General features: G+C 70.7%; 99 protein-coding genes. 54 read left to right on the top strand and 45 right to left on the bottom strand.

What is annotated here, in order from left to right:
• The 3 genes from ACFQRD_RS14830 to ACFQRD_RS14820 form a co-directional block, all read left to right on the top strand.
• The coding region (locus tag ACFQRD_RS14830; protein WP_377804667.1) for a Fe-Mn family superoxide dismutase at positions 1 to 129 on the top strand (129 nt) is incomplete at its 5' end.
• 232 nt (positions 130 to 361) lie between these two features.
• Entirely contained in the window at positions 362 to 1,750 is a 1,389-nt protein-coding gene (locus tag ACFQRD_RS14825; protein ID WP_377018062.1) for an APC family permease, read from the top strand.
• Positions 1,747 to 2,247, top strand: coding sequence for a flavodoxin domain-containing protein (locus ACFQRD_RS14820; RefSeq protein WP_377018063.1), 501 nt, complete (start codon positions 1,747 to 1,749; stop codon positions 2,245 to 2,247). Before ACFQRD_RS14825 ends, ACFQRD_RS14820 begins: the two co-directional genes overlap by 4 nt.
• Here ACFQRD_RS14820 and pdxT read toward each other — a convergent pair.
• Together pdxT and pdxS are read right to left on the bottom strand one after the other, a co-directional pair.
• Positions 2,231 to 2,839 (bottom strand): pyridoxal 5'-phosphate synthase glutaminase subunit PdxT, encoded by a 609-nt coding sequence (pdxT, locus tag ACFQRD_RS14815; protein ID WP_377018064.1) that lies wholly within the window; start codon positions 2,837 to 2,839, stop codon positions 2,231 to 2,233. The genes ACFQRD_RS14820 and pdxT overlap by 17 nt on opposite strands.
• The gene (pdxS, locus tag ACFQRD_RS14810) at positions 2,836 to 3,720 is read right to left on the bottom strand and encodes a pyridoxal 5'-phosphate synthase lyase subunit PdxS (protein ID WP_377018065.1); all 885 of its coding nucleotides are present in this window, start codon (positions 3,718 to 3,720) and stop codon (positions 2,836 to 2,838) included. Before pdxS ends, pdxT begins: the two co-directional genes overlap by 4 nt.
• Before the next feature lie 84 nt (positions 3,721 to 3,804).
• Here pdxS and ACFQRD_RS14805 point away from each other — a divergent pair, with 84 nt between their 5' ends.
• A complete protein-coding gene (locus ACFQRD_RS14805) occupies positions 3,805 to 5,139 on the top strand; it encodes an aminotransferase class I/II-fold pyridoxal phosphate-dependent enzyme (RefSeq protein ID WP_377018066.1) in 1,335 nt (444 codons plus the stop codon).
• A gap of 41 nt (positions 5,140 to 5,180) precedes the next feature.
• Positions 5,181 to 6,425, top strand: coding sequence for a nucleoside permease (locus tag ACFQRD_RS14800; RefSeq protein ID WP_377018067.1), 1,245 nt, complete (start codon positions 5,181 to 5,183; stop codon positions 6,423 to 6,425).
• Positions 6,426 to 6,451: 26 nt separating this feature from the next.
• Here ACFQRD_RS14800 and ACFQRD_RS14795 read toward each other — a convergent pair whose 3' ends face one another.
• Positions 6,452 to 7,999, bottom strand: coding sequence for an alpha-N-arabinofuranosidase (locus ACFQRD_RS14795; protein ID WP_377018068.1), 1,548 nt, complete (start codon positions 7,997 to 7,999; stop codon positions 6,452 to 6,454).
• Positions 8,000 to 8,160: 161 nt separating this feature from the next.
• On the opposite strand from ACFQRD_RS14795, the gene ACFQRD_RS14790 reads away from it, so the two are divergent.
• Positions 8,161 to 9,156, top strand: coding sequence for a Gfo/Idh/MocA family protein (locus ACFQRD_RS14790; RefSeq protein ID WP_377018069.1), 996 nt, complete (start codon positions 8,161 to 8,163; stop codon positions 9,154 to 9,156).
• On the top strand, positions 9,150 to 10,139 hold the full coding sequence (locus tag ACFQRD_RS14785; protein WP_377018070.1) for a Gfo/Idh/MocA family protein: 990 nt from the start codon (positions 9,150 to 9,152) through the stop codon (positions 10,137 to 10,139). Before ACFQRD_RS14790 ends, ACFQRD_RS14785 begins: the two co-directional genes overlap by 7 nt.
• 27 nt (positions 10,140 to 10,166) lie before the next feature.
• Here the strand turns inward: ACFQRD_RS14785 and ACFQRD_RS14780 are convergent, their stop codons facing one another.
• Complete coding sequence (locus ACFQRD_RS14780; RefSeq protein WP_377018071.1) at positions 10,167 to 10,700, bottom strand: hypothetical protein; 534 nt, start codon at positions 10,698 to 10,700, stop codon at positions 10,167 to 10,169.
• Positions 10,701 to 10,824: 124 nt separating this feature from the next.
• Here ACFQRD_RS14780 and ACFQRD_RS14775 point away from each other — a divergent pair, with 124 nt between their 5' ends.
• Positions 10,825 to 11,529 (top strand): GntR family transcriptional regulator, encoded by a 705-nt coding sequence (locus ACFQRD_RS14775; RefSeq protein WP_377018072.1) that lies wholly within the window; start codon positions 10,825 to 10,827, stop codon positions 11,527 to 11,529.
• On the opposite strand, the gene ACFQRD_RS14770 is transcribed toward ACFQRD_RS14775, so the two are convergent.
• The 6 genes from ACFQRD_RS14770 to ACFQRD_RS14745 form a co-directional block, all read right to left on the bottom strand.
• Positions 11,516 to 12,286, bottom strand: coding sequence for a hypothetical protein (locus ACFQRD_RS14770; protein ID WP_377804665.1), 771 nt, complete (start codon positions 12,284 to 12,286; stop codon positions 11,516 to 11,518). The genes ACFQRD_RS14775 and ACFQRD_RS14770 overlap by 14 nt on opposite strands.
• Positions 12,287 to 12,422: 136 nt before the next feature.
• Positions 12,423 to 13,181, bottom strand: coding sequence for a triose-phosphate isomerase (locus ACFQRD_RS14765; RefSeq protein WP_377018075.1), 759 nt, complete (start codon positions 13,179 to 13,181; stop codon positions 12,423 to 12,425).
• A 40-nt stretch (positions 13,182 to 13,221) separates the two neighbouring features.
• Positions 13,222 to 14,937 carry a dihydroxyacetone kinase family protein gene (locus ACFQRD_RS14760; RefSeq protein ID WP_377018076.1) on the bottom strand — a complete coding sequence of 572 codons (1,716 nt, stop codon included), beginning with the start codon at positions 14,935 to 14,937 and terminating at the stop codon, positions 13,222 to 13,224.
• Positions 14,938 to 14,972: 35 nt separating this feature from the next.
• Positions 14,973 to 16,373, bottom strand: coding sequence for a gluconate:H+ symporter (locus tag ACFQRD_RS14755; protein WP_377018077.1), 1,401 nt, complete (start codon positions 16,371 to 16,373; stop codon positions 14,973 to 14,975).
• 70 nt (positions 16,374 to 16,443) lie between these two features.
• Entirely contained in the window at positions 16,444 to 17,346 is a 903-nt protein-coding gene (locus ACFQRD_RS14750) for a phosphogluconate dehydrogenase C-terminal domain-containing protein (protein WP_377018078.1), read from the bottom strand.
• Positions 17,347 to 17,427: 81 nt separating this feature from the next.
• Positions 17,428 to 18,237 carry a sugar phosphate isomerase/epimerase family protein gene (locus ACFQRD_RS14745; RefSeq protein ID WP_377018079.1) on the bottom strand — a complete coding sequence of 270 codons (810 nt, stop codon included), beginning with the start codon at positions 18,235 to 18,237 and terminating at the stop codon, positions 17,428 to 17,430.
• 174 nt (positions 18,238 to 18,411) lie between these two features.
• Here ACFQRD_RS14745 and ACFQRD_RS14740 point away from each other — a divergent pair, with 174 nt between their 5' ends.
• Positions 18,412 to 19,191, top strand: a complete 780-nt coding sequence (locus ACFQRD_RS14740) for a FadR/GntR family transcriptional regulator (protein WP_377018080.1) — start codon at positions 18,412 to 18,414, stop codon at positions 19,189 to 19,191.
• A gap of 30 nt (positions 19,192 to 19,221) precedes the next feature.
• On the opposite strand, the gene ACFQRD_RS14735 is transcribed toward ACFQRD_RS14740, so the two are convergent.
• Complete coding sequence (locus ACFQRD_RS14735; protein WP_377018081.1) at positions 19,222 to 20,442, bottom strand: toxic anion resistance protein; 1,221 nt, start codon at positions 20,440 to 20,442, stop codon at positions 19,222 to 19,224.
• A 15-nt stretch (positions 20,443 to 20,457) separates the two neighbouring features.
• Positions 20,458 to 21,348 carry a hypothetical protein gene (locus ACFQRD_RS14730; RefSeq protein WP_377018083.1) on the bottom strand — a complete coding sequence of 297 codons (891 nt, stop codon included), beginning with the start codon at positions 21,346 to 21,348 and terminating at the stop codon, positions 20,458 to 20,460.
• A gap of 239 nt (positions 21,349 to 21,587) precedes the next feature.
• Between ACFQRD_RS14730 and ACFQRD_RS14725 the strand changes: the two genes are divergently transcribed.
• From ACFQRD_RS14725 to ACFQRD_RS14700, 6 genes are all read left to right on the top strand, one after another.
• Positions 21,588 to 22,508, top strand: a complete 921-nt coding sequence (locus ACFQRD_RS14725; protein ID WP_377018084.1) for a sugar phosphate isomerase/epimerase family protein — start codon at positions 21,588 to 21,590, stop codon at positions 22,506 to 22,508.
• Between the two features lie 47 nt (positions 22,509 to 22,555).
• Positions 22,556 to 24,088 carry a GntP family permease gene (locus ACFQRD_RS14720; RefSeq protein ID WP_377804663.1) on the top strand — a complete coding sequence of 511 codons (1,533 nt, stop codon included), beginning with the start codon at positions 22,556 to 22,558 and terminating at the stop codon, positions 24,086 to 24,088.
• Positions 24,089 to 24,234: 146 nt separating this feature from the next.
• Positions 24,235 to 25,038 carry an SDR family NAD(P)-dependent oxidoreductase gene (locus tag ACFQRD_RS14715; RefSeq protein WP_377018087.1) on the top strand — a complete coding sequence of 268 codons (804 nt, stop codon included), beginning with the start codon at positions 24,235 to 24,237 and terminating at the stop codon, positions 25,036 to 25,038.
• Between the two features lie 139 nt (positions 25,039 to 25,177).
• The gene (locus ACFQRD_RS14710; protein ID WP_377018089.1) at positions 25,178 to 26,461 is read left to right on the top strand and encodes an alpha-hydroxy acid oxidase; all 1,284 of its coding nucleotides are present in this window, start codon (positions 25,178 to 25,180) and stop codon (positions 26,459 to 26,461) included.
• Complete coding sequence (locus ACFQRD_RS14705) at positions 26,458 to 27,486, top strand: NAD(P)-dependent oxidoreductase (protein ID WP_377018090.1); 1,029 nt, start codon at positions 26,458 to 26,460, stop codon at positions 27,484 to 27,486. Before ACFQRD_RS14710 ends, ACFQRD_RS14705 begins: the two co-directional genes overlap by 4 nt.
• On the top strand, positions 27,486 to 28,277 hold the full coding sequence (locus tag ACFQRD_RS14700; protein ID WP_377018092.1) for an SDR family NAD(P)-dependent oxidoreductase: 792 nt from the start codon (positions 27,486 to 27,488) through the stop codon (positions 28,275 to 28,277). Before ACFQRD_RS14705 ends, ACFQRD_RS14700 begins: the two co-directional genes overlap by 1 nt.
• A gap of 12 nt (positions 28,278 to 28,289) precedes the next feature.
• Here the strand turns inward: ACFQRD_RS14700 and ACFQRD_RS14695 are convergent, their stop codons facing one another.
• The 7 genes from ACFQRD_RS14695 to ACFQRD_RS14665 all read right to left on the bottom strand — a co-directional run bounded on the left by ACFQRD_RS14695 (position 28,290) and on the right by ACFQRD_RS14665 (position 35,369).
• Complete coding sequence (locus ACFQRD_RS14695) at positions 28,290 to 29,009, bottom strand: GntR family transcriptional regulator (protein ID WP_377018093.1); 720 nt, start codon at positions 29,007 to 29,009, stop codon at positions 28,290 to 28,292.
• Between the two features lie 101 nt (positions 29,010 to 29,110).
• Positions 29,111 to 30,388: a TRAP transporter large permease gene (locus tag ACFQRD_RS14690; RefSeq protein ID WP_377018094.1), complete on the bottom strand. Its 1,278-nt coding sequence runs from the start codon at positions 30,386 to 30,388 to the stop codon at positions 29,111 to 29,113.
• 4 nt (positions 30,389 to 30,392) lie between these two features.
• Positions 30,393 to 30,998, bottom strand: coding sequence for a TRAP transporter small permease (locus ACFQRD_RS14685; RefSeq protein WP_377018095.1), 606 nt, complete (start codon positions 30,996 to 30,998; stop codon positions 30,393 to 30,395).
• Positions 30,995 to 32,017, bottom strand: a complete 1,023-nt coding sequence (locus ACFQRD_RS14680) for a DctP family TRAP transporter solute-binding subunit (protein ID WP_377804661.1) — start codon at positions 32,015 to 32,017, stop codon at positions 30,995 to 30,997. The genes ACFQRD_RS14685 and ACFQRD_RS14680 overlap by 4 nt, the downstream gene beginning before the upstream one ends.
• The gene (locus tag ACFQRD_RS14675; RefSeq protein ID WP_377018097.1) at positions 32,014 to 33,072 is read right to left on the bottom strand and encodes an Ldh family oxidoreductase; all 1,059 of its coding nucleotides are present in this window, start codon (positions 33,070 to 33,072) and stop codon (positions 32,014 to 32,016) included. Before ACFQRD_RS14675 ends, ACFQRD_RS14680 begins: the two co-directional genes overlap by 4 nt.
• A 93-nt stretch (positions 33,073 to 33,165) precedes the next feature.
• Entirely contained in the window at positions 33,166 to 34,428 is a 1,263-nt protein-coding gene (locus tag ACFQRD_RS14670; protein WP_377018098.1) for a nitrate/nitrite transporter, read from the bottom strand.
• The gene (locus ACFQRD_RS14665) at positions 34,425 to 35,369 is read right to left on the bottom strand and encodes a LysR family transcriptional regulator (RefSeq protein WP_377018099.1); all 945 of its coding nucleotides are present in this window, start codon (positions 35,367 to 35,369) and stop codon (positions 34,425 to 34,427) included. Before ACFQRD_RS14665 ends, ACFQRD_RS14670 begins: the two co-directional genes overlap by 4 nt.
• Positions 35,370 to 35,665: 296 nt before the next feature.
• Here ACFQRD_RS14665 and ACFQRD_RS14660 point away from each other — a divergent pair, with 296 nt between their 5' ends.
• From ACFQRD_RS14660 to ACFQRD_RS14650, 3 genes are read left to right on the top strand one after another with little or no spacing between them, the layout of a single operon-like run.
• On the top strand, positions 35,666 to 36,760 hold the full coding sequence (locus tag ACFQRD_RS14660; RefSeq protein ID WP_377018100.1) for a tripartite tricarboxylate transporter substrate binding protein: 1,095 nt from the start codon (positions 35,666 to 35,668) through the stop codon (positions 36,758 to 36,760).
• Positions 36,757 to 37,470: a tripartite tricarboxylate transporter TctB family protein gene (locus tag ACFQRD_RS14655; RefSeq protein WP_377018101.1), complete on the top strand. Its 714-nt coding sequence runs from the start codon at positions 36,757 to 36,759 to the stop codon at positions 37,468 to 37,470. Before ACFQRD_RS14660 ends, ACFQRD_RS14655 begins: the two co-directional genes overlap by 4 nt.
• A 1-nt stretch (position 37,471) precedes the next feature.
• Complete coding sequence (locus tag ACFQRD_RS14650) at positions 37,472 to 39,016, top strand: tripartite tricarboxylate transporter permease (protein WP_377018102.1); 1,545 nt, start codon at positions 37,472 to 37,474, stop codon at positions 39,014 to 39,016.
• 8 nt (positions 39,017 to 39,024) lie between these two features.
• On the opposite strand, the gene ACFQRD_RS14645 is transcribed toward ACFQRD_RS14650, so the two are convergent.
• Positions 39,025 to 39,786, bottom strand: coding sequence for an SDR family NAD(P)-dependent oxidoreductase (locus ACFQRD_RS14645; RefSeq protein WP_377018103.1), 762 nt, complete (start codon positions 39,784 to 39,786; stop codon positions 39,025 to 39,027).
• Between the two features lie 98 nt (positions 39,787 to 39,884).
• Between ACFQRD_RS14645 and ACFQRD_RS14640 the strand changes: the two genes are divergently transcribed.
• The 7 genes from ACFQRD_RS14640 (at position 39,885) to ACFQRD_RS14610 (ending at position 47,931) form a co-directional block, all read left to right on the top strand.
• Positions 39,885 to 40,958 (top strand): zinc-binding dehydrogenase, encoded by a 1,074-nt coding sequence (locus ACFQRD_RS14640; RefSeq protein WP_377018105.1) that lies wholly within the window; start codon positions 39,885 to 39,887, stop codon positions 40,956 to 40,958.
• A complete protein-coding gene (rhmD, locus tag ACFQRD_RS14635; protein WP_377018106.1) occupies positions 40,955 to 42,139 on the top strand; it encodes an L-rhamnonate dehydratase in 1,185 nt (394 codons plus the stop codon). Before ACFQRD_RS14640 ends, rhmD begins: the two co-directional genes overlap by 4 nt.
• Positions 42,140 to 42,149: 10 nt before the next feature.
• Positions 42,150 to 43,001, top strand: coding sequence for a fumarylacetoacetate hydrolase family protein (locus tag ACFQRD_RS14630; RefSeq protein WP_377018107.1), 852 nt, complete (start codon positions 42,150 to 42,152; stop codon positions 42,999 to 43,001).
• A gap of 467 nt (positions 43,002 to 43,468) precedes the next feature.
• Entirely contained in the window at positions 43,469 to 44,440 is a 972-nt protein-coding gene (locus tag ACFQRD_RS14625; RefSeq protein WP_377018108.1) for a 3-hydroxyacyl-CoA dehydrogenase family protein, read from the top strand.
• Positions 44,441 to 44,614: 174 nt separating this feature from the next.
• A complete protein-coding gene (locus tag ACFQRD_RS14620) occupies positions 44,615 to 46,015 on the top strand; it encodes a GntP family permease (protein ID WP_377018109.1) in 1,401 nt (466 codons plus the stop codon).
• 24 nt (positions 46,016 to 46,039) lie between these two features.
• Positions 46,040 to 47,395: a four-carbon acid sugar kinase family protein gene (locus tag ACFQRD_RS14615; RefSeq protein ID WP_377018110.1), complete on the top strand. Its 1,356-nt coding sequence runs from the start codon at positions 46,040 to 46,042 to the stop codon at positions 47,393 to 47,395.
• 80 nt (positions 47,396 to 47,475) lie between these two features.
• Positions 47,476 to 47,931, top strand: a complete 456-nt coding sequence (locus ACFQRD_RS14610; RefSeq protein WP_377018111.1) for a PRD domain-containing protein — start codon at positions 47,476 to 47,478, stop codon at positions 47,929 to 47,931.
• A 24-nt stretch (positions 47,932 to 47,955) separates the two neighbouring features.
• Here ACFQRD_RS14610 and ACFQRD_RS14605 read toward each other — a convergent pair whose 3' ends face one another.
• The 5 genes from ACFQRD_RS14605 to ACFQRD_RS14585 all read right to left on the bottom strand — a co-directional run bounded on the left by ACFQRD_RS14605 (position 47,956) and on the right by ACFQRD_RS14585 (position 53,088).
• On the bottom strand, positions 47,956 to 48,846 hold the full coding sequence (locus ACFQRD_RS14605) for a carbohydrate ABC transporter permease (RefSeq protein WP_377018112.1): 891 nt from the start codon (positions 48,844 to 48,846) through the stop codon (positions 47,956 to 47,958).
• A complete protein-coding gene (locus ACFQRD_RS14600) occupies positions 48,846 to 49,691 on the bottom strand; it encodes a carbohydrate ABC transporter permease (RefSeq protein ID WP_377018113.1) in 846 nt (281 codons plus the stop codon). Before ACFQRD_RS14600 ends, ACFQRD_RS14605 begins: the two co-directional genes overlap by 1 nt.
• Before the next feature lie 101 nt (positions 49,692 to 49,792).
• Positions 49,793 to 51,088, bottom strand: coding sequence for an ABC transporter substrate-binding protein (locus ACFQRD_RS14595; RefSeq protein ID WP_377018114.1), 1,296 nt, complete (start codon positions 51,086 to 51,088; stop codon positions 49,793 to 49,795).
• On the bottom strand, positions 51,085 to 51,993 hold the full coding sequence (locus tag ACFQRD_RS14590) for a nucleoside hydrolase (protein WP_377018115.1): 909 nt from the start codon (positions 51,991 to 51,993) through the stop codon (positions 51,085 to 51,087). The genes ACFQRD_RS14595 and ACFQRD_RS14590 overlap by 4 nt, the downstream gene beginning before the upstream one ends.
• A 60-nt stretch (positions 51,994 to 52,053) precedes the next feature.
• The gene (locus ACFQRD_RS14585) at positions 52,054 to 53,088 is read right to left on the bottom strand and encodes a nucleoside hydrolase (RefSeq protein WP_377018117.1); all 1,035 of its coding nucleotides are present in this window, start codon (positions 53,086 to 53,088) and stop codon (positions 52,054 to 52,056) included.
• A 214-nt stretch (positions 53,089 to 53,302) separates the two neighbouring features.
• Here ACFQRD_RS14585 and ACFQRD_RS14580 point away from each other — a divergent pair, with 214 nt between their 5' ends.
• Positions 53,303 to 54,304, top strand: coding sequence for a LacI family DNA-binding transcriptional regulator (locus ACFQRD_RS14580; protein ID WP_377018118.1), 1,002 nt, complete (start codon positions 53,303 to 53,305; stop codon positions 54,302 to 54,304).
• Positions 54,305 to 54,323: 19 nt separating this feature from the next.
• On the opposite strand, the gene ACFQRD_RS14575 is transcribed toward ACFQRD_RS14580, so the two are convergent.
• From ACFQRD_RS14575 to iolD, 7 genes are all read right to left on the bottom strand, one after another.
• Positions 54,324 to 55,901 (bottom strand): hypothetical protein, encoded by a 1,578-nt coding sequence (locus ACFQRD_RS14575; protein ID WP_377018119.1) that lies wholly within the window; start codon positions 55,899 to 55,901, stop codon positions 54,324 to 54,326.
• A 209-nt stretch (positions 55,902 to 56,110) separates the two neighbouring features.
• Entirely contained in the window at positions 56,111 to 56,881 is a 771-nt protein-coding gene (locus ACFQRD_RS14570; protein ID WP_377018120.1) for an SDR family NAD(P)-dependent oxidoreductase, read from the bottom strand.
• A 135-nt stretch (positions 56,882 to 57,016) separates the two neighbouring features.
• Positions 57,017 to 58,189: a Gfo/Idh/MocA family protein gene (locus ACFQRD_RS14565; protein ID WP_377018121.1), complete on the bottom strand. Its 1,173-nt coding sequence runs from the start codon at positions 58,187 to 58,189 to the stop codon at positions 57,017 to 57,019.
• Positions 58,190 to 58,210: 21 nt separating this feature from the next.
• On the bottom strand, positions 58,211 to 59,080 hold the full coding sequence (locus ACFQRD_RS14560; RefSeq protein ID WP_377018122.1) for a sugar phosphate isomerase/epimerase family protein: 870 nt from the start codon (positions 59,078 to 59,080) through the stop codon (positions 58,211 to 58,213).
• Between the two features lie 3 nt (positions 59,081 to 59,083).
• Entirely contained in the window at positions 59,084 to 60,034 is a 951-nt protein-coding gene (locus tag ACFQRD_RS14555) for a TIM barrel protein (RefSeq protein WP_377018123.1), read from the bottom strand.
• A gap of 52 nt (positions 60,035 to 60,086) precedes the next feature.
• Positions 60,087 to 61,583, bottom strand: coding sequence for a CoA-acylating methylmalonate-semialdehyde dehydrogenase (locus ACFQRD_RS14550; RefSeq protein WP_377018124.1), 1,497 nt, complete (start codon positions 61,581 to 61,583; stop codon positions 60,087 to 60,089).
• A gap of 48 nt (positions 61,584 to 61,631) precedes the next feature.
• Positions 61,632 to 63,557 carry a 3D-(3,5/4)-trihydroxycyclohexane-1,2-dione acylhydrolase (decyclizing) gene (gene iolD, locus ACFQRD_RS14545; RefSeq protein WP_377018125.1) on the bottom strand — a complete coding sequence of 642 codons (1,926 nt, stop codon included), beginning with the start codon at positions 63,555 to 63,557 and terminating at the stop codon, positions 61,632 to 61,634.
• 523 nt (positions 63,558 to 64,080) lie between these two features.
• Here iolD and ACFQRD_RS14540 point away from each other — a divergent pair.
• The 6 genes from ACFQRD_RS14540 to ACFQRD_RS14515 all read left to right on the top strand — a co-directional run bounded on the left by ACFQRD_RS14540 (position 64,081) and on the right by ACFQRD_RS14515 (position 70,589).
• A complete protein-coding gene (locus ACFQRD_RS14540) occupies positions 64,081 to 65,691 on the top strand; it encodes an MFS transporter (protein WP_377792453.1) in 1,611 nt (536 codons plus the stop codon).
• Positions 65,692 to 65,884: 193 nt separating this feature from the next.
• A complete protein-coding gene (gene iolC, locus ACFQRD_RS14535) occupies positions 65,885 to 66,913 on the top strand; it encodes a 5-dehydro-2-deoxygluconokinase (protein WP_377018127.1) in 1,029 nt (342 codons plus the stop codon).
• Positions 66,910 to 67,815, top strand: coding sequence for a deoxyribose-phosphate aldolase (locus ACFQRD_RS14530; protein WP_377019542.1), 906 nt, complete (start codon positions 66,910 to 66,912; stop codon positions 67,813 to 67,815). The genes iolC and ACFQRD_RS14530 overlap by 4 nt, the downstream gene beginning before the upstream one ends.
• Positions 67,816 to 67,830: 15 nt before the next feature.
• Positions 67,831 to 68,715: a 5-deoxy-glucuronate isomerase gene (gene iolB, locus ACFQRD_RS14525; protein WP_377019541.1), complete on the top strand. Its 885-nt coding sequence runs from the start codon at positions 67,831 to 67,833 to the stop codon at positions 68,713 to 68,715.
• Positions 68,712 to 69,758 carry a Gfo/Idh/MocA family protein gene (locus ACFQRD_RS14520; protein ID WP_377019539.1) on the top strand — a complete coding sequence of 349 codons (1,047 nt, stop codon included), beginning with the start codon at positions 68,712 to 68,714 and terminating at the stop codon, positions 69,756 to 69,758. The genes iolB and ACFQRD_RS14520 overlap by 4 nt, the downstream gene beginning before the upstream one ends.
• Positions 69,759 to 69,827: 69 nt before the next feature.
• Positions 69,828 to 70,589, top strand: a complete 762-nt coding sequence (locus ACFQRD_RS14515; RefSeq protein WP_377019538.1) for a GntR family transcriptional regulator — start codon at positions 69,828 to 69,830, stop codon at positions 70,587 to 70,589.
• A 57-nt stretch (positions 70,590 to 70,646) separates the two neighbouring features.
• On the opposite strand, the gene ACFQRD_RS14510 is transcribed toward ACFQRD_RS14515, so the two are convergent.
• From ACFQRD_RS14510 to ACFQRD_RS14500, 3 genes are read right to left on the bottom strand one after another with little or no spacing between them, the layout of a single operon-like run.
• The gene (locus ACFQRD_RS14510; protein WP_377804658.1) at positions 70,647 to 71,222 is read right to left on the bottom strand and encodes an SRPBCC family protein; all 576 of its coding nucleotides are present in this window, start codon (positions 71,220 to 71,222) and stop codon (positions 70,647 to 70,649) included.
• Positions 71,219 to 71,788, bottom strand: coding sequence for a dihydrofolate reductase family protein (locus ACFQRD_RS14505; RefSeq protein WP_377804657.1), 570 nt, complete (start codon positions 71,786 to 71,788; stop codon positions 71,219 to 71,221). Before ACFQRD_RS14505 ends, ACFQRD_RS14510 begins: the two co-directional genes overlap by 4 nt.
• Positions 71,789 to 71,822: 34 nt before the next feature.
• Positions 71,823 to 72,518: a DUF899 domain-containing protein gene (locus tag ACFQRD_RS14500; protein WP_377804655.1), complete on the bottom strand. Its 696-nt coding sequence runs from the start codon at positions 72,516 to 72,518 to the stop codon at positions 71,823 to 71,825.
• An 86-nt stretch (positions 72,519 to 72,604) separates the two neighbouring features.
• On the opposite strand from ACFQRD_RS14500, the gene ACFQRD_RS14495 reads away from it, so the two are divergent.
• Positions 72,605 to 73,276, top strand: coding sequence for a TetR/AcrR family transcriptional regulator (locus tag ACFQRD_RS14495; protein WP_377804653.1), 672 nt, complete (start codon positions 72,605 to 72,607; stop codon positions 73,274 to 73,276).
• 28 nt (positions 73,277 to 73,304) lie between these two features.
• On the opposite strand, the gene ACFQRD_RS14490 is transcribed toward ACFQRD_RS14495, so the two are convergent.
• The 4 genes from ACFQRD_RS14490 to ACFQRD_RS14475 form a co-directional block, all read right to left on the bottom strand.
• On the bottom strand, positions 73,305 to 73,664 hold the full coding sequence (locus tag ACFQRD_RS14490; RefSeq protein ID WP_377804651.1) for a TraR/DksA family transcriptional regulator: 360 nt from the start codon (positions 73,662 to 73,664) through the stop codon (positions 73,305 to 73,307).
• A 15-nt stretch (positions 73,665 to 73,679) separates the two neighbouring features.
• Positions 73,680 to 75,308 carry a M81 family metallopeptidase gene (locus tag ACFQRD_RS14485; RefSeq protein ID WP_377804649.1) on the bottom strand — a complete coding sequence of 543 codons (1,629 nt, stop codon included), beginning with the start codon at positions 75,306 to 75,308 and terminating at the stop codon, positions 73,680 to 73,682.
• A 184-nt stretch (positions 75,309 to 75,492) separates the two neighbouring features.
• A complete protein-coding gene (locus ACFQRD_RS14480) occupies positions 75,493 to 76,899 on the bottom strand; it encodes a 6-phospho-beta-glucosidase (RefSeq protein WP_377804647.1) in 1,407 nt (468 codons plus the stop codon).
• Positions 76,896 to 77,666, bottom strand: a complete 771-nt coding sequence (locus ACFQRD_RS14475; RefSeq protein ID WP_377804645.1) for a DeoR/GlpR family DNA-binding transcription regulator — start codon at positions 77,664 to 77,666, stop codon at positions 76,896 to 76,898. Before ACFQRD_RS14475 ends, ACFQRD_RS14480 begins: the two co-directional genes overlap by 4 nt.
• A 136-nt stretch (positions 77,667 to 77,802) precedes the next feature.
• Here ACFQRD_RS14475 and ACFQRD_RS14470 point away from each other — a divergent pair, with 136 nt between their 5' ends.
• From ACFQRD_RS14470 to ACFQRD_RS14425, 10 genes are all read left to right on the top strand, one after another.
• Entirely contained in the window at positions 77,803 to 79,173 is a 1,371-nt protein-coding gene (locus tag ACFQRD_RS14470; RefSeq protein WP_377804643.1) for an extracellular solute-binding protein, read from the top strand.
• Positions 79,174 to 79,180: 7 nt separating this feature from the next.
• Complete coding sequence (locus ACFQRD_RS14465) at positions 79,181 to 80,077, top strand: carbohydrate ABC transporter permease (protein ID WP_377804641.1); 897 nt, start codon at positions 79,181 to 79,183, stop codon at positions 80,075 to 80,077.
• Positions 80,074 to 80,895: a carbohydrate ABC transporter permease gene (locus ACFQRD_RS14460; RefSeq protein WP_377804639.1), complete on the top strand. Its 822-nt coding sequence runs from the start codon at positions 80,074 to 80,076 to the stop codon at positions 80,893 to 80,895. Before ACFQRD_RS14465 ends, ACFQRD_RS14460 begins: the two co-directional genes overlap by 4 nt.
• A complete protein-coding gene (locus tag ACFQRD_RS14455; RefSeq protein WP_377804637.1) occupies positions 80,895 to 82,094 on the top strand; it encodes a carbohydrate kinase family protein in 1,200 nt (399 codons plus the stop codon). The genes ACFQRD_RS14460 and ACFQRD_RS14455 overlap by 1 nt, the downstream gene beginning before the upstream one ends.
• Before the next feature lie 379 nt (positions 82,095 to 82,473).
• The gene (locus ACFQRD_RS14450; RefSeq protein ID WP_377804635.1) at positions 82,474 to 83,169 is read left to right on the top strand and encodes a hypothetical protein; all 696 of its coding nucleotides are present in this window, start codon (positions 82,474 to 82,476) and stop codon (positions 83,167 to 83,169) included.
• Between the two features lie 90 nt (positions 83,170 to 83,259).
• The gene (locus ACFQRD_RS14445) at positions 83,260 to 84,288 is read left to right on the top strand and encodes an aldo/keto reductase (RefSeq protein WP_377019521.1); all 1,029 of its coding nucleotides are present in this window, start codon (positions 83,260 to 83,262) and stop codon (positions 84,286 to 84,288) included.
• Positions 84,289 to 84,422: 134 nt separating this feature from the next.
• Positions 84,423 to 85,463 (top strand): M14 family zinc carboxypeptidase, encoded by a 1,041-nt coding sequence (locus ACFQRD_RS14440; RefSeq protein WP_377019520.1) that lies wholly within the window; start codon positions 84,423 to 84,425, stop codon positions 85,461 to 85,463.
• A gap of 100 nt (positions 85,464 to 85,563) precedes the next feature.
• Positions 85,564 to 86,562 (top strand): dihydroxyacetone kinase subunit DhaK, encoded by a 999-nt coding sequence (locus ACFQRD_RS14435; RefSeq protein ID WP_377019519.1) that lies wholly within the window; start codon positions 85,564 to 85,566, stop codon positions 86,560 to 86,562.
• Between the two features lie 56 nt (positions 86,563 to 86,618).
• A complete protein-coding gene (locus ACFQRD_RS14430; protein ID WP_377019518.1) occupies positions 86,619 to 87,350 on the top strand; it encodes a DAK2 domain-containing protein in 732 nt (243 codons plus the stop codon).
• A gap of 196 nt (positions 87,351 to 87,546) precedes the next feature.
• Entirely contained in the window at positions 87,547 to 88,404 is an 858-nt protein-coding gene (locus ACFQRD_RS14425; protein WP_377018614.1) for a sulfite exporter TauE/SafE family protein, read from the top strand.
• Between the two features lie 33 nt (positions 88,405 to 88,437).
• On the opposite strand, the gene ACFQRD_RS14420 is transcribed toward ACFQRD_RS14425, so the two are convergent.
• Complete coding sequence (locus ACFQRD_RS14420; protein ID WP_377018615.1) at positions 88,438 to 89,394, bottom strand: helix-turn-helix transcriptional regulator; 957 nt, start codon at positions 89,392 to 89,394, stop codon at positions 88,438 to 88,440.
• 106 nt (positions 89,395 to 89,500) lie between these two features.
• Here ACFQRD_RS14420 and ACFQRD_RS14415 point away from each other — a divergent pair, with 106 nt between their 5' ends.
• Positions 89,501 to 90,139, top strand: coding sequence for a DUF664 domain-containing protein (locus tag ACFQRD_RS14415; protein ID WP_377018616.1), 639 nt, complete (start codon positions 89,501 to 89,503; stop codon positions 90,137 to 90,139).
• Complete coding sequence (locus ACFQRD_RS14410; protein ID WP_377018617.1) at positions 90,136 to 90,786, top strand: DinB family protein; 651 nt, start codon at positions 90,136 to 90,138, stop codon at positions 90,784 to 90,786. The genes ACFQRD_RS14415 and ACFQRD_RS14410 overlap by 4 nt, the downstream gene beginning before the upstream one ends.
• Before the next feature lie 6 nt (positions 90,787 to 90,792).
• On the opposite strand, the gene ACFQRD_RS14405 is transcribed toward ACFQRD_RS14410, so the two are convergent.
• Entirely contained in the window at positions 90,793 to 92,013 is a 1,221-nt protein-coding gene (locus tag ACFQRD_RS14405; RefSeq protein ID WP_377804632.1) for an MFS transporter, read from the bottom strand.
• 82 nt (positions 92,014 to 92,095) lie between these two features.
• Complete coding sequence (locus ACFQRD_RS14400; RefSeq protein ID WP_377018619.1) at positions 92,096 to 93,226, bottom strand: ROK family protein; 1,131 nt, start codon at positions 93,224 to 93,226, stop codon at positions 92,096 to 92,098.
• A gap of 229 nt (positions 93,227 to 93,455) precedes the next feature.
• On the opposite strand from ACFQRD_RS14400, the gene ACFQRD_RS14395 reads away from it, so the two are divergent.
• The 9 genes from ACFQRD_RS14395 to ACFQRD_RS14355 all read left to right on the top strand — a co-directional run bounded on the left by ACFQRD_RS14395 (position 93,456) and on the right by ACFQRD_RS14355 (position 104,066).
• Positions 93,456 to 95,144, top strand: coding sequence for an ABC transporter substrate-binding protein (locus ACFQRD_RS14395; protein ID WP_377018620.1), 1,689 nt, complete (start codon positions 93,456 to 93,458; stop codon positions 95,142 to 95,144).
• A gap of 10 nt (positions 95,145 to 95,154) precedes the next feature.
• Positions 95,155 to 96,141, top strand: a complete 987-nt coding sequence (locus ACFQRD_RS14390) for an ABC transporter permease (protein ID WP_377018621.1) — start codon at positions 95,155 to 95,157, stop codon at positions 96,139 to 96,141.
• 9 nt (positions 96,142 to 96,150) lie between these two features.
• Positions 96,151 to 97,101 carry an ABC transporter permease gene (locus ACFQRD_RS14385; RefSeq protein ID WP_377018622.1) on the top strand — a complete coding sequence of 317 codons (951 nt, stop codon included), beginning with the start codon at positions 96,151 to 96,153 and terminating at the stop codon, positions 97,099 to 97,101.
• Entirely contained in the window at positions 97,098 to 98,096 is a 999-nt protein-coding gene (locus tag ACFQRD_RS14380) for an ABC transporter ATP-binding protein (protein WP_377018623.1), read from the top strand. The genes ACFQRD_RS14385 and ACFQRD_RS14380 overlap by 4 nt, the downstream gene beginning before the upstream one ends.
• A complete protein-coding gene (locus tag ACFQRD_RS14375) occupies positions 98,093 to 98,950 on the top strand; it encodes an ABC transporter ATP-binding protein (RefSeq protein WP_377018624.1) in 858 nt (285 codons plus the stop codon). Before ACFQRD_RS14380 ends, ACFQRD_RS14375 begins: the two co-directional genes overlap by 4 nt.
• The gene (locus ACFQRD_RS14370; RefSeq protein WP_377018625.1) at positions 98,951 to 101,548 is read left to right on the top strand and encodes a glycoside hydrolase family 2 protein; all 2,598 of its coding nucleotides are present in this window, start codon (positions 98,951 to 98,953) and stop codon (positions 101,546 to 101,548) included.
• 23 nt (positions 101,549 to 101,571) lie between these two features.
• Positions 101,572 to 102,408 (top strand): LacI family DNA-binding transcriptional regulator, encoded by an 837-nt coding sequence (locus ACFQRD_RS14365; protein ID WP_377018626.1) that lies wholly within the window; start codon positions 101,572 to 101,574, stop codon positions 102,406 to 102,408.
• A gap of 115 nt (positions 102,409 to 102,523) precedes the next feature.
• On the top strand, positions 102,524 to 103,207 hold the full coding sequence (locus ACFQRD_RS14360) for a hypothetical protein (RefSeq protein WP_377018627.1): 684 nt from the start codon (positions 102,524 to 102,526) through the stop codon (positions 103,205 to 103,207).
• Between the two features lie 46 nt (positions 103,208 to 103,253).
• Positions 103,254 to 104,066: a hypothetical protein gene (locus ACFQRD_RS14355; protein ID WP_377804630.1), complete on the top strand. Its 813-nt coding sequence runs from the start codon at positions 103,254 to 103,256 to the stop codon at positions 104,064 to 104,066.
• A 36-nt stretch (positions 104,067 to 104,102) separates the two neighbouring features.
• On the opposite strand, the gene ACFQRD_RS14350 is transcribed toward ACFQRD_RS14355, so the two are convergent.
• From ACFQRD_RS14350 to ACFQRD_RS14340, 3 genes are all read right to left on the bottom strand, one after another.
• The gene (locus ACFQRD_RS14350) at positions 104,103 to 105,125 is read right to left on the bottom strand and encodes an LCP family protein (protein ID WP_377804629.1); all 1,023 of its coding nucleotides are present in this window, start codon (positions 105,123 to 105,125) and stop codon (positions 104,103 to 104,105) included.
• 129 nt (positions 105,126 to 105,254) lie between these two features.
• On the bottom strand, positions 105,255 to 106,124 hold the full coding sequence (locus ACFQRD_RS14345) for a potassium channel family protein (RefSeq protein WP_377804628.1): 870 nt from the start codon (positions 106,122 to 106,124) through the stop codon (positions 105,255 to 105,257).
• 83 nt (positions 106,125 to 106,207) lie between these two features.
• Complete coding sequence (locus ACFQRD_RS14340) at positions 106,208 to 107,047, bottom strand: IclR family transcriptional regulator (RefSeq protein ID WP_377804625.1); 840 nt, start codon at positions 107,045 to 107,047, stop codon at positions 106,208 to 106,210.
• Positions 107,048 to 107,319: the final 272 nt, after the last annotated feature.

Here is a 107,319-nt window from a genome sequence, read left to right as displayed (position 1 = left end):
CTCGACTACCAGAACGTCAAGGCGGACTACGTCAAGGCGATCTGGGACATCGTGAACTGGGCCGATGTGGCCAAGCGGTTCGAGAACGCCCGCTCCAATGCCTCCGGTCTGGTCGTCCCCCAAGCCTGATCGCACGTGTCGATCCTGACGGATCGACACACCATCGCCGGCGGCCGGTCCCCACAACGGGGGCCGGCCGCTCTGTGTGTCCGGGTGCCTCTCGCTGCCTCGCCTCCCGCTCCTTCCGTGGTCGGGTGTCGGTGCCTGCATCCACGCCGACGCGGACCGCCTGACCGACGCCTGCCCGGACCGCGTACCGTGCCGTGGTTGAACACCCGGAGCAGGCGAGGAGAGGACGGACGTGACCACGGATCTGACGAGGAATCTCGGCGTAGCGGGCATCGTGCTGATGGTGGTCGCGGCGGCGGCCCCCGTGACGGTGGTGGTCGCGAACTTCCCGATCATCCTGCTCGAGTCCGGCTCGGTGGGGGCTCCGCTGCTGATCCTCGCGGCCACAGTCATCCTGCTGCTGTTCGCGGCGGGGTTCACGTGGATGACTCCGTACGTGCCGGACGCCGGGGCGTTCTACGCCTACGTCGACCGTGGGCTGGGTCACCGGGCCGGCCTCGGGACCGCCGCCCTCGCCCTGCTGTCCTATGCCCTCCTGACCGTCTCGATGACGTGCTACCTCGGCGTGCAGGCCGGGAATCTGGTCGAGGCCTGGAGCGGCGCCGAGCTGCCGTGGTGGCTGGTCTCGGCGGTGATGATCCTCGTCGTGGCGCTGCTGGGGTACCGGCAGATCGACCTGTCGGCCAAGGTCCTCGGCGTGGTCCTGGTGCTCGAGATCCTCACCGTGGTCGCGATCGACGTCGGTGTGCTGATCTCCGGCGGGGGAGTCAGTGCGGCACCGTTCGCGCCGGCGGAAGCGCTGAGCGGCGCACCGGGGCTGGGTCTGCTCTTCGCCTTCCTCGGGTTCTTCGGGTTCGAGGCCACTGCGGTGTTCCGGCAGGAGGCCAAGGATCCGCTGCGCACCGTGCCGCGGGCGACGTACATCGCCGTGATCCTCATCGGGGTGCTGTACACCGTGTCGGCCTGGCTGGTGATCTCCGGGCTCGGCGCCGGTCACGCGGTGGAGGCTGCCACCGCGAATCCCGACGGCGTGATCGTGGCACTGGCCGGCGACGTGGTGGCCCCGATCGTCGGCCATATCGTCCAGGCCCTGGTCGTCACCAGCATGTTCGCCTGCATGCTCGCATTCCACAACATCGTCGCCCGATACCTGTTCACGCTGGGCCGGCGCGGAGTGCTGCCCACGGCCCTCGGCCAGGCACATGCCCGCCACCGGGCACCGTCCAGGGCCTCGCTCTGGGTGAGCATCGTGACCGCAGCGATCGTGGTCGTCTCGGCGCTCGCGCAGCTCGATCCCGTCGTCGAGATCTACACGTGGTATTCGGGGGCCGGTGCGGTCGGAGTCATCCTGATGATGGCCCTGACCAGCATCGCCGTGGTCCGCTTCGCACTGGGACGCCGAGGGGAGGGGGTGCCGGCCGCGATGCTCGCGGCGACGATCCTGGGCGGGCTCGGACTGCTCGCGGTGCTGGCCATCTCCCTGGTGAACTTCCCCCTGCTGGTCGGCGGGATCAGCGCCGCGATCACCTGGGGCGCGATCCTCGCGCTCGTGTTCGTCGCCGGGTTCCTCGCGCCCACCCTCTGGCGGGGCCCGACGGACGCTGGCACACTGAAGCCATGAGCGTGCTGGTCGCCTACGCGACCCACTCCGGAGCCACCCTGACCCTGGCCGAGACCGTCGCGGCCACCCTCACCGAGCGCGAGATCCCCTCGGACCTGGTCGACGTCACGCGTGACCCGGACCCGGGAGCCTACGACGCGGTGGTGCTGGGCGCGCCCGTGCGGGCCGAGTCGATCGACAAGCCCGCGGTGAGCTGGGTCCAGAAGCATCGCGCCAGCGTGCTGGAGCGTCCGTTCGCGTTCTTCTCCTGCTCCGGCTCCGCCTCGGACCCCGCCAAGGGCGGTCGGCAGAAGGCCACCGATGCGTTCCTGGACCGGATCGACTTCTCCCCGGTCGCCGTGCGGAACTTCCCGGGCTGGGTGCTCATGGACAGGCTCCCGGTCCACGAGCGGCTGCTGCTGACGTCCATGCGCACGCCCACCGGGGATTTCCGCGACCTGCCGGCGGTCGCCGAGTGGACACGGGAGATCGCCCCGCTGCTCAGACGCGGGAGCTGACCCGGTCCAGGAACCTCCGGTGGAAGCGGGTCTCGCCCGTGGACTCCGGGTGGAAGGCCATCGCCAGCAGGTTCCCCTGCTCGGCGGCGACCACGCGGCCGTCGGGCAGGGCTGCCAGTGCCGTCGCCGATGAGCCGACCTCCTCGATGACGGGCGCGCGGATGAAGGCCGCCCGCACCGTCGGCGGCTCGAAGATCGCCACGTCGAGATCCGCCTCGAAGGACTCCACCTGGCCACCGAAGGCGTTGCGCCGCACGGTCGCGTCGATCCCGCCGAAGGTCTCCTGACCGGTTATCCCGTCGGCGAGACGATCAGCCAGCAGGATCAGACCGGCGCACGTGCCCAGCACCGGCAGCCCCGCCGCGATCGCCTCGCGCAGCGGCGCCTGTAGGCCGAAGGATCGCGAGAGCTTGTCGATCACGGTCGACTCGCCGCCGGGCAGCACCAGGCCGTCGACCGCGGCGAGCTCCGAGGCCCGGCGCACCAGGGTCACCTCGGCGCCGAGCTGCGTGAGGACCTGCGCATGCTCGCGGACGTCGCCCTGCAGGGACAGGACGCCGACGCGCGGTGCTGATCCAGCCGACCCGCTCACCAGCCGCGGTCGGCCAGACGGTGCGGGGCGGGCACATCGGCCACGTTCAGCCCCACCATTGCATCGCCCAGCCCGCGCGAGACGTCGGCGATCACGGAGGGGTCGTCGTGGAAGGTGGTGGCCTTGACGATGGCGGCGGCCCGCTCGGCGGGGTTGCCGGACTTGAAGATGCCCGAGCCGACGAAGACCCCGTCGGCCCCGAGCTGCATCATCATCGCGGCGTCGGCCGGGGTGGCGACGCCGCCGGCGGTGAACATCACCACCGGCAGGGTGCCGGTCTCGGCGACCTCGGCCACCAGGTCGTAGGGGGCCTGCAGCTCCTTGGCGGCGACGTACAGCTCGTCCTTCGACTTCGAGCGCAGTGCGCTGATCTCCGCGGTGATGGTGCGGATGTGCTTGGTGGCCTCGGAGACGTCCCCGGTGCCGGCCTCGCCCTTGGAGCGGATCATCGCGGCGCCCTCGGTGATGCGGCGCAGCGCCTCGCCCAGTTTGGTCGCCCCGCACACGAACGGCACGGTGAAGGCGTGCTTGTCGATGTGGTTGACGTAGTCGGCGGGGGAGAGAACCTCGGACTCGTCCACGTAGTCCACCCCCAGCTGCTGGAGGACCTGCGCCTCGACGAAGTGGCCGATGCGGGCCTTGGCCATGACCGGGATCGAGACGGTCCCGATGATCTGGTCGATGAGGTCGGGGTCGCTCATCCGGGCCACGCCGCCCTGGGCGCGGATGTCCGCGGGGACGCGTTCGAGGGCCATCACGGCGACCGCGCCGGCGTCGTCGGCGATCTTCGCCTGCTCGGCCGTGACGACGTCCATGATGACGCCGCCCTTGAACATCTCGGCCAGCCCGCGCTTGACGCGCCCTGTGCCCGTTGTGGTCATGGTGCACTCCTTCGTTTGATCTAGGCCAAAAGCTAGCACGGCGTATGCCGAAGTGGGAGAGGGTGCGGGTCGTACACTCGGATCGTGCCCACACCTGCATCGACGTCGATCACCGGCGCCACCGCCGCCGAGATCGCCGACAGCGTGCGCGCCCTGATCGACCGCGGCGAACTCACCCCCGGCGATGCCCTGCCCCCGGTGCGCTCCCTGGCCGAGCAGCTCGGGGTCAACCGCAACACGGCCGTGGCCGCCTATCGCCGCCTCGCCCGCTCCGGGGCGGTGGTCGCGCAGGGCCGGGCCGGCACCCGCGTGGCCGGCAGCAGCGCCGTCCCGCAGGAGGGCTACGCCGACGCCGGAGCCCTGCGCGACCTCGGCACCGGCAACCCGGCCCCGGAACTCATCCCGGAGCTCGTCCCCGCCCTGCAGGCTGCCGGCGGCCGGCCGGTGCTCTACGGCGAACCGGTGATCGACCCGGAGCTCGAGTCGTGGGCGCGGCGGTGGATGGCGCCCGATGTTCCCTCCGAGGGTGGGGACTTCCGCCTCACGCTGACCAGCGGCGCGGTCGACGCCGTCGAGCGGCTGCTGGCCCAGGCCCTGATGCGCGATGACGCGGTCGCGCTGGAGGATCCATGCTTCCTGGCCAGCATCCACACCGTGCGCGTGAACGGCTACCGCGCCGTGCCGGTCCCGGTCGATGCAGAGGGCATGACGGCCGACGGTCTCCGGGCGGCCCTCGAGCAGGGGGTGCGGGCCGTGGTGTGCACCCCGCGCGCCCAGAACCCGACGGGGGCCTCGCTCAGCGAGACGCGTGCCCGCCAGCTGCGCGAGGTGCTCGCAGACCACCCGTACGTGCTGGTCATCGAGGACGACTACTACTCGATGCTCTCGCGGTCCCCGTTCCGCTCGATCATCGGGCCGGAGCACCGGCGCTGGGCACTGGTGCGCTCGGTCTCGAAGTTCGTCGGCCCGGACATGTGCCTGGCGCTGACCGCGACGGATCCGCAGACGGCTGAGCGGCTGGCGATGCGGCTCAGCCCCGGCACGACGTGGGTCTCGCACCTGCTGCAGCGCATCACCCACGCCGTGCTGCGCGATGACGGCTCCCGTGCGCTGATCGAGCGGGCCGGCCAGCACTATGCCGAGCGCAATGCCGATTTCCGGGCGCGGCTGAAGGGCCACGGCCTATCTGTCGAGCCCGGCGACGGGATCAGCCTGTGGGTCCCCGTCGGGGCGCCGGCGCGGGCCGTGGCCGAGCGGCTCATGCGACGGGGATGGCTGGTGCGCACGGGCGACGAATTCCGCCTGGGTCAGGCGGCCGCCCCCTCGCGGCATCTGCGCGTCACCGTGCACGAGCTCGAGGAGCAGGAGGCGGACTCCCTGGCCGCCGACATCGCGGCCGCGGTGCGCGAGACGGGTTAACATGCCGTGACCCCGGCCACACAACAAAGGTGCTGTCGACCATGAGGCTCGAGCCTGCCATCCGTCTCCGCTTGTCGCTGATGATGTTCCTGGAGTTCTTCGTCTGGGGGAGCTGGTTCGTCACGCTCGGCACCTACCTCGGCACCGAGCTGGGCTCCTCCGGCGGCCAGATCTCCCTGGCGACCATGACCCAGAGCCTCGGCGCGATCATCGCCCCGTTCCTGGTGGGGCTCATCGCGGACCGGTTCTTCGCCGCCCAGCGCATCCTCGGCGTGCTGCACCTGTTCAGCGCGGTCATGCTCGTCCTCGCCGGGCGGCAGGACGACTTCAACGGCTTCTTCCTCTTCGCTCTGCTGGCGATGGTGTCGTTCATGCCGACCCTCGCCCTGGTCAACTCGATCTCGTTCCGACGCATGACCAAGCCCGATCAGCAGTTCCCCGCCGTGCGCGTGTTCGGCACGATCGGCTGGATCATCGCGGGCCTGGCCATCGGCTGGATGGGCTGGGAGGGCTCGGGGAGCCTCGAGAACACCTTCTACATGGCGGCGATCGGCTCGGCCGTGCTCGGCCTCTACGCGTTCACGCTGCCGCACACCCCGCCGGAGCCGAACCAGGGCAAGGCGACCGTCCGGGACGTGCTCGGGCTGGACGCCCTGGCTCTGCTGCGGACCCGCTCCTATCTGGTCTTCTTCGTCTCCTCGGTGCTGATCTGCATCCCGCTGGGCTTCTACTACACCTTCACCAACCTCTACCTCAACGAGATCGGGGTGCCCCGGGCCGCCGCGTACCAATCCCTGGGCCAGTTCTCCGAAGCCCTGTTCCTGCTGGCCATGCCGTTCATGCTGAAGCGTCTCGGCATCAAGTGGACCCTGCTGATCGGCATGCTCGCCTGGGCGCTGCGGTACGTGCTGTTCGGCTTCGGCGACGCCGGATCGCTGCTGTGGATGGTGATCATCGGCCTCGTCCTGCACGGCATCTGCTACGACTTCTTCTTCGTCGCCGGGCAGATCTACACCGACCGCTTCGCCCCCGCTCGCGTGCGCAGCGCCGCCCAGGGGCTGATCTCGCTGGCCACCTACGGGGTGGGCCTGCTGATCGGCACGCTCATCTCCGGCGTGATCGTGGACGCCTTCCTCGCGGCCGACGGCACGCACGACTGGCGGGCGATCTGGCTGGTCCCGGCAGGCCTCGCGGTGCTGGTCGCGATCTTCTTCGCCACGTTCTTCACGGACGAGGAAACGGCCGACGAGGCCGACGACGAGGCCGAGCCCGCTGCCGCCGGCTGAGCGCCGGGCAGGGCAGAGAAGCCGGCTCAGGCCCCGCGCCGCGCCCGGATCCGGATCATGACCCAGCTGATCGGGGGCAGGAGCGCGGAGAGGTCCTCGTCCGCGGGCACGGCCCCGTCCTCGTCCCCCACCCCGCCGAAGGGCCGCGGGATCACGCGATCGGGATCATCGGCCGTGTTCACCGCGTACGGGTCCTCCTCGTGCACGATCACGGCCTCGGCCACCTCGAACGATTCCCGGAACGCATCCAGCGGCACCGTCAGCTCGAGCGACTCCTCGAGCGAGCGGTTGACCGCGAACACGACCAGTTCGCCGCTCTCCTCGTCCCACGTGCACACGGCATCGAGCACGGAGCTCGCCCCGAAGCGTCGGTTCTCGTAGGCCGGGGAGTCGAGGGCGGTGCGCAGCACCTGCCCGCGCGCGTGCCGGGAGGTCAGGGCGAAGGGATGGAAGATGCTCTGGCGCCAGGCGCGTCCGCCCGGTTCGGTGCGGATCGGCCCCAGCACGTTGACCAGCTGGGCCTGCGAGGCGGAGGCGACGCGGTCGGTGTGCCGCAGCAGGCTGATCAGCAGGTTGCCCACCACCACGGCGTCCTGCGCCGTGTACGTCGATTCCGCGAACCGCGGCGCCACGGGCCAGTCGTCGCCACTGGGTTCGGCGCCCGGGTCGCCGTGGCCGTTGCTGGTCACGTTCCACTCGTCGAAGCTGATCATGATGCGCTTGCCGTGCCGGCCCAGCGCCCGCACGTGGTCGCAGGTGGCGACGACGGCGTCGATGTAGGCGTCCATGTCCTCGGCCGCCGCCAGGTAGGAGGCCTGGTCGCCGTCCTCCTCGCGGTAGTAGACGTGCGCCGAGAGCATGTCGATCGCGTCGTAGCCCGCCTCCAGCACCGCCTGCTCCCACGCACCGAACGTCGGCATCGAGGAGTGGGAGGAGCCGCAGGCCACGAGCTCGAGGTCCGGGTCCTCGCGGCGCATCGCCCGTGCCGTCTCGGCCGCGATCCGCCCGTAGACGTCGGCCGGCTTGTGCCCGAGCTGCCACGGGCCGTCCATCTCGTTGCCCAGGCACCACATCCGGATGCCGTACGGCTCCGGGTGCCCGTGGGCCGCGCGCTGATCGGACAGGGCGCTGCCGACGGGGGCGTTGGCGTACTCGAGCACGTCGAGGGCCTCCTGCGGCCCGCGGGTGCCGAGGTTGACCGCGTACATCGGCTCGACGCCCGCCTTCGCGGCCCAGGTCATGAACTCGTCCAGGCCGAAGGTGTTGGGCTCCATCGAATGCCAGGCCCGCTCGTGGCGCCACGGTCGCTGCTCGACGGGGCCCACCCCGTCCTCCCAGCGGTAGCCGGAGACGAAGTTCCCGCCGGGGTAGCGCACCGAGCTCACGCCGAGCTCGCGGGTGAGCTCGAGGACGTCGGTGCGCAGGCCGTCGGCGTCGGCCGAGGGATGGTCGGGCTCGACGATGCCCGTGTAGACGCACCGCGCCATGTGTTCGACGAAGCTGCCGAAGGTGCGGCGGCGCACGGGGCCGACGTCGTGGGCAGGATGGAGGTGGACGGTGGCGTGCAGGGTCATCGAGGAGTCCTCCGCCCGCGGCGGTCGGGAGGGGCGCGAGCCGGTGCCCCCGAGGCTAGCCCATGGGCACTTCTCCTCAGGGATGGCGCGAGCCGACGTTCTGAAATAGGCTTTCATATATCCGTCCTCGGGCCCGCCCGCTCCGGCAGGAAAGGTTGACCATGACCTCCACGTCCCCGCCCGCCGCGCCACTGCGCGTCGGCGTCATCGGTACGGGCGGGATCTCCCGCGCCCACGCCCCCGGCTGGATCGAGGCCGGCGCCGAGCTGCACTGCTACAGCCTGCAGGGGGCCCCGGCCTTCGCCGAGGAGTTCGGCGCGAGGGTCCACGAGAGCCTGGAGTCGATCCTCGCGGCCGTCGATGCCGTGGACATCTGCACGCCCACCCCGGACCACGGCGAGATCGTCCACCGCGCGCTGGACGCCGGCAAGGACGTGGTCTGCGAGAAGCCGCTGACCCTCACCCCGGAGGACGCCCGCTCGGTCCTCGAGCACGCCGAGCGTGTCGGCCGCCTGCTGCTGCCCGCCCACGTCGTGCGGTTCTTCCCGCAGTACGCCGCCGCCAAGGCCGCGATCGACACCGGCGCCGTCGGCCGTCTCGCCGTGCTGCGCTTCGAGCGCACCGGATCCTTCCCGACCCAGCCCTGGTTCGGCGACGAGTCCCGCTCCGGGGGGATCGTCATGGACCAGATGATCCACGACATCGACCAGGCCATCTGGATGGCCGGCCCCGTGGGCACCGTCTACGCGCGGCAGTCGACGGCGACGGAGACCGACACCGTGCGCACCGCCCACGTGATTCTGACCCACACCTCCGGGGCGATCAGTCACTGCCGCGGCCTGTGGGGCCCACCGGGGACGCAGTTCCGCTACACCTTCGACCTGGCCGGGGACGTGAGCAAGCTCCAGTACGACTCCGCGGGCGATTCCCCGGTCATCTTCGACGAGGTCGCCTCTGCGCGCCAGAGGAGCGGTGACGGATACCTCCCCGATGTGGCGGCAGGGCCGAGCCCCTACGTCGAGGAGATCCTCGAGTTCGCCGCCGCGATCCGCGACGGCGGCCCCTCCCGGGTCTCCGCGGCCGACGGCGCCTACGCCGTCGAGGTCTCCTCCGCCGCCCTCGAATCCCTGCGCACCGGAGGGAGCGTCACATGCTGACCGCCACCACCCCGCTGAAGATCGCGCTGATGAGCTGCGCGCACACCCACGCCGTCTCCTACGCGAGCCGGCTCGAGGCACTGCCCGAGGTGGATCTCGTGGTCGCCGATCCGGACGACTACGGCGACGTGCCCGCCCAGCACATCGTCCACTCGTACGCCGCGGCCTGGGAGGCCTGGCCCGAGGGGCCCGACGCCATCGTCGTCACCAGCGCCAACGCGCACCACAAGGACCTGGTGCTGGAAGCCGCGCGCCGAGGCGTGCACGTGCTGTGCGAGAAGCCGCTGGCCACGAACGTCGCCGACGCCGAGGCCATGGTCGCCGCCTGCCGCGAGGCCGGCGTGGTGCTGATGACCGCCTTCCCCGTCCACTTCGCCCCCGCCGTCCAGTCGCTGCGCACCGCGATCAGCGAGGGGGCGCTCGGGGAGGTCATCGGCATCACCGGCACCAACAACGGGATGCTGCCCGATTCGCGGGCATGGTTCACCGACGTCGAGCTCGCCGGCGGCGGCGCCATGGTCGACCACACCGTGCACATCGCCGAGATCCTCGACTCCGTCTTCGGCCCGCCCGCCACCGTGCACGCCGTCGCCAACCGGATCCTGTACGCCGATCGTGCGGGGGAGGGCGCCGAGACCGGCGGACTGGTCACGCTCACCTACGCCAGCGGACTGGTCGCGACCATCGACTGCTCCTGGTCGCAGCCGCCGGACGCCCCCACCTGGGGCGGGCTGCGCGTGCAGGCCGTCGGCACCGGCGGGCAGCTCCAGGTCGACGCCTTCGCCCAGCATGTCGGCGGGCACGGCCAGTGGCTGCCCTACGGCAGCGACCCCGACGCGCTGCTGCTGACGGCATTCCTCGACGCCGTCCGCGCAGGAGAGGCCGTCGAGCCCTCGGGCGACGTGGGGCTGCGGACCGTGAAGGTCGTCGCCGCTGCCCAGGAATCGGTGCGGACGGGGCAGCCGGTGGCGCTGGAGGGCTAGACAGGACTGGACCGGGCTGGATCCGACTCAGGCGGGCCCGTCGAAGGTCTCCTGCGGGTATTTCTCCTCGTAGGCGACCACCAGGTCCAGCCAGTCGCTGCGCGCCTGATCCTCGTCGTCGTGGTGGCCCATCCGCCACAGCAGGTCGTGGACGGTCCGCTCGGCGGCCGGATCCAGCCGCAGCACGACGGAGGCGGCGGCGAGGTCCGCCCCCTCGTGCAGTGGCCTGACCAGGTGCCGGTCGCGCTCGCAGGCGCGCGTGTACGGCGCCAGCCACTGCTCGACCCGATCGCGATGCTCGCGACGGCGCCGGGCGCTCAGCAGTCCCGTCAGCAGGCCGATCTCGGGCCGAGAATCCGGGTCGACCTCCGCGTTCGCCCGTGCGATCCGGCCCAGGGCGTCGCGGGCGACGCCGGGATCCAGGCCCGGCGCATGAACCCAGACCGGATGGGACGTCGCGGGCAGCAGGGACGCCCAGGACCACTCGGCCACGAGCCGTCGGATCTGCTCGTCCTCCCAGTCACCAGTGGCATCGGGGCTGTGCTCGGGCGACTGGGTCATGGCACCTTCCTGCGGCGCGGTCCGTCCGCCCTCGCGACCTGGGTATCCTATGGGAAAACGGATCGCCGTAGCGCAAGGGTGTGCTGGTCCTGCCTCCCCCTCGGCGCACGAAGGGACTGACGACATGGCCATCAGACGACAGGTGCTGCGCGACGAGGTCGAGGAGCTGATGCTGCAGCGTCTGCTCGAATCGCGCTGGGCCCCCGGTTCCCGGCTCAGCATCGACGGTCTCGCCCGTGACCTCGACGTCTCTCCGACCCCGGTGCGCGAGGCGATGGTCTCCCTCGAGCGATCGGGCCTGGTCGAGTACGTCGCGCTGCGCGGCTACGTGGTGGCACCGATGCTGGATACGGAGCAGATCACGGAGTTGCTCGAGGCCCGCAAGACCATCGAGCTGGCGGTCCTGGACCGCGCCTTCGAGGACTGGGACGCGCTGGTGGCCGATCTCGAGGCGGCGCAGGCCCGCCACGCCGAGGTGATGGCCCGCATCGATGCGGCCGACGAGGTCGACTACGAACTGGTGCGCGAGCACTTCCAGGCCGACTGGGGCTTCCACCAGACCCTCTACAAGCATGCGAACAACCGGTACCTGGCCCACATGTTCGAGAGCCTGCGCACGCACACCCACCGCATGCGTCAGACCTGGGAGGGCGGGCCCATGCAGCTCGATGCCCGGGAGGCGTACGAGGAGCACGGCGAGATCCTCGAGAAGGTCCGGCGCCATCACCACGATGCGGCGCTGAAGGCCCTGGCCGATCATCTCGACGCAGTGCTGACCCGGTCGGTCGAGATGGATACGGAAGCGGCGGCGCAGGTCAGCGGCCGGTGAGGGGGTCGGTCCGCTGATCGGGGAGGCGGTGCCGCAGGAACTCGGAGTGGACGTCGAGGTTCCGGGCGAGGCGATCGATGACGTCGCTCTCGAGGCGATCGACCTCCCGGTCGAGCGCCGCCAGCTGCTCGTCGATGCTGCGCACGTTCGCGGCCGCCTGCTGCCTGGCCTCGTCCGTGGGGCTCGCGAGGAAGCCGGCGGTGTCCTCCAGCGCCTGCACGAGGTCGGGGACGTAGCGAGAGGCCATCCCCTCCAGCATCATCACGTCCTCGTCCGAGGCGCGGCGCGACTGCAGCGAGGGTGAGCCCGCCAGGGCATCGATCCTCTGCAGGAGCGCCTCGGCGCGCTTGAGCACCGGTTTGACGAGGGGACCGGGCCGCCTCCGCCGCATCCGGGCGAGGCGGCGACGCTCCCGCTTCGTGGACCTCACCATGCGCTCGAGCACCGGGCGGGTGCCGACGGGCATCTCCGCGCGGCCGGCGCTGAGACGCACCGGTGCCGGGCCCCGGTTCCGAAGCAGGATGCCCAGGCCGCCGCCGACGACGACCCCGACCCCCGCGCCCGCCAGCAGCGGGGCGAGGAGCCCGGCACCGCCGATCAGGGAGCTGACGCCGAGCACCAGGAAGCTGCTGATCCCGAAGACGCCACCGAGGACACTGGGCACCCAGACGGTCAGCCAGCGGCCGCGCCGGCGCGGCACGGTGATCGATGTCGACGGCGGCGGGTGGACCTTTCCCACGAGCGGGCCCTGTGACATAGGGGGTCGGAAGGGGAGGCGGCCCCTTCTGGTCGGCTGAGCACGTGCCGATCGGCCCTGGTCGCTCATGGTCACCCGCAGAGTCTCGTGGGATGAAGCTGAGGGCCACCACGATATCGCGGGCGCCTGAGCGGAGTCAGACCGCGGCGTGCGCCTCCGCGATGCGCAGCAGCTCGAGGTAGCCCTCGAGCTCCCACGCGGTGCGGCCGACGAACAGGCCGGTGACGTGCTCGATGCCGAGCAGATCGGCGGCGTTGTCGAGGTTGACGGAGCCGCCGTAGAGCAGCCCGGTGACGTTCCCGCCGTAGGCCTCCCCGAGCGCGGCGAAGGGCTCGATGAGCTCCCGGACCGTGGCCGGGCGCCCCTTCTCGCCGATCGCCCAGATCGGCTCATAGGCGATGACCACGCGCGAGAGCTCGTCGGCATCCAGACCGTCCAGCGCCCCGGCGGCCTGCTCCAGGATGAACTCCGCGGAGCCCCCGGCATCCTTCACCTCGAGGCTCTCGCCGATGCACAGCAGGGGAGTGAGGCCGTGACGGAGCGCCGCGGCGACCTTCCAGCGGGTGGTCTCGACGCTCTCGCCGAAGTGCTCACGGCGTTCGGAGTGACCGATCTCGACGAGCTGGGCCCCGGCGTCCTTCGCCTGCGGGACCGAGACCTCACCGGTCCAGGCGCCGGCGTCCTCCCAGTGGGCGTTCTGCACGCCCAGCAGCACGGGGGAGTCCTCGCCGAGGATCTCGCGCACCGTGGTGGTCGCGGTGAACGAGGGGATGACGAAGGGCTGCACGCCGGCCGGGGCACCTCCGGCCAGGTGCTCGCGCAATCCTTCGGCCCAGGCGCGGGCCTCGGCGAGGGTCTTGGTCATCTTCCAGCTGGTGCCGATCCACAGGGTCACGAAGGGTCTCCTCGGGGTTCGATGGGCGGTTCGGGGCCGGTCAGGACAGGTGCCGGCCGAGCTCGGACATAAGCAGGGAGAACGAGACGGCACCCGGGTCGGGGGTGCCGAGGGACTTGTCCCCCAGCACGCGTGCGCGGCCCCGACGGGCGGTGATCTCGGCGGTCCCCTCCGCAGCGGCCTGGGCCGCCTGGGCTGCGGTGAGGATCGCCTCGGAGGCATTGTCCCCCGAGAACGCCTCCGCCAGGGCGGACCGGAACGGGATGGCCGCGTCGGCCATGGTCTTGTCGCCCACCTGGGCTCCGCCCAGGCGCAGCACGGCGTCGATCCCGGCATCGAGCGCCTCGACGACGAGTGCGGAGGAGGCGCCGGAGTCGTCGGCGAACACGCCCCCGGCGGCGGTCAGGGCTGCGCCCCATAGCGCGCCCGAGGTGCCGCCGGCCGATTCGGCCCAGGCCTCGCCCGCGCGGACCAGCAGGGTACGGGCCCCGGCGCCCTGCTCGCGTGCGGAGCGTGCGGCGGCCGCTGCCCCTCGGGAGCCGTACGCCATGCCCTGGCCGTGGTCGCCGTCGCCCGCGATCGCGTCGATCCGCCCCAGCTCGGTCTCCTCCCGGGCGCAGACGGCCTCGAACAGGTCCAGGACGCCGGTGATGCTCGCGGCGACGGTGCGGGAGTCCTCGGTGGAGGGCGGGGTCTCGTCGGCGCCGGGCTCCCAGAAGCTCGTCCGCGGCGGACGCTCGGCGGTGGGCATCGCGCCGCGGCGATAGGCGGGGGTGTCGACCGGTGCGAGCCAGTGCTGCTCGAGCTCCTCGTCCAGGAAGACGAGGGTCAGCGAGACGCCGGCCATGTCGAGGCTGGTGATGAACTCGCCCACCTCGGGGCGCACCGGGGTGATGCCGGCCGCCTCGAGGTGCCGGACGATGTGCGAGTAGAGGACGAACAGCTCCTCGTGCTTCACGGTGCCCAGGCCGTTGACGATCACCGCGGCGCGGCCCGTGTATCCGTCCTCGGCGCGCTCGGGCTCCTCCGCCAGGACGCCCTCGGCCAGGAGCTTCGCGACCTCCGCCGCGGAGCCGAGGGGCTCCTCGCGCACGCCGGGCTCGCCGTGGATCCCCAGGCCCACTCCCATCCGGCCATCGGCCACCTCGAACAGCGGCTCGGTGGCGCCGGGCAGGGTGCACCCCTCGAACGCGACCCCGAAGGTGCGGGTGGCGTCGTTGGCCTTCCAGGCGATCCGTTCGGCCTCGTCCAGGTCGGCCCCGGCTTCGATCGCTGCACCGGCGATCTTGAACACGGGCAGGTCACCGGCGATCCCGCGGCGGTCGCGATGGTTGCGGGGCGAGTTGGAGGCGATGTCATCGCTGACCCGGATGATCCGTACGTCGATGCCCTCGGCGCGCAGCTTCTCGGCGGCCGCGCCGAAGTGCAGCACATCGCCCGCGTAGTTGCCGTATCCCAGGAGCACGCCGCCGCCGTTCTCGGCGTTGCGGGCCACCGAGTGGACCTGCGAGGCCGACGGGGAGGCGAACACGTTGCCGCACGGTGCGCCGTGGGCCATGCCGGGGCCCACCCAGCCGGAAAAGGCCGGGTAGTGGCCGGAGCCGCCGCCGATCACCAGTGCGGGTCGGCCCTCAGGGGTCTCGGTGGGCCGCACGACCCCGCCGTGGACCCGGATCAGGTGATCGGGGTGGGAGAGGGCGAGACCGGCGACGGCCTCGTCGGCGAAGTCGGCGGGGTCGTTGTGGAGGTAGGTCATCGGGTCGTTCCTTCGCTGCGGGTGGAGGGCAGGGCTCAGACGATCAGCCAGACCAGGCCGAGGATCGCCATGGCGGTGAAGCCGAGGATCGAGGTGAGGACGGTCCAGGTGCGCAGTCCGTCGGCCACCGAGAGGCCCAGGAACTTCGTGGCGATCCAGAAGCCGGAGTCGTTGATGTGGGAGAGCGAGACCGAGCCCAGGCCGATGGCCAGGATGATCAGCGCCACCTGGACGGGGGAGTAGTCCCCGGCCAGCACGGTGCCCTGCACGATCCCCGCGGCCGACAGCGTCGCCACGGTCCCGGAGCCCTGGGCGACCTTGAAGGCGAGGGCGACCAGGAAGGCGAGCAGCAGGATGGGCACTCCCGCACCGATCAGCAGCCCGGAGACCGCATCCCCCACGCCCGTCTCGGTGAGGACCTTGGCGAAGACCCCGCCGGCACCGGTGACGAAGATGACGATCGCGGCCGGACCGAGGGCGCCGTCCATCAGCTCGCTGACCTGCTGGCGGCCCCAGCCGTGCATGATCCCCAGCAGGTACATCGCGGCGATGGTGGCGACCAGCAGGGCGAACCCGGGGGCGCCGACGAAGGAGATGACGTTCGCGGCCCGCGAGCCCTCCTCGAAGACCACGGAGCCGACGGTGCCCGCGGTGATGAGCAGGATCGGCAGCAGGATCAGCGCGATGACCAGGCCGGCAGAGGGGCGGCGGCCTGCCGCCGCGTCGGCGTCCCCGTCGGCCGCCGGCCCGGGGGAGCCGAAGCTCGCGGCACCGGCCTGGGCGTACTTCTCCTGGACCGGGGCGGCGAGGCGGAAGACAGGACGAGCCGTGACCTGTTTGCCCGCGAAGTAGACGAGGAAGCCCATCGGGATCGCCAGGGCGATGCCCATGACGGTCACCAGGCCCATCAGGCCCTCGCCCAGCAGGGTGGTGGAGCCGACGACGCCCGGGTGGGGCGGAACGGTGTTGTGGATGAAGACCATGAACACCGCGACGGGCATGCCGATGGCGACCGGCCCGCGGTGCCCGGCGGCCTTGGCGAAGGCGAAGATGATCGGCACCAGGATGATGAAGGCGACGTCGAAGAAGATCGGGATCGCAACCAGTCCCGAGGCGATCAGCAGAGCCTGCTCGAGGCGCTTCTCGCCGAGCACGCCGGCGGCGCGGTGGGCGATGACCTCGGCGCCGCCGGTCCGCTCGATGATGCCGCCGAGCATGGCGCCGAGACCCACGAGCAGCGCCACGCTGCCGAGGGTCCCGCCCATGCCCTCGATGACCAGCGGGATGATGTCCTGGACGGCGATGCCGCCGGCCAGCGCGGTGAGGATCGAGACGAACAGCAGCGAGACGTAGGCCGGCCACTTCAGCACGATCACGGTGAACAGCAGGATGGCGATCGCGCCGACGGCGATCAGGGTGAGGACGAGAGGATCCATCATTGGGCCTTTCGAAGGGGGCCCGGGGCGACCGTCGCTGGTCGCCCCGGGGTCGGAGGGTTCGGGAGCCTCAGCGCTCGATCGTGTCGAGGTCGAGCATCTGGGCGAGCACCTTGTCGAGCTCCTCGTCGTCCCAGACCTTGGTCCAGTCGGGCTGGATGATGCTCTCGCGGCCGTAGTCCATGGCCCGCAGGCAGGCGTCGGAGAAGGGGTTGGAGCCGCGCAGGGCGTTGGTCAGGGCGATGAAGATGTGGCCGTGGAAGAGGGCCTTCACGGCCGGCTCGGGGATGCCCTTCTCGTTGACCGCGTGGTCCATGGCGTCCTTGAGGAACTGGCCGATCATGCAGCCGATGGTCTCGACCAGGGTCGGCTCGAGCTGGGCGAGCTGCTTGACGCTGACCCAGTGCACGTCGATGACGGGCGCGTAGATCGCGCGGATCACGGCGGCGGTGCGCTCGCGGATCGTCTCGTCCTCACCCTCATAGGCGGCGACGACCTCCTGCGGGGCGGCGATCCCGCCGAAGGTGTCGGCCCACTCCTCGCTCGTGGTCCGCTCGAGGAACACGGAGGGGTGGGCCGGGTGCGCGCACGCCTGGTGGACGCCCTCGCGCTCGGCCAGCAGGCCGGCGTAGGCGGCCGCCGGGTCCAGGGTCAGCAGCACCGAGCCGTCCTTCATCAGCGGCACGACCTGCTCGGAGAGCTTGCCGAGCACGACGTCCGGCACGGCGAGGATGACCACGTCGGCGGCCTGCGCGGCCTCCTCCAGGGGGGTGACCTCGCGGCCCAGCTCGGCCAGGCGCTGCCGGCCGGCCTCGGAGGCCTCCACGTAGTACACCGGTGCGTCGGTGAGGTTGAGGTTGTTCGAGACCCGGGTGCCCATCTTGCCGGCGGCGCCGACGACGGCGACGCTGATCGACGGATCGAGCTCTACGGTTTTGCCGAACAGGGGGTTCAGTTCCTTGCTGCTGGTCATCTCATGACTCCTCTGGGTGGCGCGCTCCGGCTCGGGGCGCGGTACGGGGCGACCGCGGGACGTGCGGTCGCAGGTCGGTACTCAGCTGGTGCGCGCGTCGCGCCGGCTGCGCAGCGCCGCCAGGGCCCGCTCGGTCCAGTCGCGCTCGGCGGCCAGGGTGGCGTCGAGGTCGCCCTGCCAGGGCAGCCAGTGCTCGACGATCGCGCTGGGCGACCCCTCGGCGTAGACGGCGCCGAGCTCGTGGTCGAGGTCGAGCAGTCCGTCGCCGAGCGGGGCGCCGGTGTAGACGAAGCCCACCCATCCCTCCTGGCGGGTGAAGGCGAAGTCCTTGACGTGGAGGTTCACGGTGTGCGCGGCGCAGGCCTCGACGACCTGCTTCGGGTGCTCGAGCGCGGCGACGCAGTTGGCCGGGTCCAGGCAGATGCCCACTCGCGGCGAGCCGATCCGGTCGATCACCTCGAGCAGCGTCGCGGTGGACACCTGCTCGTAGGTCTCCAGGGCGAGGGTGATGCCGGCGCCCTCGAGGCGGGGGAGGGTGGCGCGGAGCTCCTCGGCGGCGGACTCGACTCCGTCGGCGATCTCGTGGGCCTGGATCATTGAGCGCAGGGTGCGGGCGCCGAGCGCCTCGGCGATGCCGGCGTAGCTCTCCAGGTGCTCCCGGTCGATGGTGCGGGTGCCGAGCTCGAGCTCGAGCCCGTGACCCTCGGCGTGCTCGCGCAGGGCGGCCAGGCCGGCCGGATTCTCGGCCTCGATCCGGGGATCGTCGCAGATCTGGAACACGTCGCAGCCCAGCTCGGCGGCGCGGTCGATCATGCCGGGGATGTCCAGCGGGTCGGGGTTGACGTCCTGGAACTCCCAGAACAGGGCGTAGGTGCCGATACCGATCTTCATGCGCGGGTCACTCCGTCGTGCGGTCGCGGTGTGCTGAGGGTCCGGGGCGCGAAGGGGCTCGCACCCGGACGACGAGCACACTAGACCCGCGCCCCATAATTGGTCAACCGGTTGGACAATCTCCGGGCCGTCGAGATGGGCCGGAGAGGGCCTCCCCCGGTACTGTGTGGCACTGTGAGCACCCCTTCGCCAGCTGCCCCCGGGCCCGAGGACGACGACGGAACCGCGCCCCCGCGCTTCGGCCCCGGCCGTGCCGTGCCCGCCGGGCTCAGTCGCTCACCCAGCAGCGCCGTGACCTACCGTCTCCTGGACCTTCTGCTGGGCGAGTCGATGCGCCCCGGGGACCGCCTGCCGGGGGAGCGCGCACTCGCCGAGAGCCTCGGGGTGGGACGCAGCGCGGTGCGCGAAGCGATCTCCGCGCTCGAGGTGCTCGGCGTGGTCGAGACCCGTGCCGGGTCAGGAACGTATTTGCGCTCGAACACCTCCGAGCTGCTGCCCAGCACCCTGTCGTGGTCTTTGTTGATGGATCAGGAGCGCACGGCGGAGCTGAGCGTGGTGCGCGGAGCGCTGGAACGCTCGGCCGCTCAGCTCGCCGCGCTCAGTGCGAGCGCGGAGCAGAAGGCCGAGCTGGTGCGTCTGGTCGAGGAGCAGCGTGCGGCCGCAGATGATGCCGAGGGGTATGTCGCGGCCGACGTCGCCTTCCATCGCGTGCTCGCCCAGATCGCCGGCAACGGCCTGATCGGCGAGCTGCTGGCCACCACCCGATCCCTGCTGCGGGTCTGGTTCGACCGCGCCGTCGACAATCGCGAGGACATCGACCGTGCGATCGAGGAGCACGACGTCATCGCGCGCGCCATCGCCGCCGGGGACGCGACGGCGGCCGCCGAGGCGATGGAGCGACACATGGCCACGGCGACCGAGCGCATCCTCCGGGGGGACACAGCGACCGACTGACCACCGGGGGCGGCCACGGCGGCCGCGCCGTCAGCGGGTCTCGTCCTCGATCGAGAGCAGGTCGCTGGCCGATTCGAGGTTCATCTCCTCGGCCGGCTCCTGCTGCATGCGCCGCAGGTACGGCTGGGCGCGCTCGACCTGGTGCTCGAGGGCGTTCACGGTGGTCAGCATGGACTCGTTGGCCTTGGTGCGGAACGCATCCAGGCCGTCCATGGTGGTGAAGAGGTTGTCGAAGGCACGCTCGAGGGTCTCGGGGGAGACGCCCGAGGTCGCCGCCTGCTCCTGGATGCGCACGGTGTTCTTCGCGAGCATCTCGGAGGTGCGGTCGATCAGGTCGTCGGTGGTGCGGTTGACCGCGTCGATCTGGTCCAGCACGATCTTCTGGTTCTCCAGCGCCTGGGCCGTGATCACGGCGGTGCGCAGCGCGGTGACGGTGGTGGTCCGGGCGCGATCGACCCCCTGGACGAGCTTGGTGTTGTTGTCCTCGATCAATCCCATCGCCATGTAGGCCTGGACGGTCACGGCGATCTGCGTGGCCATGTCCTGCCGGCGCTGGCGCACGGCGAACAGCACGTCGCGCTCCAGAGCGTCGGCCACCTCGGTCCTGCCCTCGGCGCGGGACCGCTCGGCGCGGCGCACCACCTGCTCGTCCAGGAGGCCCAGCAGGTGCGAGGCCTTCTGGAGGGCGCCGAGGTCCTCCCACAGGGACCGACGCTCGACGGTGAGCTCCGCGTTGTCGCGCTGGAGCATCTCCTGGCCGCGACCCAGTGCCTGGAGCACCTCGTCGAGCTGCTTCTGGTTGGACTCGAAGCGCCGGAAATAGCGCTTGGCGCTTCCCATCCCCGGCAGGAAGGACAGTGCCTTCGAGGCGAAGGTGTCCTCCTGCGGGGCGAGGTCCTCCATGGTGGTGCGCAGGTCCACGAGGGACTTGGAGACGGACTGCTGGGCGTCGCCGCTGTCGCGGGCGTCGCGCAGGGACTGCTCCATGAAGCGCGAGGAGGTGGTGCTGGTGCGCTCGAAGGTGCGGCGGGCCACCGAGCCGATGGCCGCGACCTCCGCGGTGAACTCCTGGGAGTGCGGGTTGAGCGAGGTGACGGTGTCGAGCCAGGAATTCGCCTTGGCCTCCAGCTCCTGCTGCTGCTCGGCAGGGAGGTCGGGCAGGAGGGAGACGGCCTTGTCCTCGCTGACCTCCTCCACGGGCTCGGAGGGGACGATCTCCTCGGCGGGTTCCGGCGGTTCGAGCTTGTCCATGGGGTCTCCTTCGGATCAGACGTCGATGATCGGGTTCAGGTGCTGGTCGGCGAAGCGTGAGCGCAGGAACTCGGCGTGGACGTCGAGGTCGCGGGAGACCCCGGCGACGATGTCCGCCTCGATGCGTTCGAGTCCTTCGTCCAGCACGCTCAGCTGCTGGTCGATGGTGCCGAGGTTCTCCAGCGCCTCCTGGCGGGCTGCGCCGGCGAAGGAGGCGAGGAAGCCGATGGTGTCCTCGGCGGCGTCGACCAGGTCCGGCAGGTACCGGGTGGCCATGCCCTCGAGCATGGCGACGTCGCCGTCGTAGGGACGCCGCGCCTGGATCGTCTCCGAGCCCACGAGGGTCTCGATGCGCTCCAGCAGGGAGTCGATGTGGTCCAGTGCGAGCCGTGCGGCGGGGTCGGAGGCGCGCTCACGCAGTGCGGTGGTGCGCTCCCGGGTGCGGGCCGCTGCTTCCAGGATCCCTTCGAGGGTCTCGCGCGTGGTCTCGGGGACGTCGGGGCCGACGGGGCTCAGCAGCGCCGGCTTCGGCCGCAGCGCACGCGCCAGCGCACCGCTGCCGCCGGCGACGAGCGCGCCCACGCCGAGGGCGACCCCGACCGTGTCGAGGGGGCCGGCGATGACGTTGCCGAGGCCGAGCACCAGGCTGGTGAGGCCGGCGGCGCCACCGGCGAGGAGAGGCGCCCCCACCCAGAGCAGGCCGCCCCGACGCCGCGGGCGGTCCACTGCGGTCTCGGAGGGCGGGTGGACGGTGCCCTGGAGCGGGCGCCGGGCGGGTCCCCACAGGTCCCGGCGCTCGGGCGTGGCCTTCCACGGCAGGTCGCGGTCGCCGGGCGCGACGGGATCGGGGGACGTGCCGTCCCCGGTGTCCGGCCGGTGGGCCGGTCGATCGTTCCCCTCGTGCACAGGTAACCCGATCTCTCGGAAGGCGGAGCCGGCGCGGGGCCCGGGAGCCGCCCGAGCGCCCCGTCGTCGGCTTGTCGGAAGGCTATCGCGATCGGCTGGGAGGGAACATGGCTGCGCCCTTCACGCCCGGCCCTTCACGCCCGCCACGATGCCGGGGCGCTGACGCCGTCGCCCTTCACACCGCCGCAATGATCCTATAGGATCCACGTCGAGACACCGTCGACGTTGAAGGGACAGCGATGTTCACCGCGGAGAACTGGCCGATCGGGGCCAACATGCTGTCGTTCGGGAACACCACCTCGGACGGCACCCCGACCCTGGAGGCCCCGTCCTCCGTCTGGGCCTCGCAGCTGCGCCAGGTCAAGGAGCTCGGTGTCGACCAGATCGACCCCACCGATGCCTGGCTGCCGCTGGCCAAGCTCAGCGATGAGCGCCTCGAGGAGTTCCGCAGCGTGCTCGACGGGGAGGGTCTGTCGCTGTCCTCGATCTCCATGACGCGCAACTCCGTCGTCGACGCCCGCCACGGGGAGCAGAACCTCGCCGACGCGCTGCGGTTCATCGAGCTCGCCCCGAGCTTCGGCGTGAGCGTCGTCAACACCGGCTTCATGCAGGCGCTCACCGAGGCCCAGAGCACGGCCATCTGGTTCTGGCTCGAGGACGGCCACCACGACGACCCGGCCCTGCGCGACCTGGCCATCGAACGCATCCGCACCCTGGGGGACGCCGCGAAGGCACAGGGCATCCAGGTCAGCCTCGAGATGTACGAGGACACCTACGTCGGCACGGCCGACGACGCCGTCGCCTTCCTGGCCGACGTCGACCACGAGGCCGTCGGCCTGAACCCCGATGTCGGCAACCTGGTGCGCCTGCACCGCGAGGTCGAGCCCTGGCAGGACATCTTCGAGAAGGTCCTGCCCCACTCGAACTTCTGGCACATCAAGAACTACACCCGCGACTACGACACCGCCACCGGCGCCTACTCCTCGGCGCCGATGCCGCTGAAGTACGGCTACATCAACTACCGCTCCGTGATCCGCCGCGCCCTCGAGCTCGGCTATACGGGTCCGTTCTGCTGCGAGCACTACGGCTCCGACTCCCTCGGCGTCATCGCCGAGAACGTGCACTACATCAGGCAGGTGCTGAGCTCGGCTCTAGCATGAGGCCCCGGGGCGCACGCCCCTGACGTCCGAGGAACGAAGGAGTTCTGATGGATCCCGTCCTGCTCATCGCGCTGCTCGTCGGCATCGCGCTCATCATCGTCATCGTCCTGCGCACCCGCCTGGACGCGTTCGCCGGCCTGCTGATCGCCTCCGTGGTGGTCGGTCTCATCGCGGGCCAGTCGCTGCCGGCCATCGTCGAATCCATCAAGACCGGGTTCGGGAACACGCTGGCCTCCATCGGCATCGTGATCGGCCTCGGCGTGGCCATCGGCAAGATCCTCGAGGTCTCCGGTGCCGCGCAGGCCATCGCGATGGCGTTCCTGCGCCTGTTCGGCAAGGGCCGTGAGCCCTGGGCCATGACCAGCATCGGTGCGCTGATCTCGGTGCCGGTGTTCTGCGACTCCGGCTACGTGATCATGAACCCGCTGGCCCGCGCCATCGCCAGGGTCAAGCAGTACGGCTACGCCACCGTGGGCATCGCGCTCGCCGGCGGCATGGTCATCACCCACCACTTCGTCCCGCCCACCCCGGGCCCGCTCGGCGTGGCCGGGCTGCTCGGCGTCAACGTCGGCTCCGTCATCCTCACCGGCCTCGTGTTCACCGTGCTGATGATCCCGGTGGTCACCCTCTACGCGAAGTGGATCGGTCCGCGGGTCGAGCCGGTGATCAATGCCGAGGTCCAGGAAGCCGTGTACGGCAACGTGCGCGAGGATCGCTCGGCCGTGGCCGTCGCGACCGGCGGGTCGGGACCCCGAACCCCGACGGTCGACGGGCCGGCGCCGGACGGGCCCGACGGGTCCGACGGCGCCGCAGCTCTGGACGGGCTCGGGACCGGCGCCGAGCTCGGCGAACCGCCCGAGGGGGAGCCGCCCCACCGCGTCGGCCCCGTGGTCGGGCTGCTGCCCCTGGTCGTGCCGATCGTGCTGATCGTGATGAACACGGTCGTCTCCGCCCTCGACATGGAAGCCCAGGGAGTGGCCCTGCCCGAGGACTACGAGCCCTCCGGATGGGCCGGGCCCTTCATCTTCCTCGGCGACCCGGTGATCGCGCTGCTGATCGGTCTGGTGATGGCCGTCTACCTGCTGCTGCCGCGCTGGACGCCGCGCAAGAAGAGCCACAAGTGGCTCGGCGACGCCGCGGCCGACGCAGGCCTGATCCTGCTGATCACCGGCGCCGGCGGCGGCCTGGGCCAGGTGCTGCGCGACACCGGTATCGGCGATGCGCTGGCCGAGGCGATCGGCGGGCTCCCGCTGCCCTCGTTCCTGCTGCCCTTCCTGATCGCCTCGATCGTGCGCATCGCGCAGGGCTCCGGCACGGTCTCCATGATCACGGCCGCCTCCGTCACCGCCCCGGTGATGGGCACGATCGGCCTGGACCCTCTGGTCGCGGTGATGGCCTGCGTCGCCGGCGCCATGGTGTGCAGCTACTTCAACGACTCCTACTTCTGGGTCGTCACCCGCTTCCTCGGCCTCGAGGGCACCGCGGCCCTGAAGGCCCACTCCGGCATGACCACCGTGATGTGGGCGGCCTCGATCCCGATGCTGTTCGTCCTCAGCCTCGTCCTAGGAGCGGGTGGCTGACGCCGTCCACCCGGCCGGTGGGGCCCGCCCTCCTCTGCCCCGCCGGCCCTGCCCCTGCCGATCCCCGACCTCTGCCAGCCCCTCTGACCCGCACGACCCGACCCACCGCAACCCACCAGATCCCGACCGGACGGAGAACCGACCCCATGACCCTCGAGAACACCAGGATCCAGCCCTTCCCCGACGAGCGCACCGCGATCGTCACCGGTGCCGGCGCCGAGCGCGGCATCGGCCGCCGCGTCGTCCGCAAGCTCGTCAGCGAAGGCTGGAGCGTGGTCGCCGCCGACCTCGACGGTGCTGCCGTGCGGCAGTTCGCCACCGAGCTGAGCGGTGAGCTCCCCGGTGAGAGCACTCAGAAGGTGATCGGCGTGGCCGTCGACGTCAGCGACCAGGCCGCCGTGGACGCCGCCTTCGAACGCATCGACGCCGAGATGCCGCCGATCGCCGCCCTGGTGAACCTCGCCGGGATCCCCAGCCCCCACACCATCTTCGAGCTGACCGGCGAGATCTGGGACAAGGTCATGGACGTCAACGGCAAGGGCACCCTGCTGATGACCCAGGCCGCGGCGAAGCGCATGATCGACGGCGGCTTCGGCGGGCGCGTCGTGAACACCTCCTCCATCACCGCGCTCGACGGCGGCGGCACCTTCTCCAAGACCGGCTACGCCGCGGCGAAGGCCGCCGTGCAGGGCCTCACCCGCGGCACCGCCCGCGAGCTGGGCCAGTACGGCATCACCGCCAACGTGATCCTGCCCGGACCCATCGACACCGACATCATGGGCGGCACCCTCACCGATGAGCGCAAGGAGGGCATGTCCTCCAACATCCCGCTGCACCGCGTGGGCCAGCCCGAGGAGGTCGCCGGACTGATCAACTTCCTGGTCAGCGAGGACTCGAGCTACGTCAGCGGCACCTCCATCAGCGTCGACGGCGGCAAGCACATGCACTGACGGACCGGGCCCCGGAGGTCTTCTCCGGGGCCCGCCCCGCCCCGCTCCGGCGTGCCCCGCGCCGGCCCGCCCCGCGCCGTCCGGCGCCGCCGCGCCCTCGGCGCCCCCACGTCACCGCCCCCACAGGAGAGCCCACCCCATGGCCGATTCGATACTGTCCGGCGCCCTGGAATTCGCGAAGATGCTCGCCGCCGGCGGCTTCCGCCTGGACCCGCTGGAATCCGCCCCCTCCATCGAGGACATCCGCCTGCTCGCCAAGCGGCGCCTGCCCACGATGGCCTTCGACATCATCGACGGGGCCTCGAACCATGAGCTGACCCGCGAGGCCAACGTCGACGATCTGCGCGAGGTGCTCTTCCGCCCGCGCTGGCTGACCGACATCTCCCACGTCGACGCCTCCACCAGTGTCGACGGCATGAACCTGGATCGTCCCTACGTGCTCGGCCCGCTGGGCCTGCAGCGCATGATCGGCGGCGAGGGCGAGCTCGGGGCGGTCCGCGCCGCCGGCAGGGCGAACATCCCCTTCACCATCTCCACCGCCTCGAACTGGGCGATGGAGGAGCTCGCCGACCAGGCGACGGGGCCGCTGTGGTACCAGCTGTACATGTACAAGTCCGAGGCCATCGTCTCCAGCCTCATCACCCGGGCCAAGGCCATCGGCGCCGAGGCGCTCGTGGTCACCGTCGATGTGCCCCTGAACGGGAAGCGGTACCGCGACCACCGCAACGGGATGTCGATCCCGCCGAAGATCACCCCCCGCAACGCCGTCCAGGCGATCCGGCACCTCGACTGGACCCGAGCGGTGATGCGGCCCCCGGCGATCGGGTTCCGCAACCTCAAGGACGAGATCCAGGGCGACAACGCCGTCTCGCATCAGGAGTTCGTCAACAAGCACCTCACGAACCTGACCCTGACCTGGGACAACATCGAGCAGGTGCGGCGGCAGTGGGACGGCCCGCTCTACATCAAGGGCATCCTCACCCCGGAGGACGCGCTGCGCGCGCTGAAGGTCGGGGCCGACGGGGTCTACGTCTCCAACCACGGGGGTCGCCAGCTCGACTCCTCGCCCAGCTCCATCCGCGCCCTGCCCTCGATCGTCGACGCCGTCGACGGCCGCATGACCGTCGTGTTCGATTCCGGCGTGCGCACCGGCGACGACATCGCCAAGGCCCTCGCCGTCGGCGCGGACCTCGTCTCCATCGGCCGGGCCTGGGGCTACGGCAACGCCGCCGCCGGGGAGAAGGGCGTGCTGCGCGTGCTGGACATCCTCGACGGCGAGCTGGCGCTGGCCATGGGCCAGCTCGGCGCGACCAGCATCGACGCGCTGGACCGCAGCTTCGTCGACTACCCCGAGGCCTGGCACGGCCACGGACGCCACCGCGCACCCGAGCCCGCCGACGTCACCGAGGAGTTCACCCCATGACCAGCACCTGGAAGCTCGCCGTCACCGCCGACTACGCCGAGGCCGACGGCACCACCGTCTACGGCGACATCGGCCTGGGCGCGCTCGCCGAGCACGGCATCCAGTGGTCCCTGGTCGGCGAGGGCGGCGGCCCGCTGCGTGCCGGGGAGCTCGAGGGCTACGACGCGGTGCTGCTGCTCAGCGGCACGCCGCTCGGCCGGGACCAGCTCGAGGGCGTGACCACGCTGAAGCATGTGGCCCGCTTCGGCGCCGGCTACGACTCCGTGGACCTCGCCGCGTGCGACGAGCGCGGGATCACCGTCACCAACGCCCCCACCGGACTGCGCGTGCCGATGGCGCACACCGCGCTGACCTTCGTGTTCGCCCTCGCCCACAACCTGCTGCCCAAGGATCGCCTGGTGCGCGAGGCCGACTGGGACCGCAAGGCCGACTACCGCGGGCCCGGCCTGGCCGCGGCCACGATCGGCGTGATCGGTCTCGGCGGCATCGGGCAGGAGACCGTGCGCCAGCTGCGGGCGCTGGATCTCGAGGTGGTGGCCTGGAACCGCTCGCCGCGTCCCGAGTTCTGCGCCGAGACGGGCATCAGCCAGCTCGAGCTGGACGAGGTCATCGCCCGCAGCGACTACCTCATCGTCACCGTCGCCGCGACGGGGGAGACCCGTCACCTCATCGGTGCGCGCGAGCTGGCGGCGATGAAGGAGACCGCGTTCCTGGTCAACATCGCCCGCGGCGCCGTCGTCGATGAGCCCGCCCTGATCACCGCGCTGCAGGAGGGGACCATCGCCGGCGCCGGCCTCGACGTGTTCGAGGTCGAGCCGCTCCCGGCCGACAGCCCGCTGATCGGCATGGACAACGTGGTGCTCTCCCCGCACTCGCTGTGCTGGACCCAGGACTTCACCGATGCCGTCGGCGCCGAGGCGCTCGGCGAGGTCATCGCGATGGCTGCCGGCCGCACCCCGCACCACGTCGTCAATGCCCCGCGCGGTGGGGCTGCGGGAGAGCCGACCCTGGCGGGAGAGGCCTGATGGGCGAGCGCTCCGCGGCCGATGAGTCCCGCATCTGCGAACTCACCGCGCTCGTGACCGGCGCCGCCTCCGAGCGCGGCATCGGCCGCGGTGTGGCGCTGCGGCTGGCGCGCGAGGGCCGCCCGCTGGCACTGCTGGATCTGGACGCCGACGGGCTCGCCGAGGCCGCCGAGCAGGCCCGCGCCGCCGGATCACCGAGCGTGGCCACGGCGCAGGCGGACATCTCCGACGAGGCCAGTGTCGGCGCGGCCGTCGCCGCGGTCGACAACGCTGCGGTCGCCCCGATCGGTACGCTCGTCAGCTGCGCCGGGATCGCGAACCCGACCCCGTTCCTCGAGCTGACCAGCGCAGACTTTCTGCGCACCCTGTCGATCAACACCCTGGGCACCTTCCACCTCGCCCAGCGCGTGCTCCCGAGGATGCTCGAGCAGGGCCTGGGGCGGATCGTCGCGATGAGCTCGACCGCCGCGCAGGACGGCGGCGGGAACTTCTCGACCTCGGCCTATGCGGCCTCCAAGGCCGGCGTCGAGGGTCTGATCCGCGGGCTCGCGAAAGAGGTCGCCGGCACCGGCGTCACCACCGCCGCGATCGCCCCGGCCAACATCGACACCGACATCATGGGCGGCCCGCTCGAGGGGGAGCGCCGCGAGCAGTTCGTCGCCCGCACCCCCGTCGGCCGGCTCGGCACCGTCGAGGAGCTGGCCGAGCTGGTCGCCTTCCTCGTCGGCCCCCACGGCGGCTTCACCACCGGGGCGACCTACAACCTCAACGGCGGGCTGCGGGTGGGCTGAGGAGAGCGCGCCTCAGCGCAGGCGGGCGCGAGCGTCGCGAGGGCGTCGTGAGGATCCGGGTTCGGTCGAGAACACGGCCGAGAGGCGTGAGAACGAGCCCAGCAGATGCGCGCGCATCGCCTGCTCGGCCGCGTCGGGGTCATGGTCCTCGATCGCGCGCGCGATCGCCTGATGCTCGCGGTGGGTCGTGCCGCCCTCGGAGTCGGTCTGGTACAGGCGGAAGATGTGCACGTGGGCGTGCAGCCGTTCGAACGTGCTCGGCAGCAGCTCATTGCCCGAGGCCTGCAGGATCCGCAGATGGAACTGACGGTCGCGCAGCGCGCGCCGCGCCTGTGTGCTGCGGTCGCCGCCGTGCAGCGCGGCCAGGGCCTCGAGCTCGGTGCGCAGCTGCGGGCCGGGATTCGTCAGCCGCTCCGTAGCCGCCTCCCGCGCGGCCCACGGTTCCAGCAGCAGCCGGACCTCGAACAGCGCGACCAGCCCGTCCAGATCGATCGGAGCGGTCACGTCGTACCCGCGGGATGCGGAGCGGACCACGAGGCTGTCGCCCTCGAGCCGGTGCAGCGCCTCGCGCACGGGGGTCTGGGAGACGCCGAGCCGGCGGGCCTCCTCCCCGATGGAGATGCGCTCTCCCGGCTCCAGGTCATGCTGGATGATGCGCATCCGCAACGCCTCGTACACGCTCTCCGGGCCGGTGTCCGTGGAATCCGGGTCCACGATGGGGCGCTCGCGCATGGCCTCCTCCTTCGACGTGGTGCCGGGCGTGCCTGGCCTGGTGGCGCCCGGGCGGCCGCGACGCGCAGAGGGACTGCGCGCGCACCGGCAGGGAGATCGTCTCAGCCGCCGGCGAGCCCGGGCAGCCAGGTCGTCAGGAACGGGACGAAGGTGATCAGCGCCAGCACGAGGAGCATCGGCACGAAGAAGGGCAACACGCCCTTGATCACCGTGGTCACCGGGACCTTCGTCACCGAGGACAGCACGAACAGCACCAGCCCGACCGGTGGGGTCAGCAGACCGATCATGAGGTTGAAGATCATCATGACCGCGAAGTGCGTGGCATCGATGCCGTAGACGGTGGCGATCGGGGCCAGCACGGGGACCAGGATGAGGATCGCGGCGGTCGGCTCCAGGACCGCGCCGACGACCAGCAGCAGGATGTTGATCAGCAGCAGGAAGATCAGCGGCCGGTCGGTGACCTGCAGGATCAGCTCCGTCACCACCTGCGGGGCCTGCTCGCGGGCCAGCACCCAGCCGAACAGGGAGGCGCTGGTGACGATGATCAGCACGCTGCCGGTGGTCTCGACCGTGGAGGCGGCGATGCGTCCGAGCGACCTCCCGTTCAGCGTCCGGTAGCACAGCGCGAGGATCGCGACGTAGGCGACGCCCAGCGCGGAGGCCTCCGTGGGGGTGACGATGCCCGAGAGGATCCCGCCGAGGATGATGACGGCGGCGCCGGCCACCGGCAGCGCCTTGGCGACGTCCTTGAGGCGTCGGGCCGGCGGCGGCTTCTCCAGGCGGAGGTCATCGCGCCGGCGGGTCTGGATCCACACCAGCAGGCACAGTGCCGCCACCAGCACCACGGCGGGCACGATCCCGGCCAGGAACAGGGTGCTCACCGAGAGACCTGCGGTGACCGCGTAGATGATCGCGGGGATGCTGGGCGGGATCATCGGCGCGATCAGGGAGGACGCGCCGGTGACACCCAGGGCGAACCCCTCGGGGTAGCCGCGCTGCTTCATCGCGGGCACCTGGATGCGGCCCATCGCGGCGGCGTCGGAGATGGCGGCCCCGCTCATCCAGGAGAAGCCGAAGCTGGTGGCAATGTTGACGTAGCCCAGCGAGCCGCGGACGTGCCCGATGGCGCTGGAGGCGGCATCGAACAGCCGGTCCGTGGCCCCGGAGACGTTGGCGAGGTTGCCCAGCAGGATGAACATCGGCACCGCGAGGATCGCGAAGTCGAAGACGCCGGAGGCTGTCTGCTGGGCGGCGAGGGCGGCCGTGGCCGTCTCGTCCAGGACGATGTAGGCGATCGAGGGGATCAGCAGGGCGATCCACACCGGGACGCGCAGGGCGAGCAGCACCAGCAGCGCGGCGAACATGATCAGCAGGACCACGGGATCACAGCCCTTCCATCGCGGCGGCCTTCTCGGCCACGTCGGGCACTTCGGAGGGGTGGCGCAGGTACCGCACGATGTTCAGGACCGTGTGGCCCAGGATCATCAAGTACCCCACGAGCACGGCTCCGTACAGCAGCGGCATGGGCAGGGAGGTCGCCGTCATCGTGAGCGACCCGGTCAGCACCATCAGCGAGATCGCCGCGATGACCATGTACGCCGCGGCGGCCGCGACCACCAGCATCGCGAAGATCTGGGAGGCGGTTGCCAGACGCCTGGGCAGGTAGACCGCCAGGATGTCGACCCCGATGTGCGCGTTGCGGGAGGAGACGAACCCGGCACCGACGAAGGTCAGCCACACCACCAGCAGACGAGCCACCTCCTCGCTCCAGGGCAGGGGCATGCTGAGCACGTAGCGGGTGAAGATCTGGAAGATGATCACCGCGAACACGACCAGCAGCAGGCCGCCGGCGACGAATCGTTCGGCGTCGACGAGCCAGCCGTAGGCGCGGAACTTCCGCTCGTAGTGGTCCCGTTCGATGTATGAATCGAGGTCCGGGACCTGACCGTCGCGGGTCCCCTCGACGGGCTTGGGCGATTGCATGCTCATCGGACCGACTCCTGGAGCTCGAGGTAGAGGTCGCCCCACGGGACGGTGTCGGGGAACTCCTCGGCGATGAGTTCCTGGAACGCGGCGACGTCGACGTCGTCGTTGACGGTGATCGCGTCCTCCTCCTGCCAAGTCTGCAGCGTCTCCTCCTCGGCCTCGACGATGCAGTCCCGGGTGGCGATCCGGGCCTTCTCCATGGCGTCCTCAAAGCCGGCTCTCTCGTCGGCGCTGAGGGAGTCCACGAAGCGCTGGGAGGAGACGATGTTGACGGCCTGGACCATGTGCCCGGTGAGGTTGAGGTAGTCCTGGACCTCGTAGAACTTCTGGACGTCGATGGTCGGAATGGGGTTCTCCTGGGCGTCGATCGCGCCCTGCTGCAGTCCGAGGTAGGCCTCCGACAGGGCCATGGGGGTGGCGCTGCCGTTCATGATCGAGAAGCTCGTGATGTACAGCGGGGCGTCCGGGGTGCGGATCTTGAGCCCGGAGAGGTCCTCCGGCTCGGTGATCGGCGTGTTCGAGGTGATGTGGCGGGTGCCGTAGTACCACGTGCTGTTGACCCGCAGGCCGGTCTCGGCGGCCATCTCGTCGTAGACCTCCTCCATGATCGGACCGTTGGTCGCCTCGTCGAACTGCGCGACGTCGGTGAACAGGTAGGGCGCATCCAGCACGGCCGCCTCCGGGTACCACTTGCCCAGGAACGACGGCCCGACGACGCCGAGCTCGAGGCCACCGGTGGCGATCTGTTCGGCGGTCTCGCCCTCCCCGCCGATCTGACCGGAGGGGTAGGTCTCGACCGCGAAGCCGTCGTCAGCCAGCTCGGTGCGCAGCGTCTCGGCCCCGCACGACTCCACCGGATGAGCCGGGTCGTACTGGTGGGCGAAGCGGATCACGCGGGCGTCCGGATCGGCGGTGGCCTCGTCGAGCTGGCTGGTGTCGACGGGCTCCCACAGTCCGCAGCCCGCCAAGGACAGCACGGACAGGGCCGCAGCCAGGACGGTGGCGGGGTGACGGCGGCTCATCGTGCGCCCTCCAGGGGCTCCGGGAACGAGAGGCCGTGCCGGGTGGCGACGATGCGCAGCTCCTGGATCGTGGACTCCGCCAGCTCGACGTCATCGGCAGCGGCTGCCAGCCGGGAGGCCTCGAGGTCGCCGGGAGACAGAACGGTCCCCTCCGGGCTCGAGGCCCGTACCTCCTCCTGGAGCTCGGCGACCTTGGCCCGGATACCGGCCGGGTCGCCGAAGGCCGCGAGGTCGAGGGCGATCAGGAGGTGTCCGGTGTTCATGCGGGAGGAGTGGTCCTGCCAGATGTCCACCGTCCGGAACGCGAAGGAGGCGCTGGTCAGCGCTGCTGACAAGCCTTCCAGCAGCACGGCGATGCCGGATCCCTTGTGGCCGCCGAAGGGCAGCAGGGCACCGCCGTCGAGCACGGCGGCGGGATCGGTGGTGGGGGCTGCGGTGGCGTCCACGCCCCAGCCCTCGGGAATAGTGGTGCCCTCGTTGCGGGCGGCGACGACCTTGCCGTACGCCCCGGCCGTGGTCGCGAGATCGGCCACCAGCGGATGAGACCCGGCCGAAGGCAGGCTGATGGTCAGCGGGTTGGTCCCGAGGATCGGGGTGGAGCCGCCGAAGGGGGTCGCCACGGGCCCCGTCGTCGAGGAGAGGATCCCGGCCAGATCGCGCTCGGCCAGCTGATCGCCCCAGAAGCGGCCGGCCCCGAAGTGGCTGGAGCCCTGGACGGCCACCGTGGCGATGCCGTGGGTGGCGGCGGCTTCGGCGGCGATCTCGACGGCGCGCTGCATGGTGACCTGGCCGAAGGCGCCGCGGCCGTCCAGCACGGTCACGGCGCCGTGCTGGCGGACGACGGTGGGGACGGAGCCGGGGTCGATACCGCCGGCGGCGACCGCCTCGAGATAGAGCGGCAGTCGCAGGAGCCCGTGGGAGTAGATACCGGCCTGGTCGGCCGCGAGCAGGGAGCGGGCGACCAGCCGGGCCGCGGAGGACTCCACACCGGCATCCTCGAGAGCGTGGGTGGCCAGCGCGCGCAGAGCGTCCACGCCGAAGCGGAGTGACGTCATCGTCACGGTCCTTTCTATACGAAGTCCGCACAAGCTATACAACTGTGGCGGGCGACACAAGGGGGTGTGCCTGGGTGTCGACGAACGGGGCACTCAGACGGCGCGGACTCCGGAGCCGGCCCGTGCGGGCCGCGTGCGGGTGGTCCAGAGCAGCCCGATCGCCGCACCGAGCATGAGCACGCCGACGGCGGCGAAGGCGGCACGGTAGTCCGTGAGCCCGGCGGAACGGTCGGGGGCCAGCACGTCCAGCACCACCCCGATCAGGAGGACGGCGAGCAACGACGTGGAGTACCCGCCGATGTTCACCATCCCCGTGGCGGTCCCGATCGCCCGTGAGGAGACTCCCGTGCGCGCGAGGTCGAAGCCGACCGGACAGGTCGCCGCACCGATCGCCAGGGCGACCATCAGCGGCACAAGCTGCCCGGCGGAGAGAGGCCCGGGCGCGAGCAGAGTCAGGGTCCAGACCAGGGTGAGGATTCCGCCGGCGATCCAGCCGAGCCGAGCACGATGCCGGGGCAAGCGGCCGGTGAGCACGCCGATCATCGGGCCCACCGCCACCATGACGACGACATTGAGGGTCAGCAGCGTCCCCACCTCGGCAGGCGCGAGCCCATGGCCCTCGGTCATGAAGGGCACGCCCCACAGGAACAGGAACGAGTTCACACTCAGCAGCGTCAGCGAGTGCAGGAAGAACCCCGACCAGGCGGCGCGGGAGGTGAACACCTCGCGCAGAACCTGACCCGGGCGAGACGGCACGGGAACGGTGTGGCCGTCGTCCTCGGGCGGCTCGTCCTGGACGACGGCGATCACCAGCAGCACGCTGACCAGCAGGAGTGCGGCCAGAGAGGCCCACGCGGTGGTCCATCCGGCCGCCACCAGCAAGGCGAGGAACGGTACCGCCGCCACGGCCTGGCCGAACTGGCCGATCATCGCCGCCAGCTGCGTGAACACAGGGACCTGACCGGAGCGGAACCAGGTCGCGGTCAGCCGCACCACGCTGATCAGCGTGGCGGCGTCGCCGACGCCGGTGAGCATGCGTGCGATCAGGGCAGTGGGCACGTCCGTGGCGACGGCGAGCAGTCCCTGCCCGACGGCCATGGTCACCGCCCCGAGGATCAGCATGCGGCGCGGGCCGATGCGGTCCAGCAGGAGCCCGGCGGGGATCTGGGCCGCCGCGTACGTTCCGAGCTGGACGACCCCGAACAGGCTCAGCACGGCGCCGCTGACATCGAAGCGCTCCGACGCCTCCACGCTGGCCACCCCGAACGAGGCGCGGCCGGAGACGGCGCACAGGTAGGCGAGGACACCGACGGCCCAGACGAGGTGGGCGCGGCCGAGGCGCGGTGCCGCGGTCACCGTGCTCCCGGCAGCACGCCGTCGGGTGGCGGCGTCTCGAGGATCGCCCGGTAGACGACGTCGACGCTGGGGGAGGAGGCCGTCCGCCGGTCACGGGTGGCGGCGACCTTCCGTCCCTCGCCGATCCTGCCCACCGGGATGACATCGAGCTCGCTGGTATCGGAGATGGTCGCCGCCAGTGCGTTCAGCACACCCACCCCGAGGCCGGCCTTGGCGAGATTCGCGACGGTCTGCGGCTGCTCGGTCTGCCAGGCCACGGGGATCTCCAGGCCCCAGGCGTGCAGTGCGCTGCCGGTGTCCGGATCGATCTCCGCCCCCGGCTGCGCCACCGCGATGAGGGGATGCTCGGTGATCAGGCACGGGTCCAGCCATCCATCGGTCCTCGGGCCGAGCTGCGCCAGCGGATGCTGGGGAGGCACGATCGCGACGTAGCGCTCGATCCACAGATGCACGCTCTCGAAGTCCTCGGGCGGCGGATCACCGGCCAGCGAGTGGATGGCGATGTGGAACCGGCCGGCGATGATGCCGGAGATGAGGTCCTGCGTGGTCAGCTCGGTCAGCTCGATCCGGATGTGCGGATGCTCGGCGTGGACCGCGGCGAGGACGGCGGGCAGGAACCCCGCGCTGACACTGGGATGGCAGCCGATCACGACCCGCCCGCGCGGGGTGCCGGTGTGCTGATCCACCACCTCCGCTCCGCGCTCGAGCGCCTCCAGAACCTTGCGGGCGTGGGGGAGGAAGGCCGTGCCGAGCTCCGTCGGCCCGATCGGGCGGTGGCTGCGGTCCACCAGCGTGCCGCCCAGGGCACGCTCGAGCGCTGCGACATGCGTGCTCACGCGGGACTGCGCGCGGTGCAGGGCGCGTGCGGCACCCGAGAAGCTTCCGTGATCGATGACCGCGACGAAGGTCTCCAGCCAGTCCGTCTGGTCGACGCGGGGCATCGCTTCCTCCTGGGGAGTGGTCGTCCTTGATCGCAGCGGGTCACGCTCGAGTGCACCCTGAGCTCGGGGCCGCAGCATGGTTCCTGGTCAGAGGCCCGATGTGACCCACATATCAATATTGTATATAGGATTTCCGGATCTCGGATCGCTCGGGGGACGACCCCGGGTACGGGCGTTGGTAGCGTCGAAGCACCTCGATGACGAGTGGCTCTCTCGACCCAGCACACAGCCGTGCGGGCGGTCGCTCCGCATCGATGGGCCTCACCCCCGACCCGCACGATGAAGTGGAGTCAGCCATGACGCGCACCGACCTTTCCTCACGTTCCGATCGTCCCGGCGTCGATCCCGCCGGCGCACCCCGCGTCCCGCGGCGCCTCGTCTCCGGGATCGCCGGCGCCGCCGCTATCGCCCTGGTCGCCGTCGGCTGCTCGGGCGGCTCGGGCGGAGGCTCCGTGGACGGCGATGCTCTCCAGGCCTGCAACGACGTCAACGCCGAGTACCCGGGCGGCCCCGTCGAACTGATCGTCCCCTGGGCCGCCGGCGGCGGGACCGACGGCGTGGCCCGCCTCATCGGCGAGCAGCTGTCCGGCCAGATGGAGACGAGCGTCAACGTCGTCAACCGCACCGGCGGCTCCGGCGTCGTCGGCCACCAGGCGATGGTCGACGCAGAGCCCGACGGGCAGACCCTCGGCCTGGTCACCGTGGAGATCGGCATGATGCACCACCAGGGTCTGACCGAGATCAGCGGCGAGGACCTCACCGCCATCTCCCAGATGAACGAGGACGGCGCGGGGATCACCGTCGCCGCCGACGCCGAGTGGGAGAACGCGGAAGAGCTGCTGACCTACATCGAGGAGAACCCGGGGGAGGTGACCGCCTCGGGCACCGGGCAGGGAGGCATCTGGCACCTGGCCCTGCTGGGCATGCTCATCGACAACGACATCCCCGTCGACGCCGTGAACTTCGTGCCTTCCGAGGGTGCGGCCCCCGCGCTCCAGGAGCTCGTGGCCGGCGGGATCGACATGACCACCAACGCCCTCGGCGAATCCAAGACCATGCTCGACTCGGACCGCGCCAAGGCCCTGGGCGTGATGGGCACGGAGCGCGACCCCGCTTTCCCGGACGTCGAGACCCTCCAGGAGCAGCTCGGCTCCGACTATTCCATGACCGTGTGGCGCGGCATCGCCGGACCCAAGGAGCTCGACCCCACGATCGTCGAGGAGCTCGAATGCCACCTCGGTCTGATCGCCGAGTCCGATGAGTTCAACGAGTTCATGACCGACACCGGCCTGGGCGTGAAGTACGCGGGCGCCGAGGAGTTCCAGACCCTCATGCGCGAGGACGATGACGCCAAGGGCGAGGTCATGGAGGAAGCGGGACTCGCCAAGTGAGCACCGCCCGACCCAGCGACACGGCGGGGGCGATGCGTGGGAACGTCATCATCGGCGCCGCCTCCGTCCTGGTCGGCGCCGCGGTGATTCCCTACGGCGCCGCGATGCCCTACGTCCGCGAGGGGATCCCCGGGCCCGGTCTGTTTCCGATGATGATCGGCGGCCTGCTGGTCCTCTTCGGCGCCCTGCTGATCCTGACCAGCGTGCTCACCGCACGCCGCGAGCGTCGTCATCGCGACGAGCTCGCCGAGATACGCTCCGCCGCGGCCGGTGGCCCATCGACCGCGACGACTGCGGTGACCGGCGGAACAGCACCCACCGGGGCCGGTGGGCCGGGTGCGGACAGTGCGGCCGACGCGCTCGAAGACGCCGCGCCGGAGACCGGGCCGCAGCCCTCACCGGACACCGAGCCGGAGGCCGAGCCCCCGGAGACCGTGGCCGTGATGGATACCGACATCGGCTCCGACGGGGCGCGGCGCTGGATCAACGGCGCGATCCTCATGGGCGGCATCGTCGGGTACGTGCTGCTCGTCGAGACGCTCGGCTTCCCGCTGACCATGGCGCTGCTGGTGACCGCGATCGTGTGGTCGCTGCGGGCGAAGTGGTGGGTGGCCGTGGCGACCGGCGTGGTCACCGCGCTCGCCCTGTGGGCCATGTTCGAGCAGGGCCTGATGGTCCAGCTCCCCGACGGCATCATCCGGGGGTTCTGAGATGGGATACGACCTCCAGAGCGCCTTCCAGCTGGTCGCCGACCCCACCACGGTCCTCGTGGTCGTCCTGGCCGGGCTCTTCGGCCTGGTCATCGGCTCCCTGCCCGGCATGACCGCCACCCTGGCAGCAGCGCTGCTGGTGCCCTTCACCTTCTTCCTGGACCCGGTGCCGGCCATCGCCGCCATCATCACCATGTCGGCGATGACGATCTTCGCCGGAGACGTCCCCAGTGCCCTGCTGAGAATCCCGGGCACGCCCTCCAGCGCCGCCTACACCGAGGACGCCTTCGCCCTGACCCGGCACGGGAAGGGCGCCCTCGGGCTCGGGGTCTCCCTGATCGGCTCGGTGATCGGCGGTCTGTTCGGGTCCCTGGTGCTGATCTTCGTCTCCCCGGTGCTCGGGGAGTTCGCCCTGCGCTTCACCAGCTACGAGTACTTCTGGGTGGCCGTGCTGGGCCTGACTGCGGCCGTGATCGTCTCCCGGGGCTCCCAGCTCAAGGGTGCGATCGCCCTGATGGCAGGGCTGCTGGTCTCCACCGTCGGGCTCGACGTGACCCTGGGCTACCCGAGGTTCACCTTCGGGGAGGAGCAGCTCTACCGCGGCGTCGACTTCATCGCCGCCATGATCGGCCTGTTCGGCCTCTCCGAGGTGCTGCGTGCCGTGACCGCCCGCCGGGGTGAGTCGATGCCCATCCCGAAGATCGCCGGTCAGGGCACGGTGCGTCCGGCCTTCAGTGCCCTGTGGCGGTACAAGGGGCGCGTCGCGGCGGGCTCGGGCATCGGCGGAGTCGTCGGGGCGCTGCCCGGGGCGGGGGCCGACATCGCGGCCTGGATCGCCTACGCCTTCACTCGTGCCACCAGCCGTCGCGGATCCGCGAAGAACGCGGCCGAGGTATCGGACGAACGGCGGGTGGAGTCCATCGCCGGTGCCTCCAGCGCGAACAACGCCGGCGTGGCCTCCGCCTACGTCCCCACGCTCGCGTTCGGCATCCCCGGCGACACCATCACCGCGATCCTGATCGGCGTGCTGCTGGTCAAGGGCATCACTCCGGGGCCGGACCTGTTCCTGTACCAGACGGACATGCTCTACGCGCTGTACATGATCTTCATCCTCGCCAACCTGCTGCTGCTGCCGCTCGGCTTCCTGCTGATCCGGGCCTCCGGCCTGGTGCTGCGGATCCCGCGCTCGGTGCTGATGGGGCTGATCGTGGCTATCTCGATCTGCGGCGCGTTCGCCATCAACAACGGCTACCTCGAGGTGGGGTTGATGGTGATCTTCGGAGTGCTCGGGTACCTCTTCGAGAAGGGCAGCATCCCGCTGGCCCCAGTGGTGCTGGGCATCGTGCTGGGCCCCATCGTCGAGCAGAACTTCATGCAGTCGGTGATCAAGACCAACTGGGATCTCACCCAGTTCTTCACCCGCCCCATCAGCGCGGTCCTCATCCTGCTCGTGGTCGCGGCGATCGCCTCGGTGCCGCTGATGGGTTGGCTGGGCCGACGCTCCGAGCGGGCCGCCGCGCTGCAGGCCGCCGAGGCCGAGCGGTGAGCGCGACGTCAGGTGCGCGGACGCAGCGTCGTCATCCCCCCGTCGATCGGCAGCAGCACCCCGGTGGTCGAGCGGTTGCGCGGAGAGGCGAGGTAGCAGTGCGCCTCGGCCACCTCCTCCGGCTCGACCATGCGGCCGTGGGGCTGGCGCGCATCCAGCGCCTGCCGCTCCGCGACCGGGTCCTCGGCCTTGGCCAGCAGCCGGCCGATCCACGGGGTGTTCGCCGTGCCGGGGACGACGGCATTGACCCGGATGCCCTCACGCACCCAGTCCGCCGCCATGGCCAGGGTCATCGCCTGCACCGCGCCCTTGGAGGCGGAGTACAGCACGCGCTCGGGCAGTCCCAGCATGGAGGCGATCGAGGCGGTGTTGACCACCACGGCGTGCTCGGAGCGCCGCAGATGGGGGAGCGCGGCCGTGGTCACGCGGGCCACCGAGGTGACGTTCACATCCAGCACCCGCGCCCATTCCTCGTCGTCGTGGGCGTCGACCTGGCCCTGCGCCCCGATCCCGGCATTGTTGATCACGATGTCCAGGCCGCCGAGATGATGGGCCGCCTGGTCGACGGCGGCCTGCACCGCCTCGGTGTCGGTGACGTCGACCTGGATGCGCAGCGCCCCCTCGGGAGCGCCGGAGGGATCGAGATCGAGCGCCGCCACCGAGGCTCCGCGCGCGCTCAGGGCTCGGATCGTCGCCGCGCCGATGCCCGCCCCGCCGCCGGTCACCAGCGCCTTCAAGCCCTGGAACTCCGCGTCCTGGTTCGCCGTCATGGGCTCTCCTCCTCATCGAGTGATCGTCGCTGCAGGATAGGCGACCTCCCACCCCTGGACCACCACGCTTCCATCACCCGACCCCTCGAAGGAGCATCGTGCGAGCACTCGTCCTGACCGACTACCACCACCTGGAGGTCCTCGAGAGGGATCGTCCCGACCCCGGCCCCGGGGAGGTGCTGCTGCGGATCGCGGCCACCGGCATCTGCGGCTCCGACTTCCACGGGTTCACCGGCGAGAACGGCCGCCGCGTCCCCGGCCAGGTCATGGGCCACGAATCCGCCGCCACCGTCGCAGCCCTCGGGGACGGGGTCGATCCCGCCGAGCTGCCCGTCGGCGCCCCCGCGACCTTCAACCCGCTGGTGGTGCCGCCTGAGCAGGCCGAGCAGTACCGCGGCCGCGAGCAGCACGCTCCCGGCAAGCAGGTCATCGGGGTCGCCCAGGAGATCCAGGCGTCCTTCGCGGACTACCTCGTCGTGCCCGCACGCAACGTGCACCTGCTGGATCCGGAGCTTCCCCTGCACCTCGGTGCGCTCGTCGAGCCCCTGGCCGTCGCCGTCCACGCGGTGCGCCTGGGCCAGCCCGATGCGGGAGAGAAAGTGCTGGTCATCGGCGGCGGACCGATCGGGCAGAGCGTCGTGATCGCCCTGCGGATGGCAGGGGTCGACCGCATCGTGCTCTCCGAGATGGACCCCGCCCGCCGGGAGCTGGTCGCGGCGCTCGGCGCAGAGCCCGTCGACCCCTCTGCGGGCAGCACCGCCGACCTCGTGGCCGACGCGCTCGGCGGCCCGGCCGACCTCGCCGTGGACGCCGTCGGCATCAGCGCCACCATGGCCGACGCCCTCTCTGCGACGTCGCTGGGCGGACGCGTCGTCCTGGTGGGCATGGGATCGCCCAGACTGGAGCTGCCGGCCTTCGCCATCAGCACCGAGGAGCGCACCATCCACGGGTCCTTCACCTACACCGCGCAGGATTTCGCCGACGCCACTGCTTGGATCGGTGCGCACGCCGACGATGTGGCCCCGCTGGTCAGCGACGTGGTGCCGCCGGAGCAGGCCCAGGAGGCCTTCGCGAGGCTGGCCGCCGGAAAGGGCCCGGCCGGCAAGATCCTGGTGAGCTTCGAGCAGGAGGGCCCGTCCCAGCAGGAGGAGCACGAGGGGAACGCTGCATGAGCACCCATCAGCGCAGCATCCGCCACGTCCGCGCGTACACCGTCACCGGCGGCGGCGCCGATTACCACGACCAGGGCGCCGACCACTGGATCGACGACCACATCGCGACCCCGATGTCCGTCTACCCCGGTTACGCCGACTCCCGACAGTCTTTCGGACTGAACGTGCTGGGCACGCTGATGGTCGAGATCGAGGCCGACGACGGCACCGTGGGCTTCGCCGTCTCCACCGGTGGCGACCTCGGCGCCTGGATCGTCGAGAAGCACCTGGTCCGATTCCTCGAGGGCGCCGCGGTCACCGACATCGAGCGGATCTGGGACCAGATGTACCGCTCCACCCTGTTCTACGGGCGCCGCGGCATCGTGCTGAACACCATCAGCGCCATCGACCTCGCCCTGTACGACCTGCTGGGACGCCTCCGCCAGGAACCCGTGTACGCCCTGCTCGGCGGGCCCGTGCGCGAGGAGCTGACGATGTATGCGACCGGGGCCCGTCCCGATATCGCGAAGCAGCTCGGCTTCCTCGGCGGCAAGATGCCGCTGCATCACGGCCCGGCCGACGGGGCCGACGGGATGGAGAAGAACATCGCCCTGCTCGCCGAGATGCGCGAGAAGGTCGGGGACGACTTCTGGCTCATGTACGACTGCTGGATGTCGCTCGACGTCGACTACGCCACCCGCCTCGCCCACCGCGCCCACGAGCACGGCCTGCGCTGGCTCGAGGAGGCACTGATCCCCGACGACTACTGGGGCTACCAGCAACTGCGCCGGAACGTGCCACCCGGCATGCTCATCACCACGGGCGAGCACGAAGCCACCCGCTGGGGCTTCCGCCAGCTGCTCGAGATGGGCGCGGCCGACATCATCCAGCCCGACGTCGGCTGGTGCGGCGGCATCACCGAACTGCTGAAGATCTCCGCGCTCGCCGATGCGCACGGGGCGATGGTGGTCCCGCACGGCTCCTCCGTGTACTCGTACCACTTCGTCATCACCCGCACGAACAGCCCGTTCAGCGAATTCCTCATGATGCACCCCACCGCCGAGGAGATCGTGCCGATGTTCTCGCCCATGCTCACCGGCGAGCCGGTACCGGTCGACGGGAAGATCCGCGTGCCGGACACCCCCGGATTCGGGGTCGAGTTCAACTCCGAGATCCCCACCACCAGGCCGTTCACCCACTGAAGGAGACCCCATGCAACTGCGACGACTCGGCCCCCTCGGCCAGGAGAAGCCCGCCCTGGTCCAGGACGGCACCACCTACCGCCTCGACGACCTGACCGGCGACATCACCGGCGCGTTCCTCGCCGGCGGCGGCATCGAGCAGGTGGCCGCCGCGGCCAGGGCCGGTGAGCTGCCGGTGTGGGAAGGGGCGGAGCGCGAACGCATCGGTGCTCCGATCGCCCGTCCGGAGGCGGTGATCTGCATCGGACAGAACTATGCCGCCCACGCCGCGGAGTCCGGCGCGGAGCCCCCGAAGACGCCGATCGTCTTCTTCAAGCACCCCAACACCGTCGTCGGTCCCCACGACGACGTGCCCATCCCGCCGCGTGCGACCAAGGTCGACTGGGAGGTCGAGCTGGGCGTCGTCATCGGCGCCCGCGCCTCGTACCTGCCGCACGAGCAGGCCGCATCGGATGTCATCGCCGGCTACGTGACCAGTCATGACGTCTCCGAGCGCGACTTCCAGATCGCCGAATCCGGCGGGCAGTGGTCCAAGGGCAAGTGCGCCGAGAACTTCAATCCCGTCGGCCCCGCGCTGGTGCCGGCCGGCGAGGTCGAGCCACAGAACCTGCGACTGTTCTCGCGCGTCAACGGCGAGCCGCGCCAGGACTCCACCACGGCCGACATGATCTTCACCGTCGCGCAGCTGGTCCACCACCTGTCCCAGTACATGGTGCTCTCGCCCGGAGACCTCATCAACACCGGCACCCCGCAGGGAGTGGCGATGTCGGGACGGTTCCCGTATCTCGCTGACGGCGACGTGGTCGAGCTGGGCATCGAGGGCCTGGGGGAGCAGCGTCAGAGGTTCGTCGCGCGGCGCTGAGCCGGATTCGACGGGCGGCGCCGCCTGTGAGGCCTGGCCGGTCTGCATCGCCCGGTCAGGCTGGGCCGGCCAGCACCGGTGCCGCCGCCCGTGTCCACGAAGGGGACGCCAGTCGAGTCTGCCCTGCCATATGCGGGGCAGACTCGACGGGCGTCCCTTTCGTGGTCAATAGAGCCCGTACGTGGGGTGGCTTCGGTGGGTGTGCGCTTCGTGGCCATGTGCAGTGCAGACTCGGCGGACGTCGCCCCTCGTGCGGGACGTCCGGGAGCCGGGCGCGAGCACGGGACGAGCGACCGAGTGACACTGGTACTGTGTGCCCGGCCACCATGGTGGCCAATATCCAATAGGATCGCTATTCTCAAGGCAACACCACGTACTCGGGCTCGGCGGGACCAGGGCCCTGGGGCGTGGCGGCATCGGCGCCCTCCTCCGTGACGGGCGCACAGCTCGGACGAAGGAGTTCCCTCATGACCATCTCCACCGTGACCATCGTCGGCGCGGGCTACATGGGCGGCGGTATCGCCCAGGTCCTCGCCATCGCCGGCTTCGACGTGACCATCGCCGACGTCAGCATCGACAACGCGAACGCCTCCCTCGAGCGCCTGCAGAAGGAAGCGCGCGACTTCGAGGACCAGGGCCTGTACTCAGCGGGAAGCGCCGACCTCGTCGCCCGGAACATCACCGCCGGCAAGACCATCGAGGAAGCCGTCGCCGACGTCGACTTCATCGAGGAGGCCGTCTTCGAGCGCATCGACGTCAAGCGCGACGTGCTCGCGAAGATCTCCGAGCACGCCCGCCCCGACGCGATCATCGGCACCAACACCTCGACCATCCCGGTCAAGGAGCTCGAGAGCGCCGTGACGAACCCCGAGCGGTTCCTCACCGTCCACTTCTCCAACCCCGCGCCGTTCATTCCCGGCGTGGAGCTGGTGGCCGGCAAGGCGACCACCCCCGAGACGGTCGCCGCGGTCAAGGAGCTGCTGGCGAAGTCCGGCAACGAGGGCGCCCAGGTCGCCGACACCCCCGGCATGGTGCTCAACCGCCTCCAGTACGCCCTGCTGAAGGAGGCCACGTCCGTCGTCGAGGAGGGCGTGGCCACCGCCGAGGACGTCGACACGATCGTGCGCACCACCTTCGGGTTCCGGCTCGGCTTCTTCGGGCCCTTCGCGATCGCCGACCAGGCCGGCCTGGACGTGTACGCCAACTGCTTCGTGACCTTCGAGGACGCCTTCGGTGAGCGCCTGTCCACGCCGCAGATCCTCACCGACTCCGTCGCCGAGGACCGCAAGGGCGTCAAGAACGGCAAGGGCCTGCTCGGCGACTACGACGAGAAGACCCGCGAGGAGCTCATCGCGTACCGCAACAAGGCCTACGCGAAGATGTCGCAGCTGCTGACCGAGCTGGGCCCGGCCCCGCAGCCGACGCCGAAGGCCGACTGACACCCGCTCGACCGCTTCATCCCACTTACCTGAATCTGGCGGACTCCTCCCGTCGGCCGGGCATCGCCGCCCGGGCCTGAGCACCGCGCTCGGGGCCCGAGCTCGCGCCCGGGTCCCGAGCGCTTCTGCGTGAGGGGGCCGATGGGGTGACCGCCCCGTTCTCTGGAGAATCCCGTGGAAGATCTCGTCCTCGCGGAGCGGCCTGTGTGGCTGCTCCTGGCGATCGCCGTCGTGGCCATCGCCGTCCTGCTCGTCCTCATCATCAAGGTGAGGCTGCATGCCTTCTTCTCGCTGCTGATCATCGCCGTGGCCACCGGCCTCGCCGCCGGCATCAGTGTCGGCGACGTCATAGAGGTGGTGATCGAAGGGTTCAGCTCCACGGTCGGCACAGTGGCCCTGTTGGTCGGTTTCGGTGCCGTGCTGGGCAGACTGATCGAGATCACGGGCGGCGCCCAGGTGCTGGCCGACAAGATGCTCGACACCTTCGGGGAGAAGCGGGCTCCGCTCGCGCTCGCCGTGGCCTCGCTGTTCTACGCGTTCCCGATCTTCCTCGACGCCGGCTTCATCGTGATGCTGCCGGTGATCTACACGGTGGCGCGTCGCCTGGGCGGCTCGTTCATGCTCTACGTGCTGCCCTCGATCGCGTCGTTCATGATGATGCACGCCCTGCTGCCTCCGCACCCGGGGCCGACGGCCGCGGCCACCGTAATGGGCGCCGACATCGGCCTGGTCGTCCTAGTGGGCCTGCTGATCGGTCTGCCCACCTGGTACTTCGGCGGTTACCTCGTGGCCCGCGCCATCGCCAAGCGGTTCCCGAACACCCCGGTCCCCGCTCTGCTCGGTGACCCCCGTGACGTGCCGAAGGAGGAGCGCCCGGCGTTCGGCTCGATCCTGCTGGTGCTCCTGCTGCCGCTGGTGCTGATCTTCTTCAACACCGCCTTCTCGACGCTGAACGAGCAGGGCACCGTCGGCGAGGGGAACTTCGGCTTCCAGCTCTCCCGCCTGATCGGGGCGACCCCGGTGGCGCTGGCGCTGTCCGCGCTGCTGGCGATGCTGCTGCTGTACGTGATCCCGCGGCGCCGCCGTGGCGAGCAGATCGGCGGCCTGCTGGAGGATCTGGTCGACGACGCCCTGGCACCCGTCTGCTCGATCATCCTGATCACCGGCGCCGGCGGTGCGTTCGGCGAGATCCTCACCCAGACCGGGATCGGCGGGGAGGTCGCCGAAGGGCTCGACACGCTGGGCCTGCCGCTGATCGTCGCCGCGTACATGGTCACCATGGCGATGCGCGTGGCGCAGGGATCGGCGACCGTCGCCGCCACCACCGGTGCCTCGATCATGGCCCCGGCGATCACGGCCGGTGACTTCGGCTCCGTCGGCGTGGCCGCCGTGATCATCGCGATCGGCGCCGCCTCCATCGGCTGGTCGCACGTGAACGACTCCGGCTTCTGGCTCATCGGCCGGTTCTGCGGCTTCGATACCGTGACCACGTTCAAGACCTGGTCCGTGGTCGGCACGACCATCTCCCTGGTGGCCTTCGCGCTCTCCAGCGTGGTGTTCGTGATCGCCGCCTGACGGACGCTGCCTGAGGAGGTCCTCGTGTCCGAGAGCACCGATCGTCGACTGCTGGTCCTCGACGACGACCCCACCGGGTCGCAGTGCGTCGCCGGCGTGGACGTCGCCTTCGATCTCGACCCCGAGATCCCCGTCGGCGTCCTCGCACAGCCCGGCTCGGCCTGTTTCGTGCTGACCAACACCCGGGCGCTCGACGAGGCGGAGGCGGTCGCGCTGAACCGGCGAGTTCTGGCCGGCGTGCTGGAGTCGCCGGTCGCGCGCAAGGGTCTGCACGTGGTCTCCCGCTCGGACTCGACGCTGCGCGGGCACGTGATCGCCGAGCCGGCCGCGATCGCCGATGAGCTCGCTGCCCACGGCGTGGATGTCGACGCGATCCTGTTCGTGCCGGCGATGCTCGAAGCCGGTCGGTACACCGAGGACGACGTGCACTACGCGGTCGTCGGCGGCGAGGCGAAGCCTGTGGAGGACACCGACTTCGCCCGCGACGCCACCTTCGGGTACACCCACTCCGGCCTGCGCGACTTCCTCGAGGAGCGCTCCGGGGGAGCGGTGCGGGCGGCCGACGTGCTCTCGATCGGGCTCGAGGACATCCGCTCCGGTGGCGCGGACCGTGTGCACGAGATCCTCGCAGCTGCCCGCGGCCGCCGCTGGGTCGTCGTCAACGCCACCGAGTACTCCGACATGGAGGTCGTGGCCGAGGCCGTGGGCCGGATGGAGGCAGAAGGCAGGACCGTGATCACGCGGTGCGGGCCCTCCTTCGTCCGACCGCTGGCCGGGCAGACGGGCGCGAGAGTGGTCGAGCCGAGCTCCATCACGATCCCCGAGGGGCGCCTCGACCATGGTCTGGTCGTCGTCGGCTCCCATGTGGGCCTGACGACGACCCAGCTGCGCGCTGCTCAGCAGCGCGGCACCCTCGTCGAGGTCGAGCTGGACGTGCCCTCCCTGCTGGACGAGCGCCGCGACCAGCACCTCGCCGACGTCACCGCCCGGGTGCGAGAGACCCTGCAGGCGCAGGACTGTGTGCTCTATACCAGCCGCGATCTGGTGCGCACCGATGATCCCGCCGAGTCCCTCGCCATCGCCCGCAGCGTCTCCGAGGCCGTGGTCGAGGTGGTCCGCCGCGTGCGCGAGGCTCGACCCGCCTGGGTGGTCGCGAAGGGCGGCATCACCTCCCACGAGGTCGCCGCCTCCGGGCTGGGCATCCGCCTCGCCGAGGTGGTGGGCCAGTTCTGGCCCGGCCAGGTCTCCCTGCTGGCCGCACAGGAAGCGCCCGAGGAAGTCATGGGCATGCCCTACGTCGTCTTCCCCGGCAACGTGGGCGGAGAGCAGGGCCTCGCCGAGGTGGTCGAGCGCCTCAGCGCGGCGGTCCCGGGGCGCTGACCCAGGCGCTCCGGGCCGCCTCGGCAGACGGAGTACCCCTGCGGGCGGAAGTCTCCCACCTCTATCCGGCGGAGCTGCGCGTGGCCGGCAGGATCGTGGAATTCGTCGACCGGCGCACCGGCGGCGGACTTCCCGACGGCGAGGCCGTGCCCGTGGCTCTGTATCTGGTCACCGCGGGCTTCTCGGGCGGGTACCTCTCCTCGACCTACCGGATGACCGGGATGATCTCCCAGCTGTTCGACGTCCTGGATCAGGTGCTCCACGCGCCCATCGATCGTGACTCCGTCAACGCCGCCCGCTTCATCGCGCATCTGCGCTACTTCTTCGTGCGTGCGCACGAGCAGCGACAGCTGGACGACGACTCCGACCGTCTCGGCGGCGCCGTGCGGGAGGCCTTCCCCGAGGCGTACGCGGCGGCGCGGCGCCTACGCATGGTGATGGAGCTGCGCCTCGGCCAGGCGCTCAGCGACGCCGAGCTCACCTACCTCACCGTCCACGTGGCGCGGATGGTCGATGAGGCTGGCGCGGAGCAATAAGCCCTTTTCCGCGGCGTTTCCGTCTCAGCCCTTCGTCGCTCCCGCGGTGAGGCCGCCGACGATGAAGCGCTGCAGGAGCATGTACAGCACCAGGATCGGCACCACGGCGATGAGGATGCCCGCGGCCAGCCCTGTGTAGTTGGTGGCGAATTGACCCTGGAAGTTCAACAGGCCCAGAGGGATCGTCCGGTTGCCCTCGGAACTCAGCAGTGACAGGGCCAGGAACAGCTCGTTCCAAGTCGCCACGCCGTCGAGGATTCCCACGGTGATGATCGCCGGGATGGACAGCGGGACCACGACGCGGAAGAAGATGCGGGCGTCGCCCGCGCCGTCCAGACGTGCCGCTTCGAGCAGATCATCCGGGACCCGCCGGAAGAAGGACTGCAGGATGAGCACCTGCAGCGGCATGCCGAACGCGATGTACGGTGCCATGATCCCGAGGATGCTGTCAGTCATGCCTGCTGAGCGCAGCATCGTGAACAGGGGCACGATCGCAATGTAGATCGGCACCGTCATCCCGAGCACCACTACGAACAGCACCGCGTTGCGGAAGGGGAACTCGAGCTTCGCGAGGGAGTACGCGATCAGCGAGGCGAACACGACGCCGAGCGGCACTTTGACCAGCAGCAGGATCAGACTGTTGCGATAGGCCGTGCCGAACTGCCCGGCATCCCACGCCTCGGGGAAGTTGACCAGGGTGAACTCAGAGGGCCAGGACAGCGGCCCGTGCGAGATGAAGTCGGCCAGCGGCCGCAGCGACGTGGTCACCAGGAGCAGCAGCGGCGCGATCCAGAACAGGGCGGCGACGGCTATGGCGGCGCTGACCGCGAGGCGTCCCGTCGGGCGGCCTCGCCCGCTGCGGGTGGCCTTCCCGGTCGGGACGGTGCGGCGGGTCGGGGACACAGTCGTACTCATCAGTTCCTCACCTGCGATCGGACATAGGGGACGCCCACCCCGACGGCGACGACCGTGATCACCACGGCGATCGCGGTGCCGTAGCCGGCGTTGAAGTACTGGAAGACATTCGCGTACATCCACGTGCCCATGACCTGCGTGGCGTACCCAGGGCCGCCGTAGGTCATGGCGTAGACGAGATCGAAGACCTTGAACGACTCGATCACCGACAGCGCCAGCACGATGTAGTGGGTGTCCTTCAGACTGGGGAAGGTGACTCCCCAGAAGCGCTGCCACCGGTTCGCGCCGTCGACCTGAGCCGCCTCGTAGAGCTCGCTCGGGATGCTCTGCAGTGCGGCCAGGTAGAGCAGCATGGGGAAGCCGGTGCGAACCCACACGGCGGGAACCATGACTGCCCAGATCGCGGTCGAGTCCTGGCCGAGCCAGCTCTGGGCCAGTGCGTCCAGGCCGACGGCCGAGAGGGCCGTGTTGATCGCTCCCTCGCTGGGGTCGTACAGCCAGGCCCAGATGCTGGCGATCGACACCAGGGGCAGCACGGCGGGGGTGTAGAAGATCGTGCGGAACACCGGTGACGTGCGGGAGCTGCGATTGAGCAGCACCGCCAGGAACAGACCCAGAGCCATGGGGAGCACGATGGTCACCAGGCACCACAGCAGATTGTTCACAGCGGCGATGCCGACGACCTTGTCATTGAGCATGGCGGTGTAGTTGTCCAGCCCGACGAAACTGCGCTGGGGGGAGAGCCCGTCCCAGTTGGTGAAGCTGGTCATCATCGCTGAGATGACTGGCCAGACCAGGAACACCAGGTAGAACACCAGGCCGGGCAGTGCGAAGGTCCACGGCACCCACGGGCTGCTCCGTCGAAGGGGGCGTTGTCGCTCGCTCCCGGGGCGCCGGGACGAACGGGGCTCGTGCGGCACGAGAGGAGCGGCGGAGGCGGCGGTGGTCATCGGGAATTCCTCCAATCGGTGAGGACCTGCTCCATCTCTCTCGCGGCATCCGGTGGCGAGGTCGAGCCCTGCAGGACTCCTGACTGGACTGCGTAGTAGCTGTCCGATTGCGCCTTGGGCAGCGCCTGGTCCTGGATGGTGTAGATCGGGCTCTCGGTGCGGATCCGGCTCCACTGCGCGCTGAGAGGGAACTCGTCCTCATCCGGTGGGGCGGCCAACGTCGCCGAGGACGTGTTCTGCAGCGCGCGCTGGACGTCGGCCTGCATGAGGAAGTCGAGCATCTCGGCCGCCTCGTCGGGGCGGCTGGAGGTCTCGGAGATCATGAAGCCCTCGACGAACCCGGAATGGCGCACCACGTCGTGGTCCGTGGGAAGAAGGAACGTCGTGAAGTTCTCCGGAGGCTGGCCCGAGGGAACGATGTTGCTGGCCTCGATCCAGGGCCCGCTCAGGGTGTATGCGGCCGTGCCCTGGACGAAGGTCATCTCCGCATCGGCCGGGTCGATGCCCAGCGCCCCGGGCGCGATCCATTCCCGGTCGGCCCAGGTGCGGAACAGATCGAACGCCTCGACCACCTCGGGCCGGTCCCAGCTCTCCTCCGCCAGCAGCAGCGCATCGTGCAGCTGAGGTCCGGCGGTCACCTCCAGCAGATACTCGAACAGGCGCATGATGTGCCAGCCGTACTTCCCGCCCATGCCGGCTGGAGTGACACCGATGTCCAGGACCGCGTCGTTGAGCTGTTCGAGCTCGTCGTACGTCGTCGGGATCGCGGCGCCTGCGTCCTCAAGGATCGTGGCGTTGCACCAGGCGCCGATGGAGGAGATCTTCAGCGGGACGCCGTGGCGGTGGCTGGCGAACGTCATCCCCTCGACGCCCGGTTCGCTGAAGATCTGCTCCCAGCCGTACTGCTCGTAGTACTCATCCAGATTCAGCACCAGCCCTGCGTCGACGAAGGGCCCCCCGATCATCCCGCCCCAGATGCGCCACACATCAGGTGCGTTGCCCCCGAGGATCCGGGTGCGGAGCTTGTCGGGGAACTGGGCCGCACCCGAACCGGGCACGGTGTCGAGCGAGAACCGTGTCCCGCCGGACTCCTCGAAGGCGTTCAGCTGCTCCTGCATGAGTCCGGCCTCGGAGACGTCGTCGTAGGTCAGCAGGGACATCGCTCCGGTCGCTCCGGTGGCGCCGACCCCGCTGCCGCAGGAACTGAGGCCGACGGCGGGAAGTGTCAGCGCGCCGCCCAGCACCGCCCGCCGGCCGACGGATGGGAGCGCATGCGCTGTGCGGGTACTCATGAGGCGCCCTTGTCGGACGCCGCGAATCGCCGCAGCTTCGCGAAGAAGTCCTCGAGCAGGTAGCGGGTGTCGAACTGCTCGCACACCCGCACCGTGTGCTCCAAACCCGGGACCATGCCGCCCTCCTCGCCGAATAGCGGGGCCGGCACAGTGCGTACGACGGCACCGGACGGATTGAGCATGAGGCCGATGGCGGGGGAGTCACCGAGGGATCGGTGCTCCATGGGTTCCTGGGGCCACGTGGCGTTCCATTCCTTCAACTGCCGCACGAGATACTCGCCGAGGGGGCCGCAGGGCGAGACCTTTTCGTCGAGTTCGGCATAGCCGACGGAGACCATCCGGTACGCGGTCCGAGGCACCTGCCAGAGGCGGATCCCTGATCGGAACACCACGTTTGCGGCGGCGATGTCGTTCTTCAGATTGAACTCGATGCCCTCGCCCGGCTCGGCGGTCCCATACCCCGGGCCGCCGATCCAGATCACCGTGGTGTCGGTCGAGGCGATGCTGGGATCGCGCAGCAGAGCGTCGGCCATGTTGGTCAGAGGGCCGAGAAAGGCTATCTGCAATGGTCCCTCGTCCTGCTTGTGAGCCTCGTCGATGATGAGCTGTGCGCCGTCGGATCCGATGGGCGTCTGCTCGTCGGAGAGGGCTGCGGGGGCTCCGTTGGCGACGGGGACGTCCGGCATGTGGAGAAGGTCGAGCAGCAGGTCGATCTCGGCTCGGCTGTCGAGCATGCTCGTGGACGAGCGTCCCTCCCCGAAATGTGCGGCGATCAGGCCGCGGACGTCGAGCGTCTCGGACAGCAGCGCGTGGACGATGGCGAACTGGTCGTCCGCCTCGTTCTTTGCATCGGTGTCGATGAGGACGCGGCGGGCGCGGGGTGCGGTCTGGCTGAGAGCGTTCATGAGATTCTCCTCTGGTGATCTGGGGATGCCGGCCCTGCGGCCGACGGTGGGTGAGGCAGGTCAGGCGAGCGCCTGCCAGCTGTCGAACTCGCGGAGCTTGAGGAAGTAGTCATCGACCATGAGGCGGGTATCGACGCGGGTGTACACGCGCATCGGCCGTGAGCCGGCGCGAGCGTGATAGGTGCCGTCCTCCGTGATCCCGGGCGTCGGGCGTCGCACATAACTGCTCGAGGACGGGTCCGGCTCGAAGAGCGATTGCAGAGCGGTCAGCAGCACCAGGGGCGAGTCACCGAGGACGTAGGTACCGGTACCACCGCGGCCGCGGCCCGCGACCTGCTCGACGACTTCGCGCGTCTCCTCATACAGGTACTGGCCCAGGGACCCCGTCGTTGCCACGTGCAGCCGCAGCTCGGCGTCGGAGACGAGGCACTGGCGGTAGGTGTCGCGGGCAACCTGCCAGATCGTGAGCTCCTGGGTCTCGAACACTGTCTGAGCTGCAGCGAGGTCGACCTGGAGGTTGTACTCGATCGGCATCGCATCCGGTGGCGGCACCGCGAGGTCCGGATGCTCGGCCCCGCCGATCCAGATCAAGGTCATCCGTGCGGCGATCTCCGGTCGCAGCAGCAGCGCCGAGGCGAGGTCGGTGAGCCCGCCGCCGGCGGCGTAGAACAGGGGTGCGTCGGTGTCCTCGCGGAGTGCTTCGGCGATGATCGCGTCGGCAGCCGGAGAGGGGGAAGGCGTTCGGAGATCGGGCAGGGGATGGTTCGACCCCTCGTGGACGATGTCATGGGCGTCGAGGCCCATGCGCGAGAGGACGTCGTGTGCCACGGCCGTGGCATTGCGTGCCGAGTGCGGCCCGGGGTCGAAGGGGTCTCCCTCGCGCAGATGCGAGCCGATGACGGCTCTGATGTCGACGGTCGGGGAGAGGAGGTGGTGGACGAGCTGGTGCAGGTCGTCGGGATCCCCCGAGAAGTCGTTGTCGATGAGCACCCGCGGACGGGTTCCCACCGGAGTGGACAGGGACTGCCACGGCGTCTCGCCCAGGCGCCACCGGCGCTCGGCGGGCTCGGCGGGCCGAGGGGGGATACGTGTCATCGTCGACCTCGTCTTTTCACGATGACGACGTCATAGTCGTCAACCGGTTGACCAATATCTGTGATCGATCACCGAGGCTAGCATGTGATCGATCGCATGCCCAGTGGGTGGCGCGGATTCCTCTCCGGCCATCCGCGCGACGACGAAGGGACTACACGTGAGCGCTCCGCGGATACCGACGGGACAGACACTCTCGCGGCCGAGGCGGCCCGGCATGGCCGATGTCGGACGGCGCGCAGGGGTCTCGGCGCAGACCGTCTCGCGGTACGTCTCGGGCTCGGGCTACGTCGGGGAGGCGACGCGGGCGAAGATCGCCTCCGCGATCGCGGAGCTCGGATATCGACCCCACCGTGCGGCCGGCAGCCTTCGGGGGCGACATTCGGGCACGGTGGGTGTGCTGACGGTCGGGGAACTCGTCCACGGCAGCACCCAGATCCTGACCGGGCAGAACCGTGGCGCCCGGGACCTGGCGCTGACCCTGCTGGTCGCCCAGGTCGAGACGGAGCCTGGGAACGAGGGCTGGCCTGCCGAGGTCCGCCGCGCCGTCGACCACTTCCTCTCCGCCCCGGTCGACGGCATCATCGTCGTGACCTCGAGGGCGGGAGTCGACGAGCTTCTCGAGGAGGCCCGGTCCGAGGTGCCGGTGATCAACCTGTCCGAGTATTCGCGTCGTGGAGCCTCCGGCGACCCGACGCACTCCTACCAGGCGGGGCTCAGCGCCACCCGGCACCTCATCGAGTGCGGCCACGCGTCGATCGTCCACGTCGGCGGGCCGCGGACCCGTACCGAGGGGCTGGAGCGGGAGCGGGGGTACCGCGATGCGATGTGCGAGGCCGGGCTCGCGCCGGTCAGCATCGGCGACGCCCGCGATTGGTCGCCCGCTCCCGGCTACGAGGCCGGGCTCGCCGTCGACACCTCCAGCTTCACCGGCGTCTTCGCCGCGAATGACGAGCTCGCTCTGGGGTTCCTCAGCGCTATGGAACGGCGTGGCCGGAGGGCGCCGGAGGACTATTCGATCGTCGGCGTCGACGACATGCCCGCCGCCCGCTACTTCTCTCCACCGCTGACCACGGTGCGTCTGGACTTCCAGCAGCTCGGCAGGGCCTCCGTGCACGTTCTCCACGAGCGTGTGCGGGAGGGCGAGTCGGTCTCGCGACCGCACATCGCCCCACAGCTGGTGGTGCGCGACTCGGCGGGCCCGCCGCCCGCGAGCTGATCGACCTCCGGGCGGTCGGTCAGGAGCGGCCCGCGGCCTGAACTCTCAGGCGGGTCCAGTCGAACGCGTCCAGATCCGCTTCGCGCGTCGGAGCGCCGTCGGCAGCGAGACGCACCGTGCGTGGGCGACCGGAGAGGTTCGCGACCAGGATCGTGTCGGTCCCCCGGCTGCGGGAGCCCATCGCCCAGAGCACACCGTCAGCACTCGTCCCGCTCAGCAGCACACCCTCGTCGAGCTCGGCGACGGCCGCGAGCGCTGCATGGACTGGCAGCGGCGTGCCCTCCGTGGTGCGGATGCCGCGCGGGCCCCACTCCTCGAAGTACGTCAGGGATCCGACGCCCGGGAGCGCGAGGGCGGCCGCGCTCGCCACGGTCCACGCGGCCAGCTCCGGAGCGGATTGCCGGGCGTCGTCCGCTCCGGTGAGCTGGGCGCCGTACCCCTCCGCCAGGTCGGTGCGGACCGGCGTTGGCGCGGCCGACGTGGCGACGTTGTTGAAGCGTGGGCGCAGGGTCACCGGGCCGATGTGCACCGGGAGGTCCGGTGCCCGTGAGGTGGCGTTCTCGGCGATGACCCTCTGCATCGCCACGGCTTCGACGAGCTGTTCTGTCTCCAGGGTGTGGAACAGCGGTGTGGTGGGGAAGACGAGCCCATCCAGATACGTCGTGTCGACCCGGTCCCACTGGCGATTCAGTTCCGTGTAGTGGGACCGGGACCCGCCGACGATCGGGGTCCGTGGAGGCAGGGCCTCCCGGAGCGCGGTGACAAGCTGCGAATCGGAGACGTGGGAGTCCGTATCGACGATGCCGACCCATCGCACATGCGCCCCGGTCAGGCCCTGGGCCACCCGTTCGATGTGTGATCGCTGCGGTGGGGACGGGCTGACCACCATCACGGAGAGATCCTCGGCCCCGAGCAGCGCGCGCTCGAGGGCGGCGGGCCACGACGGGTCCCTCAGGTCCAGCTCGACATGCCGATGGGCGGCGACCGGGTCGTGTGCCTTCGGGCCGGGGCCCGGTGCCGTCGCTGCCCCGATGGCGATGGTCGGGAGCGAACCGGAGGCAGTGAGCCGGAGGGTCTCCACCCGCGCAGGCCCGGCCGGCGCGGGTGCTGTCGGCGAATCGGAGGCGTCGGCCACGACGGTCACGCGCTGCCGGATCCGCTCTCCGGGCTCCAGGGTGTAGGGGAACGGCCGGTCCAGCGAGCGGTTGTACGTCTTGTAGGAGGCGTCGGACCAATTCCGCTGGTCCTCCATCTCGAATTCGTCGCCCTCGAGGTCCACGCGCAGCGCGATGCTGTGATCGCACCATGCCAGCGACGCGATTCCGCGGGCGGGCTGATGTGGGCTGATGGCGACCGGGAACCGCAAGCGCTCGACCTCGCCGTCCGCATGCCTGACCTGCAGGGGCTCCCCGGCCAGGGACGGCGGATGGAGCACCACGAGACCGGTACGGTTCGTGTGCGAGCGCGAGCGGCTCTCCGCCTCGAGGGTGACGATGAGTCGGTTCCCGCGAGCTTCGACATTCAGGCGTCCCGCGAGGTCGACGCCGCGGTCGTCGATGTCGAGGTCGATCGTCAGCGTTGATGCCTCGGAGGTCATGCGGGGCCGAGCTGGCCACGCCGTCTTCCAATCGGCGTCGCGAGCGACCGCACGGATCCCGCGCAGGATGAGCTTTCCGTCGCAGCGGACATCTGCCAGCTCATCGCCCCGCACGTCCAGGGACCAGCGCCCGGCGCTCCAGCGCCGACCCGAGGGTACCGGGCCCCATGCCGGAGAAGGGATACCTGGCGTCGGGTCTGGCGGCGCGGTCATAGCGCGGTCATGCCTCCGTCGACCGCGAACAGCGAACCCGTGGCGAAGGCGCCGTCCTCGCCGGCCAGGAAGACCATGATCCCTTCCACGTCCTGCGCGGTTCCCGGCCGGCCCAGTGGGATCCTGCTGGTGATCGCGGAGCGCTCCTCCGCGTTCGCGGAGATCGTGGAGACGAGAGGGGTCTCGGTGTAGGCGGGGACGACGGTGTTGACGCGAATCCCGTCGGCGGCGTACGCGGCCGCGACGGTGCGGGTCAGTCCGTGGATACCGGCTTTCGTGGTGCTGTACGCGGTGAAGTCGTTGCCCTCGCCGGTCAGGCCCGTCGGACTGCCGGTGACGATGATGGAGCCGCCGCCGCGTCGCAGCATCGAGCGGACCGCGTGCTTGACGGTGAGCATCGTGCCGGTGAGGTTTACCGTGACCGTGCGCTGCCAGACGTCCAGGTCGAGCTCGGCGATCTTCGCGTCCTGTCCGAATAGCTGGACCCCCGCATTCGCGACGACCACGTCAGGCGCCCACCCACTCGACTCCAGTTCCGCGAAGGCGCGCTCCAGCCCGGGCTCGTCGGAGATGTCGACGGCGAGGGTACGGACGCGATCGTCCCCGAGATCCTCAGTGAGGCTCGTCGTGGTCTCGGCAGCGGCCTCCGCGTCACGGTCGGCGACTACGACCCGAGCGCCTTCCCGGGCGAACCGGGCGGCGACGGCCCGTCCGATGCCGGAGGCGGCCCCGGTGACGAGAGCGGTGCGGGAAGCAAGGCGTGGCATCAATGGATCATCCATTCCAGGCGGTCAGCGGTGCGGTGCTGCGGTGCACGAGCCGGTCATCGGCCAGGCCGCTGCCGCCAGTGTGCCCAACCGGTTGACCAATTGGCAAGCACGTAGCGCATTCCGGGGAGCGAGCTACCCGTCAGCCACGTCCACCCACGCCCGCTCGGCCGCGGACCGCACGATCGCCTCGCACACCTCGGCGGCGTGCACCCCGTCGGCCGCGGACGGCGCGAGCGTGGTCCCGGACGTCACGTCGGAGAGGAAGCGGGCCGCCTCGATCGCCTTGAGGTCGTCGAAGCTCAGCGGGATGCCGGGGCCGGGCTGGAAGCGGGCGTACTCGCCGTGGCCGGCGCCGGTGAGCACCGTGGTGTAGCCGTGCTCGAGGCCGCCGTCGCCGATCATCACCTCGAATTCGTTCATCCGGGTGAACGACCAGCGGGCGGAGCCTTCGGTGCCGTACAGCTCCAGGGCGTAGTCGCTGCGGTGGCCACGGGCCACGCGGGAGGACTCGAGCGTGGCGTGGGCGCCGCCGGACAGTCTCGCCAGTGCGGCCACCCAGTCCTCGTTGCCGACCGGGCCGCGCTCCTCGCCGATCTCCATGCCGCCGTGGCCCACGCCTGCGGAGGTCGGGATCGGCCGTTCGGGGATGAACACGTCGGTCATGGCGCTGACCTCGGTGATCTGCTGGCCGGTGACGTAGCGGACCAGGTCGGCCCCGTGGGAGAGCAGGTCCCCGATCACGCCCGCCCCGGCCTTGGCCCGGTCGTAGCGCCAGGTCAGCGGCCCGTCGGGGGAGGAGGCGTAGTCGGCGTACAGCCAGCAGCGCACGTTCGTCACTCGCCCCAGCCGGCCGGGGCCGACCAGCTCGCGCAGGTGCGCGATCGCGGGCGCGTGGCGGTAGTTGAAGCCGACGGCGGTGGCGACCCCGGCGTCGTCGGCCGCCTCGCGGATCTCGCGGGACTGCGCCGCAGAGACGCCCATCGGCTTCTCGATCCAGAACGGCGTCCCCGCCCGGGCGGCGGCGAGGGCGAGGTCGCGGTGGAGGAAGTTCGGCGAGCAGATCGAGACGGCTTCGACGTCTGGGTCGGCGAGGACCTCGTCGATGTTCTCGGCCGCCCGCTCGAACCCGAGCTGCTCCGTGGCCGCCTGCTGGTTCGCCGGAAGCGGGTCGGCCGCCGCCACCAGCCGGGGCCGCACGCCGAGCTCGGGGAAGCGGGCGGCGATGCGCTGGTAGGACGTGGCGTGCAGGCGGCCCATCCAGCCCAGGCCCACGACGCCGACGCCGATCTCGCGCGGGGTGCTCATGCGTCGATCATTCCCCACCGATCACTCCCCGCCGAGCTCTGCGAGGATCCGCTCGCGCATGCGCACGTTGATCTCGTCGGCGTGCTCCTCCCAGCCGAAGACGCACACCGTCACCGGTCCGTCGTACTCGCGCTCGCGGAGGTAGGCGAAGGCGGCGTCCCAGTCGATCTCGCCGTGGCCGATCTCGTTGTGCTGGTGGATGCGGGCGTCGACCCCGGGCGGGTTCATGATGTACCGGTTGCCCACGTTCGCCGTGTGGTCGAAGACGTCGGCGATGTGAAGGTGTGCCAGGCGCTGACCGGCGTAGTCCATCATCTCGCGCGGGTCCCGGGCGCCGCGGCCCAGGTGGAAGGCGTGCGGGAAGCAGAACTCGTAGTTCAGCCAGTCGCGGTCCACGCCGCGGATGATCTGCACGGCCCGGTCGTTGTCCTCGACGAAGTCGTAGGGGTGCGCCTCGATCGTGCACTCGATCCCGTACTGCTCGAACACCGGGCCCAGCTGCTCCATGGACCGGTAGAACTGGTGCTCGCTGCGCCGCGGCTCGTTCGGGTCCCCCGAGAGCTCGGTCGCGATCAGCGGCACCTCGAGGGCGTCGGCGATCTCCAGCAGCCGCCGCCAGTTGCGCACCTGCGCCTGTCGCTCCTGCTCATCGGTCGCCGCCCAGTCGAAGACGGGGTTCAGCGCGTGGATCCGTACCCCGGTCTCCGCCATCGCCTGCCTGACCTCGGCGATCTGGTGACGATCGACCTTGGGGTAGTGGTGCCACTCGTGGAAGTCGGCTCGCGGGGACAGCTCGAGGTAGCGGTAGCCGAGCTCGGCCGCCTTGTGCAGCTCCTCGGCGACCGACAGCTGCGGGTGGTACATGCTCGGATCCAGCAGCACCTTCACCATGGCTCAGCGCACCCCCAGGCCGCAGTCGGCGAGGAACTCGCGGGTGGCGATCGCGTTGGGCAGCGGCAGGGACGGATCGCAGGGGTAGAGGTCCTGCTCGCAGATCACGTACAGCTCCCGGTCGAAGGTCGCCAGCTTGGCGACCAGGTCCTTCATGTCCGGCAGGCCGGCCGGCGGACGCACCGAGGCACCCTTGGCCACGGCCTCCCCGAACGGCCAGTCCTTCTCGTGCGCCTCACGCGTGAGGTCGGGGTCGAACGCCTTGATGTGCACGTAGCCGATCCGCTCGGGGTACTCGTCGATCATCGCCAGCGGATCCCCGCCGCCGTAGACGATGTGGCCCGTATCCAGGCAGAACGAGACCAGCTCCGGGTCGGTCGCCTCGAAGATCCGGGCGATCTCCTCGGGGGTCTCGATGTGGCTGTCCCCGTGGGGGTGCAGTACCATCGTCAGCCCGTAGTCCTCCTTCAGGAGCCTGCCGAGCCGGTTCGCGTTCTCGACGTACAGCCGCCAGGCCTCCCCGGTCAGCTCCCGCTGGTCGGTGAACTCCCAGGTCTTGTCGTCGCGGTACAGCGGCGGCAGGTGCACCATGTACTCGGCGCCGACGGCCGCGTGGGTCTCGGCGATCGCCCGGAAGGTGCGCTCGGTCTCGGGCCAGGCGTCCTCCTGGTGCAGAACGCCCCAGCCGGTGCCGGCCACGACCCGGAACCCGTGCTCGTCCATGACGGACTGCAGCTGCTTCGCATCCTGCGGGAAGTACCCCCAGGGCCCCGTCTCCATCACGGAGAACCCGGCTTCGGCCATCTCTCCCAGCGCGGTGCGCCACGGGATCTGCTTCTCGTCCTCGGGGAACCACACGCCCCACTGGTCGGGGCACACCCCGATGGTGAGATTGTCGTACGGCGGCTCGGGGTTGCGTGAGCGGTCGGTGGGGCCTGCGGGAGCAGCGGTCACGGCGATGATCTCCTTCGGTCGGGAAGCGGGGCGGCGGTGGGGGAGGCGCCGGTCAGTCGTGGGTCGGGAAGCTCATCGAGCTCTCCAGGTGCTCGTCCTGGTGGGGCCAGCGGGTGGTGATCGCCTTCTGCTTGGTGTAGAAGCCGACGGCCTCGGGGCCGTGGGCGTGGTGCTCGCCGAACAGCGAGTCCTTCCAGCCGCCGAAGGAGTAGTAGCCCACGGGCGTCGGGATCGGCACGTTCACGCCGATCATGCCCACCTGCACCTCCTCCTGGTAGCGCCGCGCGTAGTGGCCGGACCCGGTGAAGATCGCGGTGCCGTTGCCGAACGGCGAGGAGTTCACCAGGTCGAGGGCCTCGTCGAAGTTGGGCACGTGCATGACCACCAGCAGCGGGCCGAACACCTCGTCGGTGTAGGTGGGATGGGTGCGGTCCAGATCGGTGATGACCGTCGGGCCCACGAAGTTCCCGTTCTCGTACCCCTCAACCACCAGGGAGCGGCCGTCCACCAGCACGGTGGCACCGGCCTGCTCGGCCTCGTCGGTCATCCGGATCACCCGGTCGCGGGCCTCGGCCGTGATCACCGGCGGCATATCGGTCTCGGGGGAGTCGCCGGGACCGACGACCAGCTTCTCCGCCTCGGCCCGGATGGCCTCGAGGAAGGGCTCGTGCGCATCACCCACCGTGACCGCGACCGGGACGGCCATGCAGCGCTCGCCGGCGGAGCCGAAGGCCCCCGAGGCGATCTGGCCGGCGGCGAAGGCGATGTTCGCATCCGGCATCACCACGGCGTGGTTGTTGGCGCCGCCGAGTGCCTGGACGCGCTTGCCGGCCGCCGTGGCGGTGGCGTGGACGTGCTTCGCGATCGGGGTGGAGCCGACGAAGGAGACCGCGGCGATGCCGTCGTGGGTGCACAGCGCATCGACCGTCTCCTTCCCGCCGTGGACGACCTGGAAGACGCCGTCGGGCAGCCCGGCCTCCTGGTAGAGCCGGGCGACGATGTTGGAGGCCGACGGGTCGCGTTCGGAGGGCTTGAGGAGGAAGGCGTTGCCGGTCGCGATGGCGATCGGGTGCATCCAGAACGGCACCATGGCCGGGAAGTTGAAGGGGGTGATGCCGGCGACGACGCCGAGCGGCTGACGCATGGTGTGGGCGTCCACGCCGCTGGAGACGTTCTCGGAGAAGCCGCCCTTGAGGTCCTGGGTGATGGAGGTGGCGAACTCGAGGGTCTCCAGACCGCGGGCGATCTCGCCCTTGGCGTCACCGAGGGTCTTGCCGTGCTCGCGGGTGATCGCGGCGGCGATCTCGTCGGTGTGCTCGAGCATCAGCTGGCGCATCCGGTAGAGGATCTGGGTGCGCTTGGCCAGGGAGACCCGGGCCCAGTCCCGCTGCGCGGCCGCGCCCGCCCGTACCGCCTCGTCGACCGTGGCAGCATCGCCGAGGTGCAGGGTGCCCACCTCCTCGCCGGTGGCGGGGTTCAGGATCGGCTGGGTGGAGCCGGTTCCGGCGCTCTCGCGCCCACCGATCCAATGGGTGATCTCGTAGCTCATGCGAATCTCCTGGTGCAGTGAGGGTGGCCGACGGGGCGGTGTCGCCGGTCAGAGGTAGTGGCGCTGCGGGGCGAGGTCCGCCTCGTACTCGGCGCGGGCGGCGCGGGTGGAGTCCAGGCGCGCGGTGGCCGAGACCGGCACGTCCCACCAGCCGCTGCCGGGCGGGTGCGGGCCGTACAGGTCGGTGTTGACCACGATCGCGGTGGCCCGCGTGCGCGCCGTCGCCCGGCGATAGGCCTCCCGGAAGGCGTCGGTGCTGGAGACCTCGTCGACCTCCAGCCCGTACGAGCGGATGTTCGCCGGAATGTCGAAGGGCAGCTTCTCGCCGTCGAGCAGACCGGTCTCCTTGTCGCGCAGGCGGTACTTCGTGCCGAAGCGCTGGGAGCCGTGGGACTCCGACAGCGAGCCGATCGAGGACCAGCCGTGGTTCTGGAGGATCACGAGGATGACCTTGACGTCCTCGGCGACGAGGGTGGCGATCTCCTGCGGCGCCATCTGGAAGGTGCCGTCGCCGATGATCGCGACCACCTCGCTGTCCGGGGCGGCCATCTTCGCGCCGAGCGAGGCGGGCAGCTCGTAGCCCATGCACGAGTAGCCGTACTCCAGGTGGTACTGCAGCGGGGACCGTGCGGTCCACAGTGCCTGGAGGTCACCGGGCATGGAGCCGGCGGCATTGAGGAGGATGTCCTCATCGCCCATCAGCTGGTTCAGGGCGCCGAAGATCTCCGTCTGCGCGGGCAGCTCCTGGTCGTGCGGCGCGAAGCAGGGCGCGATCCGCTCCTCCCATTCGCGGCGCAGACGCGCGGCGTTCTCGGCGTGCTCGGAGGGCGCCTGCCAGCCCTGCACGGCCTCGGTGAGCGCCTCGAGGCCCGCGCGGGCGTCGGCCACGACCATGGTGGCGGCGTGCTTGGCCGCATCGAACGCCTTGACGTTGAGGTTCACGAAGCGCACGTCGGGGTTGCGGAACGCGGTGTGCGAAGCGGTGGTGAAGTCGGTGTACCGGGTGCCGACGCCGATGACGACGTCGGCCTCCGCGGCCAGCGCGTTCGCGGCATCGGTGCCGGTCGCCCCGACGCCGCCGACGCTGAGGGGGTGGTCCCCGCTGATCGCGCCCTTGCCGGCCTGGGTATCGGCCACGGGGATCGAGGTGGCCTCGGCGAACGCGGTCAGGGCCTCGCTCGCCTCGGAGTAGATGGCCCCGCCGCCGGCGACGAGCAGCGGCCGACGGGCCGAGCGGATCACGGAGACCGCGCGCTCGAGCGCCGCCGGTTCCGGGACGGGCCGGGCGATGTGCCAGGTGCGCTCGTCGAAGAATTCGACGGGCCAGTCGTGGGCCTCGGCCTGCACGTCCTGCGGTAGGCAGAGAGTCACCGCGCCCGTCTCGGCGGGATCGGTGAGCACCCGCATGGCGGCCAGGGCGCTGGGGATCAGCTGCTCGGGGCGCCAGATGCGGTCGAAGTAGCGCGAGACGGGCCGGAAGGCGTCGTTGACGCTGACGTCCATGGCGCGCTCGTCCTCGAGCTGCTGCAGCACCGGGTCCACGGCGCGACCCGCGAAGATGTCGCTGGGCAGCAGCAGCACGGGGATCCGGTCGATGGTGGCCAGGGCGGCGCCGGTGACCATGTTCGTCGAGCCCGGCCCGATGGAGGCGGCGCAGGCCAGCAGCTGACGGCGATTGCGGGTGCGCGCGTAGGACACGGCCGTGTGCACCATGTTCTGCTCATTGCGCGACTGGTAGTACGGCATCGCGGCCTCGTCCTTGGCCCCGTCGCCGCGGGCGGGGTCCGTGGCGTTCTGCAGCAGTGCCTGGCCGACGCCGGCCACGTTCCCGTGCCCGAAGATGCCGAAGGTGCCCGGGACCAGGCGCTCGCGGATCCCATCGCGCTCGCTGTACTGCGCGGCGAGGAAGCGGACCAGGGCCTGGGCGACGGTCAGGCGCACCGTGCCGGCGGCGGTCGAGGTGGGGACGCTCATGCTGCCTCCGAGGAGAGGGTCGGCACCGTCGGACGCGAGCGGTTCGAGCGCGAGCGACTCGACGGTGAGTTCGTATGGGCCCAGCATGCCGATCGCGACAGGCTGTGTCAATACTTTGTCATGACAAGGCGTGCGACGACTCGTGTGTCCTGGCTCTTCGCCCGCCCGACCTGCAGGGACGGTCGGACCGGCCCTCCGCGGCGGGATTCTCGCGACAGGGGCGCCGGTGCAGGATCGCAGGGCGGAGGGCGAATCCGGGGGTACCGTTCCGGCCGGGGGTCGTGCTAGCGTCCCGCATGTTCGTCCGGATGCACCGTAAGACCGGACAAAGCGACTGCGGTTCGATACACCGTGATGACATGGCGGTCATCGTCCGATCGGTCCGCAGTCGATGTGCACAGCCCGCAGCCACCCCGTCGTACCGCTCCGACGCCGTCGCGGCCCCGATCCGCATCGTCGTCACACGGTGCCGCTCCCGGCACCGGACCGGCCCCGCGCCGGACTCACGTTCCGAGGAGGGAGCATGAGCTCACAACCCACCGCGGCCTCGCCGCGCATCCCGGACCTGGTCGAGCAGACCCCGCCGTCAGGCAAGAGGCGCCCGATCGCCCTGCTCGCCGTGGTCGCGTGCCTCGGCGGCTTCCTGTTCGGCTACGACACGGGCGTCATCTCCGGCGCCCTGCCGTACATGTACATGCCCACCGAGGCCGGCGGGCTCGGCCTGAACTCGGTGGAGGAGGGCCTGGTCGGCGGGATCCTCCTGCTGGGCTGCGCCGTCGGCGCCGTGGTCGGTGGCAGGCTCTCGGACCGCTACGGGCGCCGACGCAACATCATCTGGCTGGCCATCGTGTTCTTCGTCGGCGCCGTGGGATGCGCGCTGGCACCGAACATCTGGCTGATGTACCTCGCCCGCTTCGTGCTCGGCCTCGCCGTCGGCGGCGCCTCCACCACCGTGCCGGTGTACCTCTCCGAGTCCGCGCCCAAGGAGCAGCGCGGCATGCTCGTCGCGGTCGATCAGCTCATGATCGTCACCGGCCAGTTCGCCGCCTTCGCCACCAATGCACTCATCGCGGGGGTCCAGGGCGGCCCGACCGCAGTGGTCGAGAACGACCCCAGCGGTGCCCACCAGGCCGGCGAGAGCGTCTCGTGGGACGTGCTGGCCGGTATCGGCGGTGTCACCGTGGCCGACGGCAACGGTCACGCCTGGCGGCTGATGCTGCTGATCTGCTCGATCCCCGCGATCGCCCTGTGGATCGGGATCCGCATGATGCCGGAGTCCGCCCGCTGGCACATCCGCCGCGGCGAGATCCGGGAGGCCATCGGCTCGCTCAAGCGGATCCGTGTGCCCGGCCGGCACGACGTGGCGGCCGAGACCGCGGAGATGGTCGAGAGCCACCGGCTCGAGCAGAAGCGGCAGAAGCTCAGCCTGGGCGCGGCGTTCCGGATCCCGTGGCTGCGCTCGATCATCATCTTCGGCGGCGCGATCGCCGTGCTCCAGCAGCTGACCGGCGTGAACACGATGATGTACTACGCCCCGCGCGTGCTGATGGCCGCCGGATTCGACTCGCAGGCCTCCATCATCCTCAACGTGTTCACCGGCCTGGCCTCGGTGGTCGGTGCCGCGGCGGGCCTGTTCGCCCTGCGCCGCTTCGGCCGCCGGCAGGTGCTGCTGGTCGGTCAGGTCGTCCTGACGCTGTCGCTGCTGGCGATGACCGCGATCTTCCTGCTGGGGATCAACCCGTACCTCACCGACACCGGGGCCGTCTCCGAGGACATCCCCACCTTCGTGCCCTACCTCGTGGTGGTCGTGATCGTCCTGTTCATGCTGGGCATGCAGTCCGGCCCCGGCCCGGTGGTGTGGGTGCTGCTCTCGGAGATCTTCCCGAACGCGATCCGGGGCGCCGCGACGGGCTTCGCGGTCATGCTCATGTGGCTGGCGAACATGACCGTCACCTTCCTGTTCCCGGTGCTGATGGACGGGATCGGGCCGGTGCTGACCTACGCCATCTTCGCCGCGGTGAACATCTTCGCGGTCATCTGGTTCCTCCGCCGCGTGCCGGAGACCAAGAAGTTCACCCTGGAACGCCTCGAGTGGGAGTTCCGGGAGGCCGGCGGAGTGATCCGTCTACGCTGACAGCACCGCAGCCGATGCACATCTTTGTCTGGACAAAGCGCGTTCCCGATGGTTCGATGGAGGCATCGAGAGGCGCGGCGGCCCGGACCGATCCGCCGCCGCCCGTCCGACACCGCCGTCGACGCAGTGCTGGACACAGGCAGCACCGCAGCACACGCAGCGCAGACAGGCGCAGGCAGACATGGAGCACCTCATGGCAGCACCCGACCTCGACATCATCACCTTCGGCCGCAGCGGCGTCGACCTCTACCCGCTGGAGATCGGCAAGGGCCTCGAGGACATCACGAGCTTCGGCAAGTTCCTCGGCGGCAGCCCCACCAACGTCGCCGTCGCCGCGGCCCGCCTGGGCCGCAGCCCTGCGGTGATCACGGGCGTGGGGAACGATCCCTTCGGCCGCTACGTGGTGGGCGAGATGGAACGGCTCGGCGTCTCGGGACGGTTCGTCGTCCGCAACGACGAGCTGAACACCCCCATCACCCTGTGCGAGATCTTCCCGCCGGACGACTTCCCCCTCTACTTCTACCGCCGGCCCAGCGCCCCGGATCTGCAGGTCGCCCCGGAGCATCTCGACCTCGACGCGATCCGGGCGGTCCCGCTGTTCTGGTTCTCGGGCACCGGACTGTCCGAGGAGCCCAGCCGTTCGTCCCACCTCGCCGCCCTCGAGGCTCGTGGCCGCACCACCCACACCGTCTTCGACCTGGACTATCGCCCGATGTTCTGGGCCTCGCCGGAGGACGCCCGAGAGCACTACCGCGAGGCGCTGAAGCACACCACGGTCGCCGTCGGCAACCGGGAGGAGTGCGAGGTCGCCGTCGGCGAGACCGATCCGGAACGCGCGGCCGACGCCCTGCTCGAGGCCGGCGTGCAGATCGCCATCGTCAAGCAGGGCCCCAAGGGCGTGCTCGGCAAGACCGCCGACGAACGCGTCGTGGTCGCCCCGAATCCCATCACCGTCATCAACGGCCTGGGTGCCGGCGACAGCTTCGGCGGCTCCCTGTGCCACGGCCTGCTGGCTGGCCAGGACCTCGAGACCATCCTCACCCGCTGCAACGCTGCCGGCGCCATCGTCACCAGCCGCCTGGAGTGCTCGACTGCGATGCCCACGGGCGAGGAGATCGACCTGCTGCTGGGCGGCGGCGACCCCAATCACGGTCAGACCGTCGAGCAGATGCTCACCGCGCTGCGCAGTCGCGGCGTCGCCACGGGGGAGCAGCCCGCATGAGCACCGACGTCGACCGCAGCACGGAGTTCGTCAGCACCTACGAGGACGTCACGCGGGTGCGCCTGGAGGATCCGGGGCGCATCGCCCGCCTCGCCGCCGCCCGTCGCCGCCGCACCGTCGCCGACACGGGCGGGCGCCTCATGGTGATCGCGGCGGACCATCCCGCCCGCGGTGCCCTCGGCGTCGGCCCCCGCCCCGACGCCATGGCCAGCCGCACCGAGCTGCTGGACCGCATGCGCGAGGCCCTCGCCGTGCCCGGCGTGGACGGCGTGCTCGGCACCGCCGACATCCTCGAGGATCTCCTCCTGCTGGGCGCGCTCGAGGACAAGGTCGTCTTCGCCTCGATGAACCGGGGCGGCCTGCAGGGCGGATCCTGGGAGATCGAGGACCGCTTCACCGCCTACGACGCCCCCTCCATCAAGGCCTCCGGCTTCGACGGCGGCAAGATGCTCACCCGCATCGACCTCTCCGACGACCGGACCTCCTTCATCCTCGATGCCAGCGCCAAGGCCGTCACCGACCTCGCCCGGCACGAGCTGATCGCGATGGTCGAGCCGTTCATGTCCGCCCGCCGCGACGGCAAGCTCGTCAACAACCTCTCGCCCGAGGCCGTCATCAGGTCCATCCACATCGGTCAGGGCCTCGGCGCGACCAGCGCCTACACCTGGCTGAAGCTGCCGGCGGTGGAGGACATGGAGCGGGTCATGGACGCCACCACCCTGCCGACCCTCATCCTCGGCGGCGACCCGGTCGACGCCGACCCCGCGGGCCTGCGCGCCACCTGGCAGAGAGCGCTGGACCGGCCCAACGTCCGCGGGCTGGTCGTCGGCCGCACCCTGCTCTACCCGGCCGACGGCGATGTCACCTCCGCAGTGCGCGCCTCGGTCGAGATGATCCGCTGAGAGAACGGAGCCCCCATGACGCAGCTGCACATCCCCGCCCGCTCCTCCGGCGAGGGCCGCTACGACACGGTGATCGATCCCGGCCGGCGCGAGGGCTGGCACCACACCGGCCTGCGCGTGCTCGCCCTCGGCCCGGGTGAATCAGAGGCCTATGCGGCCGACGGCGTCGAGGTGATGGTCGTGCCGCTCAGCGGCGGCTGCCAGGTCACCGTCGAGGGCACGACGCACACCCTGCGCGGCCGCGAAGACGTCTTCGCCTCCGCGACGGACGTGCTCTACGCCCCCGTCGGCTCCCACCTGGAGATCTCGTCCGAGCGCGGAGGCCGCTTCGCCGTGACCGCCGCCGTCGTCGAGGCCGACGCGGCCGGCGGCCATCCCGTCGCCCTGATCCGCGCCGAGGACATCCCCGTCGAGATCCGCGGCGGCGGGAACATGACCCGCAAGGTCCGCAACTTCGGCGCCGCCGGCGTGTTCGACGCCTGCGACAGCCTGATCGCCGTCGAGGTGATCACCCCCGGCGGGAACTGGTCCAGCTACCCCGCCCACAAGCACGACACCGCCTCCGAGAGCGAATCCGCGCTGGAGGAGATCTACTACTACGAGATCCAGCCCGCCCCCGGCGGGAGCGCCGGCTTCGGATACCACCGGAGCACCGCCAGCGACGAGCGCCCCATCGACGTGCTCACCGAGGTCCGCGCCGGGGACACCGTGCTGGTCCCGCACGGCTGGCACGGCCCGTGCGCCGCCGCCCCCGGGCACGACATGTACTACCTCAACGTCATGGCCGGCCCCGAGGCCGAGCGGGCGTGGAAGATCACCGACCATCCCGACCAGACCTGGGTGCGCGGCACCTGGGCCGACGCCGGGATCGACCCCCGTCTCGAAGGAGAACCCCGATGACCCCGCAGGAGACCCAGCAGGATCTGCCGCGCGACCTCCGCATCGGCGTGATCGGCGTGGGCCGGATGGGCGCCGATCACGTCGAGCGCATCACCCGCCGCACCAAGGGCGCCCGCGTCAGCGCGATCAACGACTTCCGGCGGGAGACCGCCGAGCAGGTCGCCGCCGCCGCGCCCGGTGCACGGGTCGTCGACTCGCCCGAGGAGCTCATCGCCGCCGACGACGTCGACGCCGTGCTGATCACGAGCCCCGGCCAGTTCCACCGCGACCAGGCCATCGCCTGCATCGCCGCCGGCAAGCCCGTGCTGTGCGAGAAGCCGCTGGCGATGAACCCGGCCGACGCCTACGACGTGGTGCGCGCCGAGCACGCCTCCGGGCAGCGGTACGTCTCGCTGGGGTTCATGCGGCGGTTCGATGCCGAGTACGCCGAGCTCAAGGACGCCCTGGAGGCGGGAGAGGTCGGCACCCCGATGCTGCTGAACTGCAAGCACCGCAACGCCGAGGTCCCGCCCGGGTTCACCGATGCCCACATGGTCTACGACTCCGCCGTGCACGAGATCGACGCGATCTCGTTCTTCCTCGACGAGCCCGCGACCTCGGTCCAGACGATCATCCCGCGCAGCACGGAGAACGCCCCCGAGGGACTCCACGACCCGATGCTGCTGCTGTTCCGCACCGCCTCGGGCGTGGTGGTCACCGACGAGCTGTACGTGAACACCGGCGCCGGCTACGAGGTGCGCACCGAGGTGGTCGGCTCCCGCGGAACTGCCACCATCGGCCTGGACATCTCCCGCGTCACCACTCAGCAGCCCGGCGGGACCTGGGGAGGTTCCGTGCCCGCCGACTTCCGGCCCCGCTTCGTCGCGGCCTACGACGCCGAGGTCCAGGCCTGGGTCGATGCGATCGCGGTCGGCACGAACATCGCCGAGCGCTCCGCGACCGCCTGGGACGGGTATCTCGCCGCCGCCGTCTGCGATGCCGCCGAGAAGTCGCTGACCAGCCAGGACGCCATCGACGTGCAGCTGGAGGCGCGTCCTGCGTGACCGTGGTCCCTATGCTGGAGTCCCTGGACGGTATGTCGTGACATGCCTGCGAGCACGAAGGAGAGACCCATGGACACCGGAAGCACCGAGGTGAGTCCGTTCGTCCTGGACCTCACCGTGGACCGCGACAGCACCCAGCCGCTGTACCTCCAGCTCGCCTCCGCGATCGAGGACGCCGTGCGCACCGGAGGCCTGCCCCCGGGCAGCCGCCTGGAGAACGAGATGGCCCTGGCCAAACGGCTGGGGCTCTCGCGCCCGACGGTGCGCCAGGGCATCCAGGAGCTCGTGGACAAGGGCATGCTGGTGCGCAAGCGCGGGGTGGGCACCCAGGTGATCCAGGCCCCCGTGAACCGGCAGGTCGCGCTGACCTCCCTGTACGACGACCTGCGCACCGCCGGGAAGGACCCCCGCACCGAGATCATCGAGTACCGGATCGGCCGCCCGTCGGTCGAAGCGACCGACCGGCTCCAGCTGCGCCCCGGCGAGCAGGTCCTCGACCTGCTGCGCGTGCGCTATGCCGACGACGAACCCCTGGCCGTCATGCGCAACACCCTGCCCGAACGCATCGCGCCCTCGCGGGAGTCGTTGGCCGCCACCGGCCTCTACGCCTCCCTGCGCGAGATGGGCGTGATCTCCGTCCTCGCTCAGGAGCGCATCGGCGCCACCACCGCTGACGAGGAGCACGCCGAGCTGCTGGACGAGCAGGTCGGCGCGGCCCTGCTGACCATGGAGCGCAAGTCCTTCGCCAATGACGGCGGCGTCGTGGAGTACGGGTACCACGTCTACCGCGCCTCGCGGTACTCCTTCGAGGTCACCCTCGTCGACTCCTGAGAGGCCGGCGCACGGGCAGCGGGCACGCCACACCCCGGCGAGGAGGCCGGGGTGAGTTCAGGCGGCGCGTGAGTCGCCCTCCACGGTCTCGGCGAGGGAGGCGAGGGAGGCCTCGAGATGATCGGGGCCGACGGCCGGCATGCCGCCGATGGCTGCGGCGACCTCCGGTGGGGTGGCGCTCCAGTCGTAGGTCAGGCTCACGCGAGTGCCCTCGGCGACGGGCTCGAGATCGTAGCGCCAGATCCATCCGCCGCCCTGCAGCGTGCCGTCGGCGCCGTACTGGGACGGCTCCCAGGCGATCGCGCGCTCCGGCTCCAGGAGGGTCACCAGGTTGTGCATCTCGTAGCGCCCGCCCGCGTTGACGTGGAACATCTCGATGCCGAACACCTGGCCCGCCGCGGTCAGCCGCTCCGGAGCCCCGTCCAGGGCGCCTCGCACCCAATCCGTCGGCTCCGTCTCGTGGTGGCGGGAAGGGTCGGTGAGCAGGGCGAAGACCTCGCCGGGCGGGGCCTTCACCACGCGGTGGGCGACGAGGCGGACCTCGGCGTCGCCATGCTGGCCGCGCTCGGCCTCCGGCGTGGTGGATGCCTCTGGTGTGGTGGGGGCGGTCGGTGCGGCGGTGGGCTCGGTCATGACTCGTTCCTTTCCAGGGGTGTGGCGGAAGACCAGCGCGTGTAGGTGACGCCGGTGGCGAAGGAGCGGTGCTCGGTGAGGCGAAGGCGCTCACGGTGGCCGTCGGGGAACAGCCGCCGGCCGCGTCCTTGGACGTAGGGATAGGTCCACAGGCAGTACTCGTCGACGAGACCGGCGGCGATGAGGGTGTGGCTGAGCGTGATGCTGCCGGTCAGGGAGATCGATCGACCGGATCGCTGCGTGAGCTCCCGGACCGCGGCGACGGGGTCGGTGTCGATGATCGTGGAGTTCTGCCATCCAGGGTCGGTCATGGTCGTGCTGACGACGTACTTGGCGAGGGCGTTGAGCTCGTCGGTGATCCCCGTGGTGTCGTCGCTCTGCTGGGGCCAGTACCCGCGGAAGTCCTCGAACGTCTGCCGGCCCAGCACGATCGCATCGCATTCGGCGCTGTCGCGCTGGGTGAGCTCGAGCATCTCGGGGTCCTGCTCGCTGGGGTCGAACCAGTCATCGAGCATCTCGACCGAGCCGTCGGCGGTCATGTTCTGGGTGAGGATCAGCGAACGCATGGCGCTCCCGGGGCGGGGCCCGTCCGGACGGCGCTCATGAGGGTGTCCTCCCGTAGAGGGCGGCGACGTCGGGGGAGTCCAGCCACCTGTCGTAGGTCTCGGAACGGGGCCAGCCCGCGGGGGAGTCCTGCCAGGGCTCCTGCCGGCCCCACGGCAGCAGGTCCACCAGGGCGAAGGTGTGGGAGAGCTGCTCGGTACTTCGGCCCGTGGTGTGCCAGGTGCGATAGACACGGTCCCCGTCGCGGAGGAGCACGTTGACCGCGAATCCCCCACCGGGTGGGGCGTCCACGTCCGCCCCGAACGAGCTGTCGGCGGTGGAGTACCACTCCATCTCGTTGCCCACCTTCTCGCGGTAGGCCAGGGCCTCGTCGATCGGGCCCTGCGTGACGACGACGAAGCGGGCGTCGTACCGGTCCAGGAAGTCCAGGCGGGTGAACTGCGAGGTGAAGTACGTGCAGCCCCCGCACTGCCACTCCGAGCCGGGGGACCACATGTGGTGGTACGTGATCAGCTGCGAACGGCCCGCGAAGACGTCGACCAGGCGCACCGGGCCGTCCTTCGACATCAGGGTGTACTCGGGCAGCTCGACCATGGGCAGGCGGCGACGCTGGGCGGCGATCGCGTCGAGCTCGCGGGTCGCAGCCTTCTCGCGGGCGCGGAGCTGGTCGAGCTCGCGGCGCCACGTCTCGGCATCGGTGACGGGAGGGAACGGGGCGGGATTCGTCGTCATGACGCTCCTCGGGAGGGATACAGTGCATGTGAACACCATCCACATTGGTGTGAACACCGTAAACTTCCTTCAGGAGGGCGTCAAGAGTGGTGGAGCGATCGCGGCCGTATCATCACGGCGACCTGCGGGCTGCGCTCGTGGCCGAAGGGCTCGAGATCTCGCGCCACCAGGGTCCCTCCGCTCTGTCGCTGCGCGAGGTGACCCGCCGCGCCGGGGTCTCTCCGGCGGCTGCCTATCGCCACTTCCGTGACCGTCACGCCCTGATGGTCGCGCTCTCCGGCGAGATCCAGGCGCGCATGGTCCAGCGCATGCGCTCGCGGACGCGGCACGGCTGCTCCGGCGACGAGGACGGCGACGACGAGGCGGGGGCGGCCCTGGCGAGACTGCGCGGTGTGGGCCTGGGGTACATCGACTTCGCGATCGAGGAGCCGGGATGGTTCGAACTGGCCTTTTTCGGCGAGCGCGCCCGGGACGGGGCCGAAGCGGGTGCCGCCGACGATGCAGCGCTCGACCCGGCCGGGGAGGTGGAGCTCCAGGACGTCCCGCCGTTCGCCGAGCTGCTGGCCGCGCTCGACGAGTGCGTGCGCACCGGGGTGCTGCCGGCGCACCGCCGCGACGGGGCGGAGCTGTCCTGCTGGTCGGCTGTGCACGGGTGCGCGGAGCTGATGGTCCACGGCCCGCTGCGGGGCGCACCTTGCGAGGTGGCGTCCACGGTCGCACAGCGCGTGGTCGACGACATCATCGCCGGTATTCGGTGACTCTCTCCGGAGGCGGCCGACGCGCCGGTCAGCGACGGCTCGGGTCCGCGCACTCGACGCAGGTGCGCGCCGCCGGCCGCGCCAGGAGCCGCCCGCGGGGGATCGCCTCGCCGCAGACCTCACAGCGGCCGTAGGTCCCGGCGGCCATGCGCTCCTGGGCACTGCGCACCTCGGCCAGCTGGTGACGGGCGGTCTCCAGGAGGGCACTGGTCCGGGAGCGGTCCACGGCCGTGGTGAACCCTTCGGGATCATGCTCGTCATCGGTGGAGCTCAGCTGCATGCCGTCCACGATGGCCCCGTAATCGCGCTCCAGGGCGGAGATCCGCTCAGCGGTGCGTTCGGCCTCCGCGGCGAGCCGTGCGCGGAGCTCCGGGTCCTCATGGACCATCGGTGCCTCGGCCCTTCACGGCCGCGGCGACGAGATCTCTCGCCCCGCGGCGCTGACCACGGACGCCGAGGTGGGCGCGGGGATCTCCGCGTCGAACGGGATCATGGGGCGCTGGATGCGCTGGTGACCGAGCCGCACCAGGTCCTGGTCCACGCCGCCCGGGGTGAGCGCCAGCATCCAGTCCGCCGCCGCCTCGTACTGGTCCGGCTCGAGGTAGCCCATCTTCACGGTGACCACGTCGAAGCCGGTCATGGACATCCCCAGCCGCTCGAACATGCCCTGGCGTGCCCACTGCGAGCGGCGTGCCGTGACCACCACGCTCAGGCCCGTCGGCCGGTCCCCATCCAGCACGCGCAGCCGCGCGGCACGGCCGGTCTGAGTCGTCTCGTCCAGCGCCTCGACCTCGGCGCGCAGCGCGACCGGGCCGGGCTCGCGGGTATCGATGTGCCCTCCGACCAGGAAGTCGCCGCGCCCGCCGACTCCGAGCTCGGTCGCGGCATCGGCCGACGCGGGATCGGCCAGGGCCACCATCAGAGCGCTGACCTCCCCGGAGCGGATCTCCTCGCGGGCGATCAGCCGCGCCAGGCAGTACGTGGTGTCGTCGGCGCCGCCGGCGCCGGGATTGTCGCCCGAGTCGGAGATCCAGAACGGCCGGGCGATCGAGGTGATCGCACGGTCCAGACACTCGTCGAAGGGAGCGGCGGGGGCGACGAAATCGACGTCGTGGCGAACCTCCCACAGCGCGGTGGCCAGCTCGAGGGCCGCGGCGTCGACGGCATCCGCATCCTCGCCGTAGGCCACGATCGCCGCCTGGCAGCGGGGCTGATCCGCCCAGGCGAAGCCGATCCAGCACGAGATGTCGGTGATGCCCTCACGCTCGGTGATCGCCGGGATCCTCCCGTACAGCGACTTGGCCGGCTCGATGCGGGTGGACGTCTTCTCCCCGGGCAGCAGGATCGGCACGTGCACCAGTGCCTTGTGGGGGAGGGCGCCGCCGGCCCTGACCCGCGCGCAGGTCTCGACGAGATCCCGCAGTCCGCGCTCCCGGGTCTCCCAGGCGTCGATGTGCGGGGCGTGGCGGTAGCAGGTGAGCAGGTCGCACGCCTCGAACAGCGTCTCGGAGACGTTGCCGTGCAGGTCCATCGCGGTGCCGACGACGACGTCGGGACCGATCGCCTCGCGGATCGCGGTGATCAGGTCTCCTTCGGCGTCATCCAGCCCCTCCACGCTCATGGCGCCGTGGATGTCGAAGAAGAACCCGTCCAGCGGTGCCTCGGCGTGCGCCGCGGCGAGTCCCTCGGTGATCTCGCGCTTCCAGCCCTCGTAATCGTCCCGCACCAGCTGGCCGCCCGGCAGGGCCCGGGCCTGCAGCACGCCGACGTACTCGGCGGCCTCCCGCAGCGCCTGCCCGCTGGCCGACGGGGTCCCGGCCGGGGCGCCGGACGCCGGCCCGGGGGCGGATCCGGGGTCGACGGCGCCGCTGAAGAACGGGAACCGTGCCAGCACCTCCTCGGTGCCGCGCCGGACCTCGAAGTCGCGCTCGGAGGAACGGTACGGGGTGAAGGTCGAGGACTCGATGGCGATCCCGGCGATGCCGATGCGCGGTCGTGAGGCCGTGGTCGGGGTCGGCGTCGTCTGGGTCATGGGGGAACTCCCGGGGTAAGCGGTTGTCAGGGATCCGTTCATCCTTGCAGGTCCGCCGTGAGCCGGCCACAGGTGGTCACGACCGGGACGGACGGTCTCGACATGGTCTCGGGCGGCCGCGCGGCCGGCGTCGGGCCGGGTGCCGACCACGGGCGCGGACGCCCCGGCCCCGCTCGAGACCGCCTCAGCGACGCGTCAGCAGCGCGTCGATCTGCGGGTGGCCGGCGATGTAGCCCTCCAGCAGTCTTGCGCCGAGCGTGGGCGAGCTGACCAGGGGATGGGTCGAGAATCCCTGCCAGGCGGCCTGGCGCGAGCCGGTCACGGCGGCCTCGAGGATGGAGCGCTCGGCGGCGCGCAGGGAGGACATCAGCCCGAGCCGTCCCAGCTCCACCGGTGCCACCGGCCGGGGGTGAACGCCGTCGCCGTCCACGGTGCACAGCACCTCCAGAACGGTGTCCGCCGGGAGCTCCGGCACGATCCGGCGGGAGACCGGGTCGGCCTCGTGACCGGCGGGGACGTTGCCGACATCGAGGATCATCCGTTCGCTGCGCCCGGTGGCGATCGCCGTCATCAGGCGCAGCGCCACCTCCTGGTACCCGCCCCCGGCCACGTCCTCCTCGCGGCGCTCCTCGTCCCGGGACTCGGCCATGTAGGTGGCCTCGCGTTCGTGGAGGGTGGAGCGCCACATCTCCAGCGGCGAGGAGCAGCACGATCCCTCGGCGGCCGCGCCGTAGAAATCGCCCTGCTGCGTGGCGAGGAACTCGCCCCGGGTGCTGGTCGAGCCCACGATCCGCTCGAGCGCCGAGGAGGTGTGCAGGTAGTAGTACAGGTACTCGTTCGGCAGCGCCCCGTCGGCCCGCACCCAGTCCTTCCCGATCAGGCGCGCCTCCTCGATCTCCTCGAGCGCCGAGTCGTCGGCCAGCAGGCCGGGCAGGCGGTCGTGGCCGTCCACGCTCACCGAGCGCAGCCATCCCAGGTGGTTCAGGCCCACGTAGTCCACGTCGGCCCCGCGCTCGCCGCCGACCAGGTCGACGCCCAGCAGACGGCCCACCCGCCGTACCAGCCCGATCGGGGTGTCGCAGATGCCCACGACGCGATCGCCGAGGACGGTGCGCATGGCCTCGGTGACGATCCCGGCGGGATTGGTGAAGTTGATGACCCACGCCCCGGGGGCGGCGTCGGCGACGGTGCGGGCGATGTCCAGGGCCACGGGGATGGTGCGCAACGCGTAGGCGAGACCGCCGGGGCCGATGGTCTCCTGGCCCAGCAGGCCCAGGTCGAGGGCGACGCGTTCGTCGATGGTGCGTGCCTCGGCGCCGCCGACGCGCACGGCGCTGAAGACGAAGTCGGCGCCGGCGACCGCCTCGCGCAGCTCGGTCGTCACGGTCAGCGCCGGCGGCCGGGTGGTGCGCCCCTGTGCGACCAGCTGCTCCCGCAGCCCCTCGATCACGGCGCTGATGGTGCGCAGCCGCCCGGGGTCGACGTCCTGCAGGGTTATCTCGTCGACGTGCAGGCCGGTGGCGCCGGTGGCGACGGCCTCGTAGACCAGCGGGACGCGGAAGCCGCCCCCGCCCAGGATCGTCAGCTTCATGGCAGCAGGACCTCCAGGTCCTCCCCCTCGGGGAGGGAAAGTTGTTCGGGACGGGGGGAGCGGTCGGTGATCAGGGCGGTGAAGCGCCCCAGCGGGGCGACCTCGAGGAAGCCGGAACCGGGGAACTTCGAGTGGTCCGCGAGCAGGTAGGCGGAGGAGGAGACGGACAGCAGGCCGCGCTTGACGGGGATCTCGCTGGGGGTGGAGTCCAGCACCGTGCCGTCGGCCCGCACCCCCGAGGTGCCCAGGAAGGCGGCATCGACGCGCACCTGGCGCAGCGCCGCCTCGGTGAGGGTCCCCACGAGGGACTGATAGTTCGGGCGCAGCAGCCCGCCGAGGACGACGATGTCGATCCCCGGCGCCTCCGCCAGGGATTTCACGACCGCGAGGGACGCGGTGACGACGGTGAGGGACCGCCCCGTCAGCAGCGGGCACATGGACGCGACCGTGGTCCCGATGTCCAGCGCGATCACGTCACCGTCCTCGATCCGGGCGACGGCCTTCTCCGCGATCCGGCGCTTGGCGGCGGGGGCGGTGGCCGCGACATCGGCGAAGGGGCGTTCGTCGGCCTCCGGGCGGATGCTGCTGTGGACGTCGGTCGCACCCCCGCGGACCCGGCGCAGCACCCCGGCCTCGGCCAGCAGGTCGAGGTCCCGCCGGATCGTGGCCTCGGAGACCCCGAAATCCGTGCTCAGGCCGCCGACGGTGGCGGAGCCACGACGACGCACCGTGGCGACGATGCTCTCGTGGCGCTCCTCACTCAGCATGGCGTCACCGTAGCACCTTTCGAGCATCTTCATGCAGGTTCGAACATGGCACTGCAGAATCGCGCACTTCATGTCATGATGGGTGTCCTGTGCCACAGCGCCCGAGCGCTGCCGCCCGCTACCTCTGGAGGACCCCATGCGTCGACGCACCTTCCTCGGCTCCAGCGCCGCTGCCGGAGGCCTCGGCCTCCTCGCGGCCTGCGCCCCCGGCTCCGACTCCGGCGGCGGCTCCGGCAGCGACGGCGGGGGAGGCCCGGCCGCGAGCGACGTCGAGACCGACCCGGCGGTAATGGGGGAGATCACCCTGAAGGTCTGGGACCAGGAGGTGCGCGGTGCCCAGAACGACGCGATCACCGCTCTGATCGAGTCGTTCCAGTCGGAGTACCCCAATATCACCGTCGACCGGGTCTCGCAGTCCTTCGACGACCTCCAGCAGCAGACGGGCCTGGCGCTGTCCGGCAACGACGTGCCCGACGTCCTCCAGGTCAACAATGCCCGCGGGGACATGGGTGAGTTCGTCAAGGCCGGCCAGCTGATGGACCTCTCCGGCTACGCCGAGGCCTACGGCTGGGAGGACCGGTTCCCCGCCTCCGTGCTGTCCAAGGCACGCTACTCGAGCGACGCCGTCACCTTCGGCGAGGGGTCCCTGTGGGGCCTGCCGCAGACCGGCGAGGTGTGCGGCATCTACTACAGCGCCGCGAAGCTCGAGGCGATCGGTGCGGAGCCCCCGGCCACCTGGGATGATCTCTTCGCGCTCGTCCAGACCGCGCAGGACGCCGGGGAGCAGCCGCTCGTGCTCGGCAATCTCGAGCAGTGGCCGGCGCTGCACGTCTTCGGCCCGCTGCAGGCACAGTTCGTGCCCGCCGAGGAGATCGTGACCCTGGCGATGGGCAACGCGGGCGCGGAGTGGACCTCCGACGCCAACGTGCAGGCGCTGACCCAGCTCGCCGACTGGGCGAGCAGCGGCGCCTTCGGCGACTCCCCGAACGGGCTGGCCTACGACACCGCGTGGGCCGAGTTCACCGAGGGCACCGGTGTGATGCTCATCGGCGGCTCCTGGCTCGCCCCGGACATGGAGGCCGTGATGGGCGAGGACCTGCGCTTCATGGCGCCGCCCGCCGGGGCCGACGGCACGGTCGCGACGACCGGCGGTACCGGCCTGCCCTTCGGCATCCCCGCCCAGGCCGCCAACCCCGACGCGGCCGCCGCCTACATCGAGTACATCACCAGCGACACCGCGATGGAGCTGATCGCCGAGAAGGGCGGGATGCCGGTGCTGCGCACCGCCGAGCTCGCTCCGGCCTCAGGGGTCAACAAGGACGCCTACGAAGCCTTCGATGCCGTCTCGAACGACGGGGTGCTGCTGCCGTACCTGGACTACGCGACGCCGTCGTTCGCCGACACCGCCGGGGCCGCACTGCAGGAGGTCATCGGCGGGCAGAGCGACCCGTCGGCCGCCGCCGAGGCGCTGCAGGCCGACTACGGCGAGTTCACCGCGGAGGGTTGAGCGGCGTATGCCGAGAAAGGCCCCGTCGGCGGTCGTGCGCTCGCGCGCGACCCCTTACCTCTTCATCCTGCCCGCCTTCGTCGTCTACGCGGCGTTCTCCCTGTACCCGCTGGTGCGGGCGGCGCAGTTCTCCCTCTACGAATGGCCGGGATTCGGCCCGTCCACCTTCGTGGGGCTGCAGAACTACACCGACCTGATCGGGGACGAGGCGTTCCGGGCCGCCATCGGCAATGCCCTGGGGCTGATCCTGTTCTACTCGGGGCTGCCCCTGGTGATCGGCCTGGTCCTGGCCGCCGTGCTGCGCCGCGGCCAGGTGCGCGGCATGGGCTTCTTCCGCACCGTGGTCTTCCTGCCCCAGGTGATCGCGCTGGTCGTGGTCGCCGTGGCGTGGCGGAACATCTACTCCCCGAACGGACCGCTGAACCAGGCGCTGCGGGCGGTGGGGCTGGACGAGCTGGCCCGCGGCTGGCTGGGTGATCCCGGCGCGGCGCTGCCGGCCGTGGGCCTCATCGGCACCTGGCTGCAGATGGGCCTGGTCATGCTGTTGCTTCTGGCCGGGATGAGCCGGATCCCCAACGACCTGTTCGAGGCGGCCCGGCTCGACGGCGCGGGCCCGCTGCGGGAGTTCTTCGCCATCACGCTGCCCTCTGTCCGGGGCGAGATCGTGGTCTCGCTGGTGCTGACGATCATCGCGGCGCTGAAGACGTTCGACCTGATCTACATGACCACCTCGGGCGGTCCGGGCAACGCCACCACCGTGCCCAGCTACGAGGTCTACTTCCGGGCCTTCGAGCTGCGTGAGGTGGGCTCGGCCAGCGCCGTCGCCATCGTGCTGACCGTGCTGGTCTTCGCCATCAACGTGGCCGTCACCCGGATCGGCGAGCGAGGGGAGCAGGCACGATGAGAGTCTCCGCCGCCGAACGCGCGATGAACTACGTCGTGCTGGTGCTGTTCGCCGTCTTCGCCCTGACCCCGATCCTGACGATCCTGCTGACCGCCTTCTCCCCGCAGATCGGGGCGGATGCGGCCGACGGAGGATTCTGGAACCTTCACCCGGAGAACTTCGTCGAGGCCTGGCAGGTAGGCGGCTTCGGCCGCTCCCTGGCCAACTCGCTCGTGGTCGCGGCGATCGTGGTCAGCGCCGCCGTGGTCCTCTCCGTGCTCTCCGGCTACGCCTTCGGGACCATGCGCTTCCCGGGCGCGACGCTGCTGTTCTACGTGTTCCTGCTGGGCCTGATGATCCCGGCCGAGGCCGTGGTGATCCCGCTGTTCTTCGACCTGCGCGCGATGGGGCTGACCGACACCTACGCGGCGATCGCCCTGCCGCAGATCGCCCAGTCCGTCGCCTTCGGCACGTTCTGGCTGCGCGCGCAGTTCCGCACCCTGCCCGAGGAGCTTCTGGAGGCAGCGGCCCTGGACGGCGCGGGGCCCGTGCGCACCCTGCTGCGGATCGTGGTCCCCGCCTCCGTCCCCGCCGTGACCACGCTGATCGTGCTCGCGTTCATGTGGACCTGGAACGAGTTCCTCATCGCTCTGGTGATGACCCCCGGCGGCAGCCTGCGCACCGCCCCGCTGGGCCTGGCGAACTTCCAGGGCCAGTACACCGCCGAACTCGCCCTGCTCTCGGCAGGCGCCGTCATCGTCGCCCTGCCGATGGTGATCATGTTCCTCGTCCTGCAGCGACACTTCATCCGCGGAATGCTCGAAGGAGCCGTCAAGTGATGACCCCGAACCCCACCCCGGAGCCGACCCGGCCCGAGCCCACGCGGCCCGAGGGCCCCGCACCCGCGAGCCCGACCACCCCGGAGGAGATCGCCGCCCGCGACGCGGCCGCCGGATGGGACCCGCTGGCGAGCACACGCCAGGACGGGGACCCGCCGCTGGACGTGCTGCTGTCCGGCACGGTGTTCTTCGACATCGTCTTCACCGGATTGGAGCGACTGCCGCGGCCCGGCGAGGAGCTGTGGTCCAAGGGCATGGGCTCCAGCCCCGGCGGCATCGCGAACCTCGCCGTCGCCGCCGCCCGCCTGGGCCTGCGCACCGGGCTGGTGGCCGGCTTCGGGGACGACGCCTACGCCGACTGGATGTGGCACACGATGGCGCACGAGGAGGGCATCGACCTCTCCGCCTCGCGCCGCTTCCCCGACTTCCACTCGCCGCTGACCGCGTCGGTCGCCACCCAGGGTGACCGGGCGATGGTCACCCACGGCCACGATCTGCCCGAACCGCTCTCGAGCCTGATCGCCCGAGCGCCCGCCGCCCGCGCCGCCGTGGTCGACCTGGCGGGGGAGACCGGCTGGTGGGCGGATCTGGCCCGCCGCGGCTCGTTGATCTTCGCCGATATCGGCTACGACGAGACCGAACGCTGGGACCGGGCGGACCTCGCCCCGCTGGCTCACTGCCACGCCTTCACCCCCAACGCCCTGGAGGCCATGGCGTACACCCGCACCGAGAGCCCCGACAAGGCGGTGCGCGCCGTCGCCGAGATCGTCCCGCTCGCCGTGGTGACCGACGGGGCCGCCGGCACCTACGCCATCGACGGCTCCACCGGTGAGGAGGCCTACTGCCCGGCCGTTCCGGTGACCGCCACGGACACCACGGGCGCGGGCGACGTCTTCGCCGCCTCGATGGTGCTGGGCACGCTGGCCCAGTGGCCGCTGCCGGAGCGATTGAAGTTCGCCTCCCTGTGCTCCGCCCTGGCCGTCCAGCAGTTCGGCGGATCCCTCGCCGCCCCCGGCTGGGGCGACATCACCGACTGGTGGCGCCAGCTCACCGACGCGGCCGACGGAGGCGACCTGCGCGCCGCCTACACCCGCGACGGCTACCGCTTCCTCGACGGCATCGTCCCCGACCGCCCTGTGCAGGGCCGCCGACGGGCGCAGGGCACCTTCGCCCTGCGCTCGGACGCCGGCAAGCACTGAGGCGGCACATGGGGAGTTCTCCCCGGGGAGTTCTCCACGGGGAGTCTGACCGGGGAGTTCACCCCATCGCGCTGCGTCGAGGGGACCCGTAGATTCCCGGTACTGGGTGCGGGTCACGAGGGGACGCGAGGCCGGGCCACGGGATCGGATCCGCTGCGGGAGCCGGCAGCCGACGGTGGGGGCCGTCGGGGCCGGCGGGGGCCGCAGCGTCACAGATCCCGGGCCGGCCCTCGGCCAGCTTCAGGCAGAGGAGACGGCCGTCCGCGGGGAGCGGGAAGCGGCCCGTCGGGCCCGCACCCGGTGCGGCCCGGCCTGTCGGTGACGCCGGCGTTCCGGATTGATGGTGCGGCAGACCGTGCTTCCGCGCGAGGATGAGCAGATGGCCCATGACGAAACGCTCGTGATCGGTGTCGATATCGGGTCGATCCGCAGGCCGGGCGGCTTCGCCTGGGCCGACGCGTCCGGCGATGCCCATGGCACCGACGACCCGTCGGAGCTTGCGGCATACATGGGAGCTGCTCTCCGGAATGGGCGGCGCGTCGCGCTCGCGATCGAATCGCCGCTGTCGGTGCCGATTCCTTCCGTCTCCGGTGACGGATGGCAGGACCTTGGCCGCGCCCGCACCGGCGAGGGCAATCGTTCCTGGAGCGCCGGTGCCGGATCCGGCTCGCTTGCCACCGGGCTGGCGCAGCTGACGTGGCTGCTCTCCCATGTCGCGGCGACAGCGTCACGTGCCGTCGCCGCAACCGTCCTGCTCGAGCGGTTCCACGACGGCGATGCGGACCTCCTGGTCACCGAAGCGATGGTCACCGGGGAAGGGAAGCCCGAGCCGGTCGACGACCTCGGCAACCATCGTGGCCAGGACCTCGCTGACGCCGTCGCAGCAGCTCGTCGCCTCGAGGAGATCCTCCGGCGTCCGTCCGCCGCCGACGAGTTCACCGTCGAATGCGCTCCGGCGGAGTCCTTCAACCTCGCCGCAGCCGCAGCTCTTCGGGCACAGCTCGACATCGCAGTGTCCGAACTCGCCGCAGAGGTCGTCATCGCCCGTGTCCTCCCGGTCGGCCCTCCGTCGTGATACTCCGCCGACGTCGAGTTCTGGAACACTGGTGAGCATCCGCTCCGTCGCCGTTCGGCGGCTACCCGATATGTGAGGTCACCGATGTCCATGCAGTACAGAACCCCGTCTCGCCTCGGCCGTCCGCTGTCCGTGATCGGCCAGGGCTGCTGGCAGATCGGCGCCGACTGGGGCGACGTCTCCGACGACTCCGCGAACGCGGTGCTCGAGGCCGCCCTCCAGGCCGGCGTGACGTTCTTCGACACGGCCGACGTCTACGGTGACGGCCGCAGCGAGCGCCTGGTGGGCGGTCTGCCCGAGCGGGCCGCGGCGCTCGCCGGAGAGGCCGGGTCCTCGTCGGCCCCGCTGTTCATCGCCACCAAGGCCTCGCGCCGCGCCGATCCCTTCGCGCCGGAGTCCTTCACCGAGGAGAACCTGCGCTCCTGGATCGAGCGCTCCCGGCAGAACCTCGCCACCGATACCCTCGACCTCGTCCAGCTGCACTGCCCGCCGCCGGAGATCTACCGCGACGACCGCGTGTTCGACGTGCTGGATGCGCTGGTCGGCGAGAAGAAGATCGCCGCCTGGGGCGTCAGCGTCGAGACCTGCGAGGAGGCGCTGATCAGCCTCGAGCGCGAGCACCTCGCCTCGATCCAGATCATCCTGAACCCCTTCCGCCTCAAGCCCCTGGACGAGGTGGTGCCCACTGCTCGCGAGAAGGGCGTGGCCATCATCGCCCGGGTGCCGCTGGCCTCGGGTCTGCTGACGGGGAAGTTCTCCCCGTCGACCACCTTCGCCGGCAACGATCACCGCAGCTTCAACCGTCACGGCGAGGCCTTCGACCAGGGCGAGACGTTCTCCGGCGTCGAGTACGAGACCGGCCTGGAGGCCGTCGCGCGCCTCGAGCAGGCGCTGGACGGCGCGATGCCCCTGCCCGAGGCGACGCTGCGCTGGATCACCGGCCAGGAGGGCGTGACCGCCGCGATCCCCGGTGCCAGCACCGGTGAGCAGGCCCAGCGCAACGCCGCGGCCGGCAGCGAGCCGACCGCGGAGCAGGCCGACGTGCTCGAGCGCTTCGACACGGCCGTCCGCGAGACCTACGAGGAGCTGCTGCGGGAGTCCATCCACCCGCGGTGGTGACGCCGCACGCGTCCCGTCTGCGGTTCTGGTGAGACCTGGACCGTGGGGGCGCGGAACCCTGAGCAGGTCACGGTTCAGCACCGTTCCTGACAACTTCCTTGAGGTGAGCCGTGCGAACCGATTCGGTCTACCCCATGACTCACATCACACGACGAAGCGCTCTCGGTGCACTGACCGCCCTTCCCCTCATCTCCGTGCCGGTTGCCGCCCATGCGGTGGGCAACGGGCCGGAGTGGGGCGGGAACGGCAACATCACCACTGCCCACCTGTCCACGTACGAGGATGTCGCCTCGTTCCTGGAGGCGCAGGCCGCCAAGCAGCCGGCGATGGAACTGACGGTCATCGGTCAGTCGCTGAAGGGGCGGGACCTCTACCTGGCCTCATGGGTCAGCGATCTCGACAATCCGACGGTCCTCTATCTCACACAGCAGCATGGCAACGAGCAGCTCACGACGGAGGGCGCGCTCGAGTTCATCAAGCACCTCGGCACGGGGCGCAACCGTGACGTGCTCGAGGGAGTCAATGTCCTCGTGGTCCCGATGCTCAACCCGGATGGGGCGATGGGCGACGTCGACTTCTCTCTCGAGGACTACATCGCCCACGGGGACCGACACCTCACGCGGTACAACGCTGCCGAGGTCGACCTCAATCGCGATCATGTCGACCGGCTCCAGCCGGAGACGCAAGCGCTGCACGACAACGTGCTCGGCGCGTTCGACGTCGATTACATGATCGACCTGCACCACCAGGGTGCGTACAGCGCCATCGGGGAGGAGTGGGTATCCGGTTCGATCCTCTACCCGACCACCCCCAACGTCGCGCCCGAACTCGTCGAACGCTCCAAGCAGCTCGGCGGAGTCGTCTACGACTCCGTCGAGGCGAAGGGGTGGGGACTGATCGGCAAGTACAACGGCGGCAGCGCCGAGACCATCAGCCGCAATGGCCTGGCAGTCGAGTACGGCATCGCGACGTTGCTGTTCGAGATGCGTGGCATGTCCGATCATTCATACGAGGACTATGTCCTCGGGGCGCGCAGCAGCGGATACCTGATCCGACAGACCGTGACCACACTCGAGGAGACGGCGCGCGCCATCGCCGACGGGTCGATCGAGACCGTGGACACCTCGTTCTGGGACACGCTTCCCACGCAGAGCACGTACAACCCCGACGAGTGATCGACGGTGATTCCGAGGGCGGCGCGCTGAGGCCGACCCCAGCGCGCCGCCTCCGGCAGCGCTACGCTCGAGGCACACGCCGCCGTCTCGAGGAGCGCCCATGCGACGAAGCATCATCAATGATCCCGACGACCTCATCCCGCAGGCCCTCGAAGGTCTCGCGCTCAGCCACCCCACCCTGCTGGAGCTGAACGCCGAGCACCGTTTCCTCACCCGCAAGCAGCCCGCCCGGGACAAGGTCGGTCTGGTCTCCGGCGGCGGCTCCGGCCACGAACCGCTGCACGCCGGGTTCGTGGGCACCGGCATGCTCGATGTCGCCGTGGCGGGCGCCGTGTTCGCCAGCCCCACCGCACTGCAGGTCCTGGAGGCCACCAAGGCGGCCGATTCCGGCCGCGGCGTCGTCCAGATCGTCAAGAACTACACCGGCGACGTGCTGAACTTCCGCATCGCCGGGGAGATCACCGGGGACGACGCGATCGAGACGGAGATGGTGCTGGTCGACGACGATCTCGCCACCGATACCGAGGACGACGAGGGGCCCGGCCGGCGCGGTACGGCCGCCACCGTGATCGTCGAGAAGGTGTGCGGAGCCGCCGCCGAGGCCGGAGCCTCCCTGCAGGAGGTCGCCGAGATCGGTCGCCGCGCCGCCGCGTCGGCCCGCACCATGAGCCTCGCGCTGACCGCTGGCACCCACCCCGGCGACGACCAGCCGCAGTTCGAGCTCGAGGCCGACGAGATCGAGCTCGGCGTCGGCATCCATGGCGAGCGGGCCGCACAGCGCGCGTCCTTCGCCGACGCCGACGGGCTGACGGACCTGCTGCTGGACCCCCTGCTCGAGGAGCTGGGCCTGGCCCGCGGCGACGAGGTGATCGCCATCGTCAACAGCCTCGGCTCGACCTACCCGCTCGAGCTCAACGTGGTCGCCCGTGCCCTGCACCACCGCCTCGGCGACGCCGGCATCGAGATCAGCCGCTCCCTCGTCGGCCCGTACGTGACCAGCCTGGACATGCACGGCGTCTCGATCACGCTGATGCCGCTCGATGACCAGCTGCGGAGCCTGTGGGACGCACCGGTCCGCACCCCCGCACTGACCTGGTGAACCCCGACCCCGCACACACTGACCCGGTATGCCCTGACCTGGCAAGGAGCACCGACATGACCGCCACGACCAGCAGCGAACCCCTGGGCGACGACTTCGGGCGTCAGAGCGTCACGCTCGTGCGCGACACCCTCTCCGCCGCCGCCGACGCCCTCGGCGACCTCGACCGCCGCGCCGGCGACGGCGACTTCGGCACCAACGTCCGCACCGCCATGAAGCTCCTGGACGCGAACATCGACGCGGAGGGCCCCGGCACCTATCGCGAGTGGTTCACCGCGCTGTACATGGCGTGGCTCGGCGTGGGAGGGACCAGCGGGCCCCTGTTCGGCATGTTCTTCCGCGACCTCGCCAAGGCCGGTGAGGACGACGGGATCGGAGACGGCGCGGACCGCGGGACCGGAGACAGTGGCGCCGACGGGCGGACCCCCACGCTCGCCCAGTTCGCTGAGGCGCTCGCCGCAGGCCAGGCCACCGTGCAGAAGTACGGCGAGGCCAAGGTCGGCGACAAGACCATGGTCGACGCGCTCGACCCGGCCGTGGGCGCCCTGCGCGAGGCCGTCCAGGCCGGGAAGGGCCCCGCCGAAACACTCGCCGCCGCCGAGCAGGCCGGCCTCGAAGGAGTCCGCTCCACCGCGGAGACCACTGCCCGTCGCGGGCGCGCCAGCTACGTGGGCGACGCCTCCAAGGGCGTCATCGACCCCGGCGCCGCCGCCATGGTGCTGGTCATCGGCGCCGCCCGTGCGGCTGCGGCGGGGGAGTCCTCGGTGGATATCAGCTGGATCCGCTGACCGGACCCCGGCTACCGGGAGAGCCCGGCATGCCGGAGATGGCTGGCACGAACTTGTCGCTGAGCGGCGTGTGACCCCCGTGAGAGCAGGGCAGATGCAGCTCAGCTACATGTTCTTGCCGGAGGGCCGCGGTGACCCGCCATCGCACTGCCCAGAGTTACCCCGGTGCCGCCCGGCGCTGGTAGGTTCACCGACCATGCCCGACCTCGCCGCGCTGCTGCCCACCCTCAGCGCCGCCTCGTGGCTGCTGGTGTGCGCCGGCGCCCTCGTGGTGGGCTTCTCCAAGACGGCCCTGCCCGGCGCCGGAACCATCGCCGTCGGACTGTTCGCCCTGGCCATGCCCGCCAAGGAATCCACGGCGGCGCTGCTGCTGATTCTGATCGTCGGGGACGCGACGGCGCTGTGGGTCTATCGGCGAGAGCCCGATGTGCGCACTCTGGTGCGGCTGATCCCCAGCGTCCTGGTCGGCGTCGTGGCCGGCACGATCTTCTTCGCCACGGTCGGTGGGGAGGCCGTGCGCGGCACCATCGGCGTCATCCTGCTGGCATTGGTGGCGGTGACCGTCTGGCGTCGCCGCGCCGCTCAGCGCGAGAAGGCGGCCGACGGAGCGAGCGCCGACACCTCGAGTGCCGACACCTCGAGCGCCCTGCCTGCCACCCGGGCCGCCGCCGCACAGCAGGCTCCGCGTTCGAGTGCACGCACCGCGCTGAGCCGCGCCGGGTACGGACTGCTCGGCGGGTTCACCACGATGGTCGCCAACGCCGGGGGACCGGTGATGTCGATGTACTTCTACGCCATGCGCATGCCGGTGCTGACCTTCCTGGGCACCGCGGCCTGGTTCTTCGCCATCGTCAACGTGCTCAAGCTGCCCTTCTCCGCCGGGCTCGGCCTGATCACGCGGGAGACCCTGGTGATGGACGCGCTCCTCATCCCACTGGTCCTGCTGGGCGCACTGGGCGGCGCGAAACTGGCCCGGCGCATTCCCCAGGGCGTGTTCGAGAACGCCGTCCTGGTGCTCACGGTCGCCTCGGCGATCGGACTGCTGCTCGTGTGATGCGCGGGCAGGCGCGCGAGCGGCCCGGCCGGCTCAGGATGAGGCAGCGCGGGCGCTCGCAGCCCAGTGGCCCAACTCCTGCAGCGCGGTGAGCATCTCCGGGGGCTCGATCACCTCCACCGGCGCCCCCAGCTGCGCCAGGCGCGCGACGAGCCACCGGAGGTCGTCGGCACCCGCCCGCAGGATGCAGGCGTTCTCCCCGTCCGGGGTGATGGTCGCGGTGCGAGCGGGGACCCGCGGGGCGATCTCCTCGTAGGGGCGCAGCAGCCGGACCGTCACCCAGGTCTCGTACCCGCCGACGGTGATGGACTCACGGACGGTGCGCTCGATGTCCGGCGTCGGCCGTGGGGTGATCGGGAAGGTGCTGGGGTGGACATCGTGCATCCGGTCCAGCCGGAAGGTGCGCCAGTCCTCGCGATCGAGGTCCCAGGCGAACAGGTACCAGTGGGCGTCCACGGTCAGCACGCGATGCGGTTCGATGCGTCGTTCGGCGCGCTGACCGTCGGCGCGTTCGTAGTCCACCCGCACGCGCGTGCCGTCGCGGACCGCCGTGGCCAGGGTCAGCAGCACCTCCGACCGGGCGCCCGGGACGGGCCGGGCGACGACCCCCATCGCATCGGCGATGGCCGAGACCCCGGTGCGGACCTCCGGCGGCAGGATCCGATCCAGCGCGGCCAGGGCACGCAGCGCCTCGGCGTCCAGTCCCTCGATGCCGGAGGTCGCCGCCAGGCGCAGCCCGACGGCCACAGCCACCGCCTCATGCGCCCCCAGCAGCAGCGGCGGCAGCTCCCGGCCCGCGCCGAGCTGATACCCGCCGCCATGCCCGGCCGACGTCAGCACCGGGTAGCCCATCTCCCGCAGGCGGTCGACGTCACGGCGCACCGTGCGCACCGTGACCTCGAGCCGCTCGGCGAGCTCGGGTCCGGTCCACACGGTGCGGGACTGCAGCAGTGCCAGCAGCTGCAGGGCTCTCCTCGTCACGTCGCTCATGGGCACAGTCTGCCTCCCTCCGAGGACAGAATCTGTCCGCGCAGCCCCGCAGAGTGGATCCCGACCGCATCGACCAGCGGGCCGACGAGCAGCAGGGGAGAGCACGATGCCGTTCCTGACCCGAGACATCACCACCGAGCGCGAGGGCCTCGCCGTCTTCGCGCACCAGCAGATCCGACAGGTCGCGACCACCCTCCAGGGACTGGACCGCGACCAGCTCACCGCGCATCCCTCCGCCTCTGAGCTGAGCCTCGCGGTTCTCGCCCGCCACGTCCTCGAGGTCGCCGACGCCTTCGTGGCTCAGGTCCAGGACGCCACGGCCCGCTCGCACTCGGCGCAGGGAACCTCCGATGACTCGCCGCCCACCGCGCTCAGGTCCGAACACTCCGAGGCGCTCAGCGGGGGAGGGATGAGCGCGGCGCACGGTGAGGACACAGCGGACTCCCTGCGCGAGGCGCTGGAGACGGTGGCGACGCGACTGGCGGTCTCTCTCGAGGACGCCGACCTCGACGCCCCCGTCGCGGTCCCCGAGGCACCGTGGCTCAGTGGAACGGAGCAGTGGACCGTGCGCTGGATCGCTCTGCACAGCATCGAGGAGTTCGCCCGCCACGCCGGCCACGCCGACATCATCCGGGAGAGCATCGACGCCAAGATCGCCTACGAGCTCAACGCCCTGGCCGACGGGCAGCCGTGCCTGCCCACGAAGTGCCCACCCGCTCAGCCCGCATCCACATCAAGGAGATGACCACCATGGTCCCCACCACCGATCCCCACGAGACCATAGGTTCCCGCGAGACCACCGAGCAGCCGGCCGGCGTCGGCGGCGACCTCGCCACCGTGCTGTTCGACCAGATCGACCACCACGTGCGCGAGTACGTGCGGCCCCGCCTGGAGGGTTTGATCGACGAGGAGTACTTCTTCGATCCCACGCCCGACGGCAGCGCCTGGAGCGTCCACCCCCGCACCCCCCCGGGGCAGACGCCGCCGGCGGCCCTCCAGGGCGGCGCCGGCGACATGGTCATCGACTTCGAGTTCCCCGAACCGGACCCGGCACCGATGACCACCATCGCCTGGCGGTTCGGGCACATCATCGTCGGCATCCTGGCCGCGCGCAGTGCGGCCCACCTGGGCGGGCCCGCGGCGGATTACATGAGCTGGACGTACGCGGCCACGGCCCACGACGCCCTCGCCCAGTTCGATGCGGAGTACGAGCGGTGGCTGAGCGGCGTGCGCGCCTGGGACGAGGCGGACCTGCAGGTCGCCGCAGGAGAGGCCGAGGGCCCGTGGGCCGAGTACTCCCGTGCCACGCTCGTCGCCCACATCAACCGCGAGCTCATCCACCACCTGGCCGAGATCGCCCTGCTACGTGACCTCTGGGCGCACCGGGGGTGAGCCCGGTCAGCGCACTGGCCGCGGACGGCGCGGCCAGTGCGCCACGAGCAGATGCAGGGGCAGGGTCACCGCCAGCACCGCCGCCGCGAGCAACGGCAGGCGGCTCGGATCGAGGCCGCCGGCAAGGGCCAGTCCACCGGCTCCGCCCCCGAGGGCATTGCCGAGCGAGATGGCGCTGGCGTTCAGCGCCATGACCACGGAGGCGGATGCCGGTGCCATCGCGGCCAGCCGCGCCTGCTGCGGGACGGCGTGGCCCCCGTTGCCGATGCCGGCGAGGACGAACCACACGACGCTGAGCACGGCCACGGCCGCCGGCGCCGCCAGGGCGAGGGAGAGCGCTCCGAACAGCGCATTGACCAGCAGGCCCGCCAGGATCAGCGTGAGCACGCGCACCGGGGAGAATCGGTCCGCGAGCCGCCCCGTCGCGGCATTGCCGCTCATGCTCGCCACCCCGTAGGCGCACATCAGCACGATCATCATCCACGGCGCCGAGTGCGTGGGCCCGAGGATCAGCACCGCATAGGTGAAGCAGATGTAGCTCGCGCACAGCACACCGGTCGAGACCAGCAGCCCCGCCACCAGCCGGGGCTGCGCGAGGGGCCGCAGCCGCGCACGCAGGCTCGAGGAGGGATACCGCAGGTGGGGCAGGCGGAGCGCGATCCCCACCAGCGCCGCCGCCCCCACCGCGGAGACCAGGATCAGGGGCAGGCGCCAGCTGCTCTGGCCGAGGATCAGGCCGACGGGGACCCCCAGCGCCGTGGCCGTCATCCACCCACCCAGCACGAACGACAGCGCCCGCCCGCGATGCCGCTCCGGCACCAGATGCACGACGTAGCCGGTCACCGCCGCGCCCAGCAGGCACCCGCCCAGCGCCGCGACGACCCGGCCGCTGAGAGCCATCGCGTAGGTCGGGGCGATCGCCGTGAGGAGGTTGCCGGCGATGAACGTGGCCAGCGCTGCCAGGATCGTGCGGCGCTGCTCCCAGCCGCTGGTGAGGGCACCGAGGATCGGCCCGGCGACCGCTGAGGTGAGGGCGAAGACCGCCACCAGCTGCCCGGCCAGCGCGGCGGTGACGTCGAGGTCGGCGGCGATGTCCGGCAGCAGCCCGGCCAGCACATAGCCGTCGATACCGGTGGTGAAGGTGGCCACCGCGAGCCAGATCAGCGTGCGGTACGGGACGCGGCTGGGCGCGGTGGCCTGGGCGTCGACAGTGCCGGAGGTGTTCACTGGACCGTGGGGTTCCTTCGCTCGGACGGGCCGCACGGCCACGCAACGGTGCCTGCGAGCTTACCCCGGGGCACGCCGGCTCTCAGCGCTGCTGGCCGCCGGGCTCCATGAAGGTCTGCAGGGCGAGCACGGCGGCGCCGACCGCCCCGGGATGCGGCTGGACCTGGGAGACCGCCACGTCCAACGGGATCCCGGTCGCGTGCGAGCGTTCCGCGAGGTAGCGGCCAGCGGTCGCGTGCAGCAGTCCCGGTGCGGCCTGGATACCGGCGCCCGAGAAGACCACCGCCCGGATGCCGACAGCGCTGGTGATGGTCCAGGTCGCTCGGGCCAGTGCGGTGAAGGCATCGTCGAGGACGCTCAGTGCTCGGGGATCCCCGCGCGTGGCGGCCAAGGCGATCCGCACGACGTCACTGGTCAGGGCGGGACCGGCCAGCCCGTCGTCCTCGGCCGCGGCGTCCCGGATAGCCCCGGGAGAGGCATAGCGCGTCAGGCAGCCGGCGGCCCCGCACGAGCACGGCGGTCCGTGCGGGTCGACGCAGACGTGGTCGAGCGTCGCGCCCGGGGCGCTCTCCAGCGGCTGGCCGTCCCGCAGGATCGTCAGCCCGAGACGGTCGTCCATGTGCACCGTCGCCGTCATCCCGTGCTCCGGCTGCTCCCCGCTCCAGAAGCTGCCCAGCGCGGCACAAGTGGACGCGTCGGCGCTGGTGGTGGGGAACGCGAGGTCGCCGGTAACGGCCGCGAGCAGCTCCTCGCCGCGACCGTCGGCCCGCACCGGGGTGGCGAAGCCGATGCCGGTGGTCGAGTGCGGATCCCGGTCCGGTTCCATCGTCTCCAGGGCGTCGCGCAGCACGGCCGAGACCGCGGCGGGGGAGGCGTCGGGGGCCAGGGGCAGCACCACGCGGGAGCGGAGTGCCCCGGTCATGTCCACGCCGACCATCGAGAGGCGGTCGGCCTCGATGGTGCAGCCGATGGCGCGCCGTGCCCGGTTGTTCAGCCGCAGCAGTGAGGCCCGCTTGCCACCGTTGGAGCGGGCCAACCCGGTCTCGACCAGGAGGCCGGCAGCCATCAGGCGTTTGACGGCGTAGGTGACGGTGGCGGGGGTGACCCCGAGCTCGCGGGCGATCTCCACCCGGGTGGTCTCCGTGCGGCGGCGGACCATCTCGAGGATCGCGGCATCGGTCGAGGACGCTCGGCGCTCGCCGGTGGCAGTCATGGTGCACCCCCTGATGCGGGTCCGTGCCGGGCCCGGGACGTGCCCGGCTCCGCGGTGTCCTCGTGATTCTCCGGGATCGTCGTGACCGTTTCGTTGCCTGTGTGAGCCACGACATCCCTTGACGGATGGTCGGCCGCTCCGGAGACTACTCCTACTTCATTAAACAGATGAAGGAAGTTCCCCAGTGAACGACTCATCACGCGACGATGCGTGACCAAGGAGAGCAACGATGCACCTCAGTCGTCGAGATCTGTACAAGCTTGCCGCCGTCAGCGGCACCGGCACCGTCGCGCTGGCCTCGTGCGCCCCGACCTCCAATCTCGAAGAGAGCGAGGAAGGGCGCCCGACCATCACGGTCCTCACCGGGGCCGGGGAGATCAGCCGCAACCTCAACCCCCACTCGCCCTCGGTCATCTCCCTGGTCCAGGGTCCGATCTTCGAGCCGCTGTTCTACTACGACCCGCTGAAGGCCATCGACGTCGAACCCAAGCCGCTGCTGGGCGAGAGCTTCGAGTGGAACGAGGACGGCACGCAGCTGACCGTGGCGATCCGCCAAGGGGTGACTTGGCACGACGGTGAGGACTTCACCGCCGAGGACGTCGCCTTCACGTTCAACGCCATCCGGGACAACGAGGCGCTGAACCCGGCGGGGACCGCCCCGTCGGCCGAGGTCGTGGACGAGACGTCGGTGACCATCACCTATGACCGCCCCTCCTTCACCGAGGGCCCCAACGCGCTGGGCCGCACCTGGATCCTCCCCGAGCACCTCTTCGCCGACGTCGAGGATCTCGCGACCTATCCCAACGAGGAGCCGATCGGCACCGGGGCCTTCCGGCTCAGTGACTTCACCCCCGAGTCCTACCTGCTCACGGCCAACGACTCCTACTGGGAAGAGGGCGTTCCCGCCATCGGGGGCGTGCGCGCCCTGACCCAGTCCGGGAACCAGGTCGCCACCGACAAGTGGCTCGCCGGCGAGATCGACTACATGTCCACCGCGATCCCGGACATCGACGCCCACGTCGAGGACAACCCCGACCTCAGCTACACCAACACCCCCACCTCCCAGGCCGCACTGTTCGCCGCCTGCAACCCTGACCTGGGGTGCGAGGGACCGCAGACCGACGTCGCCGTGCGCCAGGCCCTGTACTACGGCGTGGACCGCGAGCAGCTGTCCGCGCTGGCGTTCTTCGGCCTCGGCAGCGACATCTCGCCCGCCTTCGCCCTGCCCGAGCGCGACGCCGAGTTCATCGACCCCTCGATCGAGCTCGCGCCCTGGAACGCCCAGCCCGACGAGGCCCGGCGCGTGCTCGAGGACGCCGGCTACACCGAAGGGTCCGACGGGATCTACGAGAAGGACGGGGTGCGCGTGTCCATGACCGCCTCCTGCCCCTCGGGCTGGTCCGACTTCGTGACCGCGCTGGACACCCTCGCCCAGCAGTACAAGGAGGTGGGCATCGAGCTCGTCCCGCAGCAGGTCTCGGTCAACGAGTGGAACGACTCCAAGGCCAAGGGCACCTTCCAGCTGGTCATCGACTCCGTCGGCCAGGGACCCGCGCCCGATCCGTACTACCCCTATCGCACGCACTTCTCCACCGAGAGCACCGTCCCGGTCGGGGAGAACGGCAACCCGTACCAGAACATCACCCGCTTCTCGGACCAGGCGCTGGACGACGCCCTGGAGGCCGCCTCCGGCACCGACGATGTCGAGGAGAAGAAGCAGCAGTACTTCACCGTGCAGCAGCGACTGGTGGAGCAGATGCCCGCGATCCCGCTGCTGATCGGCTCGAGCCTGACGGAGTACAACAACTCGCGAGTGACCGGCTGGCCGACCCAGGAGGACCCGTACGTGTACCCGATGGCGTGGTCCGCCCCGGACAACGCCGAGGTGCTGAAGACGGTCACCCCGGTCCAGGGCTGAGGGCACCTGCATGCATCTGGTGCGCAAACTCGGCTTCTACCTGGTCGCGCTGTGGGCGGCCGTGACGCTGAACTTCCTCATCCCCCGGATGCTGCCCGGCAGCCCGGTCGACGCCGTCCTGGCCAAACTCTCCCTGCGGGGTCCCGTCCAGCCGGAGACCCGCCAGGCCATCGAGGTGATGCTCGGGGCCGACGACAGCGGCAACCTGGTCCAGGAGTACGTCGAATACATCGGGCGGCTGCTGAGCGGGAACCTCGGGGTCTCGGTGACCTACTTCCCCACCCCCGTGGGGCAGGTGATCGGCCACTCCCTGCCGTGGACGTTGGTGCTGGTGGGACTGGCCACGGCCATCACGTTCGTCATCGGCGTCTCGCTCGGCATGATCGCCGGCTGGCGCCGGGGGACGTGGCTGGACTCCCTGATCCCCTCGACCACGGTCATGCAGGCGGTTCCGTACTTCTGGCTCGCGCTGCTGTTCGTGTACGTGTTCTCGGTGAACCTGGGCTGGTTCCCCGTCTCCGGCGGCTACGACGTCACCCTGGTGCGTCCCGCCGTCGACTACCCGTTCATCTCCAACGCGATCTACCACGGCTTCCTGCCGGCGCTGACGATCGTGCTGTCCTCGCTCGGCGGCTGGCTGCTGGGGATGCGCAACATGATGGTCTCCACCCTCAGCGAGGACTACATCCTCACCGCCGAGGCGAAGGGGCTGGCCCCGCGTCGGGTGATGCTGATGTACGCCGCCCGCAACGCGGTGCTGCCCAGCGTCTCGGGCTTCGCGATCTCGCTGGGCTTCGTCGTCTCCGGCTCGATCGTGGTGGAGACGGTGTTCTCCTACCCCGGCATCGGTTACACGATGCTGCAGGCCGTCCACAACAACGACTACGCGCTCATGCAGGGCCTGTTCCTCATCATCACGGTCTCCGTGCTGGCGACGAACCTGGCGGTGGACCTGCTCTACGGCGTGATCGACCCGCGGACCCGGGTCCGCGGCTGAGGAGGCGACATGACGACCAGAGCTCTCGCCACGGCGCGTGCCGCCACCGGCAGCGCCCCCGCTCGCCGCGGTGACCGCCTCCGGCGGCTGCTGACCCCGTCCCTGATCGTCGGCGCGGGACTCGTGGTGGCCATCGTGCTGTTCGGGATCATCGGGCCGTTCGTGGTCCAGGACCCGCTGGCGGTGCACAACAGCGGCATGCAGCCGCCCAGTTCGGACCACCTGCTGGGCACCACCCAGACCGGTCAGGACGTGCTCGCCCAGCTCGCCCACGCCACCCGCGGCTCCCTGATCGTGGGGGTGCTGGTGGCGGCGCTGGCGCTGTTCCTCTCCGCGTTCTTCGGCATCCTCGGCGGGTATCTGGGCGGCTGGATCGACGAGTTCTTCTCGCTGTTCACCAACGTGGTGCTGATCCTGCCGGGGCTGCCGCTGATGATCGTGATCGGCTCCTACGTCCAGCAGCGCGGGCTGGTGCTGATCTCGGTGATCCTCGCGATCACGTCGTGGGCGGCCGCGGCGCGCGTGCTGCGGTCCCAGACCCTCTCGATCCGCACCCGCGACTATGTCTACGCCGCGCGCATCGCGGGGGAGAGGCCCTGGCGCATCATCTCGGTGGAGATCCTGCCGAACCTGCTGCCGGTGATGTCCAGCGGCTTCGTCTTCGCCCTGATCACCGCGATCCTCGGGGAGGCAGGGCTGAGCTTCATCGGCCTCGGAGTGGTGGGCACGCAGACCTGGGGCTCGATGCTCTACTACGCCCAGAACGGCCAGGCGCTCACCCTGGGCGGCTGGTGGTGGTTCGTCCCGCCGGGCCTGCTGATCGCCGCCCTCGGGGCCGGGCTGTCGCTGGTGAATTTCTCCATCGACACCATCATCAACCCGCGGCTCAAGCTCGCCCCGAAGGCGATGAAGCAGGTCAGGGCCGCGGAGAAGGCCGATCACGACGGAGCTGACGCATGAGCACCGAGACAACCGAGCTCTCTGCAGGGTTCGAGGAGGAGCGCTCCGGCTCACCGGTGCGAGAGGAACCGGTGCTGACGGTCGAGGGTCTCGACGTGGTCTACGAGGTCGAGGAGCCGGTTCACGCCGTCCAGGGTGCTTCGTTCGTCCTGCACCGCGGCGAGATCCTGGGGCTGGCAGGGGAGTCGGGCTGCGGGAAGACGACCCTGGCCTACGGACTCAATCAACTGCACCGGCCGCCGGCGCGGATCACCGGCGGTTCGGTGACCTTCCACGACCACGTCACCGGGGAGGACGTCGACGTGCTCGCGCTGGAGGGGGAGAGCCTGCGAGCCTTCCGCTGGTCGAAGGTGGCGATGGTGTTCCAGGGCGCGATGAACTCGCTGAACCCTGTGCTGAGCGTGCGGACGCAGCTGGGCGACGTGTTCACCACGCACCGTCCGCACATGACGAAGCGGCAGCGCCTGGAGCGCAGCGAGGAGCTGCTGGAGCTGGTGGGCGTGGACCCCGCCCGCCTCAACGCCTTCCCGCACGAGCTCTCCGGCGGCATGCGCCAGCGGGTCATGATCGCCATGGCGCTGGCACTGGACCCCCAGCTGATGATCATGGACGAGCCGACGACGGCACTGGACGTCGTGGTCCAGCGGGAGATCCTGCAGGAGGTGCTGCGGCTGCGCCAGGACCTCGGCTTCGCGGTCGTGTTCATCACCCACGACCTGCCGATGCTGCTGGAGGTCTCCGATCGCATCGCCGTGATGCGCTCGGGGAAGATCGTGGAGCTGGAGACCGCCGAGAACCTGTACTTCGAGCCGAAGGCCGCCTACACGCGCAAACTCCTGGGCTCCTTCCCCTCCCTCACGGGGAGCACCGGGGACTTCGTCCGCGCCGGCTTCGGCGGGCCCGGGCAGGAACCCGCCGGACAGGAGCCCGCCGGGACGGATCCTGCCGAGGCGGGAACGGGCACGCACACCGACGGATCACAGGAGACACGATGACGACTCTCGCCGTCGACAAGCTCAGCAAGACCTACCGGATCCGTCAGGGCGTGCGCTTCTTCGCCCTCCGCGCGGTCCAGGAGGTCAGCTTCGAGCTCGCTCCCGGCCGTACCGTCGCCGTCGTCGGCCAGTCCGGTTCCGGCAAGTCCACCATCGCCAAGCTGATCGCGCAGCTGGAGCGCCCCAGCTCGGGGACGATCACGCTGAACGGCCGGCCCATCGGCCGCCGGGGTCGCGCCCTGCGCGAGTACCGCGACGAGGTGCAGATGGTCTTCCAGGATCCCTTCGCCTCGCTGAACCCGTTCCACAGCATCGGCCACCACATCGAGCGGCCCCTCCTGCTCCACGGCAAGGCCACCCGAGCGAACGTGCGCCAGCGCGTGTGCGAGCTGCTGGACCGCGTCAACCTCTCCCCGTCGGCCGACTTCATCGACCGCAAACCGCACGAGCTCTCCGGCGGGCAGCGCCAGCGGGTGGCGATCGCCCGTGCCCTCGCCCCCGAACCCAGCGTGCTGATCGCCGACGAGCCCGTCTCGATGCTGGACGTCTCGATCCGCCTGGGGGTACTGAACCTGCTCGCGCGCCTGCAGCGCGAGGAGAACCTCGCGATGCTCTACATAACCCACGACCTCGCGACGGCCCGCCACTTCTCGGATGAGATCCTGGTGATGTACCGCGGAGAGGTCGTCGAACGCGGGCCGGCCGACGACGTCATCCTGCGCCCGCAGGCGTCCTTCACCCGGCAGCTGCTGGTGGCCGCCCCGGAACCCGGGAACAATCCGCGGTTCCTCGCCGAGGCGGAGCGCCGCGGTGTACCCATGCCGGACCACCTCGCCCCGTCGGAGGACGCCTGAATGAACGAGCTCGTCGATGTCGATACCGCCGCCGCCCTCGCCGCACGCCGCCACGAGCTGCGCGGCGGCTGGACGATGACCATCACCGCCGGGCCCGCCCCGTTCGAGGCGGTCGACGTCCCCGCGATCGTGCCGGGCAGCTTCGTCACCGATCTCCACAATGCCGGCCTCATCCCCGATCCCTACGTCGACCGCCACGAGCACGAGCTGCAGTGGACGGGCGAGTGCGACGTCCTCTACCGCACCGAGTTCGAATGGTCCGACGGGAACGGCACCGCAGCGGACCGGGTGGACCTGGTCGCAGCCAGCCTCGACACCGCCGCCACGATCATGCTCAACGGCCGGCGCATCGCCGCCGTGCAGAACCAGCACCGCTCCTGGCGCTTCGACGTCACCGACGCGCTGCGTGCGGGCCCCAACGAGCTGGAGATCCTCTTCGCCTCGCCGCTGCGCACCGCCCGCGAGAACACCGCCGTGCTCGGCGAGCTCCCCGTGGTGGGCAACGACCTGCCCTACAACGCGATCCGCAAGATGGCCTGCAACTTCGGGTGGGACTGGGGTCCGGTGCTGGTCACCAGCGGCATCGCCGGCCCGATCGCGCTGGAGGAGTGGTCCACCGCGCGCCTGGCCGAGGTGCGCCCGCGCGTCACCGTCGAGGGAAGCTCAGGAGCGGTCTCCCTGGCCGCAGCCGTCGAGCGCGCCGACCTGCTCGATGACTCCGAGTTCGAGCTGCGCGCGCAGCTGCTGGACCCGGCCGGAACAGAGGTCGACCAGGCGATCATCCGCGAGTCGGCCGACGACGTCGATCTCGCGCTCAACGTCGCTGAGCCGCAGCTGTGGTGGCCCCGCGGCTACGGCGACCAGCCCCTGTACACGGTTCAGCTCGAGCTGCGTGACGCCGACGGAGCGGTTCTCGAGAACCGCGAGCACCGCATCGCCTTCCGCACCGCCGGGGTGGTCGAGGAGCCCGACGAGATCGGCACCTCCTTCACCGTCGTGGTCAACGGCCGCCCGATCCTCGCCAAGGGCGCCAACTGGATCCCCGAGGACTGCTTCCCCACCCGCCTGAGGGCGGCGGACTACCGCTCCCGCGTGGACGACGCCGTCGAGGCCGGGATGAACATGCTGCGCATCTGGGGCGGCGGGCTCTACGAATCCGACGTGCTCTACGACCTGTGCGACGAGGTGGGCATCCTGGTGTGGCAGGACTTCGCCACCGCCTGCGCCGCCTACTCCGAGGCCGAGCCGCTGCGCAGCGAGTTCGAGGCCGAGGCCCGCGAGAACATCGTCCGCCTGGCCTGGCATCCCTCGCTGATCCACTGGAACGGCAGCAACGAGAACGTGGAGGGCTACTACCACTGGGGCTGGAAGGAGACCCTGCCCGAAGGCACCGCCTGGGGTCTCGGCTACTACACCGAGCTGTTCCCCGCCCTGCTCGCCGAGCTCGACCCCACCCGCAGCTACACCCCCACCAGCCCCTACTCGCGGCCGCTGCCCGAGGATCCCCGCAACCCCGATCACGGGACCGTGCACAACTGGGTGGCCTGGGCCTCCGAGCAGGACAACGACTACGAGCGCTACCGCGACACCATCCCGCGGTTCTCCGCCGAGTTCGGCTATCAGGGCCCGGCGAACTACGCGACCATCGCCCGCGCCATCACCGAACGCCCCCTGGACCCGGACTCGGAGACGATGCTCTCCCACCAGAAGGCCGTGGGCGGCCAGGACAAGCTGCGCCGCGGCATGGCGCCGCACCTGCCTCCGGTCGAGGGGTTCGACGACTTCCACTTCGCCACCCAGTTGAACCAGGCCCGCGCGCTGACCTGCGGCATCGGCCACTACCGATCCTATTGGCCGATCTGCGGCGGCACCATCGTGTGGCAGCTGAACGACTGCTGGCCGGTCACCTCCTGGGCCGCGGTCGACGGCGACGGTCGCCGCAAGCTGCTCTGGTACGCGCTGCGCGACCTCTACGCACCGGTGCTGCTGACCATCCAGCCCGGCCAGCAGGGCCCGGCCATCAGCCTCGGCAACGACACCGACCAGGCCCTCACCGGGCGGCTCCGGCTGCGACGCCAGGATTACGAGGGCACCGTGCTCGCCGAGGACAGCCTCGACGTGCGGGTCGAGGCCCGTTCAGCGGCCACCCTGCCCGTTCCGGCGCTGCTGGCGAGCCCCGGGGACGCCGCCCGCGAGGTGCTCGTCGTGGAGTTCGACAGCTCGAGCGAGGAGCCCGACGGGTCGGCGACGGCTGCGGGGGCGGCCCCCTCCGCCCCGGTGCGCACGGTGCATTTCTTCGCGGAGGACCGTGACTCCGCGCTGGCCGACGGCGCGTTCACCGCCTCGGCCGCGACGACGGAGGACGGCGTGGCGATCACCGTCAGGGCGACCGGGACCGTCCGCGACCTGTGTGTCCTGGCCGACAAGGTCGATCCGGCCGCCGACGTCGACCGCCAGCTGACCACCCTGCTGCCGGGAGAGAGCGCCGTCGTGCGCGTGCGCACGAACTCGACGGCCGACCCGCAGGCATTCCTGGCCGAGGACGTGCTGCTGACCGCCAACGACCTGGTGGCGCGGGCGCGTTCGCGCGCCGTCTGAGCATCGGCGCGCGGAGGGGGAGCATGGGCACCATCGGCATCGCGATCCCCGAATCCGTGTGGTCGGCGAGGTCCGAGCAGTTCTACACCCAGGTGCTGCAGGGGCTGGAGGACACGGTGGTCCCTCTCGGACACACCGTCCTCAGCCGCGTGTGCCGCAGCGTCGACGAGGAGATCGAGGCGCTGCGGCGATGGGCCGAGCGGCCCCTGGCCGACGTGGTGATCCTCAAGGACCTCCACGTGGACGATCCGCGACCGTCGGCCGCCCGGGAGCTCGGCCTGCCGTTCATCGTGATCGGCGACGAACGCCAGCGCCGGATCTCCTCGAGCGTGACCATGGACAACGGCGGGACCATGCGCCGGCTGCTCCAGGACCTGCGCGAGCTCGGCCACGAGGCGATCGCCCACGTGGGCGGGCCGTCGGACCTGCTGCACAGCGCGTGGAGGCGCGAGGCCTACGAGGCCTTCGTGCGCGAGCACGGCATGGCGATGCTCGCGGCCGACGGGGACTACGGCGCGGCCAGCGGCGCCGAGTGCGTCCGGACCCTGCTGTCCGGATCCCTCCGGCCGACGGTGATCGTCCACGACAACGACGCCATGGCCATCGCCGGCTGCGACCGGGCGGTCGCGATGGGTGTCGCCGTCCCGCAGGACGTCTCCATCGTGGCCTGGGACGATTCTCCGGCGTGCCAGACCCATGACCCGCCGCTCGCGGTGATCGACCGCCAGCCGCATCAGCTGGGGGTGGATCTCGGACGGGCTGCGACCTCGCTTCTGGCGGATCCGGCCCGACCCGTCCACCTCACGCAGGATGTGCCGCGGCTGCTCCCGCGGGGAACCGTGGCGCCACGACGCGGCTGACGGTGTTCATCGGCGGTGCCGGTGCGCGCCGTGGACGCCGGCGCTCAGCGCCGGCGCGAGGTCACGGTTCTGAGAACCCGACCCCCGCGAGCGCCGGCTCGGGAGACCATGAAGCATGATCTTCGATCTCGATCCCCTCGAGCTCCTCGCCTCGGCCCTGACGGCCGTGTCCCTGGCCGTGCCGATCGCCTTCCTCCTCGCCGCGGGTGTCGTCGCGGCGCCGCGCCGGATGTGGAGCGGTGCCGGGCTCGGCCTGGGAGCCAGCCTGCTGGTGGGAGTGATCATCGCGGGGGCGGCGAGCTTCGTGGGCCGCGGGGGACTGATCGGGTCCCTCACCGGCGTGGGGATCGTCCTGGGAGTGCTGTGCGCGCTGGCTGCGGCGGTGCTGGTCGTGCTGCGGCGCGACGGCTCGGCGCTCGGGGCGGGCCTGGGCATCGCCGCCTGCGTGCTGATCGGGCTCAGCGATCCCAGCCGGATCCTTCCCGCCTTCTTCGGGATCTCCTCCTCTGAGGTCATCGCGCTCGCCGCAGTCGTCATCGACGCCATGGCCGTGGTGGCCCTCGCATCTGCTCTGGTGGCACTGAGCGGGCGGGTTCGGGCGCTCCAGATCGGCACCGCCTGCGCCGCCGCCGTGGCGGGCGTGCTGACCCTCGCCTCGATGATCGTCGGCGGAGCGCCCGGCACCTCACTGTCGACCCTGCTGATCGTCCTGGTCATCGCCTTCGCCATCGGCAGCATCGCCGGCGGCGTGCTCGAGGCGCGTCGCTCGCGCGAGGCCGACGCGACGGTGGAGGGGTGAGGGGCGCGGACCTCGAGGGGGACTCCTCGTCGAGGCTGGTGCACCGGTGAAACGTGTGTCGCTTGCGCTGCGCTCGCTGGAGTACGGCATCCAGCACGACATCGCCCACCTGCTGCTGATCGCGCTCCCGCTGGGTGCCCTGCTCCTCGTCATCCCGGCGAAGAGCCGACGCCGAGTCGCCGTCTTCGCCGGGCTCGGCGTCCTCCTGGGACTCGGCACGATCGTGCTGGACAGGTCACTGTGGTGGGCCCCCTCACTGTGGGGAACCTCCGGCCAGGGGCTCTCCCCCTTCGACGTGCTGCGCCCGGGACTGCACGCGGTGATCCTTGCCGGGGCGCTCTGTGCCGTGGTGGTGGTCGTCCGGTCGTGGCAGGGAAGAGAGGCTGCCGGTAGGGTGCTGGCCCCGTCGGCCGGCCTGCTGCTCGGACTGGGCGCACCGTACGACTTCCGCACGACGGGGGAGCAGATCTTCTATCCCGTCTTCTCCCGGATGTATACGCCGGAACAGCTCGAGGCGGCGCCCATCCGAACCACCCTGAGCAGCTTCGCCGACGACGCCTTCCATGTCGCCGTATGGACGCTCGCCACGACGGTGGTGGTGCTCGTTCTCGTGATGCTCGGCCGGCGATCCGGCGCCGTCGCCGTGGGTGCTGCCCTCGGGGCGGTGGTCAGCGCCGTGCTCGCCGGGGGCGAGCTCGTCCTGGACATCCTCGTGAGGGCATTGACGCTCACGGGCCGGCCAGGTGTCTGGTTCCATATTCCGTCGGACCAGATCGCCATGTCGTGCGTGGCCGCGATCGTGCTGGGAACCGTGGCGGCGCTGCTCTCCTCGCGAGTGCCGCGTCCCCGGATCCGGTGAGCGGAATGCGTGTCGTGGGGCGCTGATGCCCGTTGCTCACGCCTGCTCCGGCAGCGGAACGTCCTCGGTCAGTGAGGTGAAGACGTCCTCAGCATCAGCCGAGGGGACGACACGGTTCGGGTCTCCCGGAGCCGGCTCCCACGGCATCGTGACGATGGTGATGTCGTTCTGGTCCACGTGCGAGACGCGTGTGGCGAGGGTGGCCAGCGCTCTGACCGACCCGAGATCGTCGTCGACGGTGAGGGAGGCGATCACGGCGTCCAGGAAGGAGTACAACCGGTCCGGACGGTTCAGCACCCCGTCGTGACGCACCGTGTTCGCGATCGCGTCGATGACCTCCTTCTGGTGATCCAAGCGCGCGATGTCGCTGCCATCGCCCACGGCGTGCCGGGTGCGAGCCCAGGCCAGTGCCTGGTAGCCGTCCAGGACCTGATCACCCTGCGGGAGATCCAGATCGGCGAAGGGATCCTGCAACGGCTCCTCGAGGTGGACAGGGATGCCGCCGAGGGCGTCGATGATGTCCGCGAACCCATCGAAGTCGACCTCGACGAAGTGGTCGATGCCGACCCCGGTGAGCTCCTCGGCGGCGCGCACCGAGCACGCCGGGCCGTAGTTCAGCGCAGAGTTGATCATGCCGCGCCTGCTCGGCGCCTCGCCGCGCCCGGCGTCAGCACAGGCCGGCAGCTCGAGCACGGTGTCACGCGGGATCTGGACCACGTCGATCCGGTCGTCGTCCTCGGCCAGGTGGACCACCATCAGCGAGTCGGAGCGCTTGCTGCCGTCACCCTGCTCGAAGTTCCCGCTGGTCAGATCGCGACTGTCTGATCCGAGGACCAGGATGTTCATCCCGTCGGTCGGGAGGGGATCGGCCTCGTCGGTCCCGGCCCGCAGCGGAGCCGTCTCGAGGCTGCCCTGCAGGCGCATCGCCGGGATCATCACGCCGGCCAGGACGGCGACCGCCAGGAGCGCACCGGTGACCAGGAGAGTGCGGCGCAGGCGCACCTTCCGCCGCGGTGACATCGCGCGATGCCGCCCGCGCGGCCGCTGCACAGAACTCATGAGCACCTCTCCTTCGCCCCACCCGGTGGGCGCCTGCCCGTACCGGCGCGGCATAGTATGCGGCCCGGAGCTGGGCACTTCGTCATCAGGGCGTTCCATGCTGCGTGGCCGGGCATCCTCGCGCCGTCGTCACTCCCGCTGCCTGCGGGCGTGGTCGTCGGCGTAGGCGCGGAAGACCTCTTCCGGCTCTCCCTCCACCTTGACGAACCCCTGGATCTTCTGTGCCAGGTGGGAGATCACCTCCGACAGTGCCCGGGCTGTGGCCCGCACGTCGGCCGACGGCGCCTCCCGGCCGGCATCGCGCAGCTCGAGCACGTGGGGCAGCTGGCGTGCCAGGGACTGTTCCGGATCCTCCTCCTGGAAGAAGTAGCTCTCCGAGTGCTGGGAGAGATCCACGCAGACGCCGGCGAGATCGGCGGTGAGGGTCTCCAGGGTCCGCGCCGCCGAGCTGGGCTCGAGCTGTGAGAGCTCCGCGGCGTACTCGGCGTCGGCCAGAGCGGCGAGGCGCAGGGCCAGGGTCCGTCGGCGCGCGAGGGCGGGATGGACCTGCATGAACCAGGTCATCGCGGCCGTCAGCAGGGCGAATCCCGTGAGGGCCTCCAGTGGCGCGATGACGCGCACCCAGTCGGCGTTGGGGACCACGTCGCCGTAGCCGAGGGTCGACAGGGTCATGAAGGCGACGTACAGCGGTTCGGTGAGGGGGCCCTTCTGGGCGGGATCGACGCCGGAGTACGAGAACGCCTCAGGCAGGTGGGGCGCGTAGATCAGCGCCCATCCCACGCCCTGCAGCAGCACCCACAGGATGATGACGGCCACCATGCCCCCGGGCCCCACGGCGGAACCGAACCGGTGACCCAGCGCGGCGGACCCCTTCCAGAACGCCACGATGACGGCGTGACTCAGCCGTCCCTTCCCGCGCGGGTGCAGCAGCGTGTGGAACATGTCGAAGAGGCCGACGAGGACGAGGGCGATCCCGGCCAGCATGGAGAGGGCGGTCATCCGGCTCTTCTTCTTTCCCCGCGGTGGCGGTGGAGACGACGTTCGCTGATGTCACGCTCGGCGACGCCGCGAAGACTACGGGATCAGCCCTCGTCCCCGGTGCCGGTGCGGCCAGGGGCGCCCGATCGGTCGGTATCGGCGAGAGAGAACCCGGCCGGAGCCAGGCGAGCGAGCTCCTCGCGCAGCAGCGCGCCGATCTCCGCGCGGCGCTGCTCTCCCATCCGTTCGATCGGACCGGTGACGCTGACCGCCGCCGACTTCCCACCGGGCCGGACCATGGCGACCCCTACGCACGCGATACCCCTCTCGTTCTCCTCGACCTCGCTCGCCCAGCCACGGCGCGCGGCCTCCTCGACGACGCCGGCAAGACGCCGAGGAGTGACCTCGGCTCCGGGCTCGGCCGCACGGGCGGCGGTGGCCTGTGCGTATGCGTCCAGAGCGGACCCGCGGATCCCGTCGGCCGCGAGCATCGCCCGGCCCATGGCGGTGCGCCCGGCGGGAGCCCGCTTGCCGACGCGGGACCACACCCGCAGGGTGCGCTCGGGCTCGACCTTGTCGAGGTAGAGGACGTGTGCGCCGTCCATCCGGCCGAGATGGACGAGCTCCTGCGTGCGCTGGGAGATCGAGGCGAGGGCGGGCGCGAACAGGACCGGCAGATGGTCACCGCCCTCGAAGCGACCTGCCATGACCAGGGGCGCGCTGCCCAGGCGGTATCGCTGGTCCGGCGGCACCTGCTCGGCGAAGTCGCGGTGGATCAGGGCGCGCAGCAACCGGTGCACCGAGGCCTTGTTCAACCCGCTGCGCCCGGCGATGTCGCGCAGCGTCATCCCGTCGGGCCCCGCGTCGGCGAGGATCTCGAGCAGGGCGAGCGCCTTGTCGACGCTGCCCACGGGGGAGGAGCCGCCGTCCGGGGTGGTGGCCATGGCGTCGATCGTCTCCTGTCCGTCTGGGACCGCGTTGCTGCGGGGTACTCCTCGCCCTACGCTGACATGCATTACGGAATACCTGTTCCACGATACAGAACATGCCGTTCCCCCGCGCCGACGACGCCGTGTGCTCTCGGGGCGTGGACCGCAGCAGCGCCTCAGGAGGGGCAGTCATGAGTTCCCTGAGTCAACCTCTAGGCCGTGAGAGCGCTGCTGTGGTCGTTTCTGTCGGTTCTGCGCCGCTCGTGGATGGTGGGGTCGTAGCACGT

It is taken from the genome of Brachybacterium sp. GCM10030268, assembly GCF_042666305.1.
Lineage (GTDB): Bacteria > Actinomycetota > Actinomycetes > Actinomycetales > Dermabacteraceae > Brachybacterium.
This window is presented reverse-complemented; position numbering and strand designations above follow the sequence as displayed.

Excerpts from the sequence above, each read along its gene's own strand:
- ACFQRD_RS14450 (WP_377804635.1), top strand. The coding sequence starts at position 82,474 with ATGGCCCATGACGAAACGCTCGTGATCGGTGTCGATATCGGGTCGATC.
- ACFQRD_RS14515 (WP_377019538.1), top strand. The coding sequence starts at position 69,828 with ATGGACACCGGAAGCACCGAGGTGAGTCCGTTCGTCCTGGACCTCACC.
- iolC (WP_377018127.1), top strand. The coding sequence starts at position 65,885 with ATGGCAGCACCCGACCTCGACATCATCACCTTCGGCCGCAGCGGCGTC.
- ACFQRD_RS14775 (WP_377018072.1), top strand. The coding sequence starts at position 10,825 with ATGGCCATCAGACGACAGGTGCTGCGCGACGAGGTCGAGGAGCTGATG.
- ACFQRD_RS14705 (WP_377018090.1), top strand. The coding sequence starts at position 26,458 with ATGACCAGCACCTGGAAGCTCGCCGTCACCGCCGACTACGCCGAGGCC.
- iolD (WP_377018125.1), bottom strand. The coding sequence starts at position 63,557 with ATGAGCGTCCCCACCTCGACCGCCGCCGGCACGGTGCGCCTGACCGTC.
- ACFQRD_RS14735 (WP_377018081.1), bottom strand. The coding sequence starts at position 20,442 with ATGGACAAGCTCGAACCGCCGGAACCCGCCGAGGAGATCGTCCCCTCC.
- ACFQRD_RS14470 (WP_377804643.1), top strand. The coding sequence starts at position 77,803 with ATGCGTCGACGCACCTTCCTCGGCTCCAGCGCCGCTGCCGGAGGCCTC.
- ACFQRD_RS14565 (WP_377018121.1), bottom strand. The coding sequence starts at position 58,189 with ATGAGCACCCCGCGCGAGATCGGCGTCGGCGTCGTGGGCCTGGGCTGG.
- ACFQRD_RS14385 (WP_377018622.1), top strand. The coding sequence starts at position 96,151 with ATGACGACCAGAGCTCTCGCCACGGCGCGTGCCGCCACCGGCAGCGCC.
- ACFQRD_RS14360 (WP_377018627.1), top strand. The coding sequence starts at position 102,524 with ATGATCTTCGATCTCGATCCCCTCGAGCTCCTCGCCTCGGCCCTGACG.
- ACFQRD_RS14465 (WP_377804641.1), top strand. The coding sequence starts at position 79,181 with ATGCCGAGAAAGGCCCCGTCGGCGGTCGTGCGCTCGCGCGCGACCCCT.
- ACFQRD_RS14550 (WP_377018124.1), bottom strand. The coding sequence starts at position 61,583 with ATGAGCTACGAGATCACCCATTGGATCGGTGGGCGCGAGAGCGCCGGA.
- ACFQRD_RS14590 (WP_377018115.1), bottom strand. The coding sequence starts at position 51,993 with ATGAACGCTCTCAGCCAGACCGCACCCCGCGCCCGCCGCGTCCTCATC.
- ACFQRD_RS14440 (WP_377019520.1), top strand. The coding sequence starts at position 84,423 with ATGACTCACATCACACGACGAAGCGCTCTCGGTGCACTGACCGCCCTT.
- ACFQRD_RS14770 (WP_377804665.1), bottom strand. The coding sequence starts at position 12,286 with ATGTCACAGGGCCCGCTCGTGGGAAAGGTCCACCCGCCGCCGTCGACA.
- ACFQRD_RS14800 (WP_377018067.1), top strand. The coding sequence starts at position 5,181 with ATGAGGCTCGAGCCTGCCATCCGTCTCCGCTTGTCGCTGATGATGTTC.
- ACFQRD_RS14485 (WP_377804649.1), bottom strand. The coding sequence starts at position 75,308 with ATGACCCAGACGACGCCGACCCCGACCACGGCCTCACGACCGCGCATC.
- ACFQRD_RS14570 (WP_377018120.1), bottom strand. The coding sequence starts at position 56,881 with ATGCCACGCCTTGCTTCCCGCACCGCTCTCGTCACCGGGGCCGCCTCC.
- ACFQRD_RS14390 (WP_377018621.1), top strand. The coding sequence starts at position 95,155 with ATGCATCTGGTGCGCAAACTCGGCTTCTACCTGGTCGCGCTGTGGGCG.
- ACFQRD_RS14645 (WP_377018103.1), bottom strand. The coding sequence starts at position 39,786 with ATGACGGCGAACCAGGACGCGGAGTTCCAGGGCTTGAAGGCGCTGGTG.
- ACFQRD_RS14580 (WP_377018118.1), top strand. The coding sequence starts at position 53,303 with ATGGCCGATGTCGGACGGCGCGCAGGGGTCTCGGCGCAGACCGTCTCG.
- ACFQRD_RS14820 (WP_377018063.1), top strand. The coding sequence starts at position 1,747 with ATGAGCGTGCTGGTCGCCTACGCGACCCACTCCGGAGCCACCCTGACC.
- ACFQRD_RS14720 (WP_377804663.1), top strand. The coding sequence starts at position 22,556 with ATGGATCCCGTCCTGCTCATCGCGCTGCTCGTCGGCATCGCGCTCATC.
- ACFQRD_RS14455 (WP_377804637.1), top strand. The coding sequence starts at position 80,895 with ATGACCCCGAACCCCACCCCGGAGCCGACCCGGCCCGAGCCCACGCGG.
- ACFQRD_RS14430 (WP_377019518.1), top strand. The coding sequence starts at position 86,619 with ATGACCGCCACGACCAGCAGCGAACCCCTGGGCGACGACTTCGGGCGT.
- ACFQRD_RS14560 (WP_377018122.1), bottom strand. The coding sequence starts at position 59,080 with ATGGTGAAGGTGCTGCTGGATCCGAGCATGTACCACCCGCAGCTGTCG.
- ACFQRD_RS14745 (WP_377018079.1), bottom strand. The coding sequence starts at position 18,237 with ATGAAGATCGGTATCGGCACCTACGCCCTGTTCTGGGAGTTCCAGGAC.
- ACFQRD_RS14785 (WP_377018070.1), top strand. The coding sequence starts at position 9,150 with ATGCTGACCGCCACCACCCCGCTGAAGATCGCGCTGATGAGCTGCGCG.
- ACFQRD_RS14460 (WP_377804639.1), top strand. The coding sequence starts at position 80,074 with ATGAGAGTCTCCGCCGCCGAACGCGCGATGAACTACGTCGTGCTGGTG.
- ACFQRD_RS14480 (WP_377804647.1), bottom strand. The coding sequence starts at position 76,899 with ATGAAGCTGACGATCCTGGGCGGGGGCGGCTTCCGCGTCCCGCTGGTC.
- iolB (WP_377019541.1), top strand. The coding sequence starts at position 67,831 with ATGACGCAGCTGCACATCCCCGCCCGCTCCTCCGGCGAGGGCCGCTAC.
- ACFQRD_RS14380 (WP_377018623.1), top strand. The coding sequence starts at position 97,098 with ATGAGCACCGAGACAACCGAGCTCTCTGCAGGGTTCGAGGAGGAGCGC.
- ACFQRD_RS14585 (WP_377018117.1), bottom strand. The coding sequence starts at position 53,088 with ATGACACGTATCCCCCCTCGGCCCGCCGAGCCCGCCGAGCGCCGGTGG.
- ACFQRD_RS14425 (WP_377018614.1), top strand. The coding sequence starts at position 87,547 with ATGCCCGACCTCGCCGCGCTGCTGCCCACCCTCAGCGCCGCCTCGTGG.
- ACFQRD_RS14685 (WP_377018095.1), bottom strand. The coding sequence starts at position 30,998 with ATGAGCATGCAATCGCCCAAGCCCGTCGAGGGGACCCGCGACGGTCAG.
- ACFQRD_RS14595 (WP_377018114.1), bottom strand. The coding sequence starts at position 51,088 with ATGAGTACCCGCACAGCGCATGCGCTCCCATCCGTCGGCCGGCGGGCG.
- ACFQRD_RS14505 (WP_377804657.1), bottom strand. The coding sequence starts at position 71,788 with ATGCGTTCGCTGATCCTCACCCAGAACATGACCGCCGACGGCTCGGTC.
- ACFQRD_RS14510 (WP_377804658.1), bottom strand. The coding sequence starts at position 71,222 with ATGACCGAGCCCACCGCCGCACCGACCGCCCCCACCACACCAGAGGCA.
- ACFQRD_RS14520 (WP_377019539.1), top strand. The coding sequence starts at position 68,712 with ATGACCCCGCAGGAGACCCAGCAGGATCTGCCGCGCGACCTCCGCATC.
- ACFQRD_RS14490 (WP_377804651.1), bottom strand. The coding sequence starts at position 73,664 with ATGGTCCATGAGGACCCGGAGCTCCGCGCACGGCTCGCCGCGGAGGCC.
- ACFQRD_RS14710 (WP_377018089.1), top strand. The coding sequence starts at position 25,178 with ATGGCCGATTCGATACTGTCCGGCGCCCTGGAATTCGCGAAGATGCTC.
- ACFQRD_RS14795 (WP_377018068.1), bottom strand. The coding sequence starts at position 7,999 with ATGACCCTGCACGCCACCGTCCACCTCCATCCTGCCCACGACGTCGGC.
- ACFQRD_RS14755 (WP_377018077.1), bottom strand. The coding sequence starts at position 16,373 with ATGGATCCTCTCGTCCTCACCCTGATCGCCGTCGGCGCGATCGCCATC.
- ACFQRD_RS14540 (WP_377792453.1), top strand. The coding sequence starts at position 64,081 with ATGAGCTCACAACCCACCGCGGCCTCGCCGCGCATCCCGGACCTGGTC.
- ACFQRD_RS14395 (WP_377018620.1), top strand. The coding sequence starts at position 93,456 with ATGCACCTCAGTCGTCGAGATCTGTACAAGCTTGCCGCCGTCAGCGGC.
- ACFQRD_RS14780 (WP_377018071.1), bottom strand. The coding sequence starts at position 10,700 with ATGACCCAGTCGCCCGAGCACAGCCCCGATGCCACTGGTGACTGGGAG.
- ACFQRD_RS14695 (WP_377018093.1), bottom strand. The coding sequence starts at position 29,009 with ATGCGCGAGCGCCCCATCGTGGACCCGGATTCCACGGACACCGGCCCG.
- ACFQRD_RS14345 (WP_377804628.1), bottom strand. The coding sequence starts at position 106,124 with ATGACCGCCCTCTCCATGCTGGCCGGGATCGCCCTCGTCCTCGTCGGC.
- ACFQRD_RS14400 (WP_377018619.1), bottom strand. The coding sequence starts at position 93,226 with ATGACTGCCACCGGCGAGCGCCGAGCGTCCTCGACCGATGCCGCGATC.
- rhmD (WP_377018106.1), top strand. The coding sequence starts at position 40,955 with ATGAGCACCCATCAGCGCAGCATCCGCCACGTCCGCGCGTACACCGTC.
- ACFQRD_RS14420 (WP_377018615.1), bottom strand. The coding sequence starts at position 89,394 with ATGAGCGACGTGACGAGGAGAGCCCTGCAGCTGCTGGCACTGCTGCAG.
- ACFQRD_RS14725 (WP_377018084.1), top strand. The coding sequence starts at position 21,588 with ATGTTCACCGCGGAGAACTGGCCGATCGGGGCCAACATGCTGTCGTTC.
- ACFQRD_RS14340 (WP_377804625.1), bottom strand. The coding sequence starts at position 107,047 with ATGGCCACCACCCCGGACGGCGGCTCCTCCCCCGTGGGCAGCGTCGAC.
- ACFQRD_RS14680 (WP_377804661.1), bottom strand. The coding sequence starts at position 32,017 with ATGAGCCGCCGTCACCCCGCCACCGTCCTGGCTGCGGCCCTGTCCGTG.
- ACFQRD_RS14475 (WP_377804645.1), bottom strand. The coding sequence starts at position 77,666 with ATGCTGAGTGAGGAGCGCCACGAGAGCATCGTCGCCACGGTGCGTCGT.
- ACFQRD_RS14575 (WP_377018119.1), bottom strand. The coding sequence starts at position 55,901 with ATGACCTCCGAGGCATCAACGCTGACGATCGACCTCGACATCGACGAC.
- ACFQRD_RS14760 (WP_377018076.1), bottom strand. The coding sequence starts at position 14,937 with ATGACCTACCTCCACAACGACCCCGCCGACTTCGCCGACGAGGCCGTC.
- ACFQRD_RS14415 (WP_377018616.1), top strand. The coding sequence starts at position 89,501 with ATGCCGTTCCTGACCCGAGACATCACCACCGAGCGCGAGGGCCTCGCC.
- ACFQRD_RS14500 (WP_377804655.1), bottom strand. The coding sequence starts at position 72,518 with ATGACGACGAATCCCGCCCCGTTCCCTCCCGTCACCGATGCCGAGACG.
- ACFQRD_RS14750 (WP_377018078.1), bottom strand. The coding sequence starts at position 17,346 with ATGACCAGCAGCAAGGAACTGAACCCCCTGTTCGGCAAAACCGTAGAG.
- ACFQRD_RS14375 (WP_377018624.1), top strand. The coding sequence starts at position 98,093 with ATGACGACTCTCGCCGTCGACAAGCTCAGCAAGACCTACCGGATCCGT.
- ACFQRD_RS14370 (WP_377018625.1), top strand. The coding sequence starts at position 98,951 with ATGAACGAGCTCGTCGATGTCGATACCGCCGCCGCCCTCGCCGCACGC.
- ACFQRD_RS14650 (WP_377018102.1), top strand. The coding sequence starts at position 37,472 with ATGGGATACGACCTCCAGAGCGCCTTCCAGCTGGTCGCCGACCCCACC.
- ACFQRD_RS14675 (WP_377018097.1), bottom strand. The coding sequence starts at position 33,072 with ATGACGTCACTCCGCTTCGGCGTGGACGCTCTGCGCGCGCTGGCCACC.
- ACFQRD_RS14530 (WP_377019542.1), top strand. The coding sequence starts at position 66,910 with ATGAGCACCGACGTCGACCGCAGCACGGAGTTCGTCAGCACCTACGAG.
- ACFQRD_RS14605 (WP_377018112.1), bottom strand. The coding sequence starts at position 48,846 with ATGAGTACGACTGTGTCCCCGACCCGCCGCACCGTCCCGACCGGGAAG.
- ACFQRD_RS14445 (WP_377019521.1), top strand. The coding sequence starts at position 83,260 with ATGCAGTACAGAACCCCGTCTCGCCTCGGCCGTCCGCTGTCCGTGATC.
- ACFQRD_RS14715 (WP_377018087.1), top strand. The coding sequence starts at position 24,235 with ATGACCCTCGAGAACACCAGGATCCAGCCCTTCCCCGACGAGCGCACC.
- ACFQRD_RS14410 (WP_377018617.1), top strand. The coding sequence starts at position 90,136 with ATGACCACCATGGTCCCCACCACCGATCCCCACGAGACCATAGGTTCC.
- ACFQRD_RS14665 (WP_377018099.1), bottom strand. The coding sequence starts at position 35,369 with ATGCCCCGCGTCGACCAGACGGACTGGCTGGAGACCTTCGTCGCGGTC.
- ACFQRD_RS14660 (WP_377018100.1), top strand. The coding sequence starts at position 35,666 with ATGACGCGCACCGACCTTTCCTCACGTTCCGATCGTCCCGGCGTCGAT.
- pdxS (WP_377018065.1), bottom strand. The coding sequence starts at position 3,720 with ATGACCACAACGGGCACAGGGCGCGTCAAGCGCGGGCTGGCCGAGATG.
- ACFQRD_RS14700 (WP_377018092.1), top strand. The coding sequence starts at position 27,486 with ATGGGCGAGCGCTCCGCGGCCGATGAGTCCCGCATCTGCGAACTCACC.
- ACFQRD_RS14790 (WP_377018069.1), top strand. The coding sequence starts at position 8,161 with ATGACCTCCACGTCCCCGCCCGCCGCGCCACTGCGCGTCGGCGTCATC.
- ACFQRD_RS14365 (WP_377018626.1), top strand. The coding sequence starts at position 101,572 with ATGGGCACCATCGGCATCGCGATCCCCGAATCCGTGTGGTCGGCGAGG.
- ACFQRD_RS14625 (WP_377018108.1), top strand. The coding sequence starts at position 43,469 with ATGACCATCTCCACCGTGACCATCGTCGGCGCGGGCTACATGGGCGGC.
- ACFQRD_RS14630 (WP_377018107.1), top strand. The coding sequence starts at position 42,150 with ATGCAACTGCGACGACTCGGCCCCCTCGGCCAGGAGAAGCCCGCCCTG.
- ACFQRD_RS14435 (WP_377019519.1), top strand. The coding sequence starts at position 85,564 with ATGCGACGAAGCATCATCAATGATCCCGACGACCTCATCCCGCAGGCC.
- ACFQRD_RS14350 (WP_377804629.1), bottom strand. The coding sequence starts at position 105,125 with ATGAGTTCTGTGCAGCGGCCGCGCGGGCGGCATCGCGCGATGTCACCG.